The organism is Enterococcus sp. DIV1315a (assembly GCF_051712325.1).
GTDB classification, from domain to species: Bacteria; Bacillota; Bacilli; order Lactobacillales; family Enterococcaceae; genus Enterococcus; species Enterococcus faecalis.
Window position 1 is genome coordinate 1,451,886 of sequence record NZ_JBIOOS010000001.1, and the last position, 115,343, is coordinate 1,567,228.

The following is a 115,343-nucleotide window of genomic DNA, read 5'->3' on the forward strand; positions in this document are numbered from 1 at the left end:
TATTCAATGCTTGTTTTCATAAACCCAAATTTATCGCCAACGTCGTAACGTTCTCCTTTAAACTCACGAGCAAAAACGCGTTGTGTTTTATTTAAAGTGTCAATCGCATCTGTTAACTGAATTTCGTTACCAGCTCCTGGTTTTTGATTTTCAAGTACATCAAAAATTTCAGGGGTTAATAAATAACGGCCGATAATCGCTAAATCACTTGGTGCTTCCTCGGGTTTTGGTTTTTCAACAAAATTCTCGACATTGTATAGTCCTTTTTCGATTTCTTTTTCTGGGTTGATAATACCATATTTTGAAGTATCTTCATGGGGTACTTTCATTACCGCAATTGTCGAAGCATGTGTTTGTTCGTAATCATCCATTAATTGTTTCGTTAATGGCACTTTATCTTCCATTAAATCGTCGCCTAACATCACGACAAAAGGTTCATTGCCAACAAATGCTTTCGCTTGTAAAACAGCGTGTCCTAAGCCTTTCGGATGGGATTGACGAATAAAATGTAAATTAACATCCGTTGTTTCTTCGACTAATTTCAATAAATCGGTTTTATTTTTTTCTTTTAAGTTATTTTCTAGTTCAACATTTGAATCGAAATGATCTTCAATCGGACGTTTGGCTTTGCCTGTCACAATTAAAATATCTTCGATTCCTGAAGCTAGTGCTTCTTCTACAATAAATTGAATCGTTGGTTTATCAACAATCGGCAACATTTCTTTTGCCATCGCTTTAGTAGCCGGCAAGAAACGTGTTCCTAACCCAGCTGCTGGAATAACTGCCTTTTTAACTTTCATCTTTTTTCCTCCTAAAAATCAAGTGTAAATTCGTTTTCGGTTTTGCCATCGCGCAACATGATTTCTTTTGCTGCTTGTTGTACATCTTCGTCATTGTACAAGACATTGTAGATTGTTTCTGTGATTGGCATTTCGACTTCTAATTGTTGTGCCAATTCATAGGCTGCTTTAGTTGTTGAAACACCTTCCACAATCATGCCCATGTTTTCTAAGACTTCATCTAACTTATGGCCTTTTCCTAATAAATTACCCGCACGCCAATTTCGAGAATGGACACTTGTACAAGTAACAATTAAATCCCCAACACCACTTAAACCAATAAATGTTAATGGGTTTGCTCCCATCGCAACCCCTAAACGACTAATTTCTGCTAAACCACGAGTCATAATTGCCGCTTTGGCATTATCACCAAAGCCTAAGCCATGAATCGCTCCGGCGCCCAAAGCAATAATATTTTTTAAGGCCGCCCCTGTTTCTACACCAATCACATCATCATTCGTATAAATTCTAAAGTAATCATTCATAAACAACTCTTGCACATACACAGCGTCTGCTAAATTTTCGCTTGCTGCTGTAATGGTTGTAATGTCATGAACAGCGACTTCTTCTGCATGGCTTGGACCAGATAAAACCACAATCCCTTGCCGTTTTTCTGCTGGAATCTCTTCCGCTATCACTTCTGAAATCCGCTTATGTGTAACTTGTTCGAGCCCTTTACTTGCATGAATAATAATTGGTTTTGTTTTTAAATGTTGGGCCACTTCTTGTGCTACTGAACGAATGGCTTTAGTTGGTACCACAAACAGTACCGCATCCACATCTACTAAAGCAGTAGCTAAATCAGTGGTTGCCTGAATTGAAGTAGGTAAGATTAATTCTGGTAAATAATGTTTGTTGGTATGTTTTGTATTTATTTCATCGATTTGCTCTGGTTTATTTCCCCAAATACAGACCTCGTGTCCATTTTCGGCTAATACTTGAGCTAAAGCTGTCCCCCAGGAACCTGGACCTAAAACAGCGACTTTTTGTTTCATCGGTGAAACTCTCCTTTCGCTAAACAACGTTACTTCTTTAGTTTACCATATTCTTCGATCAAGTTGGATTAAGAAGTTGTTATTTTTTTCTTTTGTTTCTCCCGATTGTAAAATTTCAAATTGGGATTTCTTCTACGAACGATCACAATAACAATTGCTGCCACGAACATCACTAAAGACAACAATTGTGAGACACGAATGTTACTAAACGCATACAAACTGTCCATCCGTAACCCTTCGATGAAGAAGCGGCCGAAAGAATACCATATTATATAACCTAAAAAGACTTCGCCTTCTTTTAAAAAGTGTGGCTTTTTGCGTAATAACACTAAAACGATAAACCCTAAAACATTCCAGACAGATTCATATAAAAATGTTGGTTGATGATACGTTCCGTTGATATTCATGTTATCAATGATAAACGTTGGTAAATGGAGATTTTCTAAAAATTGTCTGGTGGTCGCTGGCCCATAGGCTTCATGATTCATAAAGTTGCCCCAGCGACCAATTGCTTGCGCTAAAATCACACTTGGTGCGGCAATATCTAAAAAAGTCCATGTAGAAATGAAACGATGACGCGTAAAGAAAAACAGCGCCAGTCCCCCACCAATAAGACCACCATAAATCGCTAAGCCACCATTTCGAGTAAAGAAAATTTCAATCGGATTGTCTACATAATCTTGCCATTGAAAAGCGACGTAATACAAGCGCGCGCCAACAATTGCTGCAGGTAATCCCCAGAGCATAAAGTCAAAGACATCATCTTCTTTTAAACCAACACGAACGGCTTCACGACTACTTAGCCAAACAGCTAAAGCAATCCCTGAAACAATAATAATTGCATACCAATAGACGGGAATACCGAAAAGGCGAAATGCAATTGAATTTACTTGAGCTAACATCATCACATCTTCTCCTTCTATTCTCCTGAATTTTCTTCAATCAAACGGGTTAAGCGCTCTTCGAACGTTTTTGTTGCATCATAGCCCATTGTTTTCGCGCGGAAGTTCATTGCTGCTACTTCAATGATAATGGCCACATTTCGGCCGGTCTTAACAGGAATACGAATCTGAGGGACATCAACGTTAGCTATTTCAACCATTGCATCATCACTACCAAGACGATCATATTTCTTGTCTTTTTCCCATGCCTCTAAATAAACGACCAATTGAACTTGCATAAAGCCACGGACCGCACTAGCTCCAAACAGGTTCATGACGTCAATAATCCCGATACCACGAATTTCAATTAAATGCTGCAAAATTTTTGGTGGCTCTCCCACCACGGTTAATTCATCTTGCTGATAAACATCGACACGATCGTCTGCGATTAGCCGATGTCCACGCTTAATAAGCTCTAAAGCTGTTTCACTTTTACCAATACCGCTATCTCCTTGAATCAAAACACCAAGTCCATAAACATCAACTAAAACCCCATGGACACTTGTCCGAACAGCTAAACGGCCATCTAAATAACTGGATAGTTCCCCTAGTAAACGGGAAGTTGAAATCGGTGAACGTAATACAGAAACGCCATTTTCTTTTGCTGCTGTAATTAATTCTTCGGGGATTTCTAGTCCTCTGGATACTATAAAGGCTGGAGTATCTTTCGCACATAAACGGCGCATCACTAATAAACGCTCTTCAGGCATCATTCGTTCCGCAAAGGTAATTTCTTTGCTCCCAAATAATTGTAAACGGTCATGGGAATAATAATTAAAATACCCAGTTAATTCTAAACCTGGCCGGGAAATTTCACCAGTTTTAATTGTTCTATTTAAGCTTTCTTCATCTCCGTATACTACTTCTAAAGAAAGATTTTCTACCAGTTGATAAATCTTTACCACTTCTGTCATATCGAATGTCAGTCCTTTCTGCTACTTGTTATATTTTATCATTTAAAAATACAAGTTTCTAGCTATTCACTAGATAATTCCTAGAATTATCATATTTCAAAAAAATGAAACTATTTTTCAGTGAAATTACCTATGCTATTTCTGTCACTTGACTATTTCAGAAAACTTTGTATACTTGAAGCCGATCCTTTTAAGAAAAGAGGAAACTTATGAAAGAATATTTAAAGGAAAAAGCCCATCAATTACCGTTAACACCGGGTGTTTATTTAATGAAAGACGCAACCGACACAATTATTTATGTGGGTAAAGCCAAAAAATTAAAAAATCGCGTGTCGAGCTATTTTATTAATAGTAATCAACATTCTCGAAAGACGATGCGTTTAGTCAAACAAATTATAGACTTCGATGTTCTCCATACTGACACAGAATTGGATGCGCTCCTTCTAGAATGTCAACTGATTCAACAGTATCGGCCGCGCTACAATCGCCAAATGAATGCTTATGAACAATATTCTTATGTATCGGTAGCCGTTAATGAGCGGCAATTAGAGATTAAACTCTTAAATATTCCCACTAAAGAGAACTGTTTTGGTCCTTATTCGATTCGCCGAAAATTAAACCGTTTAAAAATAATTTTGGATAGTATCTACGATCTCGTCCCAACCAACTATTGGCATCAAACCTTTCAAAAAGAGAGTGCCATTCCGACCGAACTATTTCAACAAGAATTGTTCGACTTTTTCCATAATCAAGGACGAGAACCAATCAAACGAATTGCTCAACAAATGCAAGAAGCTGCTGAAAAACAAGCCTTCGAAAAAGCGGCAAAACTCAAAGAAGATTGGCTCTTTTTGACGCGCTTTGCAAACCAAAATCAACGAATTAGTCAAGCTAACCAACGAGATTGGCAACTGATGTGGTTACCTTGTCAGAAAAAAATTAAATACTATTTAATTTACCAAGGCTTGGTGGTAGCAACACGTGTTGTAACTAAACAAACGTTTCAAAAATATTCACCGCTTGAACTAGCAAAAAAAATCATGCCCAAAAAACCACCGAAAACAATTGAGCATTACTCGAAGCAACAAGTTGATTTTTTAAACATTTTATATGGCTATATCAGCCGCCATCCAGAATGTCACCTAGAAAATTTAACCATCGAAAAAGCCTGAAGAACGCATTTTATGCTACGTTCTTCAGGCTTTTTTTATTCATATTTAGATAAATTGTGATCCGTAACGATCGTATTGACAATTGACATAATTACAGCCATTAGCACCGCTGCCCAAAAACTTGAGAAGCCAAAGTTCATTTCCCCCACAAAAAACGAGGTCATTTGTAAAATCGCTGCATTGACGACAAAGCTAAATAGACCAAACGTTAATAAAGTAAATGGGAGCGACAAGATTGTTAAGACTGGTTTCACCAACATATTTAGGATTGAGAGAACAAAGGCGGCAATAATTGCAGGCATTATGCCTCTCACATGAATCATGCCAGGAAAAACAACTGATAAAGAAATGAATGTCAGTGTATTAACAACCAATCGCTGAAAATATGTCATTAAAAGTCACTCCATTCGTCATCATCAATTTTTTCCGCTTCTTTACGTTGCTTTTTATTGGCAGCATAAGGATTTTCATTGCGAACATTTCTATTATAAGGATTTTGATGGCCGTAGCCGCGATCGCTTCCTGTTCTTCCAGAAGGGATCAAGACTGCTAAGGCAATGTATAAGAGAATGCCTGGAAATCCTGCTGAGAAAAAGCTGAGCAAGACATAAACGACACGAATAATTGTTGGGTCAATTCCTAGCCAATCAGCAATCCCAGCTAAGCTTCCTGTTAAAACCACGTTATTCGGAGATTTTGTTAGTTTTCTTTTCATATGTTTTCACCTCGTCTACTAAATTCTACACTAGAAAGGCTGATTCGTCAGCCCATCTAGCTTAAAATTATTAATTATTTATCCGTATCTTTTAGGAAAATACTTCCCGTTGTTGTAGAAGCATTAATTTGAGCCATTGATTCTTCCAGTACACGTCTAAAATGTAATTGTTGATTGCCGCGATCTTTCTTTTCACGAACAACTTCAATATCTGTTAAACGGCTGTTAATACTACCTAAATTCGTTTTCACTTGCCCTTCAACACCTAAGTCATTTGGTAAGGCCAATTTGATATTCCCATTTGCAGAGCTTGCTTCAACACGGCGAAGCGTTTTTTCTTTAGCTGTAATGCGGATATCTCCATTAATCAGAGAAACACTTAGACTTTCTGGTGCCGCGGAAATAGACACATCACCATTGACTGTTTCAATAATGTTATCTAAAATCGTTCCTTCTAGGACTTTAATTTCACCATTCACGCCTTCAATTTCTAACATAGTTGCATCAATTTTTTTAAACGTAATCGTCCCATTCGTTGATTTTGTGTAAACATCTTTCGCTGTTAACTCTTCTACTAAGACATTTCCGTTTAATAATTTAACAGATACATGATCGTAAGTGCGTTTTGGTAAATAGAACGTTAAATCTGCTTTCACTCGTTTGTTTGGCACTTGGAAAGAAATCGTTTCATCATCCACATCAATGTCACTTCGTTCTAAGAAAGCTTCCATTGGTGAATCTCCTGCCATTTTACCATATAATTTGATTTTTGCTTCGACTTTCACATCTTCTTGATCCCAAGTTTTGAAAACCACGGTACCATTTGCTACCTTGACATCAATTAAACTTGCTTGTGGATTTGGATAATTAAACTCATGTTCAAACTTAGTTGTTGCCACACCAGGAACTTTCATTTTAATGTCTTTCCATTCCACATTATCATTCATGGTGTCACTGAAAGAATTAAATGTTTTTTTCAAGAATTCTCCCACTTGACCACCAACTTCGGCAACTTTGCCGCCGACTTGGTTAAAGGTGTCTGTGGCTTGATCTTTCCACTCTTCAGAGAATTGAGAAGAAACTTTTTCTTTTGTATCATTCCATTGACCTTTCCATTGTTCTTTGCGAATGTTTTTTAGTTCTTCTTCCAGTGCTGTTTTTTCAGTACTTTGAGTCGCTAATTTTTCTTCTAATTGTGCAAGTAAAACGTGCAAGTCTTTTCGTTGAACTTGTTCATCTTCTGTTAATGCATCTAATTCTTCTTTTGTATCTAATGTTCCAATTTCTTCTGCGACTTCTTTAATTTCTTCTTTGATGCCGGCAATTTCTGCGTTGACTTCGTCCAATTCAGCCGAAGCACGATTGGCTTTTGTTGCTAACTCATCAAGAATTCTTTCTAAGTTTTCACGATCTTTTTCTGCACTGTCCTGTTTATTTTCTTCAAACGAATCAACAGTAGGTCCTTCTGATTCGCCTTTTTCTAATGCATCCATTAAATCTGCGACTTGATCTTCTTTATTTGTTGTTCCAATATTTTGTGTATCAACTTTTTCAGCAGCTTTTTCGATTTGTTTTTCATCTTTTTCAGTTGCCATATTTTCTAATAAAATTAACGCTTCTTCTGACGTTAGAATACCTTTTTTCACTAATTCTAATACGCGTTCTCTTTCTTTCATGGATATTGCCTCCTTAGCAAATTTTTCACTCAATAGTGTTTTCCTTACATGCATTATTATGCCTTGTTTTTGATCATTTGTCATAGGACTTAAGAACGATTTCTTCTCATTAGTAAGGACTAGTTTTATAAAATCAGTTCATTTTACGCTAAAAAAACTAGGAATTGGTCTAAAAAAGGCCGTCTCCTAGTTTTTTTATTTGTTTTTCTTAAAATTGTTCGTCACGATTACTATTCAATTCGGTAATTTTACCAGTTGCCAAGTAAACAATCCACTCACAAATATTTGTGACATAGTCGCCAATTCTTTCCAAGTATTGTGCCACATGCAGATAATCAGTTCCGCTAATGACCGTTTCTGGATTAGCTTTCATTGCTTCTACGGCATGTTTGTAAATACTATCGAAATATTCATTAGTACGATCATCCATTTGTGCAATCATTCGTGCATCTTTTTGATCCGTTTTAACATAGGCGATTAAAACATTATCCACCATTTTTTTCACATAATCAGACATATCTGAAATTTCTTTTTCAATTTCAGGAATACGTGTTTCTCCTTTTAAGCGAATCGTTGATTTAGCAATTGAAACGGCATGGTCCGCCATTCTTTCTAAATCCGAACTAGCTTTCATAACAGTAATAATCATACGTAAGTCTGTTGTCACTGGTTGTTGTAACGCAATCATTTCAAAACTCTTTTTCTCAAGTTTGACTTCCATATCATTAATTTCAATATCGCGATCAATCACTTCTTGAGCCAATTTTTTATCATGATTAATATATGCCTTCACGGATTTATGGACGGCACTACTAACCATCATACCCATTTCATAAAATTGATTGTGCAGATTTAATAGTTCTTCTTCAAATTGTGTCCGTAACATTCTTTTTCCCCCTTTTAACCAAATTTACCAGAAATGTAATCTTCTGTTTGTTTTTCTTTTGGATTTAAAAATACTTTTTTCGTGTCATTAAATTCAATTAAATCACCTTGTAAAAAGAAGGCCGTTTTATCAGAGATCCGTGATGCTTGCGACATATTATGTGTCACCATAATCATGGTATATTTCTCTTTTAATGTTAACAGCATGTTTTCAATTTTACCACTAGAAACTGGGTCCAAGGCGCTAGTTGGTTCATCTAATAAAATAATATCTGGTTCCACAGCTAAAACACGAGCGATACAAACCCGCTGTTGTTGTCCACCAGAAAGTGAAAGTGCACTTTTGTGAAGTTTATCTTTGACATCCTCCCAAACGGCAGCAGCTTTCAAACTGGTTTCAACTGCTTCATCTAAGACTTGCTTGTCTTTGACTCCTTTTAGGCGCAAGCCATAAATCACATTTTCATAAACTGAAAACGGAAATGGATTAGGTTGTTGGAAAACCATGCCAATTTCTTTACGTAATTCAACGTTATCTGTTTTCGGTCCATAAATATCTTTTCCTTTATAGACGACACTTCCAGTAATAGTTACGTCTGGGATTAAATCATTCATACGATTCAAGCAACGTAAATACGTTGACTTCCCGCAACCAGAAGGACCAATCATGGCAGTTAATTCTCCTTGATTAAAAGTTAAATCAATGCCTTTCAATGCTTCTTTTTTCCCGTAATATAAATGTAAATCTTTTGATGAAATAATTTCTTTGCCCATCTTGCTCCTCCTAACCAAAATGTCCTGAAACGTAGTCTTCCGTTGCTTGAATTTTTGGTCGTGTAAAGATTTTTCTTGTATGGTCGTATTCAATGACTTTACCCATATAGAAGAAAGCTGTATAGTCACTAATCCGCGCCGCTTGTTGCATGTTATGTGTCACAATGATGATCGTGTAATCATCTTTTAAATTCACTAACGTTTCTTCAACCGTTCCTGTTGAAATCGGATCTAACGCGCTTGCCGGTTCATCTAACAATAAAATATCTGGTTTCATCGCAATTGCCCGAGCGATACACAAACGTTGTTGTTGCCCACCAGACAGAGCTAAGGCGCTTTTGTTTAAGTTATCTTTCACTTGATCCCAAAGTGCGGCTTGCTTCAAACTTGTTTCAACGATTTCATCTAATTTTTTCTTATCCTTTTCACCATGCTGTTTCAATGCGAATGTGATATTTTCATAGATAGATTTACTAAATGGATTGGGCCGCTGAAAAACCATGCCAATGCGTTTTCTCATTTCGTAGACGTCAACTTCTTTCGTATTGACATCGACATCTTTATACATGATTTTTCCAGTAACACGTGAATTGGCAATGCCATCGTTCATACGATTTAGCGAACGTAAATACGTGGATTTACCGCAACCAGAAGGTCCAATTAAGGCGGTTATTTTGTTCTTTTCAAATTGCAAATCAACACCTTTGATAGCCTCATTGTCCCCGTAAAAGACATGTAAGTCTTCCGTGTGTAACGCAATCGGGTCTTTTTGGCTATCTAGTTGAAGTAAATGGGTATCATTTAAATTGTATTCTTTCATGCTAATTCCCCTAACATTAAGCTGATGTCATTCTCTTATAAAGACGGTTGCCGATAAAACGAGCGCCGAAATTGAAAAGTAAAACTACTAAAATTAACACAGCGGAGGCACCTGCTGAGACCGCAGCGCCATCTGGCATCGTTCCTTCGGTATTAATTTTCCAAATATGCACAGCCAACGTTTCCGCTTGACGGAAAATGCTAATTGGACTTGAAACGCTCAATGGATTCCAATTACTGAAATCTAAGGCAGGTGCGCTTTGTCCTGCTGTATAAATTAACGCAGCGGCTTCACCGAAAATCCGACCAGAACTCAAAATAACACCTGTCAAAATTCCTGGTAATGCTTCTGGCAAAATAACTTTTTTAACTGTTTCCCAACGTGAAAGACCTAAGGCTAACCCCGCTTCACGCTGTGTATAATGAATGGCTTTCAAAGATTCCTCAACATTTCTAGTCAATAATGGTAAGTTAAAAAATGTTAATGCTAACGCACCTGATAAGATTGAAAAGCCATATCCGATTTGTACAACGAAAATCAAGAAGCCGAACAGCCCGACAACAACGGAAGGCAATGAACTTAAAATTTCAATCGAGGTACGAATTAAATCAGTTAACCAATTCTTTTTCGCATATTCCGATAAGTAAATTCCAGCACCCAATGAAATTGGAATACTAATAATCATTGTAATCAATAGTAAATATAGTGAGTTGAAAAGCTGAATACCAATCCCACCACCAACTTGATAGGCTCTGGATGGTTGTGTTAAAAATTCCCACGAAATATGTGGAATTCCTCTAGCTAAAATGTAAATCAGTAAGGCCGCCAAAATTAAAACAATGACGCCAGATACGGCATATAAGATACCTGTTGCGATTTTATCTGCTTTTTTTGCATTCATTATTTTAAGGCTCCTCTCTTACCGATAATTCGGATAACAATGTTGAATAGTAAAGACATCAACAATAGAATCAAGGCTAAAGACCAAAGAACGTTGTTTTCTACTGTTCCCATAATTGTATTCCCAATCCCCATTGTCAAAATACTTGTTAGTGTCGAAGCTGGTGTCGTCAAACTAGTTGGCATCACAGCTGCATTTCCGATTACCATTTGGATTGCTAAGGCTTCACCAAACGCACGAGCCATACCAAAGACAACCGCAGTTAAAATACCAGGCACAGCTGCCCGCAAGACAACTTTATAAATCGTTTGCCAACGCGTAGCACCAAGCGCCAACGACGCTTCACGATAATGTCGAGGCACAGCTTTTAATGCATCTACGGTCATCGTAGTAACCGTTGGTAAAATCATGACAAATAGCACAAACGTACCAGCTAAAATACCGAAGCCAGTTCCGCCAAAGATTGAACGGACAAAAGGAACAATGACAGATAAACCAATAAATCCATAAACAACAGAGGGAATCCCTACAAGTAATTCAATAACTGGTTGTAAAAATTTCGCTCCTTTTTTAGGTGAAATTTCTGTCATAAAAACAGCCGCTCCAATCGCAAATGGTGTCGCAACAATCGCTGACAAAAACGTTACAATAAAGGAACCCGCAATCATCGGTAAAGCCCCAACCATGGGTTTACCGTCTGCGCCGATATCACTTGGGTTCCAGTTTGTTCCAAATAAGAAATCAAACACATTAATCTTATCTTTAAAGAATGTAGCAAGTCCTTTACTTGCAACAAAATAGAAAATTGAAACAACCACTGCTACAATTAAGGCAATACATAGGAAACTAATAAATTTCCCTCGTTGCTCCATCTTGGCTCTTTTCGATTTTGTTAATAATTTTTTCTGTACATCTTCCAAGAATATTTCCTCCTCAAACAATCCAACTTTTACAGATAAAAATAGTGTACCTTTTTTACATCAATTTGTTTTTAATAACATGTAAATTTTATGTTAAGTTTGTAAATTTTGTGTTAAGAGAATTATTTAATGACATTTCCTTGCCAATCCCGTTCAATTTCCATTTTCGAAACAGGAATATACCCTAATTGACCAATCACACGTTCTTGGATATCATCTGACAACATAAAGTCTAAAAACTCTTTGGTTAAATCACTTGGATTTTTACGAGTGTACATGTGTTCATAAGACCAAATAATCCATTTATTGTTCATTACATTTTCATCTGTTGGTTGAACACCATCAATACTTAACGTAGCTACTTCATCAGTAACATATGAAAATGCGGTATAACTAATCGCTCCTGGTGTATCAGAAACAATGGAACGAACCATGCCGCTGGAATCTTGTTCTTGCGCACGAATGGCTGTTTTATCTCCCAAGACCCATTTTTCAAAAGTCGCACGCGTACCACTACCGGCCGCTCTGTTCAAAATAACAATTTTTTGATCTTTTCCGCCAAGTTCTTTCCAGTTTGTTACTTCACCTAAAAAGATTTTCTTTAAATTTTCCATTGAGATATCTTTGACACCGACATTTTTGTTAACGATTGGTGTAATCCCAACGACAGCAACTTTATGATCAATTAGGTCTTCCGCTTTGATGCCCTTTTTCTCTTCTGCAAATAAATCAGAATTACCAATGTCTACCGCGCCAGATTGGACTTGACTCAGACCTGTTCCGCTTCCGCCACCTTGGACATTAATAAATCTTCCCGGATTTTGGCTTTGATATTCCTCACTCGCTGTCTCTACTAATGGTTGTAAAGCTGATGAGCCTACCGCTGTGATGGATTCACCACGATCAATCCATTTTGCACATCCTGTCAAAGTAAGTATACTTGCCAAACCAATAAATAATAGCAATCTTTTTTTCATCGATTCATTATTCCTCCAATTAATTTCAATCTATTCTATTTTACCATTATATGTAGGACTTGAAAATTATAAGTTATCAATTTGTTGGTACAACTGAGAAAACTCTTAAATTAAATAACAAGTATTTTAAAAATAAAACAAAAAAAGCTCTCCAAAATGGAGAGCTTTTTTTCGTTTAAATTTTCAAGAAACGACGCATTGAAATAACTGAACCTAGTGATCCAATAATCATTCCTGTTGCAATCATTAATAGATTAACTTTCCAGATAAAATCTTCTGGACGAATTAACGAATAATTCGAACGCAATAACTGCGGGTTAAACATGTTATAAACTTGATGGTAGCCTAACGTCATAATGATGACTGGCACGATTGCGCCAATCAACCCAATCCAAGCACCTTCTAAGAAGAACGGCCAACGAATGAAACTGTTTTTCGCTCCTACAAGACGCATAATTTGGATTTCTTTTTGACGAGATAAAATCGTAATCCGAATGGTGTTGGAAATTAAGAACACTGCAACGAATAAAAGTAATGCAGCAGCTGCTAGGCCCCAAGTTCGAACGGTTTGAGCGATTTTAAAGATTTTGTCTGAGTTTACACCACCGTAATCGGCTTTAAAAACACTTGGGAATTTAGCTGCTTGTTTCGCAATATCTTTCGTGTCTTCTGGTGTTTTCGCACGGACATAATACACATCGTATAATGGGTTACTGTCGCCTTCGAAAAGATTCCAAGCATCCCCCATTTGTTCTTGGATTTTTTTCAATTGTTGATCTTTGTTTGAATAAGAAATATCTTCAACATTGTCTAATCCTTTAAGTTGTTTTTCTAATGTTTTCATTTCATTTTGTTTTGTACCAATATCGACAAAAACTGACACTGTCACGTTTTTTTCGATATCATCAGCAAGTTTCGTTGCATTAAAAATAACGCCCATAAAAATACCAACTAAAACTAATGTAATTGTAACCGCACTTGCTGAGGCAACAGTCATCCAACCGTTCCGTTTTAAACTTTTGATACTTTCAAATAAATGAGAAAAGAATGTTCTAATCATCGTAGCCGTATTCTCCTTCCACTTGGTCACGGATAATGCGACCATTTTCAATGGCAATAACACGGTGACGAATCGTATTTACAATTGTACTATTATGCGTTGCCATCACGACTGTTGTTCCTTGTGCGTTAATCCGGTCCAACAATTTCATGATTTCCCATGAATTCTCTGGATCTAAGTTCCCAGTTGGTTCATCGGCAATTAAAACTTTCGGTGTATTTACGATTGCTCGTGCAATGGATACCCGTTGCTGTTCCCCACCAGAAAGTTCACTTGGAAAAACACGTACCTTATGTTTTAGACCGACTAAATCTAAAACTTCCATCACGCGTTTTTTGATTTCGCGAGGACGTCGTCCGATAACTTGCATCGCATAGGCCACATTCTCATACACAGTTTTCTTCGGTAATAGTTTATAGTCTTGGAAAACGATGCCGATTTCACGACGTAAATAAGGAACTTCTTTATTTTTTATTTTCATTAAATCATGACCTGCAACTGTCAAATTACCTTTCGTTGCTTTTTCTTCACGATACATTAATCTAATAAAGGTTGATTTCCCTGCACCTGAGGGACCAACCACATAGACGAACTCGCCTTGGTCAATCTCTACTGAAATATTCCGAATCGCTGTTGTACCATTCGAATATTTCTTCATTACATCTTTCATTTCAATCATGGCGTTCTCTCCATCTCTTTTTTCTTCAATCCTACTCATTATAACATGTCAATATTGCAAACTTCTTGCATTAAGTTACATTTTTATTTCAATTTAATGAAGAGCTTAACTTAAGCGCTGTTTTAAGTAGGCATCAATGAAACCATCAAGGTCTCCATCCATCACAGCTTGTACATTGCCAGTTTCGTAATTTGTCCGATGGTCTTTGACCATTGAATACGGATGGAACACGTAAGAACGGATTTGTGAGCCCCAGCCAATTTCCATTTGTTCACCACGTAAACTTGCTGCTTCTTGGGCTTTCTTTTCCATTTCCAATTGATATAATTTGGCTTTTAACATACTCATTGCTTGCTCACGGTTTTTTAATTGAGAACGTTGTGCTTGGCTTGCGACAACGGTACCTGTTGGAATATGTGTAATTCGAACAGCCGATTCTGTTTTATTAATATGCTGACCACCGGCACCACTTGCTCGATAGGTATCAATTTTTAAGTCATCTGGATTGATCGCAATCTCTATTGTATCGTCTAATTCAGGCATTACATCAACTGAACAAAACGAAGTATGACGGCGTTTAGCGGAATCAAATGGCGAAATCCGTACAAGACGATGGACACCTTTTTCAGATTTTAGGTAGCCATAAGCATTGTAACCTTTGATTAATAAGGTGACACTTTTAATCCCTGCTTCATCTCCAGCTTGGTAATCCAACGTTTCAACTTGGAAACCGTGACTTTCTGCCCAACGTGTATACATTCGTAAAAGCATACTTCCCCAATCTTGTGATTCAGTACCACCGGCACCAGGGTGTAATTCAATTAGGGCATTATTATGATCATATGGCTCATTTAGTAGTAAGGATAGCTCATACGTCGTTAAACGTTCTTGCAAGAGATGAATTCTTTCTTCCAATTCTTCTTGAATCTCTGCATCATATTCTTCTTGTTGTAATTCAAACATCACCGTTAATTCGTCAAGTTCCTCAGAAAGCTGATGAAATTGTTGATATTTTTCTTTCAAACTATTGGTTTCGTTAATTAGCTTTTGAGCCGTTTCTGTGTTGTCCCAAAAACCAGGTTCTCCCATCCGATTTTCCGCCTCGGCAATGTCTTCTTCTAACTGGTCTAAGTCAAAGAGACCTCCTGAAGCTAGTAATTTTTTGTGTCATTTCGTCTAATAATGTACGAATTTCTGGGTTTTCCAAAATGATTCCTTCTTTCTCTTTATGGTAAAAAGAGCAAAGGCGGGACAAATTGCCCCACCCTGCGTTTTTTCTTTAATTAAGCGTTTCTTCCATGACAATTTTTGAATTTTTTGCCACTTCCGCATGGGCATAAATCATTACGGCCCACTTTTTTATCTACACGCACAGGTTGACGCTTCGCACTTGTGTTGCTTTGTGCAGCTGCATCTTGTTCTGTTTCTGGATGTTCCGCTTGTCCTTGAGCTACTTGCTCACGTTGGACATTTTGGCGAATTTCCGATTTCATGAATAAACGTGTTACTTCATATTCGATTGAACCCACCATATTGTTATACATAGAATAACCTTCTGTTTGATATTCTACTAATGGGTTGTTTTGACCGTACGCACGTAAGCCGACAGATTGGCGTAATTGATCCATTGCATCAATGTGATCTGTCCATTTAGTATCGACAACACGCAAGATGACTACTTTTTCAAATTCTAGCAATTGTTCTTGGCCATTCAATTGTTGAGATTTTTCTTCAAATACTTCTTGCGCACGTGCCACTAAGTAGTCTTTGATTTCTTCAGCTGATTTATTTTCTAAATCTTTTTTAGAAATCGTATCTTCATGGACAAGTGTTGAGGCTGCAAAATCGACAATCCCATCTAAATTCCATTCTTCTTTTTCTAATTGTGTATGGCTATCCACCACTCGGCCAATCGTCCGTTTTACCATGCCCATCAATACATCAGACAAGTCATTTTCTTCCATAATTACTTCTTGTCGTTGCGCATAAATAACTTCACGTTGCTCGCGCATCACGTCATCGTATTGTAAGACATTTTTACGTGTATCATAGTTATTTCCTTCCACACGTTTTTGAGCAGATTCTACTTGGCGAGTAAACATTTTACTTTGAATAACTGCATCTTCTTCTTGCACATTCATTCGTTCTAAGAATGTTTTAATTCGTTCTGAACCAAAGCGTTTCATTAAGTCATCTTCTAAAGATAAATAAAATTGTGAAACCCCTGGATCCCCTTGACGTCCTGCACGTCCACGCAACTGATTATCAATACGACGTGACTCATGACGTTCTGTCCCGATAACTGCTAGACCACCTAGTTCAAGTACACCTAAACCAAGTTTAATATCCGTTCCACGACCAGCCATATTTGTTGCAATTGTAACTGCGCCTTTTTGACCGGCATTCATAATGATTTCAGCTTCTTTAAAGTGATTTTTCGCATTTAATACTTCATGAGGAATTTTAGCTGCGTTTAATTTATCAGAAAGTAATTCTGACGTTTCTACCGCAACAGTCCCCACCAACACTGGTTGTCCTTTGTGGTAACGTTCTTTAATATCTTCCACCACTGCATTAAATTTACTTTCTAAGGTTGGATAAAGTAAATCTGGACGATCGTCACGGATAATTGGACGATTGGTTGGAATTTGAATGACTTGAATATTGTAAATTTCACGGAATTCTTCTTCTTCTGTTTTAGCAGTACCAGTCATCCCGGCTAGTTTTTTGTACATCCGGAAGTAGTTTTGGAACGTAATCGTCGCCATTGTTTTTGTTTCATCTTCAATTTCGACGCCTTCTTTTGCTTCAATCGCTTGATGCAAGCCATCAGAATAACGACGACCATCCATGATACGACCAGTAAATTGGTCAACAATTAAGACTTTATTGTCTTGAACCACGTAATCAATGTCTAGTAACATGATATAGTTTGCCCGTAACGCTTGATCTAAATGGTGCGTTAATGCTGTATTTTCAATATCGTAAAGGTTATCCAATCCGAAAGTTTGTTCCGCTTTTTCAATCCCTGCTTCTGTTAAGCCAATTGTTTTAGACTGAATATCAATTTTGTAATCTTCGTCTTCTTTTAAGCGTTTGACAAAATTATCGGCACGCGTATAGAGTGCTGTCGATTTTTCAGCTTGTCCAGAAATAATTAATGGGGTTCTTGCTTCATCAATTAAGATTGAATCCACTTCATCGACAATTGCATAGTTTAATGGACGTTGAACCATTTGGCTGCGATAAACAACCATGTTATCACGCAAATAGTCAAATCCTAATTCGTTATTTGTACTATAAGTGATATCACAGTTATACGCTTCACGTTTTTCATCAGAAGATTTAGAGTTAATGTTTAAACCAACGCTTAAGCCTAAGAAATTATATAATTCTCCCATTTCGTTAGAGTCACGGGTTGCTAAGTATTCATTAACTGTAACAACGTGTACTCCTTCGCCAGATAGTGCATTCAAGTATACAGGCATTGTGGCAGTCAAGGTTTTCCCTTCACCTGTTCTCATTTCAGGAATGTTCCCGTCATGAAGCACAATCCCACCCATTAATTGGACACGGTATGGGAATAAACCTAGTACTCGTTTAGCAGCTTCACGGACAACCGCAAACGCTTCTGGTAATAGTTCGTCTAAGGTTTCCCCTTTTTGATAACGGGCTTTAAATTCATCTGTTTTTTCACGTAATTGTTCATCGCTTAGTTGTTCCATTGCACTTGCATGTGCATCAATTTTATCGGCGATTTTTTCTAATCGTCTTAATTCTTTTTTATCGTTTTCAATCATTTTTTTCAAAAAATTTGCCATTGGTATCTGTGTTCCTTTCAATTACCTCTTTTTATTTTTGTATCCTTTTTGTACAAGAAGCACAATCTATCCGTTTTATTTTATCATTACTTGACGAGAAAGAAAACCATTTCTCTCTATTTTACAGACATTTTCCTTTAAAAGAGGAACTTTTAAAGTTATTTTATGTATTTCTTTACTCTGTGCTTTAAAGATGTTTAAAGAGCTGAAATGCACGAAGGCATTTCAGCTCTTATTTTAAGCTTTAGTCTGTTTCAATCAAGCCATATTTGCCATCTTTACGACGGTAAACAATGCTTGTTCCATTTGTTTCAGCATCTTCAAAAATGAAGAAGTTATGTCCTAACATGTTCATTTGTAAAACAGCTTCTTCACTGTCCATCGGTTTTAATGATAGACGTTTTGTACGAACGATGTCTAATTCTGAAGGTGTTTCTTCTGTTTCTTCACCAACTAAGAAGACAGCGGCTTTTGTATTGTTACGTCCTGTTTCACGAGATTTTCTGTTGATTTTTGTTTTAAATTTACGAATTTGTCGTTCTAATTTATCGACAACCAAATCAATACTTGCGTATAAATCAGGTGACGTTTCTTCAGCTCGTAAAACTAGATAAGGAAGAGGAATAGTAACCTCGACTTTGGCTGTTTTTTCAGTGTACACTTTCAAATTCACGTGAACCGTTGCTTCAGGTGAATCGCTGAAATATCTTTCTAATTTACCGACTTTTTTCTCAACATAGTCTCGAATCGCTTCGGTTACCTCGATATTTTCTCCACGTACATTATATCTAAACATAACAATTACCCCTTTCATCTACCAGTAAAGAAAAGATTAAAGGACCACTCTTTAATTCCCTTCTTCTTAATTTCATTATATCGAATAATCTGGGTTTTGCCAACAAAATAGTCATCAAATTTATGAATTCTTTTCTTTTTACCGCGCGAGAGTAAACGTATTCAAACTTTTAGGATAACAGTCATTGATAACAGCAGCTGCGTGGAAAAGAGTTCGTCCAGTGGTATAGATGTCATCCACCAAAATAATAGAACAATTTTTTAATTTTTTTTGATTTTCTTTTTGGATGGCAAATGGTTGTTGCAACTGCATCCTTTCCTTTCTAGTTTTCTTAGATTGCGGAACATTTTCCTCTTTTCTAATTAAAAAAGGGCTGTACGGAACATCAGCCGCTTCTAGTAAGCCAATTACTTGGTTGAAGCCTCGTTCTTGCATTCGTTTTTCGGATAAGGGTACCGGAATAATATAGTCCGCAGATTGTTGCTGAAAGTAAAAGTTGATTTCCTCACTAAAACACATTCTTAAGCGATAGTCTCCTTGAAATTTATAGCGTTCCATCCACTCTTGCATTCCTTCATCATAATGAAACAACGCTGCATTATGAAAAGAATACTCTGGATAAAGCAACTGCCACCTTTGACAATCAAAACAATAGCGCTCTTGGCTGACGCGACTACAGCCAAAACAAGTGCCTATCATTGGCAGTTTCTGGAACTTTGCTTGGCAGTGCTGGCAAAGTGAAGGCCTCGCCCATTTTTTAAATCATAAGAGCATTTTTAATGTTATCTCCAAACGAATGGGGCTTGCGCAATTTTTACAATCCATCTAACATCCCTCGTTTGCTAGCCAAGCGATTCATTTGCTTTATTTGCCGAATCGCCTCTTTCATATCTCTTGTTTCCCCATCATGTAAAAATAAAACTTCGCCGTAATTGAATTCTTGTCTTCGATCGACTCGGCCCGCAATTTGGACAAGTGTTGAAGAAGTGAAGACTCGATGATTAGCACCATAAACAATAACTGAGACTGCATCAAAAGTCACACCACGTTCTAAAATGGTTGTAGTGATCAAAATATCCGTTTTCTGCTGACGCATTGCTTGAACTTTTTCCAGACGAAGTTCATCACTACCATAAACGGCGACAACTTCTTTGTCGGAAAATCGCTCAGCTATTAATGGATGCAATTGGTGAATTAATGGAATGCTTGGGCAAAATAATAAAACTGAATTACGCACCAATAAACGTTTCAAATGATGTGCAATGATTTTAATATTTTTGGTAGAAATACGTTGCCACGACTGAACCCAAAATCGGCGTGGCACAGGTAATGGCCTACGATGATATCTTGCTGGCAAAATACTGGCCGCTAACTTCTTTTGCTGTAAAAGCTTCCGTAATTCTTTCGTAGGGGTTGCTGTTAAGTACACCAAACTACTTCTTTTTTTTCGTGCGTTACGCACTCCATAATAAAGATGCTCGTTATTAACAAAAGGAAAAGAGTCTACTTCATCAACAATAAGTAAATCAAACGCTTGATGGAATTTCAATAATTGATGGGTGGTGCAAATCACTAGTTTCGTATAACGATACGCTTCTTGACTGTTTCCATGAAGTAAAGCAATTGCTTCGTGAGGAAAAACCGCTTGGATTCTGGGAAACAGTTCTAAGCAAACATCGACACGCGGCGAAGCCAGCGCAATTCGTCCCCCTTCTTGTAAGGTTTGGTGCAAAACAGCAAATAACATTTCTGTTTTGCCTGCACCTGTAACTGCCCACACTAAGCGATTCTCCCTTATTTTTACCGTCTCACAAAGTTCAACTGAGATCGCTTGCTGTCCCTTTGTTAATTGTCCAGACCACTCAAAAAAGACAGTTCTTGGGCTATTGGGCCTTTCTGGTAAATGACAAAATTTTTGACAAGAAGTCACACGGCCTAATTGAATGCACGCATGACAGTAGTATACATTTGTCGCCAGTCTGTTTTCTTTTTTGGATACTACTTCCCCGCACCGCTGACATTGAATTGTTAGGGGTGAACGCTCTAACATTGTTGGTAAATAAACCAGTTTTGTCTGTATTGAAGGTTCTGTTTCTTCAAGAATTATTTTACGTCCATGCAAATCTTCCATGTTAACCACCTCATTTATAAAATACGCATTTCTCTAGCTTTTTTGCGAAAAAGGAGATCTCCCACCGTTATCTTTCTATTCTTATCTAGTCGTTACCTACTAAACAAACTCTTGATACGCTTTATTGTTTACACGAATCTTCTACTTTCGACTTACCTATATGCAGATTTTTTATAAACAAATTTATCTACCTTTAAAGAAAAATTAATGTTAAAGTATATCTAGTAATTCAAGCTTTAATTTGAAAAGACTAGAAAGGAGCAAGCTTTATCATGGAAAATATTTTTTTAAAAAGACTAGAACTCAAAGCTTTTGAAGAAGATTCTGTTTTTTCAAAAATTGAAGGGCTGAATAAATTTAATTCACTAAATTTTAAAAAACCTATTACTTTTTTTTCAGGTGAAAATGGAACTGGAAAATCCACTTTATTAGAAGCAATCGCAGTCAATTGGGGATTTAATCCTGAAGGCGGTAGTATTAATTTTAATTTCTCTACAAACGATACTCACTTGGATTTACATAATTATTTAACTGTTGGAAAAAGTGTAAAGCGTGCTACGGATGGCTTCTTTTTAAGAGCTGAAAGTTTCTACAATGTCGCTACATATGCAGAAAATATAGACTTAGATTTTTCTGAATATGGCGATAAATCCCTACATCATCAATCACACGGCGAAAGTTTTTTGAATCTGGTGAACCATCGGTTTAGAGGAAATGGTCTGTACCTGTTAGATGAGCCTGAAGCGGCTCTCTCACCTCAACGCCAACTAGCCTTAATGATATCTATAAAAAAACTAATTGATGAGGGGTCTCAGTTTATTATTGTCTCTCATTCACCTATATTACTTGCAATGCCTGACTCACAAATTATTTCTTTTGATAAAGATAGTCCTTTAGAAATCACGTATGAAGAAAGTATGCCTTATGAAATAACCTCATTATTTTTAAACAACAAAAACAGAATTCTCTCTCATTTATTTGCTGAATAAGTCTGTTATTCGAATTGCTTATGCCATACTATAATGACTCGTATATAAAAATATTGTTAATCATTCTTTGAATTACTACTTTTTACTACTTTTAGACTACAGAAAAAGGTGTTCATTATTCAGAAAATAGATTGTTAAGTATGTTTTTTTAGTATCTAGATTAAAGTAAAAAATTAAAGACAGTTGTCTTTCTCTAGCTCACAGGACTAATTTCGGCTCTATAATTTATGGAACTGATAAACCAGAATGACTGCTTCAGCTCAATTCTAATTAACTAAAGTCATAAAAAAAGACAAGTTGCTTTTTCGAAGATTCTCGAAAAAACAACTTGTCTTTTTACTCTTTTTTATCTGCTTGTGCTAACAAATCCAAGGCTTGTTCCAACACTTTTTCCCCGTTCATTAAGCCGTAATCAGACATGCTAATGACATCTGTTGGGATACCTTTTGGTGATAGACGCTTTTCAAAATCACTCTTCATATAACGAACTTGTGGACCTAACAATAACACATCGACTGGATTATTTTCTAAATTTGTGTCTGCTTCCGATGCAGAAGCCGCAAATATATGGGCATCTAAGCCTTGATTAAATGCTGCTTTTTGCATTTTTGTAACAAGTAAACTAGTACTCATTCCTGCGGAGCAAACTAACATAATTGTTTTTTTTGACATTTTAACAGCCCCTTTTACCATTGCCTTTTTCAATTTTCAACATTATCTATTAAAAATATTATAGTGTAAAGTTAATTTTTGTCAATCATTCTTGTTTTTTAAAGCGGATACAATCCTAGTTTAAAAGTACCATGCTGACTTCAGCAATTTATTAAATACCACATATTCTTTTTCCAAATTCACTTGAACTACTTGGTAACTCGCATTCAACCAACCATAAGCGCCCTTTTCTGGATGCTTATAATCGTTCGCCCACCAATCGACATCTGTCTTAGCAGTTTTTGGTAAACCAGAATGAGGGAATAACAATTCATCAAACTGGGTAAAGGTCAAGGTAACTTGGGAACCGCCATTCGTTTTCAAATAATGAGTAATTGTATCATATTTTTTCTGTCGTGTATGTACCATTTTCCAGCGCCTCCCTTTTCTCTATCATACCTTATTATAACGTTTTTTTCCAAAAAATCTCACAAAAAAGATGAGAGAAAAAGTTGCTATTCAGTTGATTCTTTTTTATACTGACTTTATTACGAGAGAAAAGGATGCCCATATGTTAGAAAGCTATATTACAGTCAAACAAGATGGTTTCAGCGAGATTGAAATCAAGAAATCGCGGTTTATCTGTTCTGTAAAGCGCGTAACATCAGAAGAAGAAGCAAAAGCCTTTATAGCCGCAATAAAAAAAGAACATTGGAAAGCCAATCATAATTGTAGTGCTTTTGTGATCGGCGAAAAAAATGACATTCAGCGGAGCAGCGATGACGGCGAACCTAGTGGTACTGCTGGTGTTCCAATGCTGGAAGTCTTAAAGAAAAAAGAGTTAATCAATGTAGTGGCTGTTGTCACTCGTTATTTTGGCGGAATAAAATTAGGCACTGGTGGTTTAATCCGAGCATATAGTCATGCTCTTTCCCACACTTTAGATGAAATTGGTTTAGTCATTGGCAAATTGCAACAAGAACTATTGATTACGATCGCCTATCCTTTATTAGGAAAAGCCCAGGCCTTTTTGGAACATAGTCCCTACACGCTTAAAGAAACTATTTACACAGAGTCTATTCAGTTAATTTGTTTAGTAGATGAACAAGCAACAGAAACATTTATAGCTGAAATGACGGATCTACTTAACGGTCAGTTGACAATTGAAAAAGGCGCAACGAGCTATCATGAACTACCATTTAACGAAAAAGGAGCACAATCAAATGACATTTGAAGAAGTATTGCCACAGATTAAAGCAGGAAAAAAAGCCGTACGTAAAGGCTGGAGCGGTTTTGAACTTTTTATTGAATTACGTGATGAAATTGGCACCTCCGAAGGTGAATTTTTACAAGTTACCCCGTATTTTTTAATCAAAACTTCTGATGAAGGCTACAGCATGTTTTCACCAACACCTTGTGATGTCTTAGCAGAAGATTGGGTGATTGTTGAAGCATAATTATACACATAAGGTCTGGCAGATTACGGCGATTGCTCGTTCTTCCAGACCTTAATTTTTAAATGTTTAAAGGAGTTTTTCTTATGCCAAAAGAATTTGAAACAAAACGGGTGCTTGTAACCGGTGCAGCTTCAGGGATTGGCCAAGCACAAGCAATTGCCTTTGCTGAGCAAGGTGCTGAAGTTATTGGCATCGACCTAGACGAAACGGGGTTAAAACAGACAGCCGCACTGGTTAACCCAGATTCTACTAAGCCATTTACTTATTTTGTCGGTGATGTGTCTTCTCCCTCATTTGTGCAAGCCACGATGAAACAAATTGTGAAAAACAACGGCCAAATTGATATTTTATTAAATACGGCAGGTATTTTAGATGATTATCGTCCTTCTCTAGAAACTTCGGAAGCTTTATGGGATCAAATTTTAGCAACCAATTTAAAAAGTGTCTTTTTAGTGACCAATGCCATATTACCTTATTTCCTCCAACAAAAAAAAGGAGTAATCGTTAATATGGCATCTATCGCCGGCTTAGTAGCTGGGGGCGGCGGCGCAGCGTACACTGCCTCCAAACACGCAATCATCGGGTATACAAAACAACTTTCCTACGATTATGCCAAATTAGGCATTCGAGCAAATGCGATTGCGCCAGGTGCCATCCAAACACCCATGAACGCAGCTGATTTTGCAGGAGAAGGTGAAATGGCTACTTGGGTAGCACGTGAAACACCCGCGGGCCGTTGGGCACAGCCACAAGAGGTAGCAAAACTTTCATTATTTCTAGCTAGTGATGACGCTGATTATATCCATGGCACAGTTATGACCATCGATGGTGGTTGGACCATGAAATAAAAAGACTTTACAGAGTGTCTCTTCTTCAGTAACATGTAACACAGTGAGGCAACTCACACCATAACACTTCAGTTGGCTTTGCTGCCCTTCCTTTGGTTATGGTTATCACTAAAACACGTCGTTGTTTTATAAAGGAGAATCTTAAATGAATCATTCATCAAATCCACAAACCAGTACGTGGTCAGCTACGGCGTTGGCTAAAATGGCGCTGATTACCGCTTTGTATGTCGTTGTCACTGTACTTCTCGCTCCGCTTAGTTTTGGTCCGATACAGCTTCGTCTTGCCGAATTATTTAATTATTTAGGCGTTTTTAACAAGCAATATATCTGGTCCATTACGTTAGGGGTTGCGATTGCCAACACCGCTTCGCCTCTTGGTATCATCGATATAGTCATCGGTAGTGCTGGAACGTGCGCAGTCTTATGGATTGCCTATTTTGCGACAAAAAATCAGCAAAATTTATTGATTAAACTAATGCTGACGGCCATTCTTTTTGCTTTGTCCATGTTCACTGTTGCCGGACCCTTAACGTTCTTTTATCAGTTACCTTTTTGGTACACATGGTTGACCGTTGGACTTGGTGAACTTCTTTCAATGACAGTCGGCGGCATCCTGATTTACGTATTAAATAAAAAAATACAGCTTGTAAAACGCATCGAAGAATAAAAAAGCGCTTGGGATTTAAACCCCAAGCGCTTTTTAGCACTATCCTTTAGGTTGAATGAAGTCTGCTTGCCATTTTCCAAGAGATGGATTGTAATCAAAATACCAAAGTTGTGAAAAATATTGTTTTTGATGCTTGTATCCCGATAAAACACGACCGCTTTGAGTATCTTCCTCGTAGTCAATACAAGAAAAATGAAGCATCAGTGAAAAACTGGTTTCACTAATAGGATGATAATTCGAAGCTGGCGCTACTTTCACTTTTTTTACATGATTTCTGATGCCCGCTTGTTGATTTTCTTGTAATACTGCAAGATGTTTTTGATAAAGTTTTTCTGTATAGTTATCTTTGACTACAGACAAATTTTCTTGATCCCACGCTTGTTGTATTTCTAAAAACGTTTGTTGTATTTCTTTTAAGAGTGCCTTTTTTTCTTTTGATGTTCCAGGTAATGCTGCCCACATTTCTTGAAAAGCGCCTTCATCGACTGGTTGATTTCTACGGCGTCTTTGCCAAATCATCGCGCCCCCAAAAAGAACAAAAAACACTGTTGAAATTAAGCCTTCCAGTGGCGTTGTGTTGCTGGTCCCGGTCTCGTTATGATGAACATAACTTCTTGATCCATCACCGCTTGGCGAAAAACCATTCGAGGGATTACCTCCGCTAGGACTTTCTACACGTCCGCCGCCATAGCCACCAGCTACAGCCGCCGATTGATTAGGCCATAAACAAAAGGCCATGGCACAACCCACAAAAACTAAAATTAACTTTCTCATTTTCTCACCTTTCGACCCCTTCAAACCAACAAATGAATAAATAGACGCAGAATACTAAACAAAGCGCCAAGATTAACAATGATTAATAATACCTTCAGCCATCTGCCATATGGTTGTACTGATTGATAACTTCGTTGATAAATACTCAAGCCAAACAGGACCGCTGGCCACATAAATATACTAGATCTTGGGCCAAACGAATTCCCCTCGCCCCAAAAATTCACATGAATGGGCACATGAGCTGGTAAATCAGGATAAACCACCGCACTTAATAACAGTAAACTGACTGCTAAAATACTTGTAACAATAAATAACCCCTGACTAACTTTTTCAATCTGCTTGTTTCTCATTATCTTAGCTTTCTCCTCTAGTTTAATGATGGATATACTTTCAGTTTATGCCTCCCTATCTGAATTTGCAATAAAAAAAAGACAAGGAAACATTCGATTAAATGTCCTTGCCTCTGTTTTTGAAAATCCTAAATCAAGCCTTTCACGCCTATATCTTTTCGATAGTACATTCCAGGAAATGAGTAATTATCCAATGTTTGATAAACTTTTTTGCGGGCTTCTTCAAGAGTCGAAGCAGTTGCTTCTGCTAAAAAGATTCGTCCGCCAGCCGAAACCAGAGCCTGTTCTGAACGAGTTACCCCTGCATAATAGATGGTTTCACCAGACATTTCGGGTAACGGTAGATTTGTCTTGTATTGATTAGGATAGCCTTCTGCTGCTACAACAACACCAACACTCGCTAACTCATTCCATACAATCGTTGGTTGCTCTTTCGCCAGCAATGAAGAAATTATTTCTGAAAGGGGACTCTCTAAACGGGCCAACACAACTTGTGTTTCTGGATCCCCAAATCGAGCATTAAATTCAATAACCTTGGGGCCAGTTGCTGTTTGGATTAAACCAGCATATAAAATCCCTTGAAACGGACGTTTTTCAGCCACCATTCCTTTAGCAGTCGGTTTCAGGACTTGACTAATGGCTTGCTGAACCGCTTCTTCTGGGATCTGAGGCACTGGTGTATAAGCGCCCATCCCCCCTGTATTCGGACCAGCATCCCCATCGAAAATCCGCTTATGATCTTGAGCAATCACCATCGGATATACCTTCTCATTAGAAACAAAAGCCATTAAGGAAAATTCTTCTCCTTGCAAAAATTCTTCGATTACAACCGTTTGACCGCTTGCTCCAAATTGTTGGTCCTCCATCATCGCAACTAGCGCACGTTTTGCGGCTGCTTTTGTTTCGGCAACTACTACTCCTTTTCCAGCTGCCAAACCATCCGCCTTAATAACAATTGGTACTCCTTGCTGTTCAATATATTCTAAGGCAGGTGCCAAACGTCGAAAGACCCGATATTCCGCCGTTGGAATCTGGTATTTTTGCATAAAATCTTTCGCAAAACTTTTTGAACCTTCAATTATTGCAGCTGCTTTTGTCGGACCAAAAATCAGTAATCCCGCTGCTTGAAAGGCGTCTACAATCCCTTCAATTAATGGCGTTTCGGGTCCGACGAATGTCCAATCAATCTGATTATCCTTCGCAAATTGAATTAGTTCCGTTTGCTGCTCTTCACTGATAGGTACAGTCCGAATATTATCACCACTCATACCAGGATTACCTGGTGCACAATAAACAGTCTTGACTTTGTTTTCTTGCTGTAATTTTTTGGCGATTGCATGTTCACGACCACCACGCCCAATCACTAATATATTCATCGGTTTCTCCTTTAAAAATTAATGTTTGAAATGACGAGTCCCAGTAAAAATCATCGCAATACCATAATGATTCGCTAGATCGATTGATGCTTGGTCTTTAATGCTCCCGCCTGGCTGAATAATTGCTTGAATGCCATGTTGTGCAGCATATTCCACGCTATCTGCCATAGGGAAAAAGGCATCACTTGCTAAGACGGCCCCTTGTAATTTTCCAGCTGCTTGGGCTTGATCAACTGCAATTTTTACTGAACCAATTCGATTCATTTGACCAGCGCCAATCCCCACCGTTTGGCTTTTATTGGCTAAAACAATAGCGTTTGATTTTACATGCTTGACTGCTTTCCAAGCAAAGTTCAATGCGTCTCTTTCAGCTGGTGTGGGTTGGCGCTCTGTAACTACTTGCCATGCTTGTTCATTTTCAACAACTGTATCTTGTTCTTGAATTAATAACCCGCCCATAACAGAAACTAATTCCGCCGCTTTTTTTTCTTGAGCATGAAAATCTAACGTTAACAAACGAAGATTCTTTTTCTGAGACAACAGTGCCAGAGCTTCTTCCTCAAAACTAGGCGCAATAATTATCTCTAAAAAGATTTGATGCATTTCAGCCGCAGTCGCTTGGTCCACTGGACGATTCAAAACAACAATGCCACCAAAAATTGAAACTGGATCTGCTTCAAATGCCTGACGATAGGCTGCCAAAATCGTTTTTCCTGTTCCAATTCCACATGGGTTCATATGTTTAACAGCGACGACCGTTGGTTCTGTAAACTCGCTAGCAATCCGGAGTGCTGCATCAGCATCTCGAATATTGTTATATGAAAGTTCTTTGCCATGAAGTTGTCGAGCGGAAGCAATGGATAATGATACAGGTACAACGGATTGATAAAAGGTGGCCTGTTGATGGCTATTTTCGCCATAACGCAATGTTTGCTTACGTTCATAAGTAAGCGTCTGTTTCTCTGGTTCAGTTTCACCCACTTGCGTCGTTAAATAGTCAGCGATAAGCGCGTCATAAGCAGCAGTATGACGAAAGACTTTTGCTGCTAATCTTTTTCTAGTGGCTAACTGGCTAGTTCCAGTGCTGCTAATTTCACTTAATACCTGTTCATAATCACTAGGATCAACCACTGCTGTTACGTCTTGATAATTTTTTGCCGCTGAACGTAACATGCTAGGACCCCCAATATCAATCATTTCAATTGCTTCTGTTTCAGAGATCGCTGGTTTTAAAATTGTTTCTTTAAATGGATAAAGATTCACTACTACAAGGTCAATAAAATGAATGCCTTGTTCAGTCAGTGCTTTTTGATGCGCTTGGTTTCCCCTTTTTGCCAAAAGTCCGCCATGGATATTCGGATGTAACGTTTTGACACGGCCATCTAACATTTCTGGAAAGCCAGTGATGTCGTCAATAGCAAGTGTCGGTACCCCCGCTTCTTCTAAGACAGTCCTTGTTCCCCCAGTGGAGATAATTTCAAAGCCATTTGCAACTAAGCCTGCTGCAAATGTTGTCACTCCTGTTTTGTCTGAAACGCTAATCAATGCTCTTTTGGTCATTTCATTGTCTCCTTTACAATTTGTGAAATTATTTTTGGGTACCATTCGTGCTCAAGAGCATGAATTTTCTCTGCTAATGTGTCCAATGTATCTTCAGTATCAATCTTGGTGGTTGTTTGAAAAATAATCGGTCCTGTATCAACTCCAGAGTCAACATAATGGATAGTGATTCCTGTTATTTTCACTCCATAATGAAATGCCTCTTCAATTCCGTGAAGACCTGGAAAACTAGGTAATAGAGAAGGATGAATATTGACGATTCTCTTTGGATAAGCCTCCAGTAAAGTCTTGCCGATAATTCTCAAATAACCAGCTAACACGATTAAATCGATCTGATGCTCTTTTAAATGTTTCAATACTTGTTCCTCATATTGCTCACGAGATGAAAAATCAGATGGCGAAAAGCAAACAACGGGAATCTTGCGTTTTTGGGCACGGGTCAATACGTAGGCTTCAGGCTGATCACAAAAGACTAAGCTCAACTGCCCTGCGATTTTTTTCTGGGAAAAAGCTGCAGCAATCGCCTCAAAATTGCTACCATTGCCAGATGCAAAAACAGCTATCTTCATAAGGCTTCCTTAAAAATAACGGCTTTCGTTTTCCTAGGTACCAAACGACCAATTTCAAAAGCTTCTGGCAAAAGCTCCTGAACTTTTTCAACATGCTCTGGACTCACCGCTAAAATCATCCCTAAGCCCATATTGAAAATTTCATACATTTCTTCAGGTGGAATTTCACCGTATTTTTGAATCAATTTAAAAATTGGTAGCACTGGCCAACTATTTAATTGAATCTCTGCAGCTAATGAAGAAGAAAACATTCTTGGTAGATTTTCTAAAAACCCGCCGCCAGTAATATGCGCAGCCCCATGCACGAGTCCTGCTTTTAACAATGGCAATAATTCCTTCACATAAATTTTTGTTGGTGTTAATAATTCTTCCCCTAACGTTTTGGGTGCCAATTCTGGAAGCTTGTCCGTTGTTTTAAACGAATGTTTCTTAAAAAAAACATTTCTTACTAAAGAGTAACCATTAGAATGAAGACCACTTGAAGGAAGACCAATCAAGAAATCGCCTTCTTTTACGTTACTTGGAGTCAAGAGTTGACTTTTCTCAGCAATACCCACGGCAAAACCAGCCACGTCATAAGCATCTGCTTCATACATATCAGGCATTTCAGCTGTTTCGCCCCCAATTAAGGCTGCATTCGCCTCACAACAGCCAGCCGCAACACCCGCAACAATTGCTTCAACTTTAGCTGGATTAACGGTCCCTAACGCTAAATAATCTAAAAAATATAACGGTTCGGCGCCTTGTGCGACGACATCATTGACACACATTGCTACACAATCAATTCCGATTGTCTCGTGTTTCTGTTCTTCAATTGCCAAGAGTAACTTTGTGCCTACGCCATCCGTTCCTGATACCAAAACTGGTTCTTTAAGCTTGTAACTACTTAAATCAAAACAACCACCAAAACCACCAAGCATGCCCAACGTTCCCGTCCGTTGTGTCTTTTGGCTATGCTTTTGAATTCGTTCCACTACTTCGTATCCTGCCTCAACATTTACGCCAGCTTTTGAATAGGCATTTTCCATGTCAATTCCTCCTAGTTTCTTTTTTCAAGGATGCTTGATATTGTTCTTCATAATCATACAAAGGCGTTGGATAGTCTCCATTAAAGTAAGCCATACACAGCCCAGAATAAGGAGCATCATAATTTAATTGAATCCCATCAATCAGCCCTGCTTCACTCAAAAAAGCCAGCGAATCTGCGCCAATCTGCTCTTTGATCTCTTCAATTGAATAGTTTGCCGCAATTAGTTCGTCCCTTGTCTGTATATCAATGCCATAAAAACACGGATATTTTAATGGCGGTGAAGCAATTCTGACATGAACTTCTTGCGCTTCTGCTTCTTTTAATAAATGGATAATGCGCCGAATAGTGGTTCCGCGAACAATCGAATCATCTACTAAAACGACTTTTTTTCCTTTGACCACGCCACGAACTGCCGATAGTTTCATACGGACACCTTGTTCTCTTAATTCTTGTGTCGGCTGGATGAACGTTCGAGCGACATATTGATTTTTTACTAAACCTAGTTCGTAAGGTATCTGTGCTTCTTCTGCATAGCCGCTAGCTGCAGACAATGACGAGTTCGGTACCCCAATTACCATATCAGCTGCGACTGGACTTTCGATTGCCAAGTTCTTCCCCATTCTTTTACGAGCTGTATGCACATTAACTCCAGCAATATTTGAATCTGGTCGTGCAAAATAAATATATTCCATTGCGCAAATCGCCGGTTGGACTTCCGTAGTGAAAACCTCTATTTTCAAGCCTTCATCAGAAATGATGACTACTTCACCAGGCGCCACATCTTGAATAAAGCGAGCCCCAACTGTTTCTAATGCACACGTTTCGGATGCCACAACGTACGCCCCATTGTTCATTTGTCCGATGGAGAGAGGGCGAAAGCCATTGGGATCGAGTGCAGCAATCATCATCGTTTCTGTTAATAAAAGATAAGCAAAGCCCCCCTTAACCAAATTCAAGCTCTCTTTTAGTTTATCGAGAAACGAGGCAGCAGTGCTTTTTCGAATCAAGTGCATTAAAATTTCAGTGTCTGAATTAGAATGAAAAATAGCGCCTTCTCTTTCTAGTTGTTTTCGTAAACGCTTGGCATTTGTCAAATTGCCATTGTGTGCTAACCCAATTTGACTATCATAAAATTTAAATAAAAATGGCTGAATATTATCCACGCTACCCGTACCAGCGGTTGCATAGCGTACATGACCAATAGCCGCCGTTCCCTCTAACGCATTCAGTTGTTCTTGCTTTTGGAATACTTCTGCTAATAAACCTAAATCACGGTGGCCATCTAATTTCCCAGAATTGTTCGCCACAATTCCTGCACCTTCTTGGCCTCGATGCTGTAAGCTGTGTAAACCAAAATAGGTCACTTGTGCCGCATCAGGATGACCCCAAATACCAAAAATACCACACTCTTCATTTAAGCTTTTTGCTTCATAAGACATGGAATCGCATCCTCCCATAAGGCTTTGGCTTCTTTTGTTGAACAATTGATCACATCATCTAACGCATGAAGGACCAAACCAGTTTCAGTCACTTTCCCAATATGTTGAGCTTTTCTTCCGATAAGTGTTTCAAATGCTTCTTGATGCTGGGGACTAACTGAAAGAATAAAACGGGATTGCGTCTCCGCAAATAGATATTCTTTTTTTAATGGCAGTGTCACCTGTAACCCCAGTTCGTTAGCAAAAGCCGACTCGGCTAAAGCAACGGCAACGCCGCCTTCAGCGCAATCATGCGCGCTAGCAACTAGGCCTGCTTGAATTGCTTTTAAAACTAATTCTTGGTTTGCTTTTTCCTCTTTTAAATCAAATGAGCGTAATTGCCCTTCAATTCGACCCAGTTGCATTTTTTGAATTTCTGAGCCGTTAAAATCTGCGTGGGTTTCACCGATGAGATAAATTAAGTCATCCACTTGTTTAAACGCTTGTGTGGTAATTTGTGAAACATCTTCAATCACTCCCACCATGCCGATCATTGGCGTTGGATAAATGGCTTGACCATCTGTTTCATTGTAAAGAGAGACGTTCCCAGAAATCACGGGTGTTCCTAGCTGACGGCAAGCTGCGGCGATTCCATCCGCCGACGTCCATAATTCCCAAAAACTTTCTGGTTTATCAGGGGAACCATAATTCAAACAATCAGTGATAGCCAAAGGTTGTGCTCCACTTGCTACAATATTACGGGCTGCTTCTGCAACCGCAATTTGCCCACCAATTTCAGGATTTAAATACAAATAACGGCTATTACAATCTGTCGTCATCGCTAAGGCTTTATTGGTGCCCCGCACTCTTAAAACAGCTGCATCACTTCCTGGTTGCACCACTGTATTCGTTTGTACTTGACTATCATAGGTTTCGTAAACTGATTTTTTTGATGCAATCGTTGGCTGTTGCAATAGGCGTTTTAATAATTCCGTGCTATTCGTAATTTCTGGAATGAAGGGCGCTAATTTTTTAAAAGCACGCATCCGTTCTGGTTCTTGATAGGCTTTCTGGTAAACAGGTGCTTCTTCTGCTAAAGCATCTACTGGTACATCTGCGACTATTTTGCCACTGTGAAAGACACGATACTGTCCATCATCTGTTACGGATCCAATCGCTACCGCTTCTAAGTCATACGTTTGAAACAATTCACAAACTTGCTGTTCTGCTCCTTTTTCCACACAGATTAACATCCGCTCTTGGGACTCAGACAAGAGCATTTCATAGGGGCTCATCTGCGTCTCTCTCTGTGGAACTTTATCTAGCTCTAGAATCAAGCCTGAACCTGCTTTTGATGCCATTTCAGCACTTGAAGAAACCAAGCCAGCCGCCCCCATATCTTGGATGCCGATTAAAATATCTTGATGATTTTTGATTAAATCAAGACAAGCTTCCAATAATAATTTTTCCATAAACGGATCACCTACTTGTACCGCAGATCGTTGCTGTTCTTCACCTTCACTAAATTCTTCTGAAGCAAAGGTCGCACCATGAATTCCATCTCGTCCTGTTTTCGCACCTACGTAAAGAATACTATTTCCGACGCCTTTTGCTTGGCCTTTTTGAATCTCATCATGACGAATCAATCCCACACACATAGCATTGACAAGTGGGTTTCCTTGATAACATGGCTCAAAAGCAATTTCGCCGCCAACGGTTGGAATACCAATACAATTTCCATAACCGCTAATCCCCGCCACAACTTCTTGAAACAAATAACGTGTTCGTGCATCCGTCAGTTCGCCAAATCTTAGCGAATCCAGTAAAGCAATCGGCCGCGCCCCCATACTGAAAATATCGCGAATAATTCCACCAACGCCTGTAGCTGCTCCTTCGTAAGGTTCTACTGCAGAAGGATGATTATGGCTCTCTGCTTTAAAAACAACAGCTAATCCGTCACCAATATCGACAATCCCAGCTCCTTCACCAGGGCCTTGAAGCACTTGTGGCCCTTCCGTCGGAAACTTTTTTAAAACGGGCTTGGAATTTTTGTAAGAGCAATGTTCACTCCACATCACGGAGAATAAGCCAGTTTCTGTATAATTAGGTTCTCTTTGCAAAATGGTCTCAATCTGATGATATTCTTCATCTGTTAGTCCCCATTCTGCATACAACCGTGTCTCCTTGATTTCTTTTGGTGTTGGTTCATTCATCATTGGCTTAATTCCTTTCCAAAGTTTTTAATGATTGAAGCAAAAAAGCTGCGTCCATCTGTTGAACCTAACAATTCTTCCATCGCTCGTTCCGGATGAGGCATCATTCCTAGAACATTGCCCTGTTCATTACAAATACCAGCAATATTCGCAAGACTACCGTTCACCTTTTCTTGATACGTAAAAACAATTTGGTTCTTTTCTTTCAGCTCTTGCAACGTTTTTTCATCACAATAGTAATTCCCTTCGCCATGTGCTACTGGTAAATGTATCGAAACATTTTCAGGATACTCGCTTGTAAACTTTGTGTGCGTATTCACTTTCAATGGGACACTTTTACAAATAAAACGAAGCGAATCATTTCTTAACAACGTACCAGGAAGCAAGCCAATTTCTGTTAAAATTTGAAAGCCATTACAAGTACCAAAAACCATTTTGCCTTCTGTAGCAAAGCGAATCACCTCATTGATAATTGGCGAAAACCGAGCAATTGCACCACAACGTAAGTAATCGCCATAAGAAAAACCACCAGGCAACAATACGCCATCAAATTTTGCTAAAGAAGTGGCATCGTGTCGGACAAATTCTGCATCGATGCCCATCACCTCTTTGACAGCCCACAATAAGTCTGCATCACAATTGGATCCTGGAAAAACAATCACTGCCAATTTCATTTAAATTTCCTCCAAAGATAAAATTTCAAAACGATAGGATTCCATATTTACATTGGCTAATAGTTGATCACAAATTTGTTCAATTTTCTCTTCAATTGCTTCTGTCTGCTGGACGTGCATTTCAAAATACTTACCGACACGGATTTCGGCTACTTCTGTAAAACCAAGCCGATGGACTGCTTCCTTAACCGCTTCACCTTGGGGATCCAAAATTGATTCTTTATACGTAACATAGACTTTGACAAAATACATACGCGCTTCCTCCTCAATTAGCTGTTAGTAAACGTTGTAAAACTTCTTCATATACAGGAACTATTTCTCCTAATTCACGGCGATAAACATCTTTATCCAGATGTTCGTTTGTGTTTAAATCCCATAGACGACAGGTGTCTGGAGAAATTTCATCTGCCAGTAACAATTGATTGGCCTTCGTCCGACCAATCTCGATTTTAAAATCGATCAAACAAATATTGAGGCGTTGAAAGAGTTGACTAAGCGCCTGATTAATTTGTAAAGCCAATGCTTTAATCTCCACAATTTCAGCAGGAGTGGCTACTTTTAGAAATTGAATATGGTCTTCGTTAATAAAAGGATCATCCAGACGATCTTCTTTGTAATAAAATTCAATAATGGGCGTCACTAATTTAGTGCCCTCTTCAATCGCTAAACGTTTTGAAAAACTTCCTGCCGCATAATTACGTACGACAACTTCCAAAGGAATCATTTCTACGGCCTGAATTAATTGTTCGTGTTCAGATACTTTTTTGATAAAATGATTGGGAATCTTCTGTTGCTGTAAATGTTCAAAAATTAGACTAGTGATTTGATTATTCAAAGCGCCTTTCCCAAGAACTTTGTCTTTTTTTTGACCATTTAAAGCTGTTGCTTGATCAAGATATTCCACAAAAAGAACCGCTGCATTTTCTGTTTGATACAAATTCTTCGCTTTTCCTGTATACACAAGTGCTTTCTTTTCCATTCTTTCCCTCTTCTCGTTAGCTTCATGAACCCTATTCTTTCTAAGTCAGCTGATTTACATCAGACAAAAACTTACATTAGTTACAAAAAAACAATAATCGTTCGTGTTTGTCGAATGTAAAAATAAAAAACTTGCTTGGAGCAAGCATTTATTAAGTTACGTTCCAAATACCAACAGTCTCAATTTCCTTTAACGTTTCTGATAAGCAAGGTGTTGTAATGGTGACGTGGCCCATTTTTCTGCCCACTTTTGATTCGGCTTTTCCATAGTAATGGACTTGCCAAGTGGGTTTTGACGTGCATAACTGGTAGCTTTTTTCTAAGTGTTCGCCTAGGAGATTCACCATAACCACTGGTTGAAGTAACTGGGGTAACCCAATGCCCCAATTGCTAATCCCTCGAATATGCGCATCAAATTGACTAAATGAGCAAGCTTCAATAGAGTAATGACCTGAGTTATGAGGCCGTGGCGCTAATTCATTGACGTACAACTCTTCTGAATCCGTTAAAAACAGTTCGATAGCTAAAACCCCAGATAAATTTAATTCCTCAGCAATGTGTTGCGCCAATTCCGCTGCTTTTTGTTGCACATTCTCAGAAATTCGAGCTGGCACAATTGATTCATGCAAGATATTCTTTCGATGAACGTTTTCAGATACAGGAAAGCTTTGGTAACCATGCTTATTCCCTGCAACGATGATTGAAAGTTCTTTAGTGAAAGGCACCCACTTTTCTAATTCACAAGTGGCGTTAGCTAATAATTCAGTCGCTTGGAAGAAATCCTCTGCGCATTTTAAGACGATCTGTCCTTTTCCATCGTATCCACCTTGAATAGTTTTTAAGACACATGGAAAACCAATCTTTTCTATTGCTTGTGGCAGCTCTTTCTGGCTTTTTACTTCCGCAAAAGGGGCAATCTTACAGCCAATCGATTGAAGAAACGTTTTTTCAAGCAATCGATTTTGAGTAATTTTTAACAATTCTGTTCCTTGTGGCAACTTTTCTAGTGGAATGGCCTTTTCTAGGGAGGCCACTTCAATATTTTCAAATTCATAGGTGATCACATCGCTTAACTCTGCTAGTTCAGTTAAAGCAGATATCTGATCAAAGGCTGCCACAATTTGACGGTCAGCTACTTGACCAGCTGGACTATTGAGCGTTGGGTCCAACACAATCATTTGGAAACCCATTTTTTTACCACTCATGACTAGCATTCGCCCTAACTGTCCCCCACCTATAATGCCAATAGTTGCTCCTACTTTTAAAGGTTTATTCAAGTTGTTCCCCACTTTCCATAACCGCTTTTTCCAATGATTGTCGTCTTGCTTGGATTCTTTCTGCTAACTGTAAATCATCAATACTTAGTATTTCTGCAGCTAATAACCCAGCATTGGTAGCACCTGCTGAGCCAATCGCAGTTGTTGCTACAGGAACTCCCCCTGGCATCTGCACAATAGACAACAGTGAATCAATACCGTTTAACGTTCGTGTTTTAACTGGAACACCAATGACAGGTAAGGTTGTCTTTGCAGCTACCATCCCTGGTAAATGGGCCGCTCCACCAGCGCCAGCGATAATAACCTTCAATCCTTTTGTTCGTGATTCCTCTGCAAAACGAAACATCAAGTCAGGGGTCCTATGTGCTGATATCACTCGTTTTTCATAAGGAATTTTCAACTCTTCCAACACAAGACAAGCAGCTTTCATCGTTGCCCAGTCTGAGGTACTTCCCATAATCACAGCGACTAATGGTTTCATGAATGTAATAACTCCTTCCGCCTTTTTTCACTGTTATTCTAACAATGAGAAAAAGAGATGTCAAAGAAAAACCGAAATATTATAGATTAAAATTATATAATGTTCGTGTTTATCAAAAAAAGAGTCATCGGAAAGATGACTCTTTTTTGCTATTTTTAGCGTTGCTTCCTCTTTAAGAAGAAACGTCGCCTGTATTAATAACTGGTTGTGTGCCCTTATCAGTAATGATTGAGACTAGTAAATTATTAATAAGTTGTACTTTTCGTTCATCGGTAAAATTAATTTCTTGCCCTTCTTCAATCTGTTCTAAGGCCATTTGTGTCATGCTTACCGCACCTTCAACAATTGTTTGTCGAGCCGCTAAGATTGCTTTTGCTTGCTGTCTTTGCAACATGGAGCTAGCTATTTCAGTTGCATAAGCTAAATGATTCAACCGTGTTTCGATAACCTCTACACCAGCCACTGCTAAGCGTTCTTGCAATTCTTTGGTTAACTCCTCGGAAATTTGTTCGGTATTTCCTCGCAGAGTTACATCATTATCTGAAAAAGTGTCATAAGGATATTGTGTTGCTACATGCCGGATTGCCGTTTCACTTTGAATTTCCACAAAGTCTTGATAATAATCGACATTAAATAACGCCTTAGCTGTATCGACTACCCGAAAAACGATGACCGCAGAGATTTCGATTGGATTCCCGTCAGAGTCATTGACTTTTAATAGAGAACTATTGAAATTTCGCACTTTCAAAGAAATGTTCATTTTTTGCGTAAATGGAATGGTAATAAACAACCCATTTTCTTTAATCGTACCTAAGTAGCGACCAAAAAATAAAATAGCTTTCGCCTGGTTGGGACTAACAATGGTTAAGGAACTTAAAAATAAAATAGCCCCAACTAACAAAATAATACCTAAAACAACAAGAACACCATTGGTATGACTCGCTCCATAAATAAATAAACCAATTCCCGCAATTAAAATAACTAATAAGCTCGCAATTCCTACGTAGCCACTCATATAAAATGTTTTTTTCTCTTCCATCTGTTTCACTCTCCTAACTCATTTATCTGGTCCTTATTATACACCTCATTGCCTTCAATAGAGTAACTTTTAACATTAAATAAACTGATTTTTTCGGGGCTCTTGTAGTATACTGAGAACAAAGAAATCCCAAGAAAAGGAGTGATAGAATGCGCTATTTAAGCAAGGACATTTTAGAGGAAGTCATCACTCAACGCCCCTCTGACTCTTATAAAAGTAATTTTGGGCGTGTTGTATTAATCGGAGGAAACCGACAATATGGCGGAGCCATCATCATGAGTACCGAAGCGTGTATCAATAGTGGCGCTGGTCTCACCACTGTGATTACTGATGTTAAAAATCACGGGCCTTTACATGCAAGATGCCCAGAAGCGATGGTCGTGGGCTTTGAAGAAACAGTCCTTCTGACGAACGTCGTAGAGCAAGCGGATGTTATTTTAATTGGTCCAGGTTTAGGCTTAGATGCTACTGCACAACAAATATTAAAGATGGTACTCGCCCAACATCAAAAACAACAATGGTTAATTATCGATGGCTCAGCAATTACCCTGTTTAGCCAAGGCAATTTTTCCCTTACCTATCCTGAAAAAGTTGTTTTCACACCTCATCAAATGGAATGGCAACGTTTGAGTCACTTACCTATCGAGCAACAAACACTGGCAAATAACCAGCGCCAACAAGCAAAATTAGGCAGTACGATTGTTTTAAAAAGTCATCGCACCACAATTTTCCACGCAGGAGAACCTTTTCAAAATACAGGTGGCAACCCTGGGATGGCTACTGGCGGAACTGGGGATACCTTGGCTGGCATCATTGCTGGTTTTTTAGCTCAGTTTAAGCCGACAATTGAAACCATTGCTGGCGCCGTCTACTTACACAGTCTCATTGGAGATGATTTGGCCAAAACTGACTATGTTGTTTTACCAACGAAAATTAGTCAAGCCTTGCCGACATATATGAAAAAATATGCCCAGCCCCACACTGCACCTGATTCTGAACTATTAGAACAGAAGCGTTCGAGATAAAACCCGAAAAGGCTAAATGGTGACAAATTTTGGGTTAAAAAGCAGGATTTAAGCCTGGGCCGAAAATCAAAAGCGATTTTCAGCCCAGGCTCTCTTTTTATTTTTCCTTATAAACATTTTTTAACGTTAATGGAGCGCCAAAGGTATGAAAATTCAAGCCTTTGACTTTATCATTTTGCAGGACTGTTTGTTCATTTTGGCTAAGTGGAATCATGCCAGCAGTCGTTTCAATCACTTCTTTTTCAGCTGCAATCAGTGTCGCCCATCTTTTTTCTGGCTCTAAGGCATAGGTTGTGGCTGCTTCATCTAATAATTTGTCATAGACAGGGTTCTGATAATTGCGATCATTGCCCTTGTATAAAGTCATCAGGGTAGAAATAGGGTCTTGATAGTCTGGTGTCCAGTAAATTAAGAATAAATCATAGTCACTTTCTCGCCCAAAGTTCAATGCAGCTTCAGTCGGCAATGCGGTTAGCTCTATTGTCAAACCAGGAAACAATTCTTGTAGCGAGCCTTGCAAACTTTCACCAATTTTTTTGTAAGAACCATCATCTGTTACCATCAATTCAACGTTAACCTTTTCTCCTAATTCTGCTTGTGCTTTTTTCCAATAACTTTGCGCTTTTTCTTTGTTATAAACCATTAAATTACCTGCTTCTTGACGAAAATCGAGACCCGTTGTGGGATTCGCCACAAAGCCTTCCGTAATCGCACCATGTAGCGCTTTAGAACCATCTGCAATAATATTATTGACTAGATTTTCTTTATCTATTCCTAAAGCCAATGCTTTACGCAGGTTTTCGTTTGCAAGCGGCGTTGCTTGCCCTTTCCGTTTTTGATTTAAGCGCAAATAGTTCATTGTCGCTGTTGGATACGAATGATACAACGTATTATTTTTATTCTGTTGCGCCAGTTCACCACTTAGTGTAGCCACATCTAATTGTCCATCTTCAAAAAGATTCAATGCGGTAGATGTTTCTTTGATAACTGTATAATTGATAATGTCTGAGCGCACGTTCTGGTGATCCCAATAGCGATTATTTTTTGCTAGTTGCCAGTCCATCTTTGTTTGCTGCCAATCTTTTACCACGAACGGACCATTATAGACGACTTTATCACTAGCAGTTCCATAGTCCGCACCAAATTGTTCGACTACTTTTTGATTTTGCGGGAAAAATGTCGGAAAAGCTAACAAGGACGTAAAGTACGGTTTTGGCTCTTTGAGCGTCACCTTTAATGTATAATCATCCACAGCTGTGACACCTAGTTCATTGGGTGCTAATTTCCCCGCTGAGATTTCTGCACCATTTTGAATTGTTTCAACGATGAGGAAGCTATAAACAAAGCCGTTTTTAGGATCAATCATTTTTTTCCAAGCATATTCAAAATCATGTGCTGTGACAGGATCATCGTTACTCCAAACCGCTTCTTTTCTCAAAGAAATCGTGTAGGTTTTTCCATCTTCTGAAATCATCGGCAATGCTTTTGCTACGGCTGGTACCAATTGGTCTTGTTCATCTAAACTATATAACCCTTCAAACGCTGCAGTTTGGACAATAGCATCTGGAAAATCCAATAATACAGAGGTGTTGAGCGTTGTTAATTCCGAGGGTGACATCAGTTGAACGGCTTCTTTGGTATTTTTCTGTTTCTTTTTATTTTCATTTTTATTGGTACACCCAGCTAAAAATCCTACCAATAAAATACAAACCATTGTGATTTTTAAATACTTTTTCATCTTCTTTCTCCTATAACTCTTCATTTTTTTATGCTCTTACTTACAGAAAGACAGCTCCCCTTTTATTTTGTCCTTTCCACAAGCATCCAGACAACGACCGCTGGCTCCAACCCATTATTATAATTAATGTGCCCCTCACCAGCTTCAATTAATTGGGCTTGTCCAGCTTTTCCAACTAAGTCTTGACCATCTTCTAAAATCGTATGTGCTTCGCCAGAAATCACATAAGAATATTCATCCTGTTCATGGCGAGCATATCCAGCTAAAGGCCGTTTTTCACCAGGTTGTAATGTAATAATGCCCATTTGAACTTGTGCATTTGGTTGGTTTTCTTTATCAAAAAAAATCGTCATTTCTTCTGATTCTGCTGATTTAATAAGCAATAGCTTCCCCTCCTTTTTTAAATCTTGTATCTTCCATTATTCCTTTAAATAGAATCAAAGTCAATCTTTTTATAGAAAATTCTGAATATTCTACACAAAAAAAGAGAGCATGAATTCTCTCTCTTTTGTCTCTTTAAACTTTTACAATCCAGCCTTCTGGCGCTTCTTTGTCACCAAACTGTATGCCAACCAGTTCATCATATAGTTGCTTAGTCACTGGTCCAACTTCCGTTTCACTATAAAATACATGGAAATCTGTGCCGTTTTGAATCCCACCAATAGGAGAAATAATCGCCGCTGTGCCACAAGCACCCGCTTCGGAGAAGTCCGCTAATCGATCAATGTAAACGTCTCCTTCAAGCGCCGTCATCCCTAAACGTTCTTTTGCTAGCGTCAATAATGAATATTTAGTAATACTTGGCAAAATAGACGCTGATTTCGGCGTAATAAAAGTACCATCTTTGGTTATGCCAAAGAAATTGGCTGCACCAACTTCTTCAATTTTCGTATGCGTATACGGATCTAAATAAATGCAATCACTAAATTCTTTCTCATGTGCTTCTGCACCTGGTAAAAGACTAGCTGCATAATTGCCCCCCACTTTAGCTGCCCCAGTTCCTCGACCCGCTGCTCGATCATATTCAGAAACGATAAAGTTGGTTGGTGCTAAACCATTTTTAAAATACGAACCAACCGGCACGCAAAAAATAGAAAAAATGTATTCTTTGGCAGGTGCTACGCCAATATTATCGCCGACACCAATCATATAAGGGCGAAGATACAACGTACCGCCCGTTCCATATGGCGGTAAATAAGCAAGGTTGGCTTTCACCACTTCTTGGCATGCAGAAACAAAGGTTTCTACTGGCACTTGTGGCATCAGTAGACGCGCACAACTTTTTTGTAGCCGTTTGGCATTTTCATCTGGACGAAACAAATTGACAGAACCATCTGCACATTGATACGCTTTTAATCCTTCAAAACATTGTTGGCCATAATGTAGAGCAGGCGAACCTTCACTAATCGTTAACTGATTGTTATCTGTTAGCGTGCCTTCTTCCCACTTGCCATCTCGCCAATAACTAATATAACGAAAGGGCGTTTTAATGTAAGAAAATCCTAAATTATTCCAATCAAGATTGGCTTTTTCCATTGTCGTAGCACCTCAATTATTTTGATTTTTTATCTTAATTAGTGTAATTGTACCCACCAAAAACTAGAAAAGCAAGTCTTATTCTCATTCTTAACTTTTGTTATTTTTTCTTACTTGTCCATTTCTCCCTCGCAAAAAAACCTTGATAACCGTTTCTTGAATTGCAACGGAATATCAAGGTTTCGAAAAATTATTCAGTATACTCTTTGGTTTCTTGTAACGTACCATCTTGCTTATAGATTTTCAGCTTTGTTTGCTTATTCCGAGCAATTTCTTGGGCTCGTTCAATCGCCTCTTGTTTGTGGGTAAATGTATTACTTGCTTTTTCAGCGCTGTCTGAAATCACCAACCATTGGCCGTCTTTATATTTAACGTTGACAGCCGCCGTTAATAATTTTCCCGCATGTTTATCCTGTTTATGCGAATCTTGTTTCGTAGGATTTGCTTCTTGTTCAAATGCCTTTTTGTCTGCTGCACTTGCCTCTTGATACCATTTCTCCGCTTGACTAATCGCAATTGGAATGGCGCGATCATCAGGGTAGCCATCCGCAAGCAACGCATTGCCAATATCTATCGCTTTTTTCCGAATCAAAGGTGCTAAATTTTTCATTGATGTAGGATAATCATTCATATTCCAAGGCATCAAAATCTCCTCCTTAAATTCTGTCTATTACTAGCTTACTACAGAAAAGGAACATTTGAAAAAGAAATGATTACTTTGAATATTTCCTGAACCTTCTTGAGAGAATAAGCCTAATTTCCCATTAGCCAAACTTCTCAATCTTTGAGTGTATGATTACTCATTTCCCTTTGAATCAGTTATGATAAAGGAAGAAATAAATAAATTTTTTGGAGGGATTTTCATGAAAATGTCTAAAGTACTCACCACTGTTTTGACGGCAACTGCTGCTCTTGTGTTGCTTAGTGCTTGTTCATCTGATAAAAAAACAGATAGTAGTTCTAGTAGCAAAGAAACAGCTAATTCAAGTACAGAAGTAGTCTCTGGTGCTTCAATTAGTGCCAAGCCTGAAGAGCTCGAAATGGCGTTAAGTGATAAAGGAAATTGGATTGTCGCAGCTACTGACAATGTCACTTTTGATAAAGAGGTAACAGTTGCTGGTACTTTCCATGATAAGGGGAAAGATTCCAACGATGTCTATCGTAAATTAGCACTTTATTCCCAAGATGATAATAAAAAAGTAACTGCTGAATATGAAATCACGGTTCCTAAGCTAATCGTTTCTTCTGAAAATTTCAACATCGTTCACGGGACTGTCAAAGGTGATATTGAGGTGAAAGCAAATGGCTTTACTTTAAATGGTACCAAAGTTAATGGCAATATTACTTTTGATAAACAAGAATACAAAGATTCTGCTGACTTAGAAAAAGATGGTGCCACTGTTACTGGTGAAGTCACCGTAGCCAATAATTAAGTTATTACCAGACAATTTTAACTAGTAAAAAACCAATGACAAATGTTCAATCAAATTTGTCATTGGTTTTAGTTTGTAAACACAGTGCCAGCATTGGTAGATAATTACAAAATGAACTCACTCTTTGCCATAAGCCTAAATAATTAAATGGTTTTACCTGTTGCAACTGTGGAATCCTTGCTAAGCCATATAAGCCGGCTGCAAGCATACATAAAATAAACAAAAAGCCAAAAAGGTTTTTATTTTTTTGCGAACCGTATTTACTGTAGATAATGGTTAAGACGCCTGATAACAACAAAAAGCCTGTATAACCGACTGCTGATCCTCCGTTATGAAGCGCGGCAGCAACTGTGCCAGCGCTTGAAGTGTCTACGCTGAAGAGCCCACTGAAAATACAATCAAATAAACCATAAGCGCCAATCATTGCCACTACTAACCAAGCACCTTTTTTCGTTTTTCTGGAAAAAATAGCATATATCCTAGGTAAACTTGCTAACATCAACATTCCCGCAATGATAGTTAACCGATTAAAGTTTTCCCTAACTGGACTATTCACATCACCTAATAAGCTAATTACTTCTGTCAATTGATTGTAACCTTGATCTTTGAATCCGACATAATAAGGTGTAAAAAAATCAAGTAAGACCCCTAAAACTAAAAAATAGCCGCCATATTTTTTTAAAAACTGCATCTATTCACCTCAATTTTGATTTTTTATTTACTTTAAGTATAGCATATCAAAAATTCCAAATAATTAAACTTTCTTTTCCACTAAAAAACTTTTCGTCAACGCGCGACGAAAAGTTTTACTTTAGGATTCAATAGAATCTACAATCTTATCATTTTCTTTTGATTCATTTAGCCACTCCGAGACAATAATTTTAATGATTGCAGCAACAGGAACTGCTAAAAACATCCCTAAGACGCCGAAGTACGCTCCCCCAATCGTGATTGAAACAATAATTAAAATCGGATTGACATTTAGGGCATCTCCCATAATTCGAGGACCAATAATATTGCCGTCAATTTGTTGTAAAATTAATAAAACTAGTAACACCGTAATTGCTTGAGTAACACCACCTGTGAAAAGCGTAATCACACCAGCAACAATTGACGCAAAAATCGAACCAAAATAAGGAATCATATTACAAATACCTAATAAAATCCCCAAAGTCACAGCAAATTTCACATTCAAAATACTTAACAAAATCGTTGATGAAACGCCAATTATACAAGCATCAAGAAATTGGCAGCTGATAAATTTATAGAAAATTTTATTCGTTGTATTTAACCAAGTTTGTGTTTGCTTGTACACTTTTTCAGACAGCAATTTGTGGGCAGCCTTTTCAACAAATGTCAAAATAGATTGCTTAAATACCAGCGCATATATTGAGATAATCAACGTCAAAAATGCATTTAAAAAGAATGATGAAACATTTTTAGTCAACGTTCCTAATGAAAACAACGCTTGTGTCCATTGATTTAAAAAACGTTCTGGCGACAAATCTTTAAGGACACTATTTAAATATTTTTCAATCGCGGCTGTTTTTAAAATCCCTTTATCTTCTAAACTCATTACAAACTGAACCATGTGATCATAAAAAGTGGGTAAAGAGTTTGCTAAATCTACTAAATTACTAATGAGTAGCGGAACGATATAGTTTAATGTCAAAACAAAAATAAACAAAATAATCAGGTACAAAAGGAGTACGCTCAAGCCGTGTTTCGCTTTTTTAACGACTGGTAAAGGAACTCTTTCTAGTAATCCCTCGATTTTTTTCTGACTTCCACTCAATAAATAAGCAATCACAAACCCAGTAATGAATGGGGATAAGATGCCTAATAAACCCGAAACACTATGGACAAAGTGCTGATAATTCGTGATTAATAAATAGCCAACAATCAGCGCCATTACAAATAAAAAGCGGACAACCCAGTAATTCCAATCAACATTGTATTTCTTCAATCACTTCACCTCTAAATAAATTATGCCTATCATTGTAATTGTAAACGATTTGTGGCAAAAGGCAAGTTTGTCCATTCGTTCTTGATGAAATACACAAAGAAGCCTGACACTTTAAAAAATGTGTCGGTTTATTCTGCAGTATAAAAATGAGGCACTAGACCTTGCTTCTTTTCATAAAAGAAGCAACTTGGGCTACAAGTACGTTTAACTTGTAGACCAAGTTGCTTAGATAGACTAAATTTATTTTTTTGATTCCACTGTGACCGTAAAGTTATCCATAATGAAATCTTTATCGGCACCTGTTGTAAAAATACCAAACGTAGTGTTTCCTGAAGCATCCCCAATTATTTCTGCTTCATAATGCTTGGTTTGACCATCTGCTGCTGTCGAAGTTAACTCACCGACTGGCTTAAAGTCATTGTTATTTTTCAACTCCCCATTAATGGTCCCAGCAGTAAAGACATTTTCACCATCAGTTTGATAATCAAATTGGACCGTATATTTCTTGTTCGGTTCAAATTTAATATTTTGCGGAATTGTTTGAAGCATCAATCCTGCTCCTTGTTTATGGGCTTTCAAGGACCAGTTGCCTTCTAATACATCTGAAACAAGGTTTCCATTCCAACCATATTGTGTGTAAGGTTCATTTCTTTCTGATAAATGAATCCGTGGATCTTCTACACCACCAGCTGAGCCTTTAACAAACGGATATAACCCAACTGCTTGTGTGTCTTCAAAATCTTGCTTAATAACTGTTTGTTTGTCTGGGTTCATGATATCCGTTTGACGCTCAACAATTCGTAAATCATCAAATTTTGTAACGGAATTGCCTTTATCAACCGCTAATGTCACCGAGCCTTTTTTGGCATTATCTGGGATTTCAAAATCAATTCGCATATTTTGCATATACTGCGGATTTTTCCTGCTTGTATGGTTAATATCTGCCTGAATGTAGTTTTGGGCAACCGAATTATTCACTGTCCGCGTATATTTCTTACCACCAATTTTAACAGTTACTGTGGCTTTACGATCATGTGTTTCTGTGTTTAGATACAAACTATATTTTCCTGGTTTAGGAAGATTGATATCTTGTTTGATTTCGGTTCTTTCTTTTTCTGAACTAAAGACATAATCACCATTGGCATCTTTTTTAACCTCTCCATCACCTCGGAAAACTTTCCAGTTATTTTTTAAGGTATTGGCTTCATTAAATCCAGGATCTTTAAATGGTGTTCCTGTTCCAAATGTCATCGGTTCAATACTGTCAGGTTCAGCAATGACATACGGTGTATTAGCCTCGGCTTGGATGGTCACTTGGTTATTTGTAGTGGCAATTGCGCCTTTGTCAATACGCCCTTGATCTGTTAATTCATATAAATGTAAATTCGTTTTTCCTTGCATTTTCTTATCCAATGACCAAGTGCTGGTACCGCCTTTTGGATTCCAGTGATATAGTTTGTCTTGACCATTGACATTCCAAGGCAGTAGATACGCATCACCTTTTAGAACTTCTGTCTCATTTAACGTAATGCTTCTTGGCGAATTAGCATCTGCTTGAGTAACGGTCACTTTTTCAGCACCGTTCGCTAATTTAATTGTGCCATAGATTTGACCATCTGCTGCTGTTGTAGTTTCCCAGTTTGTAATTTGGTAATGTTGTAAGAACTTAGTTGGGACATTAATGGCAAAAGTTTTTTGGCGATAGGTATTAAAATTGGTTTTACCCACCCAACCTTCATAGGCTTCAAATTCAGCTCCACCTAACAAAGGGTTGTCGGAAATAATCCAAGTGTCTTTTTGATGATTCCGAATAAAACGAACGATTGTACTGTTAAAGCCTTTCGTTGTTGTACCGCCGTAATCTTTTTCTGCAGACCAATGGTTCCAAACCGAGTCATACTCTAAAGCATTCGGAAATTCATTGGTTGTAAACCAACCGAGTGAATTAATTTCTTTACTTAGTTGACGACTTGCCCAACCTGATTCGCCTTGGTTGCCCCAAACATCAACATAAATATAATCTAGATTCGGTGCTTTTTGTTTTAATTCTTTAAAGCGCTCATAGCGACGACCACTCAATGTATCGGGTCTTTGTTTAATAAAATAAGACGGATCTAACCAATCCCAGCCACGCTTCGTTGGATCAACTAATTCCTCATTAAATCCTTTTGCTTCTGGGTAAGACTCGGTGTCATTAATATGCACACCGAAAACGGCATTTAATTTATGTCCTTCATCAATTAATTGATTCAACGCTTGTTCCCCACCAGGTCGCTGACCAATAGCACCGTAATCTGGATGCGCAGAATCATGTCCTTCATTTTGATACCCTTTTAGTAAATTCATTTGTCCTAATCCATCTGTTAAATTGTAAATACGTTTTGATTCGTCTAACGTCACTAAGAATGGGTTTGTCGCCTGACTAGCAAAGTTAAAAGGAATCCGTTGGTTGACTAATTCAGGGACTTTTTCCGCACCCATTGGGTTATTCATAATTGAACGGAACCCAATTGCCGCATCTTGCCAATCCACCCGATTGTCGTCGTTGCTATCTTTTGAGAATTTAACTTTCACTTCTGGCGTTTCTCCAGTTGTGTAATCTTCCGGTGCATCAAATGGTCGATAGGTCCATGCCCCACTTGACAAGGTTGTTACAAAACCAGTCGCCGCTTCTTTTGTTTGTTTATGGATTCGATTGTTGTCACTACCATCGACAGAGCCGTCTCCATAGGCGTTCGTCCAAAAACTTGCAGCATAATTCGCCGTATTTAAGAAACCATACATATATTTTTTCGTTTCTTCTTGGCTTGTTGTAGTTAAATCTTGGATAGTATCACCATTTTTATTTCCGTTATTTGCATTTGTCCCAGTATTCATCACAACGCCAGCAAAAGTCGCCCCTTCATCTGTACTATTGACAGAAATCAAGCCTTGATTTGGAATTGAAATTGTGTGTATTTTGGTTCCTTCTTCACGAATATCTGAGAGTTTCATAGCTAATTCTTGGCCTTCGGAAACAGTCAATGTCGTTGTGAAACGCAAACCAATTTCTGGGACAGCTACGTTATAAACGGCTTGATTTGCTTCACTCTTCTGTTTTTCAGCAGTTGCTTTATATGCTTTGCCATCAATCATTACTTGGTCAATTTTCTCGTGTTGGCCATTAAAAATCACTTGATTACTCTGAGGGTCTTCGTAGCGAATAATTCGTGGAAATTGTGGATCAACCACGGCTGTTAAATCTGCGGAAGAGATTTTGTCGCCTTTTTCAGCTTCATTGTCTTTAGCAACAACAATGCTGGCTTTTGCTTTGATGTTTGTATTTTCCAAAGTACCGTCGACTTCAAAAGTTCCTGGTTCTTTATATGCATCAGGATCGATTTCATTCCAACGGACTGCTTCATTGGCTTCTTTACCAGTATTATAGGTCACTTTTACTTGTTTCGGTAATTTTGGTGCGACACCAATTTTTGTAAAAACTTTGACTGGCGCAATTTGTGTCACTTCTGGCACAATTTCTGGAATGCTATCTACGGGGCCATTTTTAAAATAGTCATAATTGACAATTTTTTTGTCGTACCACAAACGGACACCCACATGTCCGGCTTCTGTTGGAATTTTGTCTCCATTGGCCAAAACAGGTTCTCCTTCGTAAATCAACGTGGTGTTAAGCCAGATAGTAATTTTTTCACCAACATAACGTACTTTCAACAAATAATTCGTATCTTCATTTAACGTTGGCCCAGAAATTGAATCATTCCACGAATTAGGGCTTTCAACTAACCATTTGCCATTCGCGTTATAGCCTACAAAAACCCAGCTATCTTTGGTATTACCACGTATAATCACACCCGTTCGACCGCTTCCAGCAGTGTATTTAAACTTTGTTTCTACTTCACCATCAGCTAATTTAGGGGAATCTAAATTTAAAGATACGGCATTATTACCTGCTGCTGCATCTCGTGAAATCGCCAATGACTCTCCCGCTAATTCTCGATTTGTTTTACCAATCACATCTTGCCACTCACCAGTTTTCCCTCCTGGAAAATCAGATTGCCACAATTTTTCTTCTGTTGCGGTAGGTTCCACCATTGATGAGCTTGTTTCAGTGCTGCTGTTTGTTGTTTCTTCTGCAGACGTACTTAATGGTACTAAAATCGTTGCGCTTGCCAATAGTGTCAATGTACTAAATCGTTTTATTTTTCCATGTTTCATCTGATAAATCAGCCCCCTAACATTTTTGAACACGCTTTCATTATTAACAATTAAAGGGGCGTTCCAAAAATAAATTCTTTTATTTTTGGAACGTCCATCTCTAAATCATTCTCTTAAAAACTGTAATAGCTTACGACGACAAGTCAGAATTATTCATCCTCATCATCTACTGCAACATTTAGCAGCAATTCGTTGACTTTCACAATACTTTCTGCTGATTCCTTAACATAGTCACCTTCGATCGCTAATAAACTTGCATTTACATAGCTGATAACCATCGGTAAATTCATCCCAGTATATAAGTCAAACGAAGCACCTTGCATAATTTTTTTGGATAAAATATTACAAGGTGTCCCCCCTAGTAGATCAGCAAAGACAACAAAATCTTCTAGCGATTCCGTAATCGCTTCAAATTTTTCTAAAAAGTCAGCTTCACCTTCTTCTGGTAATAAAGCAACAGTGGAAATTGTTTCTTGCGGTCCCATAATCATCTCCGCACTTTTTTTCAATTCCTCGCAAAAACGGCCATGACTTACTAAAACTAAATGTTCACTCATCGATTTTCTCCTGTCTTACTTATTTTGAAATAACACCTAACGCAGACAATGCGACACAGACAATTAATACGATAAAAATGGCTTTAGTAGACGTCATATTCTTTTTACCTAGCATCCAATAAACGCCACCGACAATTCCTGCAGGAAGTAGACGTGGTAAAATCATATCCAAGTTATTTTGCATGTTAAGTGTTACATCCCCAATACTTGGTGCCCATGATAGTTTGACATTAACCATCGTTGCCACTAAAGCGCCAACCATGAAGACCCCTAGTAAAGTTGCAGCGTCTGTTAAGGCAGTTAAGCGGTGTTGCATAGTTGTTACCAAAGAAATTCCTTCGCGATACGCAAATTCCAATTGTTTCCAACGGAAGACCATCACGGCAATTTGAGCAACAATCCAGATAAAGATACCAGTTGGGTTACCATTAATCGCCATGTTGGCAGCTAGCGCCCCAAAAATAGTTGGAATTAAAGCTGCGAAAATTGAATCCCCAATTGCTGCAAACGGTCCCATTAAACCAGTTTTCAAACCTGAAACTGTTTGTTTTCCAGCAATGCCTTCTTTTTCTTCAATGGCCAAATCGATCCCTGTAATAATTGTATTAAAGAAGTTTGAAGTATTGAAAAATTGCGTGTGTGTTTTCATTACTTCTTTTAATTCAGGCGTATCATCCCCATAAATTTTACGCAATTGCGGCAAAATCGTATACAAGTAACCTGATCCTTGCATTCTTTCGTAGTTCCAACCTAATTGGAAAGTAAACAAGCTTCTGCGATTAATTTGTTTAAAATCTTCTTTCGTCAATTTATAATTAGATTTCGTCATCTTCAATCTCTCCTTCGTCTGAATCATTCGCTGCATGTTCTTTTTTGGCTGCTGGCCCACTCGGAATCATTTGACCATTTTTGTAGCTAATTGCGGCTAAAGCGAAACCAATTAAAGCGACTGCTAACATTGGTAGTGCGTTAAATACACCACTGAAGTCTTTCACAACGCTCGCAACAGATGTTCCTAAAAGTTGCATGTTTGTAAAGATTGTTCCTAGTAAAGCAGTTACAGTAAAACCAAGAATTAAATAAGGGAAATGTTTTTTCACTGGTAAGTAACGTAGTAAAATTGCAAAACCGACCGCTGGTAAGACCGCCCCAGCAACAGACAAGCCATCACCTAACCATTTCAAATCGCCATTTAGGACAGATACAACTTTTTGTACTAAACCACCACCAAAAGCAAGTGCTAAGAAGACTGGAATCATTCGAGAAAGAGACCAAGGTAAGGCACCCATTAAGAAGTTACGTTCAATTCCTTTGTAGTTCATATCTTCGACCATTTTATCAATCCGATGTGCAAAGTAGGTATTCGCAAAACGAGCCAAAATGTCTAATTGAATCATTAAACTAGCAACTGGTACTGCAATAGCAGCGATTGCTTGTTCAGGGTTCATTCCTAAAGACACAGAAAATGCTGTGGCAAGAATCGTGCCTGAGTTAGCATCAATTTTGGAGGCACCCCCGAAAGTCCCAACTCCTAATACAGTTAATTGCATACTTCCACCAATAATAAGTCCTGCTTTAATATCCCCCATCACTAATCCTGCAAAAAGACCTGCAAACACTGGCGCACTTAATGAAGAATAAATTTGTAATTCATCTAAAATTTGGTATCCTGCGTATAATGTTAATAATAAGATCTGCCACCATAAGATATTCATTTTTTGTTCCCTCCTATTTTGTTATCAAACTCATAAAGTCTTCCGCTTTGTCACTTGGCACCATTTGAGCAATCAGATGGACACCTTTAGCATTTAACTCTTTAAAAACCTCAATATCTTGATCGACCACATTGATTGACTTAGTAATAGACCGTGTTTCGTTTGTTTGTGACATGTTCCCAACATTGATTTCTTTAATCGGCACCCCAAGTTCTACTAGTTTTAATAAACGATCTGGTTTCCGTACCACAATTAGTAAACGTTGTGAGTCGTATTTTCCTGCTAAAATATTTTGAGCAGCTTTTTCAACTGGTAACACGCTTAGTTTCACGCCAGCTGGTGTTGCTAATTTTAAGCCACTTTTTTCAATGGCATTCCCTGCAACCTCATCATCAACGACCATAATTCTGGAAATATTCAATTTTGTCGCCCATAAATTTGCCACTTGTCCATGAATCAAACGTCCATCAATTCTTACGCCAATAATACTCATTGTAATCCCTCTTTCATTTCTTTATATAGTGGTTCTTTTACTAACTGAATTTCTGGTTGGTACGTTCCTTCCGTTTCAAAAATGACGATCTCATTTTGCCCTTCTTTTAATAATCCTTTGGGAATATATAAGGAAAGCGTCGGACCAACATTCCAGAAACGACCAAGATTGGTTTGGTTAACAAAAACAATTCCTTTGCCGAATTTAGAAACATCAATAAATGTATCTTTCACTTCTGCTAACTCCATATGATACTGGTAAAAGCTTGGTTGATCAGGTTGCCATTCTCTTGAATAGTCTACCTGTTCACAGCTTGTCATAGGTAAACAATATTGTTGCCATTGCGTCATAAAATGTAAATCTGCCATGACACCCGTTCGAATCCCTTTTTTCTGAGTATCTGCAAATAGTTTATGCCCGTAATTGACACGACCCATATTTTCTATTAAAACATCGATTTGATTATTCTCTTGCGGCAGTGTAACGTAAATATCTTCGCCAATTTCCGTTTGATATTGCGTTGCTTGATGTACCTGATTGACAAATAATTGCAGACGATCACGACCGTCAATCACTCTTAGCTTTTCTTCTGCAGCATCTTTTTCAATGCTTGTTCGGTAAAGAAGATAGCCGGTATTTTGTCCTAATTGTTCCATGGTTTGCGGATAAACGCTGACCACTGGCTGACTAATCGTTTCTAAAGTCGCAAACAAACTCACTTTGTTTGTTAAAGGAATTGCTGTTTGCGCAAAAGAATCTTTTACTAATGGTTCAGCTTGTGGTAACGCAGGGTACTCTTCGTGAAGCATTTTTTGTAACGCAAAATACTTTTCGGTTGGGTTCCCTTGTTCATCAAGTGGCGCATCATAATCATAGGAAGTGATTTGTGGTAAATCAATGGTTCCTCGTGCGGAGCAGCCATTCATAAACCCAAAATTGGTGCCGCCATGAAACATATATAAGTTGATACTGCCTAATGCTAATGCTTCTCTAACTGATTCAGCCAATTCTTGTGGATCTCGTTTAATAATTGGCTCTTTCCAACGATTAAACCAGCCATCCCAAAATTCCATACACATTAACGGCCATTTTTTACCATGTTCTTCAAAAAAGGCTTGCATCATACCGAAATTTTCTTTGGCTTTTGAGCCAAAATTCCCAGTTACTAAAATATCATCTTCAATCATGCTGCCTGCCCGCAATGTTGCGCGCCATGGCCCGTCAGAAGTAAAAAATGGTGCTGTCACGCCACGTGCAATCATCAAATCACGAATCGCCCGTAAATACGCTTTTTCTTCGCCAAATGAACCATATTCGTTTTCGATTTGAATCATTAAAATATTGCCACCGTTAGCAAGTTGATGCGGAACAATTTTTTCCATTAAAACATCATAATATTCCGCAACATGCTTCAGATAGGTTGGATTATTCGAACGCATCCGTCCTGGTTCATTTAATAGCCAAGCTGGAAAACCACCAAACTCCCATTCTGCACAAATATAAGGAGACGGCCGCACAATCGCATATAGTCCAAGTTCTTGTGCTAATTTTAAAAAGCGCTCCAAATCTAATATTCCCTCAAAATGAAATGTTCCTTTTTGCGGTTCATGTAAATTCCATGGCACATAGGTCTCAACTGTATTGAAGCCTAAAGCTTTCAAGTTATAAAGTGAATGATACCAATCTGAGGGATCTACACGAAAATAATGAATGGCGCCCGATAAAATTTTAAATGGTTGACCATTTAAAAGAAACTCCTCTTTAATTTCAAATCTGTCCACATTGCCACCCTTTCTAGTAAACGCTTTCAATTGCTGGATAATTGCTAAATAAAGAAAGCTCTTTATTTAGCAATTTCAACTACTTGGATGTTCATAAGATGTTTCTTCACGTTCTCTACGTCTACATGCCCAGTCGTTCTTTCTTGGGCATTAGCCATTCCAGCCGCCATGCCCCATTTTAGCAGTTCGGCAGCTGGTGCATCCTTGACTAGTCCATAGGCAAGACCAGCAATGGTTGCATCTCCTGAACCAACAGGATTTTTAGCGTGAATCGTTGGAATTTTTACACGATAGAATTGATCGTGATGTTTGGCAATTGCACCATCTTTTCCTAAAGATACGACAATCCATTCAATTCCAGCAAACATTGGTTTTGTTAAAGCTGTTTGCACAGCTGCTAATGGATTTTCTGAAAAATCTTGTCCTAGTAATCCTTCTAGTTCCTCTAAGTTAGGTTTAATTAAATACGGTTTCCATGGTCCTTGAAGAACTTGCCTTAAACTATCTCCAGAAGTATCTAGTAGTACTTTAACCTCTTGTGCGTGAGCTTTTTGAACTAATTCTTGATAAAAATTTGATGGTAATCCTTTCGCTAAACTGCCAGAAATTGTGACAATTTCTGCTTGCTTAATTAATTGATCGAAATTTTCAAGGAAGTTACTGATTTCTTCTGGGGAAACAGTCGGTCCAGCTTCTAAAATTTCAGTTTGATTCCCTTCGTGCAAAATCGCAATCGAATCACGCGTTTCTTCTTTGATTGACGTAAATGCTTGGGGGATGTTTGCTTTCTTTAACTCGTTTGCAATAAACGCCCCATGAAAACCACCAAGAATGCCGGTAGCGATAACATCTCCACCTAAATCATGAATAACGCGAGTGACATTTAGTCCTTTGCCACCAGGGGTTTTGGTCACCTGACTGGTCCGATTAACGGTATCAAGCTTTAGATGATCTAATAGGTAGGAGATGTCAATTGACGGATTCATTGTTACTGTTACTATCACAGCTATGCCTCCCAATTACCCTTCGTTTACTTGAACTTTCGCATGCCAAGAGCTGGCGGTTGCTGCGATGACTTCATTTAAACTTTCAATGTTTTCTCGGCCTTCTGTTTTTAACCAATCACAAGCCGCAGTTTCTCCTGCTTCAACGAAAGGTTTCACGCCATTTTTCCACGTAGCACGGCCACATAAAACACCATTAAATGTTGAACCAGCTTCTTTAGCGAAACGTAGTGTTTCTTGGAATAGCTCTGTTGAGACACCGGCACTTAAAAAGATAAATGGTAAATCAGTGGCTTGACTTTGTTCTAAGAAATAATTCGCCGCTTCCTCTTTTGTATACGCTGTTTCAGCCGGCGCAAAACCTTCTATAAAATTCATATTAACTGGAACTTCCACTTTCAATACATCTACTTTATATTGGGGTTTAGAAAATTCTTTCATCATTTCATTCACTTTATGCGGTTTAACTTTTGCATATTCTAAAGAAGTCGCATCTGCTATTTGTGCATCGTAAGAAACTAATTCTAAGTAAAATGGTAGGTCTTCTTCTGCACATTCACTTCCTAAGCGTTCAATGAATACATGTTTTTGATGATTGATTTCTGGATCCTCATCCACATCATAGTATAGTAAAAATTTAATCGCATCTGCGCCTTCTTCTTTCAAGCGTAAAACAGACCAATCTGCTAGTAAATCAGGCAATCGTCCCGGAGTTGTTGCATCATAGCCCGTTTTTTCATAAGCGAGTAACAATCCAGCCTCGGTATCGCGTGCTTTTGCAGCAGGCAATCCATATTCTGGATCCAATAAAATGGCAGACGCATAAGGTGTCAATTCTTTCGAGACTAATTCTTTAAACGTTTCAATTTGTGCATCAGTTGGCTCTACATCTAGCGCTTTGATCATTTTTTTCAAGGCACCTCGTTGATCAATGGCTAATGCGCTAATGATTCCTTCTTGGGTTGACAAACGATCCATTGCCGCTTTTTTTCCAGCTGTTAACGTAAGCATAGTTCCTCCTCCAAATGTTGTATTATTTATAGTCATAAATCGTTACGCCTTTAACCACACGATTCACTGTACCTGTCGGTGAAGGGGTATCCGGTTTATTTCCAACTTTAATAGATGTTAAAAGTGCGACTGTTTGGGCTACCATGATATCTGCTAATGCTAAATAGCCATCAGGTAATAGAGCAGTTTCTGCGGAATATTCAATAGTTGAACCTGAGAAATTACGTTTGCCAGGTTGAGCAATCGCAAAAACACCCGCCGCAATTTCGTCACCGTGAACTTCTTCTAAGATATCCAAGTCGTAATCTCTTGTGTATGGTGTATTATTAACAAAACCAAACATTATTGTTTTTTCATTAATAAATGATTTTGGTCCATGACGGAAGCCCATAGAAGAGTCAAAAATTGTGGCAACTTTGCCGGCTGTTAGTTCTAAGATTTTTAATTGCGCTTCTCTTGTCAAACCAGCTAAACTTCCAGAACCAACATAAACAATGCGTTCAAAATCAAGGTTAACAATTTCATTTAATTCTTCTTCACGGGATAGCACTTCTTCACCTAATTTAATTAGAGCGGTTACATAATCTTGTTTTTGCTCAAAGGCTGTTTGATCAAAGAGTAGTAATGTACCCAAAGTCATGCAAGAAAAGCTACCAGTCATCGCAAAACCACCATCATTGGAACGTGTTGGCATTAAGAATAAAAAGCTGTTTTCTTCTTTTTGGCTTATTTGTGCCAGTTGTCCTTCTTCGGCACAAGTAATCGCTAAATGATGAATTGTTTCAACCACTTGATTAGCTACTTCAACTGCCGCTAAACTTTCAGGACTATTTCCACTTCTTGCAAACGAAACTAACAATGTTGGTTCGTCTTTAATCAGATAATCTTCTGGTTTGGCCACAATATCCGTTGTCCCAATACTTTCGAATGAAAAGGGTTGTGTGTCGCCGTGTGCTCGGAGATAAGGTACAACCGTATCACCGACATATTGCGAAGTCCCTGCTCCTGTAAAAATTACTCTTGTGCGTTTTCCTTGCGCTTTGGCTTGGACTTCTTTTAAAAAGTTTTCCAAAGCTGTTTGATTTTCATGATAAAGTGTCACGGTTTCTTGCCAAAGCTCAGGTTGCTGACGAATTTCACGTGTCGTGATTTCCGCTCCTAGTTGTTCTAGTTCTTCTTTTTCTGCTGTAAACATACTTAACTCTCCTAACTATTCCGAATATGGCGTATCTGATAATGAAATTGATCTGCTCGCGCCACACTCAACGTAAATTCAATAATTTCATTTTTCATGTTATATGTCTGGCGTGCTAAATGAAGGACTGGCGCTCCTTCTGGAATCATCAATAATTTGGCATCTTCTTTTGAAGCAATGCTAGCGTATAATTCTTCATCAGCTAAACGAACGGTTTGCTTAAAATCTTCCGAAAATAGATCATATAATGGTTTGCTACGTAGTAATTGATCCGTGAGTGATAAGAAAAATTTCACAGGCAAGTATGTGTCTTCAACCATTAATGGCTCGTTATCAGCAATCCGCAACCGACTTAATTTAAAAACAGCCTCTCCTAACGAAAGATTCAAATGCTGACAAATAAATTTATCCGCTTCCAATTTTTCGAAGGATAATATACGGGTATGTGGTTTTCGACCCAGCCCTTTCATTTGTTCTGTAAAACTATATGCGCCAGCTAAATCAGCGGCCTCTTTTTTTATATCTGAAACAAACGTTCCTTTGCCATGACGACGATAGATGGAACCTCTATTTTCTAGTTCTTGTAGCGCTAACCGGACCGTCGTCCGACTCACTCCATATTGTGCAGTCAATTCACGTTCAGAGGGCAACTTGTCATGAGGAATCATGCATGTTTCGATTCGTTCCTGCAGCAAATCAACAAGTTGATGATACAAAGCTTTGTTTTTAAAGGCATTTTCCATAACTTTCTCCTTTACCCTAACTGGTTATAACCACAAACCAATAGTACGGTGGTTTTTTTTATTTTGTCAATAAAAAGTATTAATAAATATCTTCATACCGCTATAACCTTGAAATGATAACGTTTACATGTTTTTATTTTTCTTTATTGTAATATTTTTTTCCTAAAGAAATCATTTTTTTATAAAAAACCATCCTTAAATATGATACCAGTTGCTGGCTTTATTTTAAATAGACAAAAAAGAGTATGAGACAAAAATCACTTTAGATTTTTGTCTCATACTCAAAATCTGAAAAACAGTTCGATCCCGACTTCTTCGTTTCTATTGTTTGGTTCTGACAACAACTAACAAGTAACTGATTTTACGAAATCCATGACAATATTCATTATTGAGCATATTCAATCCTTCTGCTAATTTTCGTATAAGATAAATATTGATTGAATGTGTTGACACAACGAAAGGCCGTCCTATTCGCATATTGATCATAATAACGCTTGGTATACCACTGAAATTCTTTCGTCCAAGGTTTGACATGGCCAGTAAAGTGGATAATGGATGGTGCTCTTCTCGTTTCTTCATATTGTTTTTCTCCATAAATAGTTGGATGTTTTTTCGCTTTTGACAGAATATAACCTTGGGCGTTCCACTTAGGATGCAACAGGGTCCAACGGTCGTGTAAAACCGCATTCAATGCATCTTGATCATGGAAACGTAATTTATCTGGATTTTCTTCAATAAATCTTAAGACTTTAGTGGTTACATCTAAATTCAACCATTTTTTAACATCGATTAGCAACAAGCCTGAGTTAAAATAACACATAGATTCTGCAGGAATCGCCATTTTTTCCAAACGTTGATGGAACCCTGCATCTTCAACAGCGGCGATGATATTTTCACCTAAATCAACTGTCCATAATTTTGCGACATCATCTAAGGCAATCATGTCACAATCCATATACAACAGCCGTTCGATCTGGCTTCCTCTAAACAGCTCTGGAATAGCAATCCTGTAGTAAGCTGTTTTGGGAATTCGTTCACTGGTTACAACATTTTTGAAAAAATGGGGGTTGATTTTTAAAAATGTTAACTCTGCATTGATTTGGGTATGTTTAATCGTAAAATACAGTAGTTGCTTGCTTTCAAAATTGATATTGTCATCAATCACATAAAAATGAACAGCTGCCGCTGAAGGACTATTTTCTAAAATTGAAACAAACATAGCAGCAAGATGCGGTACAAAGTTGGTATTGCAACAGGAGACAATCGCTAATTCTTTTCTATTTTCCATTTCTTGCACCTACTTTCTTTAACTTGTTTAGATAAAGAGCTGTATAAGGATGATTTTCTAACGTATTCCAGGGTTTATCGTGACCAGTAAAATGAATAATCGCTGGCTCTTGATTTCCCGCTGCATATAATTTTTGGTAAGCCTCATTAGGCGCTTCATGACGATTAAAAACTAAAGACGTCTGCATATTCCATCTTGGTTCTAAAGCTAGCCAATCTTCATAAAGAACAGCGTTTAAAGCATCTTGATCATGATAAACTATGCGGTCCCCATTTTCTTCTAGATACTGAATTGTTTTTTGAGTGATTGCTTTCTCGTTCCATCGGTCAATATCAATAATCATAACTCCTGAATTAAAATAATAATCGGAGGAATCGATGCCCAAACGTTTCAAGGCATATGCTTGACCAGGATCAATAACCGCACCAATCGTTTGGTTCACTAATGGCGTATCATACAACTGGACAATATCATCTAAAACAAGCGTATCTGCATCTAAATAAAGAACCTTTTTATAGCTATATTTTTGTAAAAGTGACGGTAAAGAAATGCGTAAGTATGCGGTCGTTGTAATATGATCACTCACTAAAAAATTTTGATAGACTTCTTTGTCTGCTGTTAGAAATTCAACAGTTGCATTTTGTGAGTTACTACTAACCGTTTCTCGGAGTGCTTTTTTGCTAGATAGCGACAGCCCATCATCAATCACATAAAAATGAACAGGTCTCTCCGCATGACAATTTTCTAAAACAGTTGTCATCATTACATTCAAATAAGGAGCATAATTTTCGTCTGAAGCTGTCACAATTGGCACAATCTTCTGATTTTTTCTCATCAAAACCACTCTCCTCTTTTATTTTTATAGCTAAGTTCCTATTCAGAATAGGCCCTGAAAAACTTATCTGCAAATCATATGCTCATTATTTTATAATATAATTATAATAAAAATATATTTTATGGCTATAAAATAATTTTGTTTTCCGTTAACAACTATTAAAAAAACAACATTTCTCTTACTTTATCCTCAAAAATACTATTTATTTAATACTTGTTTTACTAATTTTTTTATCTAAAAATTCGCCTGTTGTATTTTCTGTTGATGGTAATTTTAAAATGTACAGCGAAACTTAATATAAATTCTAAACTGACTTCTTACTCAATAAAAGAGCGAAAAAGCCTGGGACAAAAATCACTTTGGATTTTTGTTCCAGGCTCAAAACCTGATAAATGGCGGAAACAGAACCAATTGCTTCGAAAATAAACGACTCTGTTCTGACCTCTTTCACTTCATATATGATTCTCTTTCCCTTCCAAAAGTTATCCTTCTTAAATGATCTATGGCGTAGTCGGATAATTTTGGACTGTCGTTTGATTGCCATTTTGACTAAACAAGCTAGTTGATTGTGCATTTTTTTGTTTTTCTACTTCTAAGACTTTGTTTTTTTCAAAAGCCACATCATAGTTGTAGTCCTTTGGTTGCACTTCTTGGAATCCTTGTGGTTTATAAAAACGTAAAAGGTTTTCCTGATTTAATTTGTCAGATAAACTTAACGATTTTTTCACCCAATCGTTATCTTTCGTGACTTCTGCTTTTAAATCTGCTGGAACTTGGTCTAATTTTTTCCCTTGATTATTGTAGATTTCCCCACCTAGATAAGAAAATTGAGGCGTTACAAAATCGCCATTTCTAAAAGGAACCACTTGTTTATATTGAGGAGATAAAAGGTCCGTGCCAAAATGGATATAATTTTTATCATCGACACCTAAAAGATGGTACAGTGTCGGTAAAACGTCAATTTCCCCACCATATTCGTGCTTGATTTTCCCTTGCGTATAGCCTGGCGTGTAAAACATCAAAGGTACTCTTTGCAATTGCGCATTGTCATAGTTTGTCCACGTTTTTGGATCGCGGTTGAAGGCTTTACATAAGTCCTTGTTGTTCGCATCTGAAATACCGAAGTGATCACCATAAATAACAAAAATAGAATGATTGTATAAACTTGTTGTTTGCAAGTAATGGAAAAATTGTTCTAGCGATTGATCCAAATAGTGCGCTGTTCGAACATAATCATCCACAATCGAATTGCCTGTGTTCAATTTAGGAAACGGGAAGTTTTGGTCATCCGTATAATAAGGGGTATGGTTGGTCACAGTTAAAAACTTCGCATAGAATGGTTGCTGTAAATGCTCAAGCTCACTAGCTGATTCACGCAACAATTGTTTATCTAAAATACCGTAACCTAGCATTTTGTCATCTTTTGAAAAATATGACCGATCAAAAAAGTATTGATATCCTAAGTTTTTATACACATGGTCTCGATTCCAAAAACTCCCCACATTTCCATGGAAAACAGCGGTTGTATAGCCTTTTTGTCCTAAAACAGCGGGAGCCGCTTCGAAAGTATTGTCTGATCCTAATTGTGTAAAAAGAGAGCCTTGCGGGAGCCCGAATGTTCCTGTTTCTAACATGTTCTCCGCATCACTCGTTTTTCCTTGCCCTACTTCATGAAAGAAATTATCAAAACTGATTGTCGCTTTGTTTTGATAGAGCTGATTTAAAAACGGTGTAACCTCTTGGCCTTGGACTTTCATATTAATCAAAAATTGTTGAAAACTTTCTAAATGAATCACAAATACATTTTTTCCTTTGGCAATTCCGGCATACTGTGGATTAAGCGGTAAATTGTTTTGCTTGGTAAATTTCATGATTTCAGGTAATTCGTTTGAACTAGCTTCTGCTCTTACCTCATTTGACATGGCTGTTTTGACACCATCGATGGCTGTGAATGCATCCAAGCCAAGATATTTTACAATATAATTACGGTCAAAAATTCTTTGAAGCAATTGAGGACGATCGGTTTCGCTTAAAAATAAGTTAACCGAAAAGAGCAAGACACTTAAACAACTAATTGAGATCGCCAATCTTCTGTTGATAGGTTTGGTCACAAAGACTTGATGATTCCGTCGCTGTTTAAAAGAGTAAAATACCAAAACGAGCAGCACTAAAGTATCTAGCCAATAAAAGACATCGTGGACCCTCATTAAGGCAAGTAAATCACCAGAAATTCCTTCTGAAACTTTTGAAAAGCCAAAAACAGATTGGATGGTAATAAAGTCAGTGAATTCACGATAAAAAATAATATTCAAATATAAAATTAATGTATTTAAAACATTTAAAAGAGTTAAGCTAAGCATAAATGTTTTATGCTTTTTAAAATACAAACTAAAACCAAATAATAACAGCGTAGTAGCAACTGGATTGAACCATAAAATTTCTCGCTGGAGACTGCCCTTAACACCCAATGAGAAATCTAGGTAATACGCCAGAATCGTTTTTGCCCAAAAGAGTAAAACAAAAAATAAAAAGAGTCCTAATCGGTTATTTATTTTTTTCATCTAAGTTTGTCTTCCTTTCCCTTCAAAAAAATCTTGATTTGTTAAAAATAAAACCTAACTCTGCGCAATGACTTTTTCGCTAGCGGAGAATTGGATAAATAACTTAAAAAGATAATCGCAATGGCGCAACATCCAAATAAAAGCCATACGTTTGTAAAAGGTGTTCGAGTAAGCGAACTAGTAATAGGCTTTGTAATTAAAAGACTTGGTAGCGCCACCCCTAAAGAATTGCCAATTTGCTTACATGTCACCGCAATGGCTGCTGCAGTTCCTGACTGAGAAAGTGGCATTCCTTCAATCGCTGTAATGGTAATCGGTGAATTTAACATCCCAAACCCAATGCCTAAAAAGATATAAATAATAAATAAAATAATCATAGGCGTTGTTTTAGTTACAAATAATTGTAAAAAGCTAACAGCCAACATTGAAATACCACAAAGCATAATAGGACGTTTCGTCCCTATTCTCCCTACCATTTCGCCGGCTCTCGGTGCAACAAGAAAACTAACAAAAGCCAAAGGAATGGTTGATAAGCCAGCTTGCAACGGGCTGAAGCCTCTCATCTCTTGCAAATATAGCGTGTTTAAAAATAAATAGCCGTTATATATGATAAAGCCAAAAATAGCTAAAAAAGAAGCCGATGTAAATGGAATAGATAAAAAGAAACGCGGGTTGATTAACGGATTGTCAATGTTATATTCATAAATAAAGAAAATAACAATGGCTAAGCAGCCGATTATCCCAGTACTTAAAATATCTGGCGCGAAAAGCCCTTTTCTAGGTAGTCCGATAATGGAATAGATAGAACTAAATAGAAAAAGAATCATCAATGCTTGACCAACAAAATCATTTTTCACCGTCTTCTCTACTTTTGACTCAGGTACAAACTTTTGTGTAAGGATGATTGCCGCAGCAATGATCGGTACATTTACAAAAAAGACATACCGCCAGCTAAAATAAGAAACAATCAGTCCACCAATAATCGGGCCCATGCCTAAGGAAATCCCTGTAACAGAGCCCCACAAGCCAATTGCTTTCGCTCTTTCTAACTTTTCGGTAAATACCTGTGTAATAATAGACATTGCTACCGGATTTAACATAGAACCACCAATCCCTTGCAACATGCGAAACGCGATCAATTGCCCTGGGGTTTGCGAAATCCCACATAGGAAAGACGCTAAACCAAAACAGGCTAAGCCCAATTGAAGGACTCGTTTACGGCCAATTCGATCTGCTGTAGACCCAGACAACAATAATAAGGATGCTACCATTAAAGTGTAGCCATCTGTTACCCACTGTAATGTAGACAGATTCGTGTGAAAATCACTTTGAATGGATGGTAACGCCACATTGACAACCGTAACATCCATGGTCACTACAAACAAACTCATGCAACAAGTATACAAAATAACTTTTTTTCTATCGATCATAAAAACAGTCCTTTCTAGCAACTACATAAAACAGGAAAAGCAACAATGACACTTAAACTTCTAACGACACAGTTATCGCAAGTACTCACGTATCAACAGTTCTTTATATTCCTTGCCATTTAGTTATTTTATACTTAAAAAAATAAATCTTTAGATAGCCAAACTATACACCAGAACCCCTTTAAATTGAACCGTAATAGATACGATTTATCGATTCTTAAGTTATTAAATAATTGAACATTCTGTTCAGAAATATCGAACAGCCCCATAATTGAGCATCTCTTTTAAACAATGAACAACAAAAATAGCCTTATCCGCAGCAGAAGTAAATCTAAGCGAATAAAGCTATTTTTGGTAACTATTCCAAAGTAATTTTAATGGCTAAGTCTCTAGCAACTTTTGTAAAGTTGCCTTGATTTGACCAGGTTGGACAAAAACCGAACTGGAAACATTTCGGTATAAATAAAATTTTTGTTTTCGTTCAATCGGTAAAAAGAAGAGTTTAGAATCAATTTCCTGCAGTTGTTCTTTCCGAAGAGAGATTACCGCATAAACTCCTTTACTTTTTTCAATGAGACGAGTAAGCATCAATGTATCGTAGCAACAAACAAGCGGACTTGTTAATTGCAACATTTCTAGCACACTCTTGGTAGCTTCTAAATGATCTAAGTGATGAGGCAAAAATAGAAATGGATAGTTGGTCAAACAGCTGAAGCCTTCTTCCTCAATTTCTTGTTTAATTTCTCTTGAAACACAAAGATACATTTTTAGTTCAATTAATTGTTCTTTCTTTAAAACTGGACTATTCACATCTGCAGAAGTAATCACAAAATCCAACTCATGATTCTCCAATTTATTCAATAACTCAAACGATGAACCATGGTAACATTCCCAAAAACGATTCAGTTGATCCTCATTTTCTGTCACTTTATACATCAAGGACGTATTTCCAAAACCTAAACGCATCACTGGATTCTCAATCATTTCATGCAAATTAAGTTTCATTTTCTTAGCCTCGTTTAAAATGATATATACAGATTGGACGATTTTATCACCATAAGAATTTAACGTCAAAGAATTACCGTTACGATCAAAAAGTAAATGGCCCAATTCACTTTCCAAATCTTTTAATGACGCACTTAAGGTTGATTTACTAACATGAAGTTCAGAGGCTGCTTTGGAAATACTATTATATTTTGCAATGGTATAAAAATATTCTAATTTTTCAATAGTCATCTTTTGTCATCCCTTTTATTCAAATTCATTTGCCCACGCAACCTGTTCAAAACACGCCTCACTCTTTATCAATAGCGTAGTTATTTTTGCTCTAATAAGCTATGTCCATCTTGTTATTTTTCTATAACTAATAGCAGATGGATATGAAAGTGCCTTTGGTAAAACTTTTTCTCGGAAATAGCATGAACATTCACAACAAATTCAGCTTATTAAAAAAGGCGTCTAGCTTTTTCTATTTTACGCATATTTACTTAAGAAATTCCATTTCAATTCTTCTCTAAAAAAGGTAAGATGGACACAACAAATGTTTCAGTTTCCATGCCCATTTACTTTAAGGTTCAGCGTTATCTACTAAGTATGAAGAATGTCAAAGAAAGGTTAGGTACTCCCAATGAAAATCAACTATTTAGGTACGGGTGCAGCAGAACGGATTCCAGGAATTTTTTGTAATTGTAAATTATGTAAGTACGCTCGAGAGAAAAAAGGACGAGAAATTCGTACACAAACTCAATTAATTATTGATGATGTCCTGCTGATTGATTTTCCAGGGGATTCTTATTTACACCTGTTGCAGTACGACTTGTGTTTTGCAGACTTTGACTCTTTACTAATCTCTCATTGGCATTCCGATCATTTTTACGGCGAGGATTTGGCTTATCGAATGTCTGGTTATGCATTAGATATTCCCAATCGTTTAACTGTTTACGGAAATGAAGCAGTTAAGACGTTTTATCAGCGCGCCTTTGATTTAGAAGGTCGTCAAGACGATACCCGATTACATTATCAGGTTATTCAGCCCTACAAATGTTTTACTATTGCGAACTATACGATTTATCCCCTTCCTGCACAACATGGAAATTTCAGTGAAGATTGTTTTATTTTCGTTATAGACGATGGTAAAGATGCTTTTTTATCCACCCATGATACAGGTTACTTTACGTCAGAAATGTTTGAATATCTTGAAAAGAGCCATTTACTTCTTAGTATTGTTTCTTTAGATTGTACTAGTCAAACAAACGAAACTGGCAATAGTCATATGAATTGGGAAAAAAATTTAAAATTAATTGCAGAATTAAAAGAAAGAAAACTCGTCACAGATAAAACGATTTACGTTGCCAACCATTTTTCTCACAATGGCGGCTTGTCTTATGCGGAGATGGCGGCTTTATCTCAAAAGCATGAAATCATTACGAGTTATGATGGTTTAGAAATACTAACTTAATCGGATTATTTGCCTTCTTTTCAGCACTATTATATGCTTTTAACCGATAATTACAAGGTACTTTTATCGTAACTTACACTATCTTAAAAAACAAAAATACTCGAGATTTCCCGTGATTCTGGAAATTCCGAGTATTTTTATGGTTCTTTACGCTGCTGGCACAGCGGATAAACGTTTATTTTCTTCTTCATTCACTCGATTGACAATAAAGTTATAATTCACTTCATTTAGTCTTTGACCATGGTTTCCTGTTTGCTTAATCCCACCATTGGAATGAACACCAACTACTTCAAACTGAGCATTATAGATTGGTGAACCAGATTGACCACCTGTTGTATCGATATCATAAAATAGTAATGGATTTTCTAAGTCTGTAAAGTTAGATGTAAACAAATCATTTTCATGAGACCATTGTGTGTGGTTTTTCTCACCTGGATAGCCTGATATTGTGACATGGGTATCTGAAGATTCAAACTTTTTCAAAACAAATGGCGTTAAAATTTCTCCCAACTCTGGGCCATCTGGACGATCGTTTTGTTTGCCAACAGTCACGACCGCAATATCCGCATTCGGGGAAAAAGCTACATCAATCACTTTGAATTTGCCAAATGGTGTCGCACTGCCATCTCGACCTGGATAAAACCAAGCATCATCTTTGGCATTCGGATTTAATACTTTGGCATTCTTAAAACTTTCAGCCACATGATTATTGGTGACAATTGTATTAGTTCCAACAACAAAGCCTGTTCCTAAAGAAATATAGCCTGGTTTACTGGCAGGGGAAATGATTCTTCCGATTGACGCAAAAGGCGCTTCGGTTGTATCTGCCACTTCTTGTCTTCTGTCTTCAGGGTCCAGTAACGATCTTTTTTGTCGTGAATGACTTTCGGCAGGAACGATATACTCTTCTGCATTTGCAGACAAGCTAAAACCGGCGATCAAAGTTACTAAAATCAGAAACAAAAAACCAGCACTAATTTTTCGTATGGAGAACTTTTTCATAAGATTATGCCACTCCTTATCCATTTTTATTTAATTGGGGAATTTTTTTTATTCATTGACTAGAACAGATTCACTTGGTTGGTTTACCTGAATGTCTTCTTTAGCTCCGATTCCAGCAGAGTTAAAGGCTGCTGACACCACTGAAGCTGCTTCATCGCCATATTGAACTTTTGCAGCAGCAAGCATCGCATCACGAGCATCACTGAATTGTGCTTTAGGTGTTAAGTAATTTACTAACGAGCTGTAGAAAATAGTCTGTGCTTTTTCAATGCCTAAGTTCTGGATAATGGTGTAACCAATCCGATTTATAATTCCACTATTATAATGAACACCGCCTTGATCATAATAAGGCGTTCCTTTATACCGTGCTCGATCGTCGTATTGAGCCATGGTTTCTGGTTGTCCGTGTTTACTTGGCGTTTGTAAATTTCGAATACCTGTTTTTCGGTCAACACTCTGAGTATCCGCACCAATTTCTGGATTAGATGCACCCGAAATAATATAACCCATCAAATCAGAATAAGATTCATTCAAGGCACCTGATTGTCCTAAATATTCTAAACCGGCAGTATGTTCCGTCACACCATGTGTCATTTCATGACCAACTACATCTAAAGAGGAAGCATACGTTTTTCCTGTTGGTGTACTTGTTTCACCATAACGCATTGCTTTTCCATCCCAAAAAGCATTGTCATAAGCATCTGGATGTTGTTCATCAACAACTGACAAGATGGGCATCCCTCGATCATCAATACTGTGTCGTTGGAAATGATCTTCATAATATGTTTTCACAAATTTTCCATGCGTATAGGCGTCAACAGCATTCTGATTTAATGCTACTAGTGATGGTGCTTGAATAATAGAATAATTATTTTTGCCATCAACTACTGCATGGTAAACCCCTGTGTTATCCGTTCCGTGTAAAGTAATTCCCGTATTGCTTTTTTCAACTGGTACATTAAACGTTACTTGAAAAGAGTTTTTTAACGTTACTTCACTACCGACATGTTCCGTTAAATCTTGTTTTTCCATAATTGTTCCATCTGTAGCGTTCACTTTATAAACCAATGATACGGGGTCACCAGTTGGTGAAGAAGTTACTCTGACTTTATAAAATAATTGCCCTTCATTATTTACACGTTTGTCAATAGCTAAAAAGACAAGATCTTTATTTTCCGGATTATCAGAAGCAATAATTTTTTTAACTCCTTCTTCACCGATTGCATCAACCGATTGAATTTTCACTACTTGATCAACTGGATTTCCTGTAACACTTGTTACTGCACCGTTTTTATCTAAATGAATAATCACATTATCTGAATCAACAGTAACGCCTTCCGTTTGCTTTTCTAACTTAAGATGCTTCATCCCCCACGCATCTTCTTTTCGATCTACAACCGTATATTGTTCAGCAGCTGCCTCAGAAATTGCCTCCTTTTCCAACTTCGATAAAACTGTTGAAACTTCACTTTCTGAATAAACTTGTTCTTCTGCTGCTACAAAAAGTGAAGAAAATAGACATGAACTTCCAACAAAGATGCCTGTACCTAAAATGTATAAAATTTTATTTCCCTTCATCAAACGATTAACTCCTTCCCCAGTTTCCTTTTATTTCTTTTCCCAACAAAAGTATTGCTTTATCTTCCCTAATCTTTCCCGTTAAACGACCGCTCCTTTCCCTGCGTAAATATTTGTTGCTATTTTCATTATAGACAACTGCCTAACCGGCACTATCTAAATTCCTTAATCAGCCGACATTTTTCCCTGTATTGCCCCTCATATCTCAATACCATAGCAAAAAAGTTGTTAACAAATTCATTCGTTAACAACTTTTTTACTATTATGATTTTTTTCAATAATTAAATGTTGAGTGACCGCTCCTTCATTGAAGGACGTTTGCAAATCAAATTGATCTGAAAAATCAACAATTTCTTTTACGTATAACAACCCCCAACCATGTTCTTCTGGGTTACTTTTAGAACTAAATTTGGTTTTCTTCATAACCCTAAAATCAAATTCGGCTTGGACACTATTTGTTATCACAAACTCTTGTGTTTCATTTTTATTGAAAATTGAGATAGCGAACATTTTCAATTCTGATTTTGCACTGTTTTCAATCGCGTTATCTAATAGAATAGCCAACAAACGAATCACAACCACTAAGTCGATTGATGTATCAAGAATAAATACTTCTGGCACATCAACAATCACTTTTAGTTTTGCTTGCTTTGCGGTATTAATTTTCATACTTATGAGTGCCTTAAGTTCCATATTTTTCAAACGATTTAACTTCATAAGTTCAAATTCTTCATTATCAATAATTTTTTTGGTTGGTGCAATCGTTTCTTCATAAATTCTTTTGATTTCCAGAATATCTTCGTATGAAATAGCAATTTGTAAACTATACAATAAATTTTTATAGTCATGACGAAACATCGCTAGCTCTTCGTTAATGGATTCTATTTTTTCAGTATAAATCGTTAAATTATTCAATAATTGAATGTTGATACGTTGTTCTTCCAAATAAGCTTCAATGACTAAGCCAATCAGAATTAAAAATAAACCTACACTTATTAATAACTCCAATTTAGAACTATTTACCGTGACAAATCCTCGCATAAAGTCAGGTGAAATCTCTGGCGAAATCAAAAACACAAAAAGTAACAACAGAATCAACAATAAAAGTAAACAACCAAAAAAAATTCGGCTATTTTCTAACACACGATTTAATCTTAAAAAAACACTATTGGGAATTTTTAAAGCAATCCAGATATTTATAAGCAACAGAAGAACATTTGAGGCAATCCATAATAATTTATTTTGATAAATCTGCTGAAAAAAAACACTTAAAATCGTTTGCTCCGTGTAATTGATAAACGAAACCATAAGCAATGTAAAAACGGATAAAAATATCGCTTTAAAAATTGAGAACCTCTTTTTGTGAATGAGTAAAAATCCTGTAAAAATAACGACTGTCAGCGCATAAATCAACCAAGAGTAGCCCAACATTAATGCCGCAAACGAACAAAGATTAATGACAATAAGCAATGAAAGTAACGGTATTTTACATTCAATCTTGATCAATGTTACTCGTAAAAAGACAAAAACGATAAAGCTAGATGCCAGCAAAACGTTAGTAGCTAATAACGACAAAATCATTTTTCAATATTCTTTTTAGGTTTTTCAGTTTGTCCCATCCATTGTCCAAATATATTGGGCGAATTTTGATTTAATCTAGGCTTAGTTCCCACAACATCACTAACTTTTGCAACTCTTTTTTCAATAATATTTTTAATTATTTTTTTACCAAATTTCATAAAAACACTTCCTTCAATTAAATTTTTTGTTACCGGGAGTATCATCAGACCTTGGATGACGAGACCGTAGAGTATTACTGAAGCAATCTTTTCTTTGACAAACAGACTACATAAAATAAGTAAACACACCCTTATAAGGCTTTGCTTTTTGAGCACGTTTAAATTAGATGGCTGAACAGGTTCGATTGCTGTTCCTTGTGGCGCATACCAATAAAATAATACAACTAAGAGGCACATCAATAGAATTTTATAAATAAACGGTAAGCTCACAGAAGAATTTTTCAATACAAATGGTATGGCGACATAGATAACAATGCTTTCTAGACGACAGAGCCATTTAGTTTTTGCATGCCAGCCACCTGCGACAGGCCGTAAAAAAATCAGTACGACGTATACAATAAAGGTTTCGCTTAACGTCCCAAATAAAACTGATAAAATCAGAATCATCAGAAAATTAAATAAGCCAGAAAAATAAACGGTTAGATAATACTTTGTCCATTGTGTTTTTCCTGATTGATCTTCCTGATCCATATCCATAATATTTTTTAGAATCCAATCGATTAGCATATCGCCCTCCTCTTCAAGTATTGCACTAAATTATAACGAATATAGCGACTAATAGATAGATAATTCCTTAATTAGTCATTATCCCTCCCTAAGTAAGAAACAGCGCCTTAACCTGAGTATAATATCTTCTTGAGACTGGTACTTCCGTTCCGTCTCTCATAGTTAAAAGATGCGTTTTATAATTTAATTTTGACGCATATTTTTTATTAATGATGATTGATTGATGGACTCTAATCAAATCTGGATGCAGTTGTTCAATTTTTGATAACGTTCCATAAAATTCTCTTTTAAAATTTTTACCAACCATTGACACACGATGATCGTATTCCGTTTGAAAGAAATAAATATCATTAATATCCATTTTTATAGAAGACGCTTTTAAGTTAATGATAATATATTCACTTTTTGTCTTTATATTTTCTTTTTGTTGAATATATGCGTCGACACATGTTTCAACTTCTTTTTGGAAATCTAGAAAATCCACGTTCTTTTGAATAAATTGAAGAGCTGAAACCATATATTTGTAGGAAGTTAAAACTAATTCTGTGTGAGTAGAAATAAATACAATCAGACTTTCACTGTCTGTTTTTCTAATTTCTTTAGCAACCTCAAATCCTGCCTGGATATGATTGTTCATTTGAATATCTAGGAAAAAGATATTTAGTTGGGCGTCCTGGTGTGCCACTTGTAATAATTCATCTGAACGTGAAAATAAATGGATTGTTTCATTATAAATATTTCTTGAATGTAGGATATTTGTTACCAATGCTTCTAACGCTTTTGCTTGAATAATTTGGTCTTCTAATATATAAATAGCCATTTGTTCACTCATCCCTTTCTCAAGAAGATATAAAATTACACAACAAAAGACAAATGATTATAATGTTCAATCAATTTATGCAACAATAAAAGAGATAAAAAATTGATTGTCTGTTAGTATATTCACATAAATTTAGTATAGCGATTTCAGTAGTTTCCTGCAAACAAAAACATAAAATAACAAAGCATCAAGAAAGAGTACTTTGGACTATTCATCTTTTTCTAACGAATCATGAGGACTATTGTCTCTTCGTTGATGAAAAACAAAGAATCAACCGCCAAACTGTTCTTGTCATTTTATACATGACAAAATCAATTCATTGGTCGATTCTGGTTATTTTAATTTGTTAGTTCACACATGGATCATTGCGCTAATTTTTTACTTAAACATCCACACTTCTTCCTGTTGAATGAGTCGATTAAGCGCCAATGTAGGTCACGCCACTACTATAAGCAATTACATTAGGTAAGACACGATACGAAATCGTTTGATCATTGATGACATTGCTTTCAGAAATAATGATTCCATCAGAAGTGACCGCTTCAACAAAAGCAACATGTCCATATTGATTATCTGCGCCAGCAACTCCTGGTTGGAAACTAATCGCACGACCAGCTTTAGGCAATGAACTAACTTGATAGCCTAATGCACGTCCTTTTCTTCCCCAGTCACTGCCATTTCCCATAAATTCATCCACAGAAGTGCCCAACTGTTTGAAACGATTATAGACATACCACGTACACTGGCCCACGGGATAGCTACCACTCCGATTATAATTGATCCCATCATAGACTGGAAAATGCATTTGTTGCTGTTCCGCTTCCGACAGCTCATTTTTAGATTGGATAATCAAACCGTCCACTGTTTTTGGTAAATCAAATTGCGTTAAGTTATAAACCGCAATTAACGAATTTAATTTATTATCGTATTGCTTGTCTGTTGCATATTTACCTGTTAAAAAACGCGTTGCTTGAAGGTAGTTTTTGGCTTCCGAACGCCACGCTGGTTTATAAAAATCTTGATTTCCGTCAATCCCTTGTCGGAGTAATTGAACATAATCTTGCAGTGAGTCATTATAGCCACCGTAATCGCGAAACCCAGCGGAAATTGTATAAAGTTGGCCCCTCTGATCAGCCTCTTTTGTTGAAAAGCTAACACTATTTCCTTGGAACGAACCTTTCACGCCAAAGAGATTATAATAAGGTTCTTTGGCTAGTTGACTTTCGCCAGAGCCACTTTCTAAAATAGCCTGAGCTATCATCACTGATGCAAAAACATCGTATTTTTCGCCAAGTTCTCTGGCTGTCTCACCAATTTTTTTAATAAACGCTGTGGTTTGTTCTGACTTCTGCATTTCAAATGACGCACCATATGTTGCTAAAACTTCTTTGCCATACTCCGTTAATGTGAACTCCTTAAAAGGATTAGTCACTACCAAGCGTTTCTCCTCTTTTGAGTCTGGTTGTTGTTTGGCAGTATAGATATTCTCTAACTGACCAATTACTTCTGGCTCCTCTTTAGAATCCGCTTCCGCTGCGGCAATTAAATATTTTCCTTGGCCAAGATAAACACCATTTTGAAGCGTTTTTCCTTCAGCTGTTTGCCAAAAAATCAGATCACCAGGTTCTGCCTCCTCTATAGAACGAGCTTTACCAAATGTCATTTGTTCTTGCGGCGTACTGCCAATGTCTATTTTAAATAATTGTTGGTAAATTTTTTGGGCAAGGAAACTACTGGTTAATGCTTGCTCCGTCAAATTAAATTCTTTTTTTGTTTTCCCAATGTGTCTTAATGCTTCAGCCACCACAACTGCCCGTTTCTGTTCGTCAAAAGACGACAACAGTGGAAGTTCGTAGCCTTTTAAATTTGAAGAAGCTATTTCATCTACTTTGAGGGACGGATTTAACGATACAGCCTGATTTTCTTCAACAACGTTATTGGTGGCTTCAGGAACTTGAATAGGTTCTTCAGGTTCTTGCTTGGTCACAGGAACTTGTGGTGGTTGCGATTGTTCAACAGGCTGCGTGATTTCTGATGATACCGTAGGCTCTGTAGGTTCTTTTTTTGTTTCAGAACTAGTATTTGTGGTTGTCGTTTCTGTCGTTGAATGACTCGTTGATTCGGTAGTCGTATCGGTAAAACTACTTGATTCAGATGACGAACTACTAGTGGACGTTGTAGATGTAGCAACAGTTGTTTCGGTTGTTTCGGTTGTTTTGGTTGTTTCAATTACTTTTTCTTCCGAAGTAATTGTCGTTTCCGAGGACAGAGCTGTTTGTAGCGAGCTACTTGGTAATTCTGCAGCCAACGTAACAACTGGAGCGACTTCCAAACTCAGAAGAACGAGAATACTTGTTAAAACAAGTAGTTGATTCTTGATTTTCTTTCTTTTCATTCGTAAAAATCCTCTCCTATTACTTACTTGCGCATTTGCACACTGTTTTTGTACAAATGCGCCTTGTAAGTTAATGATACGCTAATTTTGGTCTTTTTTATTTTTGAAGAATAATTTTCCTAAACCAATACTTACTATCAATAGAAAACCACTGATTGACCAGATTGGCGAAACAACTTCATTTGCTTTTGGCAAAGTGCCAGAAGTGCTGGTTTTCGTTGTCGTTCCACCTGTTGCTGTGCCCTTTCCTGTGCTGGTTACGCTACCAGTCCCGCTAACCGTGCCATGATTTCCATTGTTGCCTGTAGAGTTGCTACTGATTGGCTCTTCTGCCATTGCTTCAATGGCTTGTGCTAAAACACTTAAACATTTGTCCACAGCTTCTTGCGTCGCATTTGGGTCCTCAACAAGTGCTTTTGCTTGTTTAATTGCTTCAGCTAAAGCTTCTTGCGATGCTTTTGTAAATTGTTTTCCTGCTTTAGGTTTCAAGGTTTCTGCTTTTTGAAGCAGTTCTTTCAACTTTGTTTTATCCGTTTGAAGGACTTGTTCCTCTAAACTATCCAAAGCAGTTTTTACATTTTTTTCAGCAGTATCAATTTGTTCTTGCCGAGCATTTTTATCAGCTAAAATCCCTTCCGCTTGGTCAATTGCTTCAGTTAAGCGCGCTTTAGACTCGCTGGTAAATTCTTTTCCGGCAGATGGTTTGATTGCTTTTGCTTTGGCTATCATTGCCTCTAAGGCTTTTTTATCTGTAACTAACACTTCTTCTTGTAACCCATCGATGGCACTAGTTAATTCAGCAACCGCTTCCTCAATCATTTTTTGATTAGCTGCTGGGTTTTTCAATGTGTTTTTAGCTGCTGAAAGCGCTTTTTGTAACTCTTGTAACGAGGAGGCAGTAAATTGGTGCCCTTCACTTGGAGTGACTTGCTACGCTCGTTTGACTACTTCTTGTAATTGATCTTTATTTACAAGGGGTACTTCTTTTAATTGAGCCATTGCAGTTTCCAATGCGTTTAGAGCCGCTGAGACTTCTTCTTTTGTCGCCGTTTCTTTCGCTACGATTGCTTCAGCCGCTTGAATTGCTTCTTGCAATTGTTTTTCTGTTTCTTTTGTAAATTGGTATCCTTCTTCCGGCTTTCTTCCTCGGGCTTGAGCGATTTGCTCTTTTAAGGTTTCCTTATCAACGGCGACGGGGTGTTCTTTTAATTGTGCAATTGCTTCACGCAATGTTTTAGTCGCTTGGTCTATTTCTTCTTGGGTAACTTTTTCTTGAGCAAATACTTTTTGAGCTGCTGCTAATGACTCTTCGAGAACTTTTTTAGTTTCTTCGGTGAATTCTTGCCCATCACTTGGTTTTTTCGCCAGCCCCTCTTGAATTGCTTTTTCTAAATCAGCTTTATTCGCTACATCAGGCATTTTTTCCAACTGACTTGCAGCCTTTTCTAGGTTTTCCGCGGCAGCAGAAACGTCTGTCTGTGTGGCTTGTTCATTGGCTAGAACAGCTACTGCCTCATCTAAGATTGGTTTAAAGATTGCCCAAGTTTCAGGCGTATATTCTTTTTCGACACGTGCTTGATTTAGCGTAATTAGCGCTTGTAATAACTCTTTATCTACTAGCTCTGTGGGCTTCACTGTTACAGAAAAATCTGAAAGTGTGGCTTGTTGGAATCCTTGGCCTACTAATAAGCCTTGACTCATATCAAATTGTAATGGCTGCTCAACAGTTGTCGCACGTTTTACGCGAGTTGTTTCTTTTAATTTAACTTTAAAGGTAACTAAGTCCATTGAACCGTTTAACAATTGTTTATTTCCTTGATTACTAAGAACTAAATATAGATTCTCCACATCATTTGAATGTTTCCGATATTTAGAATAATTTTCCATTTGTTTTGTATTATTCGTGGTTGCAGGCTGACCGACAAGTTCAAATTTGCTAGAATCAAAGGACATTTTTGTGCTTAACGCATTAATGTTTTTTAAGTCTTGACCTTTAAGTGTAAAGGTTAATGTATCGCCAGGAAGATAGGTATCCTTGCCATTTTCATTAACCACAGCAAGGGATAAACCGCCCGCAATTTCTTCGACATCAGGTATCTCAATCCCGCCATCTAATTGTCGTAAAACATAACTGATATCATAAGCATCAATTACCCCATTTTTATTTAAATCACCTTTTTCAACATAGCCATTAAAGTCACTGTCCACCGATTCTAAGCCTGTATAGTTTCGATAACTCATTGCATCATTTTCATCAATCGTTCCATCGTTAGTAATGTCTCCATGTAAGATTCCTTCTGTTCCTGGTTGTTTGTAAAAGAGCATCTCACGACCAGAGCCAAAATTACCCACCGATTTTAATACCTTCATTTCAACAAAACGATACGCTTGGTCCTTCGTTTCAATGGTTTTTGTCAAAGCATCTTGCTTCCAGTTAATAGGTTCTGAAAACTCTGTCCAATTAGCTCCATCTTTCGACGTCCGATACTGGAGCTGCAAAATATTTCCGTTGCCGGCATTGTCTCTTGGCAAGTATTCAATTTTATCCATTTGATACTCCGCACCAAGATCAAATTTTAAAGACAAGAAATTTCCATCACTTGGATTAGCGATGCCGGTTGACCAGTTCGTATGCCAACCTGTACTTAAGTCTTTATCTGTTAATTTCTTCAATTCTGCGCCTGGTTGTTCTGGTAAATTACTTGTTGCTTTGACTTGATTAATTGTTTCTTTATAGGGATCATCTTGTGTTTTTCCTTTAATCGGTTCACTCCATTCAGAGACCCCGTTTTTTCCAACAGCTCGAACTCGAAAAGTATGTTCGCTTAGGAAGGAAAATCCATCAAATGTTGCTGTATTCGTTTGAATATTTCCGAAAACAGTCCCGTCACGCTCTACTTCATAGCTTGTTGCCTCAGTTACTTGATCCCATTGAAGAGTCAAAGAAGATGGTGTTGTTTTTTCTTCATTGATTGCGACATTTGCCGGAATAGTTAACTGGTCATCGACCGTTGTATTTCCTCCGTCAACCGTTCCTTTATTAATGAAACCTTTTACAGTTATTTGAACATCTTTGGCGGTCACAGATTGTTTCGCTAGTTTTACTGATAACGCTGATTGGTTCAGTTTTTCTCCTGAAGCTTCAGAAAGATACTGATTCACTTGGAATTCTTTATCAAAATAATATAGATTTGCGCCAGCTAAAAATTCTTCTTTATTAGCTGCTTGTTTCAAGGTTACTTCTGTTCCCCCCACCATTGCTGTTACGCTTTCGGGCGCTTCTGAAGCTAGCAAATCAAGCGTGGTGCTTCGTTCATCAACAAAGCCTTTGTAACTTCCTTTTGTCGGTTCGATAGTAACGGTCAGATCCCCTTTTTCGTTTGATTTAGGGCCTTGACTATTTATTTTAGTCGTAGCTGATTGCCCAGCTTCATAACTAGTTGAAATTCCGTCATCTTCATACATATTAAAAGAAGTGGCACCATTTGGATAAATCAAGAAAGATCGTTGATCCCGTTGGATTTCCTTTGGATTGTTGTTTGGATTTGTCATTGGGATAATACTGCCATCTTTGACGAAAACGGGCACCTTCCACAGCGGTGTTTTTACTCCATTTAAGACACGGCCACCTTGATATTTTTCGCCTGTAAATAAGTCAACCCAGACTTGTTTTTCATCTGGTAAGTAGATTCCATCACGGATTGAATTTCCTGCCTCATCTTGATTGCCATTATAAATTGGGGCAACGAGTAAATTGGGTCCCCACATATATTGGTATTGAGAATCTTTTGTATATGCTGTTCCTTCATTAGGAAATTCTAAAGCCATGGCCCGTACCATTGGTAGTCCATCAACTGATTCCTTGGCAATACTGTAGTTATAAGGCATCATCATTGATTTTAATTTTAGATACGCTCGGTTCAAATCTGTGGCTTCTTGATCAAAAGCAAATGGCGTTTTTGGATTGGAGCCCCAGCCGTCCATATTTAGCTGCACTGGTGTAAAAGTTTTCCATTGGAAATCACGTATGTTGACCTCTTTATTTTTTCCACCAAAAATTCCATCCATATCTGAACCGACATTTGGTTGGCCAGACAACGAAGTCCCGATATATGTTGGAATATGGAAGCGAATATATTCCCATTGACCACCCGTTTGATCGCCTGTCCAGATACCAGCGTGCCGTTGGGTTCCGGCCCACCCATCTAATGAGACAATCATCGGACGAACTGCGCCGTCTGTTTCTTTTACAAAAACATTTGCAGCATCTTCTACACCATTTAAGCCAAAGGAATACCCATACCCGACCCACGCCACGTCAGTTTTGAGAGCTTTAACACCAGCGACACTAACTTCTTTCGCAATATCCCGTTCTCCTTTTTTAGGATTTTTAGGATCCGCTGGATGGAGATTAGATTGAGTCCACAGCCCCACTTCAACACCATTGGCTTGAGCATACTCTGTAAATTCTTTTAAGTTTTGTACATCGCCGTCCAATGAATCTGTTTGGCCATAGCCAGCACCGTAGCCGTCATTTGGCAAGAACCACCCTAACGGCATATCGTTTTTCTTATATCGATCAATAACTGCGCGTGCAGAAAATTGATAATTCTCTTTTTCTCCATTTAAAGATTCTAGCGTGCCATTTAAGTTTCCTAGATCGCCTGGTTGGTATTCTTTGTAAAAATTACCATCTTCAAACTTAACTGCTCCCGCGGTTCCTTCTGCTACTTTCACCCAATAGTCCCGATTATACGCGTTTAAATGCGCTTCATAGAACCCGTATTCTGGCATCAAAGCTGGTTTCCCGGTTAATTCATAGTAATCTTTTAAAATACCTGCTGAGGAATCATTAAAGAAATAAAAAGCATCAAAATCTGTTCCTTCGTGCGTTGTTGTGGTTGTTTGTGGATCATGACTTCCAAAATCATAGTTGCCAGGTTTCCATGTATTTCGAACAACGCCATACCCTGCAGTTGACCAATAAAATGGGTTAGGCGATGCTACTCCGCCATCTACCCAATTGTTCGTATTGACAATCTGGATAGCTGTTCCTTTATGCGTAAATCGACCATTTTGAGTTCCTCCGCCAAAATAATTTTCTTGACTACTTTGTTTTAACGTTTGTGTAGCTTTATCATTTTTAAAGGATAGCGGAGCGGTTTCTTCTAAAATAACTTGATTCTTTTTCTTGTCTAGAACCTTCATTAAAGCGCTTTCTTTTTCGAACATAATTTTTAAACCATTATTTTCTAGAATAAATTGGTTTCCTGAATCTGTGACGTTCGTTTGCTCAAAGGCTTGTGTGCCATAGTCGGCCATTGTTTTAGCCGTAATTTTCGCAACATGCTTTGGATCATTTGGCGTTGGATATTCTTCAAATTTACCAGTTGGATCTAGATGATAGCGAAAAAGATGGTCGTTTAAAATACTAATTTGTGCTTTTTTGCCAGAAGCATACGTAATGACAAAGTTTTTCTCCGCTTTTTCAATCGACACAATTGCTCCGACTGACGTTGCTGAATCAGCTACGTCTTCTTTTGCTGTTTGCTCTTGCGCATCAACCACTTGAGAATCCATCGTAACAAACGAATGGAACGCCAATACAGACGAACTCACTAATAAAAATGTCAACCAGTGCTTTTTACCGTAAATTTTTTTACCCTGATACTCTTTGTTCATTTTTTCCTCCTTAAAATTGCTCCCCATAGAATAGTTCCGACACAATTACTCACAAAATCCAAAACCCAACAAAGTTTTATCCAGATGAAAAGTCATAACGATTTTCTTAGTTTACTGAGACTGTTAGAAAGTCAGTTTCAGTAACCCCTTCATAAACACATCCTTTCAATAAATTATTAAATGAAAACAATCCATTTTCATCTTATATAAAAATTTTAGTACAGAATCACAATTTTCTGATGAATGCGTTTTCATTTATTAACTACCAATTTTTCACTTTTTTAATAACATAATTATCGTATGATGGTTTTTTTGTGTTTGTCAACGGTTAATTATAGCAGCCACCATTAACAAGTATTAACCCTTGATAAACCTGTTAATTCACTTATAATGATGATTTTATTGCGAAAATATCCACATCAGAAAAAGAAAGACTTTTTCAAAAATCTAATACCTGTTACTCAAATTTAGTCTATTTAAAAATAATCAACACCCTCCTGCTCAGCAAGAGGGTGTTTAATAATTGTTTTTAGTGATTGATTTGACTTGCTGGTGTGAAAAGCAAACTAATGATGATGCCAACTATCAGTACCGCTAGCAATATAAAAATTAACTTTCCAAACCGGTGATAGGGATTGATCGAAAGCCCAATCCCATAAACTTTCGGAACCCACAAAGGAGGCGTTGGATTATCTTTTTGATCTTTATAGGCTATCTTTAAAATCTGCCACGCAAAATACAACAATGGTAAAACCAAAATTACCCCAACTATACCTAGCCATTTTGCTAATAAATCACTGGTATGCAAAAGAATGATTGTCAGAATTGGTACAAACAAAAGAATAAAGCTAATTGTGGCTCCCACTTGTGCTTGTTTAAGCAGTCGTCTCTCACGGAGAGTAAGATTCGCAAACATTCCATCCATCCTTTCATGGTTTTCAGATTAAATCAACGAATCACTAAAAAACTAAATTAACTGCGAAAATCAATGACCATGCGCCCGCGAATTTTTCCTTGTTCCATTTCTTCAAAAATAGCATTAATTTCTTCTGGTTGGCGTGTTTGACAAACAGGAACAACTTTTCCTTCTGCACCGAATTGGAAAGCTTCGCTTAAATCTTGACGGGTTCCAACTAACGATCCGACTACGTGAATGCCATCAAGAACAAGACGTGGAATAGATAAATCCATTGTCTCAACAGGCAATCCAACAGCGACAACCGTTCCTCCCGCACGGACTGCATCGACTGCGCCATTAAATGCTGATTTAGCTACCGCAGTGACTACTGCTGCATGGACACCACCAATTTCTTTTTGAAGTTGTGCAGCAAAATCAGGATCTTTAACTGGATTAATTAAAAGATCAGCACCCATTTCTTTCGCAAAAGCTAACTGATCATCATTCACATCAACAGCTACTACTTTTGCATTAAAGACATGCTTGGCATATTGTAAAGCTAGATTACCTAGCCCACCTAATCCTGAAATCATTAGCCATTGACCTGGACGAATCCCAGATTCTTTTATCGCTTTGTAGGTTGTTACCCCTGCACAAGTAATAGAGGAAGCTGGCTCTGATGCTAAATTTTCTGGCACTTTCACTGCATAACCGTCTGTGACGATGCATTCTTCGGCCATGGCACCATCAACTGTATATCCAGCATTTTTTACTGAACGACAAAGCGTTTCTCGACCAGAAGTACAATATTCGCAATGCCCGCAGCCTTCATAAAACCATGCAACAGATGCACGATCACCAATTTTTAAACTAGTAACGTCTTTTCCAACCTCCGTCACAATCCCAATTCCTTCGTGACCTAAGGTACAACCGCTAACATCGCCAAAATCTGCATTCTTAACGTGTAAATCCGTATGACAGACACCACAGACTTCCATTTTCAACCGCGCTTCATTATCTTTCAATGGACGCGATTCTTTTTCAACAATTTTTGTTGTTTTTCCTTTTGCTGCGACAATTGCTTTATACATGGTTCTTTCCTCCTTGTCTCTATTGTGAATCATTGAACAATAATAGTATAATACTACTTTCCAAAATAAGGAACACCAATGACTTGCGTAAATTAACGTTAATTTGACAATTTATCCTTGCTAGACAGCTATTCTTCCCTTATGTCATAGATAATTCATACTGGCATGATTTTTTCTGCATAATTGTCAACTATTTTAAAGGCAGGTTTTACAACCTCATTTTTCCCTTCTTTTTTCCCAAGATATAGCAGACGGTACCTAAAATAACTAGAATTAAAAAGGCCATGAGGTACTTAAGCCAGTGAAGGTTTTTGACTTTATGATCAACAGAACGCTTATTATACTGATCAGCTTGCTTTTTGTTTATCGTGAAATCTTTTGAGAACGTCCAGCTCCCCTCATGGTTTTTCAACTTAATGGTATAGGTATAGTCTCCAGGTTTAAACGAATCTTTCAGTAAAATAGGTAGGTCAAACCTTGTGTTTGGTGCAAAACTAAGATTATTTTTCTTTTCGTGAATGATCGTTTTGTTTGTTCCTTTTTCTTTAACAAAAAAATCTCCTTCGACTTTTGACAATAACTTCCGCTGTGGATTTTTAATTTCCATCGAAACAGTATTGTGGCGGTTAATTTGCCCAATTTTAACAGAACCACTTTCCAATTTTGCAGGTATGGTCTCTGCTGTTTCATTCACCCGAATAGCAATCGTATGCATATAAACATTTTGAATCCCACCCTTGCTTTGGTCCCCAGCTATCTCTACAGGTCGAATCGTCACTCCACCTAATAAAATTCCTGAGAATAACTTTTCTGGCATCGTTATTTGAAAATCAATCGTTTGTGATTGTTTACCAGGAACACTAATGTCCTTCCTATTGGGACTAATCAAATCACTAAGTACCAAACTCATCGATGGATCTTTTTCAAAGCTACTTTTTGTATAGTCAACTATCCCATTACTATTTGTTGTTGCTGTATTTACCTGAACTTTAAATTTTTGAGGGTTCGGCGTAGTATTGGTTATCGTTAATTTGAATGTATCTTTTTGTTTCGGAGTTAATGTCATATCAAAAAAATTACTGGTTTTGTTATTTTGAGTTGCTCCGAAAACGGGTGTGACTGTATACGCATTCGCATTGTCAATTGTTGCTGAACTATTGGTATTAGACGGCTCTGCCCAGGCACGCATCGCTCCACCTAAACAGAGAATAGTCAATATAAAAAGTATCTTTAAAATTCTTTTCAATTTATCTGCCTCGTTTTCTTACATCGTTTTATGTTAAATTCTTAGGCGGGTGCTCCATCGATGGCATTCCAGACGATGGTCCCAGAGTAGGTATTTGCAGCAATACTTTTAGGTATATTTAACGTTGCATTTAAATCGGCTGTCGTGACAGTGTCTGATAAACGGATATCACTTTTATCTAGCGAAATAATGGTTGAAGCATCTGTGGTTAAATCAACGCCCGTAAAGGTACCTTTTTCAGAAGATCCGTCAGGTTTTTTAGTGTCTAAATGAAGTGTCATTCCGTCTAAGCCAGTGACACCTTTTCCTTTATCTTCTAAATTCGCTGTCAGATACCAACCTGTATTCGTTGTCCCACGATTATCATTAATTATAAGTTGCGACTTGCTTTGATCTGGTTGCGTATGATCTTGGCCGTCTTTTGTCACCGTCCCAAAGTTAATTTGTGCTAATGGTGTAATGGTTAATCCGCCACCTAAAACCGACACATTCGCTGTGGTATTGGTATTATCAGCCGCATTCACAGTTTGTTGTCCAATTAAAAAGATCCCTGTTCCTAAAGTGATAGTTAAACCAATTATTTTTTTATTCATTATTTTTCCTCTTTTCTTTATAAAGTCCGACGATTAATGTACTTCCGAGTACCACGATTCCTAAAAGCGTCTCTTGAGACGTAATCTCGTTTGTTTTTGGTAAAAAATTAGGTTGTCCTCGTGAAGTTGGCATATCGTTAGTCTGCGGTATAAGCTCATTGGGATGCGGAACAATATCCTCACTCTCTTTCACTATTACCATGACTTTTGTGCCAGCTTGTGCGTCAGTTGTCTTGTCTTCAGCTTGTGCTTGAATTGGCAAACCGAGAATAAAGGCAACAAACAATAAATCATAGATAAACCATTTCACAGCTATTCCCTCTTCCCTTACGGTGTTGCTTCTAAGTTCCAAATTAACTGAGCTTCATATTTATCAGCAGGTGTGACTTTTGAAATAGTTAATGTGGGCAATAATTGTAATTTCGTCAAAACTTTTTTATTTTTGATAGATTGGTTACTTACATCAGCTACTAATTGTTGCTCATCGTTAACCATAATATTTTGCTCAGTTGTTACATAATCGACTGACTTTGGATTTAGCGTGAGATCAAGCCCTGCGTCTTTCCACGCTTGTGTTTTCTGATCATTTAAATTATAGGCTACTTCAAGCTGCCAGCCAGTTGTCCGATTAGGATCCCCCGTATCTTCAATGTTCATCTCACAACTTTTTAATGTCTGTGTTTGATCTTGGCCATTAAATTTTACGTTCTCAAAAGGCATTAGTTGTTCAGATAAGTGATAAAAGTCTAGACGATTAGAGTAATAGTAGGTCCAATCAACAGTAATACTTTTACTAAAACCTACTATTTTAGAGATATCATAAGTAATTTTATAGACGCCCGCTACTTCATCGTTTACCTGATCAGGCGTATAGCGAATCGTTATCTTGCTATAAGGAATGGACCGCCCATCATTATCTGTTGCACTATCAAAAAGACGTTTTGGATCGAAGGGCGTCCCCACAGAAAAGCTGTCGTTATGTGCACCAATATGAGCTGAAGAGGGAATGACTTCTAGTGCAGTCTGCGCCTCTAATCCTAGGTAGTTATAATCAATTTCATATTTACCAACCACTTTTGTATCCACCGCATCTACTGGGACCTTTTGCTCTCCGTCCAGTTTATATATGGTGACACTTACGCCTCGAAAATCACCTTTTTTACCATCTGGTGTTTGTAAGCTAGTCACTTCACTTTCTGGTTGCCATTGAGTATATTGATAAATCGTATCTTGAGATTTAACTTTAATTTGCGCTTGATCAATGTGCACAGCTAAACTTTTCTCATTTGAGTAGCTTTTAGATGTATCATCAACATCAAGAATTCTAAATGTTAATGTGTAATCTCCTGAAGTTGGTAAAGCATCTGCTAAACAGTTAAAACTAACGCAATCATCTGTGACTGGTAAATTTTTTAAATCTTGCTCCCCAATTTTATGAAAATCAGTTTGGGCAGCACCTGAAATTTTTTCTTCAATCTGAACTTTTCTAGTTGTCGGAGCCTTAACGGTTAGTTCTACTGGTATCTTTTGTTGCGGGTGAAATGTTGTTTGACCTTTAACAAAAGCTGCCCTTTCTAAACTTGGCACTTGGTATGGATCTATTGTGACGCGCATATATGTTTTATCTGTGGGCTCTGAAGAATCCGTTCCTGGCGGATTGACTAACGGCAGCCCACAACCGTCTTTGCCACTAAACAAATAAGTTGTTAACCCGTTTTGCTGTTGTGAAGAGACATTCACATTGGCCTTAGGATCAACTGTGTGAGTATGAAAATTAACTACGCGCGCAAACCGTTGAGCAACATACCCATCTGTCCAATTAAGCGGATTGTCTTGTCTTTGGTTCATCGTAAACTTTGGTGATAAAAACTCCCCTGGTAACATCGTTGTGCTTTCAGGTATTTCAGGATATTTAGAGGCATCTTGGGTATTGTAATTGGATAATGGATTGTCTTTATCACCGCTGTCCCATGGCGAGATATAAGAAGACCAAGTAGCCACTTTCCCGGTGATTCCAGTAATAATTTGATGATTCAAATTATTTGGATCTTGCTTTGCTGCTGCCGCTAAACTTGTCGCACGTAACCACATGTCTGCACTAGCCGTTACCATATTATGATTAACTGTATTCGTTGTATCTGAAAATCTACCCAATTCATACGTCCGGCCAAAAAAATCTGCCGATAACAAAAATTGATCACTCTCATTACCATCCGACAAAACATTTGATACAGGTAAGCGATGTTTCGTTAAACTTTTATTGAGGGAATAATCCTTCGAATCGCCATCTTTCATCAAAGTTGCCACATCTAAATCAAAATGAAGCTCAAATGTTATTTTAGTTTTATCAGGTTCATTACTCCAAATGTCATAAATTTTCCCAAGAGACAAATCAATAGAATCTCCACGTTCACAAAACATCACCTGATGCTCAGTATCAACCCCACTATAGTCTTGTTCGGGATCACCCCACCCTGGTGAACCATCTTCTGAAAAACCGTTAAACGTCCGCATTCCTTTTGTGTTGATGATTGATATTCGTGTATTTTTTTGTCCACTAATTGAATAAAAATTTTCTGGATTATCCGCATAAGCCTTGTCATAAGCCGCTTTAAAATTATCTGCACTTATATTTTCTGGTAAATGAAACATCAGACCATATTGCATCCCATCGGTATCGAAAGCAAGAGCAGTAATTTTTTGTGTATGAGAAGTGTCCACTGTTCCGGATAATTTTACGTGTAATTTTCCTCCAAATGATCCATCAGGACCACCACCATCGTCATGGCTTATCTCCATTCCATAAGGTAAATCAGTTCTCAAATCAATGGCTATCCCTCCCGCTTGATAGAGTGAAGCTGCCTCACATTCTTGAAAATGCACGCTCAAAAAACAAGAAATCGTTACCAATAGTAGACAAGAGTAAAAGAAATAAGCAATGCTTTTTTTTCTTTTGCAGGTTGGCATTTTAATTTTTAATTGTTCGTTGATTTTTTTCATTGCTTACTCACCTTGACCTTTTTTGGAATTAGAAACTAAATAATAATTATTCTAACTACTGCTAGCTTATCAACATTGAAATTGCTTTGCCACACACAATTAATGTATAAGGCTGTACATTAATTGTGATGGCCGCTTCTTATTGCGCTTGTGTTAACATATCAATACAAAAATTTAAAGAAAGTAGACTACAATGAACCTAAATTTTACTTTTGGAGGTCCATAACATGTTTCCATCCTACCTAACGAATGAGCTAGAAATTTTATTTTATATAGTGAAGCGAGCTCATACGTCATTAAATGAAATTTCTTCCAATTTAAAAATTTCAAAAAGAACGGTCAAGGAAAATCTGATAAAAATAAATCAAGAATTCGAGGATACTTATCAAATCCAACATTTTATTGTCTCTAACAATAATGGCATTGTTTGTGTAAATCCAGCGTACCGAAAAAGCGCGGTCGAATACGCCTACACGTTAAAACTCAATCTTTTAAAAAACAATGTACAATTTAATTATTGCGTACAATTAGTCACACATTCTTCCATTGATAAAAACGAATTAATTAAAGTTTTATATATTTCTGAACATTATCTGGTAAAAATCACGAAACAACTGAATAACTTTTTTAAAATTTTTGATATAGTAATCGTTAGTATTAAGGGTATTTATCAATTAACTGGCAATGAATTATCGATTCGAGTGTTTTCTTTCATTTTCCTACAAGATTCCTTTCAAGAATTGGTTTGGCCTTTCTCTAAAATAAGTCTTGAAGAAATAAAAAAAAGTCTACCCGATGAACTTCTTGAACGATCCTATAAAAATGTCCGAATGAAGAAAAGAGCGTTTTATATTTTATATGCGATATTTAAAACTAGAACAAGTGCACAAAACTTCTTAAAGATGCCGCACTCTAAAAACCTGCATTCTTTTTTTATTCTGATCAATCAATACAGTCATGTGACTTTATTTTTTCTTGAACACTCCTTCGCTGACATTCAATGCGAAACAAGAAAAACTGAAATTTTATACTTTAATTTTTTATCTCGCATTTTTATTCCTTATATCTTTTCGGAAAAGCAAACGAAACAAATAGAAAAATTATTTATAGAATCTAACCATCCTTATTGTGTCTTATCAAAAAAATTGTTTAAGCAAGTAGCCTACTTACTGACAAATCAGCATGATTATCAATACGTTTACTATCTTTCTATTTTTAATGCTTGGTACTTTTTAACGGAGGGCAATTATTATACTTTTTTAACACTTTATTTACCGCAGCCAGAAATTTGTACTCCGTCAGATGTGGCATACTTTAATCGAATAAAAGGAACGGTGGCAAAATTAGTTCACCAAGAAACGCATTTAGAGTTACTCAGTCAACTGCTTTACACATTGTCTGTGTCCGAAAAAAAAGTACAAGTGAGAATCTATTTACAAATTATCAAAGATTTTTATGCAAGTTATTTTATTAAAACACGGTTATCCTCCTTATATAATACAAACGCAATCTCTATTACCGAAGACTTCACAAATGCGGATATCATCATCACAGATTCCTTCGAAAAAGCTACTTCTAATCAAGATATTTTCTACTTAGATTCCATTGAAAATGAAGAAAGTTGGCATGAGCTTACAGAATTTATTCAACAAAAATATATGGCTAAACTTAATGTTGGCTTATAATTGTGAGTTTTCTTAAAAAGAGCAAATTTGAAAAAAAAATTTAGAGGTGTATACTAGCAGAGGAATAATTTTTTAGCTTTTAATAAATTTTTAAAGAAGGAATGTTTTGTGAAATTATCTATCAAAAAATTTTTTGAGGTCTTCTTAGAATCGTCTTGGGCGTATAGTCGCCCTATACTAACTTTTGATACAAGACAGAACTGGTTTGCCCTTGTTCTTAGTATCATTATTGCAAATGCTGTTGGTGCTGTTCTAACAATAGTCTTTCCTTTCGCTTTTGTTTTAGTAAATGTTGGTAGCTTTTTGGGCACTGTAATTTGTGTCTTACCACGACATGGCTCTCCACAAAGAAGTGCCATAAATGGTATTTTAATGATTTTTATTGGTGCCAGTCTGGGGATACTTTTACAGTCGTCAAGTATATTCATTATTTTATTATTCGTCCTTGGTTTGTATTTTTCAGGGATTGTGAGAAACTTTAGTATTGGTCTGTATATCCGATGTCTCTTTGGGACCATTGCTTTACTAGCTGGTGCGCAATTAAAAGGCAATCTGTCTATTGGTCAAACTTTTGAAGGTCTGGGTGCAATAATTTTAGGTATGTCCATCCTTTGTTTGTTCTATTGTCTTTATTCTAAGCCGCAAAATAATGAAGCACGAAAATTAGTAGCCGATTTATATAAACAATTATATTTATTAGCACAAGGAAAACCTGCAAGCTATGTCCATTTCAGAATAAAAGTACGCGAATCTGTTGAAACGATGCCATGGGTCAATCATCAAAAAACACCATGGATTTATCCCTTGGTTTCACAAGCAGATGCAATTGCAGGCTCGTTAGATTCAACCAATGCAGCTGAAAATCTTCCTGCTTTAAAAGCAATTCAACTCTTTTTAAAAGGAGAACAATTAACCCTACCTCTTCAAGAATTTGCTTCAGCAAACACCGAAATAAAATCAGCAATCCTTCTGATACAAAACGAACAATCCTTTAAAAAAATCTCATTTAAATCTTTCTTACCCACAAAAGAAGGACTTGCAGAAGCCAAAGAGATCCTTCATTCTTACAAAGGCAGCTCTGCTAGATTCGCAATTCGTTTAGCTTTAACAGGTTTAGTGTGTCATTTTTGTTCGCTTATTCTTAATTACATGTACCCTTTGCCTTTAGCTAATCACGAATTCTGGGTAGTTATTTCTGGTTGTTTAATGGTTATGCCAGGTTATCATGGTACACTCGGTAAAATCACTTCAAGAACTATTGGTTCTATTTTAGGTGGTTGTTTAGGCATTTTTTTGTCTCAATTAATTGCTAACTTAACAAACCTAAATCCTTTATGGCCAATGCTATTGTCTTGTTTGCTAGTTATATTGTATGAAACCGTCCGTAAATTAAGTCAAGCATTTCTAATGCTAAGTGTGACCACTTGGTTAACTTTCACATTAGGTGGTAGTTCTGCAGGCTATACAAGAGTTTTTGATGTAATTATTGGTGCGCTGATTGCTTTTGTTATGTTTTTTATTTTCCCAACATGGCATAGTCAAGTATTACGTAAAAATATCAATAGTTGGTCAAAAACGATCAGCTCTATTTTGCTAGCGTTAATCAATGAAGAGACCACGTTACCAAGTGATGCTTGGGTACTAGCTTATCGAGTACAACGTAGAGTAAACTATTCTATTCAAGAAATTGTTCTTGAATCTCCTATTTATAGTAACGATGCCTCTGCTGAAAGCTTAATGCAACAAAAACAACTAAATGATCAACTGTTGGAAATGCAAACTGCTATGGAAGAGCTTCTTTTAGAACTTATGAAAACACAACACTACTTAAAAAAATTAGCACCAGTTAGGCCGGACACACTAAACACTGAGTTACTTAACTATTCACAGCAAATACTTTCACTCACGAATCCCAAAAATAATCGACTAATCAACCAGTCCAAACAATCCATTTATTTTCCTCAAATTGAACAATCACTGGTAATCTTAAAAAATTCTACAGCTAATTTCTTTTTAGCAAATATCAAATGATTAAATAGACAAAAAGCCTAGGAAAAATCCAAAGGGAATTTTTCCTAGGCTTAAAAGTTGATAAACTACTGGCAGAGTAATCAATGAAAACAACCGACCTAATCGAGCAGAAAACTTGGTTTTTGTAACGGAATACCCCTGTCCTGACTCCGTTACACCGACTCAATTTTATAAACTTATCTGTCTAACATTCACAAAAAACTTTTTTTTCAGTTTCAGTAAGAATATCATTCATTCGGCCAGATTTAAATCCTTCTAAGTCAAAAGTTACATAATTAAATCCTTGTTTTTTAAGATAATCTGCAATTTTTTCTCTGTTTTCTAATAACAGAGAAAGTTTGTCTTCTGGAATTTCAATCCGTGCTAAATCATGATGTGCTCTGACACGGACAATTGGAAAACCTATTTCCCGTAAATATTTTTCACTAGCAAATACTTGATCAATAGCTGAGCGTGTTAACTTAATGCCATAAGGAATTCTTGAAGCAATGCTACATGAGGCAACTTTACTCCAATTGGAAATACCTGCGTCTTTAGCAAGTTGACGTATTTCAATTTTATATAATTTAGCTTGTTGTAGCGGACTGATGACCCCTTCTTGATCTCTTGCTCTTAATCCAGGACGAAAGTCAGTATTATCATCCATAATCATCCCATCGGCCAGAACATCAAATCCCTCTTTCTGAATAGCCGAACGAATAGTTTTATATAATAATTTTTTACTGTAGAACCAGCTATTAGGGTTATTTGCAACAATTCTATCATCCGCTAATTCGCTCATTTCAAGGCCTAACACATTTGCTCCCAACCCATTAGCTAAATCAACCGCTTTATCAAACTCATCATCAGAAAATAATTCTGAATTTACAACAACCGCAAGTACATTTTCAGCACCTAAAGTGTCCAAAGCTTTTTTTAGCAAGTAAGAGCTATCAATTCCACCTGAATATGCAACAGCCAACTTATCCATTTTTTGTAATTCGCGAACTAAATTTTGTTCTTTCGTTTTCATGACAGACATTTAAACCATCTCCTATTGATTTTCTTTTACATAATTAATTATAGACATCTCCACATTAGAAAAAATCACGATTCATAGTATCAATTATTGTCAATATTTGTACACTTAATACCGTTTTAAATGTTGTAACAAGTTAGCATTGGCTTCTATCTCTTCCTTTGAGTACCTTGTAACAGCCGAATCAAACAATAAAATGGAATCAGCTTCCTCGCAAATACTCAAATAGTCATGGGTGGAAAGGATAATTGTTTTACCAAGTTGATGCAGATTTTTTATTATCTTTTTAAATAATTTTTCCGATTCTTTTGTCAACCCAGTAAACGGCTCATCTAATAAATACACGTCTGGATTCATTACTAACAGACTAGCAAAAGCCACTTTTTTCTTTTCTCCTCCCGATAATTGATAAGGCACTTGATTGCTTAAATGGGTAATTTTTAATAAATTCAAACAATCATTAATTCTTTTTGCTGTTTCATGCTCGGATAGTTGGAGCTGTCTAGGGCCAAATGCCAATTCGTCATAAACTGTTGCATTAAATAATTGTGTGTCCGTCTCTTGAAATAATATACCCAAATGAGCATAATACTTCTTTTTATGAATAGGGTCTTTTTTCCAGGCCGTTAATGATTGTTCCATAAAATAAATCGTTCCCTCGGAAGGTTTTAAAAAACCTGCGAGCAAATTTAAAAAAGTGGATTTTCCACTGCCGTTATCTCCCATCAAAACCAGATATTCTCCTCTGGCTATTTCCAAATTACAAGGCGAAAAAACAGGCTTCGTTTGATAGCGATAAACCAAATGATTTACTCGATACATATTAGTTCCTCCCTAAATAAAGCAACCCCCCGAAAAATAAAAGATAGGCAATACTAACCAAAAAATCTTTCGTTTTTAATGGTTGCTTTACTCGATAATATTGACCAGTATATCCTCTTGCTTCCATCACCATGTCCAACTTTTTCCCATACGTAAAAGATTTTAAAGAAATAAGACTGATTAAATTACTACCCGTACTCAACTGGATATTCCCACCAACTGCTCTAGCTTCTACAGCGGCAAGCAGTTGGATTAAGAGATTTCCAAAGAAAAAGATATATTTAATCGTAATATCTAATTGTAAAAGTATTATATTCGGAAAATGAAAGATTTTTAATGCTGCTATAAATTGATTCATGTTGGTTGTTTCCATATATTGACTAATCGCTATGGCTAAAAAAAACAAATGAACAATAAATAATAAACTAAATTGACCTAAAAAAAAGATCGGTAAATAGATAATCAGCGGCATCAAAATGAGGATACTAGCTTTTTTGACAATGTTTCGTAGAATAGTTGGTTTTTCAACTAAAAGTAACATGCCTAGGTAGATGCCTACGAGCCACAAAACAAGAACTTTTTGTGCTGTGCTGATTAAAACAATTAGTAAAAAAGTACTGATCAGTTGAATTGCTGGGTGTATATCACTGAGAATAGTCTTATTGCGTTTCCCACTCACCTGAAATTTATTTAATAAAAAAAGGATTCCTTTTCGATTTTTAAGCATAAAGGTTTCTTTTTTATTAGGTTCAAGGGACGTGGAAGATTCTTTCATCCATTCAGGCATCAACTTTGCCTTCTTCCATTAAATAAACGAAAAATGAGTAAAAAAACGATTATGGCTGTTACGCCACTTAAAATATATCCAAGTGCTAATGGCAGTCCTGGAATAAAGTAATCACTGAAAAGTGCATGAAATGAAAAACCATTCACCATACCTTTTGGTTGTACTGCAGGTAAATGATTCTGTTTTAAATTCTTGACTAATTCAGATAAATCCCATTCACCCCAAGCAGTGGCATGATCAATCAAACCTAATGGACATAAAATTACCATAACCAATAACAGTCTCTTTAATCGCAACAACGGAGTCCTTTTCTTCTTTTCTTCGATAAAAATTGCATCTTTTGACACACTTTTTACAAAATTATAGACACACACGGTGAAGATACCTTCAACAATTCCTATTACTAACAGATGGACACTCATCATTGCTGGTATAGTTATAGAAAGACCATATGGGTTATAAAGTGGCGTACCATTCGCTTCATGGAATAGTAAGGGTTGGATACCTAATAATACAGAAGTAGAAAATGCCGCCACATTTACACCAAGATACCCAGCTAAGAAAAGACCCATTGTTTCAAATTTTTTTACACGCGTAACTAGCTTATAAACTCCATATCCCACGAATGGCATCACAAACGCCATAGAAAAGGCGTTTGCACCAAAAGCTAATATACCACCATCACCAAATAAACAAGCCTGTAATAGTAAAGCCACCGAAACAGACAGCGCCGCGGCCCAAGGTCCCATCAATAATGCGATGAGAACAGCCCCAACAGCGTGCGCAGTTGTTCCACCAGGTACTGGCAAATTAAACATCATTATTAAAAATGACAAGGAGGAGGAAATCCCTAACATGGTCCCTGTATCTTTTTTTAATTTAATTTGAACGTCAACTTTTTTTACAGCGCGGTACCAGACAGGTACCATAATCGCGCCCATCACTGCGCAAGTTTGTGGGCTTAAATAATTTTCTGGAATATGCATGTTCGTCAGACTCCTATCTTATCGATCAATATAATCAGCTAAATAACTTTGATCGTAAATCACAATTTTTTGTTTTTTGATATCGATGACTTTTTCCTCTTTTAAATCATGGATAATTCGGTTTACGCTATTTCTCGTTGAAATCCCGCAAAACCCCGCAATATCCTCATTAGTTACTTGAAAATCAATTAATATTCCTTCCTCTGTCTGTACACCAAACAAATCAATTAATTGGTAAATAAAAGTACAAACAGCCCCTTTCTTACCATTCATTGTCATATTCTGTAAGGAACTAATACTCTCCGATAATTTTGCTCGGTAGTAATCCCGTACATAATCTTGAAGAACAGCATCTTCTCTAACATATTCCCAAAATACAGTCCTTGGTATCCGATAAAAGCTAGCCTCTTCCGACTCAATGCGGATATTAAAAGGAGCAGATGTATAATTTGATACTTCATCACGTAACAATGAAATAATGTCAGGAGACACAATATACGACAGATTAAATTCTCGTCCATCCTTTAAAATAATACTCGTCTTAACGACCCCTTTCTTTAATACATAGGTGTACGCTTCCTCCAATCCATGATAAGCGAGATAAGTATGGCGTTTTTTTTTGATAATCGGCGTCTTCTTTCTATCTAAGAAAGCTGTAAGATAATCTGACTCCATAATTGTCACTCCTTTGACTAAGTTTCTGTTTGATTCGTTAACTATTATAAACACTCTCACCAACCTTTTGTTAGCAAATGTTACCCACAATAAGGACTGTGTGATTTCTAAATTTCATTATACTTAGTCTCGTAAAATATTACTTAGGAGATGATTGCTATGGTAGAAATTAACCTACCTTATGACAAGAAAATGATTACTGCAAGAATTCCCGATAAAAATTTTATTGGGCTTCTCGAATCAAAAGCTGAACATTTTTCAAATCCATATACTGAGAAAGAAACAGTCGAAAAATCGCTGGACAATCCTATTGGAAGCCTTCCATTAGAAGAATTAGCTAAGGGTAAAAAAGACATTGTCCTTATTAGTTCCGATCACACACGTCCCGTTCCTTCCCATATTATCACCCCAATTATTTTGCGTAGAATTCGTTCAGTGAACAAAACAGCTAGAATCCGGATTTTAGTTGCTACAGGCTTTCATCGCCCCTCTACACGAGAAGAACTGATTAATAAATATGGTAAAGAGATCGTAGAGAATGAAGAAATCGTTATGCATATCTCTACTGATGATTCCTCAATGGTCAAAATCGGTCAACTACCTTCAGGGGGCGATTGTATCATTAATCGCATTGCAGCAGAAGCAGATTTACTGCTGGCCGAAGGATTTATTGAATCACACTTTTTTGCAGGATTTTCTGGTGGACGTAAATCTGTTTTACCTGGAATTGCTTCTTATAAAACCATCATGGCTAACCATTCTGGAGAATTTATTGATTCCTCCAACTCACGGACAGGAAATTTAACGGATAATCCGATTCATAATGACATGGTCTACGCTGCCGCTAAAGCGAATCTAGCTTTTATTGTTAATGTTGTTTTAGATGGTGACAAAAAAATTATTGGTTCCTTTGCAGGCGATATGGTTGAAGCGCATAAAGTTGGTTGTAACTTTGTAAAAGAAATTGCCCGTGTCAAAAAAATACCTTGCGACATTGCGGTTTCAACGAATGGCGGATTTCCACTTGATCAAAACATTTATCAAGCAGTTAAAGGGATGACCGCTGCAGAAGCAACCAATAAAGACGGCGGTGTCATTATTATGGTCGCTGGATGTCGTGATGGTCACGGTGGTGAAGGTTTTTATGAAAATATTGCCAATGTTAAAAATCCAAACGAATTTTTAGAAGCAGCCATCCATACACCACGATTAGAAACCGTGCCAGATCAATGGACTTCGCAAATTTTAGCGCGAATTTTAGTTCATCATCATATAATTTTTGTTTCAGATCTTGTTGATCCTGAGCTTATCACTTCGATGCATATGGAAATAGCAAAAACGTTTGATGAAGCATTAGAGCGAGCATTTGAAAGAGAAGGTCTAAATGCAAAAGTGACTGTGATTCGAGATGGCTTGTCTGTCATTGTAGAATAATGATCCTTGAGAAATCAGGAATAAGGAGCGTTGTATTATGCAACCGAAAGAAATTTTAGGAGCTTTTAAAGAGGGAAAATTATCTTTAGAAGAAGCAACAAACAAATTAAATGGCTTTTGCGAATTAGACTTTGCAAAAATTGATACGCAGCGCAAAGAAAGAACTGGGTATCCAGAAGTCGTTTATGGGGAAGGGAAAACAATTGAGCAACTCATCAAAATTATCAATAGCTTAAGAAAAGAAAACAATACAATCTTAGTTACTCGCGTTTCACAACAAAAAGCCCAGCCTTTAGAGTCGAACTTTCCTCATGGAACCTACTATGAACTTGCACGTTGTTTCGTTATCAACCAAATGGAGACTACAACAAAAAACTATATTGCGATAGTTACTGCTGGAACGTCAGACATGTCCGTTGCTGAAGAAGCAGCAATCACTGCAGAAACTTTCGGGAATCAAATAAAACGTATCTATGATGTAGGCGTTTCTGGCATTCATCGTTTGTTCGCTCACCTAGATGAGATTCAACAGGCTTCGGTGGTTATTGTGATTGCAGGCATGGAAGGCGCACTGGTGTCCGTGTTAGGCGGACTAGTTAGCGTGCCAGTGATTGCCGTCCCTACTAGCATAGGCTACGGCAGCAATTTCCAAGGACTGACTGCTCTTTTAGGAATGCTAAATAGTTGTTCCTCTGGCGTTAGTGTAGTCAACATAGATAACGGGTTTGGTGCCGCTTATAATGCAAGTATGATTAATCAAATAAAGGAGTCTTCACTATGAAAAGCTTATTTTTAGAACCATTTTCTGGTCTTAGTGGTGATATGTTAAATGGATTGTTGCTTGACTTAGGCGGGGATTTAAACAAACTGTTAATCGAATTAAAAAAACTTCCCATCGATGGGTTCACCATTCAAGCCCAACGAATTGCTAAAAGTTGTATTTACGGAACAGATTTCGATGTTCTCCTACAACATGGAAAAAAGGATTACGGTATAAAACACAGTCTCTCTCCTCACCACGAAAATGAACATCATGAAACGAAAGAACATGCACATCATCATAGCCATTCTAGAAATTTAAAAGATATTTATACATTAATTGAAAAAAGCGACTTGTCCAATTTTGTAAAAAAACATAGTAAAAATGTTTTCTATGACATTGCAAAAGCTGAAGCTGCTGTGCATCAACAAACAATTGACACTATTCATTTTCATGAAGTAGGAGCAATTGATTCAATTGTTGACATCGTTGGCTTTTTTATCCTATGGGAACAGTTAGAGATTGAACAAGTCTATTCAACGCCAATTACAGATGGAAGTGGTACTATCACAATTGCCCATGGAGTCATGCCAATACCAGTTCCTGCGGTGATGGAATTACGTAAAGAAACGAATTTAATCATTCAACAAGACTTTGAGATAAAAACTGAACTTGTCACACCGACTGGCTTAGCTATTTTTAAAGAACTTAGTCCTCTATTTGTCGCACCAGAACAACGATTAATTGAAAAAATAGGTTACGGATTTGGCAAACGGGAAACAGGCAAGTTCAATGCCCTCAGAGGATCAATCTTTACTGAAACACATAGTAAAAAAAAGAGGACAGAACACCATGACCAAGTCTTAAAAATTGAAACAAATATAGACAATCAAACACCTGAACAGTTAGGTTACGTAATGGATCTATTATTGGAACATGGTGCTCTAGATGTTTTTTTCACGCCCATTCATATGAAAAAAAACCGAAGTGCCATTCTATTAACGGTTTTAACAACAACAGAAGAAAAAGAATATTTTACAGAACTACTCTTTAAACATACTTCTACAATTGGTGTACGTTTTCAAACAATGGAACGTAGTGTGATGGACCGTTCTTTCAAAATCTTGGAAACACCTTTTGGTAAGGTCCATATTAAAAAAAATCATTATCATGGCCTATTGAAAGAGTCTATTGAATACCAAGATTGTGAACGAATTGCTAAACAATATAATTTTACAATTGAGGAAGTCTATCGCCTCGTCCAAACATTAAATAATAAAACTATTGATTAAAGGAGCTTTATCTTATGTTTCATCATATCTTATCAGAATTTATGGGAACTGCATTAATGATCGTATTTGGGGTAGGTGTTCACTGCGACGATGTCCTAAAACGAACAAAATACGCTGGTTCTGGTCACATGTTTGCAATCACTACTTGGGCTTTTGGAATCTCTGTTGTTCTGTTCGTCTTTGGCGGAGTCTGTATTAATCCAGCAATGGCCCTCGCTCAAGCTATTTTAGGAATGATTCCATGGTCTTACTTCATTCCCTATGTCATCGCTGAAATGTTAGGCGGCATTTGTGGCGCCGTCATTGTTTATATTATGTATGCTGATCATTTCAAGCTATCCGCCGATAGTGTCGATCCAATCGCTATTCGTAATATTTTTTCTACAAATCCGAACCAACGAAATTTACCAAGAAACTATTTTGTTGAAACTTTTGCAACATTCATTTTTTTAACATCTATTTTAGCAATTGCACATTCCTACGAAACACAACTACCCATTGCTGTTGGTTTGCTTGTTTGGGCAATCGGCATGGGGCTAGGTGGTACTACAGGATTCGCAATGAATCAAGCACGTGATTTAGGTCCTCGTATCGCCTATCAACTTTTACCAATCAAAAATAAAACCAATAATGATTGGCAATATGGTTTGATTGTTCCCGGAACTGCACCGTTTTTAGGAGCCATTTTCGCGACACTTTTCGTAAAATTTTTCCTAAAATTCTAATAAACCAACTAAATTTCTAAAACAAAAAAATATATAAAATAGAAGCTAGTCTCTAAATTTCTTCTATTTTATATATTTTTATTTTAATCACAAGATTTTTTCTGTGTCTTAGAGAGTAAGAATTTAATTTATTAGCTTTTTCGTCATCGATTTTCTGCAAAAGTCAGTTTGCTCTAACAGCTAGAGTCCTTTTTGGTGATTGTTCAGTAAGTTAATCCTGGATTGAAAACACCTAATAAAACGCCAACGAGAGAAATAACAACTAAAATAAGCATCGTCCAAATAGCGGAAACATGTTTTTTTGACATTAACCACCAACAAAACAAGGTAACAAGTATCGTTAATAGTCCTGGATAAATACTGTCAATTTTATCTTGCAGTTTAAGGAAAACTTTTCCGTCAGCACCTATTAATTTAAAAGAAGTAGTCACATTTACCCAAGATGCAAGGACCCCACCGACAACCATACTACCAATAACTCCGATAGCAACTCTAACGGCGGCTCCTTCTTTCCCAACTAAGAAACTTACTGCTTTATCACCAAAATGATAGCCTCTAAAATACAAAAAGCGTTGGCCAAAATAGGAAATTAACGTCCAAACAATAATATAAAATATGGCACCAATTGGCGAACCGCCCGTGGACATTCCTAAGGAAATTCCTAACAAGATAGGAATCAAGGTACCATCAACTAATGAATCACCAATCCCTGCAATTGGCCCCATTAATCCTGCCCTCATATCATTAATGGTTTCTCCATCAATTTCATTCTTACTTGCTCTAGCCTCTTCCATACTAGCAGTCACACCAACAATGACCGTTCCAAGCATTGGATTTGTGTTAAAAAAAGCTGTATATGCTTGAATGGCTTTCACTTGGTCTTCATGTTTTGGATAAAGTTTTTTGATAATAGGAAGCATTGAAGAAAGATAGCCGAACGTTTGCATATGCTGTTGTGAAAAACAAGTTAACGCTCCCCAAAACCATAAATGAAAAGAATGCTTTAACGTTTTTTGATCTAATTTATTTGCTTTCAACTCTTCCATCTCATATGTCCTCCTCTTCATCATCATTCGTCAGACTTCCTGTTGAATCAACCAGTTTAGTATTGTTTTTAATCAAAGCAATTTTATAAAAAATTACAGCAAAAAGAAGCGCAATAATCGTTATTGAGACTAAATTGAGTTTTAATGAAGCAGCTAATGTGAACCCTACAAAAAAAGGTACAAAATCAATGTTCTTATTAACAATTTGACGTAACAAAATTGCAATTCCCACACACGGAAGCATGCCACCTACAGTAAAAAGCGTTTTCATTGCAAGACCATCCATAGGTAATGCATCTCTCATTGCTGTAACAGCCGTAGCCCCAAAATAGGTTAAAATCACGGTTGGCAAAAAGGAAAAAAGTAGATGAGAAATCCACGGCCAACCAAAATTAATGGCATATAAATGATCAAGCTTGCCTTTTTTTATATCTTTCCAACCAAACGATTGCCAAACTAAATTTAACGCAGCAACAGAATAAAATAATACCGTTCCGATCGTTCCAACTAATGTGCCGACCGATTTAGCCAGGTCGGCTGCAGAGCCGCCAAGTGGATCTAACCCTTTGGTCGAAATCGCCACCATCGCCAAAGGAATCCCGATATATGAAATTGCCCGCACGTCAGCAGACACTGTGCCTCCAGGTGTGACTAAAGCAATGTAAACTAATTGCATCGCTACGCCACAAGCGATTCCTAATTTTAAATCTCCTAAAATAATGCCACAAACTAATCCGCCGACTAAAGGACGCCCAATCGTATAATTTCCCACCGCTTGTCCAGCCATACAAGAATTTGAACACAGACAAGCAAATAGGCCTAAAATAGCCGCTTGTATCCAGTTGATTGTCATAATACTACTCTCCTCTTTTCAAAACTTCTAGAATCAGTAACCAAATTTAGCTTTAAAATGCGCCCAAGAACCAATTCGTTGATCAGGTAACAAGGCAAAATCCACTTTGTAACCAGCCTTTTCAATTTCTTCAAAAGCCGCTGCTTCTTCTGCTGTAAAGGATTGGTTATCCCCTAATTTAATTGTCCCTTCGCGGTCATTTCCCGGTCCAACATTAATCATTTTTACTTCACTTGGAACAAAATGCCAATCCACCAAAATTTTTTTCATATCCAAAGGGCTCTTTGTAATCAAAAAGTATTTTGACTTAGACGCTAATACTTTATCCTTTACATCAAAAAAATGCGCCATTGTCCAAATAAAGGTTTTTTTATCTTGTGCAGCTGCTTTATAAGCTTCCTTTAAAATAGGGTTACTTGCTGCTTTGTCATTCACAGCTATAATGCCATCACAAGGCATTTCTTTAGTCCAACGTAAAGTAATTAAGCCATGAATCATTCGATCATCGATTCGAACAAAAGAAATTGACATGTTCATCTTCTCCTTTAGATATCCTCTTCAGTTATATCGTTTTCAGTTACATCGTCTTCAGTTACAGTTAACTCTCTAATGCCATGACAAGCATCTGCTACTATCATTTTTTTCAAATCAGATAATTCACTAGTTTCTTTCATTAGAAGCGCATTTAAAGCCATTGGAAAATTTACTCCTCCAACAATCAGAGAATTTTCTAGCATTTTTTGCTTATCTAATACTTTACAAATAGTAGCAAGTGGACTCCCGCCTACAATATCAGCCAAAACGATTAGCCTCGTTTCCTGCGGTAATTTTTCAACTTCATAAAGAAACCGCTTACCAAAATTATCGGTAGATTCACCAGGTTGTAAGCCAAACACTCTGACTGTCTCTATCTCATCGCTAGCAAACATCCCTAATGAATTTTTTAACCCTCTAGCAAAATCGCCATGACTGACCAGAACTAAATAAGTCATTTCCTCTCTCCTTTCTTAACATTTCCACTTCAAAATTTTTTAAATCACCTCTTTTTAAGAGTCCATAATACAACTTTTATAAAATGAAAATATTTGCTTCGTTCGCCTCACACTCCTTTGATAGCATGAATGTTTAACAACAGTACCTTTCTAAAATTAAAGTCATTCACTAAAAAGTTCTAATGAATTTGGCTGTTGTAGCTTGGTGACAAGGAACAATGACTTTCTTTATCCATAAAAACATTTAGTTGATTACGCTTAAAAAAATAAATAATATAGCAATTCCCAAAAAAGTTGCTTTTGAATAGTCCCTTTTCTAAATTTATTGATTCATTTTTTCAACTATTAGGTTAGCAAAGTCCCAACACACATTCCACCCACAATAGGTGTACATAGTTGTACATTATTCGGAGTTAATCAACTCATTTAAGCTATGGTAAAATAACTATATATCACTCCAATTTTCTAATTATATAGGTCATTCCAGGTCATGCTCTTTTGGATACAACAAAATGAACTTATATCGAATCTATGGTTTTATGCTCTTAATAAATTAAAAAGTAAAGTAGGGATATTTGTATGTCAGCAAAAGAAAAAACGATGAAATATGGATTGGTAGGCTTCTTTTTGGGGATATTGTTATTAGCTCATCTAAATTTATTAGCTGAAAATCTTAGTTATCTTCTCTTAGGATTATTACTTTTACTTGTTGCATATCTAATCTTGGTAAAAAAATTTTATTTTTTCTCAAACTTGATTCCTAAAAATACTACTGATATAAATTTAGGTAAAAAATATGGTACGGCTTCTGGCATCGGCAGTTTAGTTATCGGGATTATTTTAATAATTCTGGGACTATTTTTATAGAAAAATAATTACTAAAATAAAACAAGCAGCGAAACCATAAAAAGTACACGAGTTCTTTTCTCGTGTACTTTTTATGGTTACCTGTATAGCCTTCAATTTGTTCCTTTGTTACTTCTTTTTCTTAATAATGCTCTTTACAGTGCCACATTAAAACAGCAATAAAAATTAATGAAGGGGAATTTAACTCAAATACCAATGATTATTATTTAAGACCGCTTTCTCAAATAACCCTCATTGATTACGTACTAATCGTGATAGACTCCTCGTTGCCATTTATCTAAAAATTCATCGAAAAAGTGCGCATCTTGTTGTTCTGGATGTTGTTTTTCAACTTGATTAATTTTTTCAATTAGTTGTTCGTTGTCTTCTGTTGGATGATAGTGTGCTTCAATAAAGGCCGCAGCGATATCACAGATCAAGAATTCTCCTGTTATTTTCCCACCGAAACCAATAACATTTGCGTTCAATTCCTCTTTCGCATACAACGCTGTAGTCATATCGCGAACTAAAGCAGAACGGATACCCGGCACTTTGTTAACCGCATTGTTAATTCCAACGCCTGTTCCGCAAATACATATACCCAAATCAGCCTGATTGCTCATTACGGCTTCTCCCACTTTTTTTCCGAAAATAGGATAGTGAGTTCGAGTAAAATCATACGTGCCTACATCTAAAATTTCATATCCCTTTGCTTTCAAAAAATCAGAAACTGCTATTTTGGTATCCGTCACAATATGATCACAACCAATGGCAATTTTCATAAAAACGCTTCCTTTCTATTATTTGTTAAGCCATTTTATTTAACATATCTACACGTATTTGATGACGCCCGCCTGCATAATGACCTGTTAAGAATTCTTTTATTATGTTTTTGGCTAGTTCCGTTCCAACAATTTTTGCGCCCATCGTGATCATCCGAGCATTGTTGTGTTCTCGCGCCATATATGCAGAACGCTCATCTGACAACTCAGCGACAATCATTCCTTTAATTTTAGCAGCAGTCATAAAACTACCTGCCCCATAACCATCAAAAACGATTCCTAAACTTTCAGTATCCTTTAAAACTTCATGAGCAACAGCAAGCGTTGCTTCTATAAAGTCTTCCGAAGCACTTTCACTTTTATCGATTACCTCAACTTTTTCTTGCAATAAGTATTGTTTCATTTCTGCTTTTAATTTTATTCCATCTAAATCTGAACCAAGTATGACACGCATTTTGTTTTCCTCCTTACCTCGTGTATCTACTATTAAAATTCTGTCCCTTTCTTTAAACTCAAATCCCCTTCTCGAAAACATAATAAAACAATATCGAACTTTATTCAACATTTATTTTCTTTTTTGTTTATTGTTGTTTAATATTGTGTTGACATCTTTTTGAAAGCGTTTTATATTATACTTGTAAATAAATAATAATATATTAAAGAAACGAGGGGTTCTATGGTTATTAAAACATCGATTTTTTCATTAGATACTACCTATATTTCAAACAAAAAAACACAAGAAGAAGTTTTTGAAGAAGTTTATTTAGACTTGTTAAAAAAGAAATTAGTTACACCTGATTTTCTAACTAATTTATTGGAACGAGAACACAACTATCCGACTGGTTTAAGTTTAACACCGATTGATCCTGCACTACCGAATATCGCCATTCCGCATACCGAAAGTACCTTTGTACGCACGACAAGAATTATCCCGATTAAATTGAAACAATCCTTATCATTTCATAACATGATTATCCCAGATGAAACGCTCTCTGTTTCCTTTCTTTTCATGATTTTAAATGAAAACGGTATTGAACAAACGGGTCTTTTAGCGACTATCATGGATTTTATTAACACGACAGACCGTTCATCACTATTGGCTTTTTTTCAATGTGAAGATAAAGAAGAAGTTTATCGTTTTTTACAAAAAAATTTTAAAGGAGAGATTTAACATGATTAAAATTTTAGCTGCATGTGGGGCTGGGGTAAACTCTAGCCATCAAATCAAATCTGCATTAGAAACAGAATTATCTAAAAGAGGCTACCAAGTTTCTTGCGATGCCGTAATGATTAAAGATATCAATCAAGAGATGCTATCCCACTATGATATTTTCGCCCAAATCGCCAAAACAGATTTGGGTTTCCCAATCACGATTCCTGTAGTTGATGCAGGCGCAATTCTTTATCGAATTCCAGCAATGGCTGAACCTGTTTATCAACAAATGGAAAGTATCATTCACTCTTTAAACAAATGATTTCCTTTTCAGACTAATTACTTACGCTTCACTGTCAACAATAACAAAACTAAGATAAAAATTTTGTTATCTTAGCTTATGAAGGAGAAAATAAATGAATACGATTATTGACCTAGCAAATACAATTTTTAAACCTTTAATTGATTTAGGTGCTGCTCCTTTAATGACTATTGTTTTAACACTGATTGCCCTTTGTTTTAAGGTAAAACCCACTCGCGCATTAGAAGGTGGTCTTAAACTAGGAATTGCTTTAACTGGTATCAGTGCTATTATAGGAATTTTAACTACTGCTTTCTCAGATGCAATGGCCTCTTTCGTAGAACGTACAGGAATTTCTTTAAATATTACAGATGTTGGTTGGGCACCTTTAGCCACCATCACTTGGGGATCTCCTTACACGCTTTACTTTCTTTTAATTATGGTGATTGTCAATGTCATTATGTTAATTCTAAATAAAACAAACACATTAGATGTGGATATTTTCGACATTTGGCATCTATCGATTGTTGGTTTATTTGCTATTTTTTGTGGCGCAAACTTAATAATTGCAACAATCTTAGTTATTTTCATAGGTGTTTTAAAAATTATCAATTCTGACTTAATGAAACCAACGTTTAACGATTTACTTAACGCCCCAGATACCAATCCTATGACTACCACACATATGAACTATATGATGAACCCAATCATTATGGTTTTTGATAAAATTTTTGATAAGCTTTTTCCTTGGTTAGACAAATACGATTTTGACGCTGCCAAATTGAATAGTAAAATTGGCTTTTGGGGATCAAAATTTGCCATTGGGATTTACTTAGGGATTTTTGTGGGTCTTTTAGCTGGCCAAACACCCACGCAAATTTTTTCTCTATCCTTTACGGCTGCAGTCTGTTTGGAACTATTCTCTTTAATTGGAACTTGGTTTATCGCTGCAGTTGAGCCTTTATCACAAGGGATCACTGATTTTGCTTCGAATAAATTAAAAGGGCGTACACTTAATATTGGTTTAGATTGGCCTTTCTTAGCTGGTCGTGCTGAAATCTGGGCAGCAGCTAACGTATTGGCTCCAATTATGCTATTAGAAGCCATTGTCCTACCTGGCAATAAACTTTTACCACTTGGCGGAATTATTGCAATGGGTGTAACCCCTGCTCTACTAGTAGTAACAAGAGGTAAACTCATCCGAATGATTATCATTGGAGCAATCGAATTACCTTTGTTCTTATGGTCTGGTACCCTAATTGCACCGTTCGTTACCGAAACCGCAAAAAAAGTTGGCGCTTTCCCAGCGGGTCTAAATAATAATACTTTAATTTCACATACTACCATGGAAGGGCCAATGGAAAAATTCTTAGGATACTTAGTCGGCAATGCATCACAAGGTCAACTCGAATTTATTTTATACGCATGTCTGGCGCTAGTCGCCTATCTACTGATTTTCATTTGGTATGCAAAACAAATGAAGAAGCGAAATATTATTTATGCTCAAAAAGCTCAATAAGGGAAACTAAAAAGAAGAGGTGCATCTGCACCTCTTCTTTTTAGTAGATCACCCTGACAACTTTTTCCAATACTTTAGATGTGTCAAATTTATCTTTATTTGTAACTACCGCTGTCACTTCTTCTAATTGATAAAAAGAATAAAAATCCTGTTTCTCTACTTTAGAAGTATCCATTAACAAATATTTTTCTATTGAGTTATCTAATGCAATTGCTTGTGTTTGTCCTTCTTCAATAGTCGCTGTCATAATTTTATTATCTTTTAACGCATTGCAACTAAAAAATGCTTTATGAAAATGCATTTCTTCTAATGCTTTATTAGCGATTTCACCAAAAAAAGATTTAGTTAAAAGTCGCATTTCTCCACCAACCAAATAAATGGTCAACGCATTCTTTTTTTTACTTAACGTTTCAAACACAGGCAAACAGTTTGTTACTACTCTTAAATGTTTAAATTCCATTGCCTCGGCCAAAAGTTCAATAGTTGTTCCTGGTCCTAGGAAGATAGTTTCTTCTTCGTGAATTAAACTTAATGCTTTTTGGACAATTTCTTTTTTTTCAACACTATTAATAATTTGTTTATCAGCATGAGACAATTCATGTGGACGATATGTATTTAAACTGCTAGCTCCTCCATGTACTCGTTTTAAACGCCCCGCTGCTTCTAATTCTGTCAAATCTCTACGAACAGTCATATCCGAAACATTTAATCGTTCCATAATTTCAGTAACTTTGATTGCCCCTTTTTGATCTACTAGAGAGACTATCGCATTTAATCTTTCTTCTTTTAGCATTTTCATCGCTCCATTGTTAGTATATCTTTTATTCTACGATAAAATACTTACTATGAATACTAAAACATTTCTCCATTTATTTTAACATGAACGACGATTCGTAAAAAAATGACAATTTAGCCTATCTTTATATAAACAGATATCACTCCAACGATTGATTTAGATCTATTTGAGCCTAGTCAAATAGAGATCTAGCATAAAAATTTCCCATAATTATTTTTACAGGAATATTCTCTTTTTTCGCCTGTATAGCCATTTCTTTGATGTGAATCGGATAAGAAACTCGATTTCCCATTGAAAAAGCACCTCCTAGTTAAATTCATTTTACCGTAAATTCAACAAGAGGTGCTTTTTTATTTTGTCTTAGTTTATTGGGTCAGTTCCATACCATGCTGGTACTTTTTTGTAAATTTATTTTCTAAAATAAATATCATTTAAAATTTAATCCTTTTTTATCTACCCAGCCCCTTAAGTCTGGACTATACACATACGAACCTGCATCCTGCGTGATGTGAATATATTGACTAGCATGATTATTGACATTACTTAAGTTATTGAATCCTTTTTTCCCCCAAGGCAAAGTGTCTATTGATTTTCCATTGTTCAAAACAGTTAAATGATTTTCTGTATTTTTAATAGTCCATTTTGTATTAGTAACAGTATTGCTGTTCTTTATATCATCTACTTGACTTTGTGTGCTTACACTAAACGCTTTCTTATCTATCCAACCTAAATCTGGCACGAAGTAATATGAACCATTACGAGCAATTATGGTTACAGACTGATTTATATGGTCTTTTGTGTATCCTATGTGCTGAATACCTGATTGCCATGGAATATAATCAATAGAAAAGCCTGAATTAACGATTTTTGTAGGAATACTCATTGAAATTACTTCTGTCAATGCACTTTTTTCAACCCATCCTTTTAATTCATTACAATACAAATTTGTTCCAGTTTCTTGAGTAGCCGTTACGACCCATCCAGCAAATTTTCCAGAAGAATTAATGTATTCTGATCCAATACGTCCTGTTGGTAAAGTTTTAATTGTTCCAGACTGGTTATTAACCATCATTGTTTTACTTACCTCAGTAACCGTCACTGGATTTTCAGAAACTTTTAAGGGTTCTTTACGTAAATTAATTCCCGAGAATGCCCAATTATATACGTACGAATTTAAATTCCAATGACTAATATCTTGTTGATTCGTTAACATTACTTTATTCCACCAAGGATTCCAAAAATAATAATATGATTCAGCTGAAGGGTTACTTGGAACGATGTACCCCATCAACACAATTGCATGCCCTTTATAATCCGAGCCTTCGTATGTGGGTTTTAAAGAAACATAAATTGGTGCATTTTTATCGATTTGTTCCTTCACACCATTTCTATCTAAAGGTTTTATAGCCATGTCTAATGTATAACCATATTCTCTTTGCATCACCTTAATGACTTCTGACATAGTTCCTCCAGTGACATAATCAGTATTCAGTAGTTGCTCTTCTGTAGCATTAGGATATTCTTTTTTTAATAAATCTTTTGCATTAGAAATTTCATTTCCTTCCACAGTGTTCATCATTGCTGTCAGAGCATACCGTGTACACCAGGGAGCATATGTTTGAGTTTCAGTAATCATCCAGTTTGGTATAACTTTTCTAGTGTACTCTGGTACAATATCATCTGGTACAGAGCGCTTCTGTCTAGTAGATTCTTTTGCTGTTTGCATAATATTTACTGAATGATCATTGTAAGCTTGTTTTTCAATAACTAGTTGTTGTGTGTCATTATCTACTTTCAATGAAAAACATGAACCTTCTGATGTAGTTGTCAAATTATTTAATTGCTCTACAAATTGACTTGATATTGTTATTGACGGTTTGCTATTTATCATTGAAATCTCTAAAAGATTTGCAATAGTTCCTGTTTGTTTGTTAATAATAGGAAAGAACGCATCTTCATAGATTACTTCATTTGTAAGCAAAAATGGCTGTCCTAAATAGAATTCATCTACATTCAAAGAATCTGTGTTTTCCATTATTGACAAATTTTCGAAATAAAATTTCCAATTTTTTTGTGCTTGCGCTGTCAGTTCTTGATTCACTGCCTCTGTTTGAATGTACAAAGAAGAAGTATTAGATTCTGCTGCAAATGCTGGAATTCCTACTAACATACTCAATACAAATAAAATCATACCACCAAAAATTTTTTTTGCTCTCAATTAAATTCACTCCTTGAAATGTTTAATTTAGTGTAATAGATCCAATGTATGAATAATCTTTTTGGGGATTCCCATTTGTTGAAAAATCAGTTACACGTAAATTATTCACATTACTATTCACATTAATTGTGGTTGGCGTTATATATTTGGAATTCCAAATACTAGCCATCATAAAGTTTTTGTTCACTTGACCATCTCCTTCAACGTATACATATCCATATGCAACTGTAAGTAAATAAGGCTCCATCCAATCGAATTTATCTGGTTTAAAGCACAAAAGAACGGGATTTAAACTGTCAATTTGTTGTTTAATATTGTCATATTTAATTGTAGTCTCATCATTCCATTGCATAGTAACTCCCAAAGATTCTGCATATCTCATGCAATCTTTTATAGACGCTGAAGAATTTTCTAGTTCTTTATCCCTTCTTGTAGGATAGACATATTTTAAAATAGATTTAGCAGTAATATCTGTTCGCTTCGTTTTGTAATTAAGAACCTTCGCAAAAGCATGCTCAGTTCCTTGCAAATCGTCATATTTTTCAAGAGAATTGAATCCTTCTAAGCTCTTCATTTGAGGTGCTGAAGCAGCAAAAACTTGGCTTCCACAGCCCAAAAATAAAGTTAGTGAAACAATTAACATATATAATTTAAAGAAAGAAACTTTTTTCTTTTTCAAAGATTAACACTCCTCATCTTCATTGATTTGTTACTTACCAATATTTTTGCAAAAATACCTGCAATATTAAGAATACTCTCTTAAAATATTGCAGGAAAAAATCTTTTAAAATTCTGGTTAACCTTTATATTCACTTTGAGACCATACATCATATACAGCCGTAAATTTATTCACTTCAAGAACAATCCCTGAATAATTATTTTTATATTCAGTGTTTCTAGCCATATTTTGGAAATACAATGCTGTTAAACCAGAAACACCAGCCATAATACCAACAAAAGGCGCTAATGGTCCTGAAGAAAATATTCCTACTATTCCCCCTATACCAGCTCCTGCTGTTAATACATCAGCAGCATCATACATATTTTTTATAGAGGTTTTTGCAGTGTTATGATCTTGCCAACTACGATAGTAATTCCATCCTTCTTGAAAATCATTTTTATTATAAGGGTTTGTATTGTAAGTAGTGAACTTATTCTCTTTAAACTTAGTCTGATCGATTGACTCTATAGCAATATTGTAAAATGTTTCTTTAGTGTAATTTAAATCTAATTGCTGATTAAGTTTATCAAAATCAAAACTATAAACAATGTTTCTTACATCATCTTTGTTGTAAACATAATGACCATCTTCAATCTGTAAAACCGAAGTAATCTGATCTTGCATTGCTAAAAATTCTCTTGTAGCTACTTCTTCCTCTTTGCTTTGCTCAACCATATTCATTTCTTCATTACTTGCTGCCATAGCCACACTTGGCACACCAATCCCACCCATTAAACTAATTGCAACAATAGAACACAAAAAAAACTTTTTCATATTAACTCTCCTCTATAAAATATTTTTTGTAAGCCTTTACATTATTGTACACCTGTATTAGAATTGTGTAAACAACAAATATTAGGAGGATAATCATGAATCTGATATCATACAAAAACTATTTAATTTATACGGTTATTCTAATTTTCACATTATTATTTTTCTTCATCAAATTTGGTTATTCCAGAGCCTGGGAACAACCTATCCTAATTTTAGTACTTATAGGTTGGCTTTTGTTTTCAATTTTGTACGAAATTAAAAAGAAAAAGTATTCTAAATCAAAATCGTTGAGTAATTTGATAGTATCTTTTGTGTTCTTGTTACAAATATATCAAGTTAATAGTGTAGTTTCTAAGTTAGTTTTAACATTATTCTTCAGTGTCTGTTTATTTTTAACATTCTATGAATACATAAAATACAAACAAAACAAATAGTTATTTTAAAAGTATTCTGGTCTCTAAAATTTTGACCGTCAACGAAGTATCCTGTGTTTTCTATTTTTTTAATCTCTTTTAATAAAATAATTATTTGTTAAATCATTAAATGGTATAGAATGGTTATATGAAGCAAAAATCACTTCTTTACAAATTTATCTCTTTGGCCAGTCGTCTGAAAACGGCTGGCTATTTATCTGGTAAATAAAATAAAAACAATCAGTGGTCGATTGCTTTTTTTGTGCATAATTTTAGTGTAATTCCTTGTAAGATAGATACAGCAAATAATTTGTTTTTTCTATGAATTGATAAAGAGCTAGTTTTACTGAAGTTCCCAAATCCATCACCTTGTTTATTCTACTTTCTATCTCTTCCTTGTTATAAGTAAAAAAAAATATCTTCCCATACCAACGCTATTACTAATTCTTCTTCATGAAAACTTATAAAATAGGTACATCTATAAGAATTTCCTCTTTCATGAGCATAAATTTGCATACAAACCTTTTCCTTCCCTTTTTATTGATGGACATCAACCACTATTTTTTTCATCCTACTGGTACATCATAAGTTGCAATTACATAGGAAAATATTTATTCTGAACACAAATTTTTCAAAACTATTGAATTCAACAAGTACATCAATACAAACCAAAGAGGTCAAAACGTTTAAGTTTTTGACCCCTTTATTTTTAGTTGAATAATACACAACTAGCTTTTGTCTTATTCAAGTTGCTGTCGGCTTGCTTGATTTGCTTGCAGTGCTATCACCACTTTTGTTGGAAGAACATCCTGATAAAATACTCAATAAAAGACCTATCAAGATTATTTTTTTCATTGGGAATCCCTTCTTTCTGACAAGAATACTGTACTACTTTTCCACTTTTCTCACCAGCAAAACTCGACTAAAAACGACTATGTTTATTTGTTATTTAATTATCAAATTAAGTTGATTGTAAGCATCCCATAACCAAGGATGCACGACTTTAATATCGTGTTTCAAAATATAATCGATATAGAAATATGCGGCATTTTCTAAAGAACAATTTAAAGCTTGTAATAAACCATCTAAGTATGGTGGCTTCCCTTCTTGATCCCACTTTATTTTATCAGCGACAAACAAAACTAAATCTATGTCCGAATAGTTTTTCTTCAATGTTGTATGGCATTCAATAGCTGATAAAATTTCATTGTCTTCAATACCAAAATCCATTTTCGCAATAGACTTAGAAATTTTTTGATGAATTATCATTGGAAAGGCCATTTCTGCTTCGTTTAATTCAATCCCATATTTTTGTGCGACACTAATTCTCTGATTATTTGGATAAATCGCAGAGATATCGTGTAAATATCCTGCAATACTTACTTTTTCTGGACTAGTTAAATATTTTTCACCAAGTTGATAGGCATACTCTCCAACTTCCATACAATGATAATACGTCTTCTCACAGTTTTTACTCACTAAATATTGTTTAATTTCATTTTTCAACACCTGTTGATGATCCATTTCCACAGCCCTTTCTCATTTCTCATTACGATTACTCTTCTAGATAAATAAAGTATACTCCTTTCATCCTCTAGCAACCTTTTATTTTTTATTAAATAAACAACTAACTAAATTGAAAAAATTGAAACTTTTTGGTCCTCAAATTCGTCTATAACTAATAGGACGTTCAATTTTGTATAACGTGGAGGTGTATTTTTTAACTTTTTCATTAACCAAAGAGGAGTGAAA

103 protein-coding genes and 4 pseudogenes (1 of these 107 only partly in view) are annotated in these 115,343 nt (G+C 36.8%); 19 read left to right on the forward strand and 88 right to left on the reverse strand.

What is annotated here, in order from left to right:
* The 4 genes from galU to hprK form a co-directional block, all read right to left on the reverse strand.
* Positions 1-800: the 5' portion of a UTP--glucose-1-phosphate uridylyltransferase GalU gene (gene galU, locus IGJ03_RS07015; RefSeq protein ID WP_002357314.1), read on the reverse strand. 97 nt of this gene lie to the left of the window's left edge; only the first 800 of its 897 coding nucleotides appear in the window; the start codon lies at positions 798-800; its stop codon lies off the left edge, out of view.
* A gap of 11 nt (positions 801-811) precedes the next feature.
* Positions 812-1,834 (reverse strand): NAD(P)H-dependent glycerol-3-phosphate dehydrogenase, encoded by a 1,023-nt coding sequence (locus tag IGJ03_RS07020; RefSeq protein WP_010777678.1) that lies wholly within the window; start codon positions 1,832-1,834, stop codon positions 812-814.
* Positions 1,835-1,902: 68 nt separating this feature from the next.
* On the reverse strand, positions 1,903-2,736 hold the full coding sequence (gene lgt, locus IGJ03_RS07025; RefSeq protein WP_002381830.1) for a prolipoprotein diacylglyceryl transferase: 834 nt from the start codon (positions 2,734-2,736) through the stop codon (positions 1,903-1,905).
* A 17-nt stretch (positions 2,737-2,753) separates the two neighbouring features.
* A complete protein-coding gene (hprK, locus tag IGJ03_RS07030) occupies positions 2,754-3,689 on the reverse strand; it encodes an HPr(Ser) kinase/phosphatase (RefSeq protein WP_002357309.1) in 936 nt (311 codons plus the stop codon).
* Between the two features lie 209 nt (positions 3,690-3,898).
* On the opposite strand from hprK, the gene IGJ03_RS07035 reads away from it, so the two are divergent.
* On the forward strand, positions 3,899-4,861 hold the full coding sequence (locus IGJ03_RS07035) for a GIY-YIG nuclease family protein (RefSeq protein WP_002365747.1): 963 nt from the start codon (positions 3,899-3,901) through the stop codon (positions 4,859-4,861).
* A gap of 35 nt (positions 4,862-4,896) precedes the next feature.
* On the opposite strand, the gene IGJ03_RS07040 is transcribed toward IGJ03_RS07035, so the two are convergent.
* The 16 genes and pseudogenes from IGJ03_RS07040 to IGJ03_RS07115 all read right to left on the reverse strand — a co-directional run bounded on the left by IGJ03_RS07040 (position 4,897) and on the right by IGJ03_RS07115 (position 21,016).
* A complete protein-coding gene (locus tag IGJ03_RS07040) occupies positions 4,897-5,253 on the reverse strand; it encodes a phage holin family protein (RefSeq protein ID WP_002357307.1) in 357 nt (118 codons plus the stop codon).
* Positions 5,253-5,576 carry a PspC domain-containing protein gene (locus IGJ03_RS07045; protein WP_002357306.1) on the reverse strand — a complete coding sequence of 108 codons (324 nt, stop codon included), beginning with the start codon at positions 5,574-5,576 and terminating at the stop codon, positions 5,253-5,255. Before IGJ03_RS07045 ends, IGJ03_RS07040 begins: the two co-directional genes overlap by 1 nt.
* 74 nt (positions 5,577-5,650) lie before the next feature.
* Positions 5,651-7,252: a daptomycin-sensing surface protein LiaX gene (liaX, locus tag IGJ03_RS07050; protein ID WP_002357305.1), complete on the reverse strand. Its 1,602-nt coding sequence runs from the start codon at positions 7,250-7,252 to the stop codon at positions 5,651-5,653.
* Between the two features lie 208 nt (positions 7,253-7,460).
* Positions 7,461-8,138 carry a phosphate signaling complex protein PhoU gene (phoU, locus tag IGJ03_RS07055; RefSeq protein WP_002357304.1) on the reverse strand — a complete coding sequence of 226 codons (678 nt, stop codon included), beginning with the start codon at positions 8,136-8,138 and terminating at the stop codon, positions 7,461-7,463.
* 14 nt (positions 8,139-8,152) lie between these two features.
* Positions 8,153-8,911 carry a phosphate ABC transporter ATP-binding protein PstB gene (gene pstB / locus IGJ03_RS07060; RefSeq protein ID WP_002357303.1) on the reverse strand — a complete coding sequence of 253 codons (759 nt, stop codon included), beginning with the start codon at positions 8,909-8,911 and terminating at the stop codon, positions 8,153-8,155.
* Positions 8,912-8,921: 10 nt separating this feature from the next.
* On the reverse strand, positions 8,922-9,731 hold the full coding sequence (gene pstB / locus IGJ03_RS07065) for a phosphate ABC transporter ATP-binding protein PstB (RefSeq protein WP_002357302.1): 810 nt from the start codon (positions 9,729-9,731) through the stop codon (positions 8,922-8,924).
* Between the two features lie 16 nt (positions 9,732-9,747).
* Entirely contained in the window at positions 9,748-10,632 is an 885-nt protein-coding gene (pstA, locus tag IGJ03_RS07070) for a phosphate ABC transporter permease PstA (RefSeq protein ID WP_002357300.1), read from the reverse strand.
* Complete coding sequence (gene pstC / locus IGJ03_RS07075; protein WP_002357299.1) at positions 10,632-11,552, reverse strand: phosphate ABC transporter permease subunit PstC; 921 nt, start codon at positions 11,550-11,552, stop codon at positions 10,632-10,634. The genes pstA and pstC overlap by 1 nt, the downstream gene beginning before the upstream one ends.
* A 122-nt stretch (positions 11,553-11,674) precedes the next feature.
* Positions 11,675-12,529, reverse strand: a complete 855-nt coding sequence (locus IGJ03_RS07080) for a phosphate ABC transporter substrate-binding protein PstS (RefSeq protein ID WP_002357298.1) — start codon at positions 12,527-12,529, stop codon at positions 11,675-11,677.
* Positions 12,530-12,704: 175 nt separating this feature from the next.
* Entirely contained in the window at positions 12,705-13,589 is an 885-nt protein-coding gene (ftsX, locus tag IGJ03_RS07085) for a permease-like cell division protein FtsX (RefSeq protein WP_002364071.1), read from the reverse strand.
* Positions 13,582-14,268: a cell division ATP-binding protein FtsE gene (gene ftsE / locus IGJ03_RS07090; protein WP_002361935.1), complete on the reverse strand. Its 687-nt coding sequence runs from the start codon at positions 14,266-14,268 to the stop codon at positions 13,582-13,584. Before ftsE ends, ftsX begins: the two co-directional genes overlap by 8 nt.
* 105 nt (positions 14,269-14,373) lie before the next feature.
* Positions 14,374-15,475 (reverse strand): peptide chain release factor 2 gene (prfB, locus tag IGJ03_RS07095; protein WP_111997025.1). Its coding sequence is split into 2 segments (ribosomal slippage): positions 14,374-15,402 and positions 15,404-15,475, totalling 1,101 coding nucleotides; the frame shifts between segments, so codons are not numbered across the junction.
* A gap of 76 nt (positions 15,476-15,551) precedes the next feature.
* Positions 15,552-18,089, reverse strand: coding sequence for a preprotein translocase subunit SecA (secA, locus tag IGJ03_RS07100; RefSeq protein ID WP_002381826.1), 2,538 nt, complete (start codon positions 18,087-18,089; stop codon positions 15,552-15,554).
* A gap of 244 nt (positions 18,090-18,333) precedes the next feature.
* Complete coding sequence (hpf, locus tag IGJ03_RS07105) at positions 18,334-18,885, reverse strand: ribosome hibernation-promoting factor, HPF/YfiA family (RefSeq protein WP_002357293.1); 552 nt, start codon at positions 18,883-18,885, stop codon at positions 18,334-18,336.
* Between the two features lie 138 nt (positions 18,886-19,023).
* Positions 19,024-19,710, reverse strand: a pseudogene (locus IGJ03_RS07110) (ComF family protein).
* Entirely contained in the window at positions 19,700-21,016 is a 1,317-nt protein-coding gene (locus tag IGJ03_RS07115; RefSeq protein ID WP_024041558.1) for a DEAD/DEAH box helicase, read from the reverse strand. The pseudogene IGJ03_RS07110 and the gene IGJ03_RS07115 overlap by 11 nt, the downstream one beginning before the upstream one ends.
* Positions 21,017-21,288: 272 nt before the next feature.
* Between IGJ03_RS07115 and IGJ03_RS07120 the strand changes: the two genes are divergently transcribed.
* Positions 21,289-22,005 carry an AAA family ATPase gene (locus IGJ03_RS07120; protein WP_010710290.1) on the forward strand — a complete coding sequence of 239 codons (717 nt, stop codon included), beginning with the start codon at positions 21,289-21,291 and terminating at the stop codon, positions 22,003-22,005.
* A gap of 336 nt (positions 22,006-22,341) precedes the next feature.
* Here IGJ03_RS07120 and IGJ03_RS07125 read toward each other — a convergent pair whose 3' ends face one another.
* Positions 22,342-22,677 carry a PTS sugar transporter subunit IIB gene (locus IGJ03_RS07125; protein WP_002364074.1) on the reverse strand — a complete coding sequence of 112 codons (336 nt, stop codon included), beginning with the start codon at positions 22,675-22,677 and terminating at the stop codon, positions 22,342-22,344.
* A gap of 120 nt (positions 22,678-22,797) precedes the next feature.
* Positions 22,798-23,085, reverse strand: coding sequence for a DUF7662 domain-containing protein (locus IGJ03_RS07130; RefSeq protein WP_375804635.1), 288 nt, complete (start codon positions 23,083-23,085; stop codon positions 22,798-22,800).
* A gap of 142 nt (positions 23,086-23,227) precedes the next feature.
* On the opposite strand from IGJ03_RS07130, the gene IGJ03_RS07135 reads away from it, so the two are divergent.
* From IGJ03_RS07135 to IGJ03_RS07150, 4 genes are all read left to right on the forward strand, one after another.
* Positions 23,228-23,890, forward strand: a complete 663-nt coding sequence (locus tag IGJ03_RS07135) for a YigZ family protein (protein ID WP_010708717.1) — start codon at positions 23,228-23,230, stop codon at positions 23,888-23,890.
* Positions 23,880-24,113 carry a DUF2829 domain-containing protein gene (locus IGJ03_RS07140; RefSeq protein WP_002357284.1) on the forward strand — a complete coding sequence of 78 codons (234 nt, stop codon included), beginning with the start codon at positions 23,880-23,882 and terminating at the stop codon, positions 24,111-24,113. Before IGJ03_RS07135 ends, IGJ03_RS07140 begins: the two co-directional genes overlap by 11 nt.
* A gap of 62 nt (positions 24,114-24,175) precedes the next feature.
* Entirely contained in the window at positions 24,176-24,961 is a 786-nt protein-coding gene (locus tag IGJ03_RS07145) for a 3-oxoacyl-ACP reductase (protein WP_016616315.1), read from the forward strand.
* 145 nt (positions 24,962-25,106) lie between these two features.
* Complete coding sequence (locus tag IGJ03_RS07150; RefSeq protein WP_095725367.1) at positions 25,107-25,628, forward strand: QueT transporter family protein; 522 nt, start codon at positions 25,107-25,109, stop codon at positions 25,626-25,628.
* Positions 25,629-25,667: 39 nt separating this feature from the next.
* Here the strand turns inward: IGJ03_RS07150 and IGJ03_RS07155 are convergent, their stop codons facing one another.
* From IGJ03_RS07155 to IGJ03_RS07220, 14 genes are all read right to left on the reverse strand, one after another.
* Positions 25,668-26,402: a TIM44-like domain-containing protein gene (locus IGJ03_RS07155; RefSeq protein WP_095725368.1), complete on the reverse strand. Its 735-nt coding sequence runs from the start codon at positions 26,400-26,402 to the stop codon at positions 25,668-25,670.
* Between the two features lie 20 nt (positions 26,403-26,422).
* Positions 26,423-26,752: a DUF1648 domain-containing protein gene (locus IGJ03_RS07160; RefSeq protein WP_095725369.1), complete on the reverse strand. Its 330-nt coding sequence runs from the start codon at positions 26,750-26,752 to the stop codon at positions 26,423-26,425.
* A 128-nt stretch (positions 26,753-26,880) separates the two neighbouring features.
* Positions 26,881-28,128, reverse strand: coding sequence for a phosphoribosylamine--glycine ligase (purD, locus tag IGJ03_RS07165; RefSeq protein WP_202562515.1), 1,248 nt, complete (start codon positions 28,126-28,128; stop codon positions 26,881-26,883).
* Positions 28,129-28,146: 18 nt separating this feature from the next.
* Complete coding sequence (gene purH, locus IGJ03_RS07170; protein WP_002397374.1) at positions 28,147-29,733, reverse strand: bifunctional phosphoribosylaminoimidazolecarboxamide formyltransferase/IMP cyclohydrolase; 1,587 nt, start codon at positions 29,731-29,733, stop codon at positions 28,147-28,149.
* Positions 29,685-30,257, reverse strand: a complete 573-nt coding sequence (gene purN / locus IGJ03_RS07175) for a phosphoribosylglycinamide formyltransferase (protein ID WP_113848484.1) — start codon at positions 30,255-30,257, stop codon at positions 29,685-29,687. Before purN ends, purH begins: the two co-directional genes overlap by 49 nt.
* Positions 30,254-31,285, reverse strand: a complete 1,032-nt coding sequence (gene purM, locus IGJ03_RS07180) for a phosphoribosylformylglycinamidine cyclo-ligase (RefSeq protein ID WP_010825296.1) — start codon at positions 31,283-31,285, stop codon at positions 30,254-30,256. Before purM ends, purN begins: the two co-directional genes overlap by 4 nt.
* Position 31,286: 1 nt before the next feature.
* A complete protein-coding gene (gene purF, locus IGJ03_RS07185) occupies positions 31,287-32,726 on the reverse strand; it encodes an amidophosphoribosyltransferase (RefSeq protein WP_002394511.1) in 1,440 nt (479 codons plus the stop codon).
* Positions 32,702-34,921, reverse strand: a complete 2,220-nt coding sequence (gene purL, locus IGJ03_RS07190) for a phosphoribosylformylglycinamidine synthase subunit PurL (protein ID WP_095725372.1) — start codon at positions 34,919-34,921, stop codon at positions 32,702-32,704. Before purL ends, purF begins: the two co-directional genes overlap by 25 nt.
* On the reverse strand, positions 34,918-35,592 hold the full coding sequence (gene purQ, locus IGJ03_RS07195) for a phosphoribosylformylglycinamidine synthase subunit PurQ (RefSeq protein WP_010824717.1): 675 nt from the start codon (positions 35,590-35,592) through the stop codon (positions 34,918-34,920). Before purQ ends, purL begins: the two co-directional genes overlap by 4 nt.
* A complete protein-coding gene (gene purS, locus IGJ03_RS07200) occupies positions 35,593-35,844 on the reverse strand; it encodes a phosphoribosylformylglycinamidine synthase subunit PurS (RefSeq protein WP_002357271.1) in 252 nt (83 codons plus the stop codon).
* Positions 35,845-35,857: 13 nt separating this feature from the next.
* Positions 35,858-36,571, reverse strand: a complete 714-nt coding sequence (purC, locus tag IGJ03_RS07205; protein WP_010824718.1) for a phosphoribosylaminoimidazolesuccinocarboxamide synthase — start codon at positions 36,569-36,571, stop codon at positions 35,858-35,860.
* Between the two features lie 151 nt (positions 36,572-36,722).
* Positions 36,723-37,847 (reverse strand): 5-(carboxyamino)imidazole ribonucleotide synthase, encoded by a 1,125-nt coding sequence (gene purK, locus IGJ03_RS07210; protein ID WP_375804634.1) that lies wholly within the window; start codon positions 37,845-37,847, stop codon positions 36,723-36,725.
* Positions 37,840-38,328 (reverse strand): 5-(carboxyamino)imidazole ribonucleotide mutase, encoded by a 489-nt coding sequence (gene purE / locus IGJ03_RS07215; protein ID WP_002365766.1) that lies wholly within the window; start codon positions 38,326-38,328, stop codon positions 37,840-37,842. The genes purK and purE overlap by 8 nt, the downstream gene beginning before the upstream one ends.
* A 172-nt stretch (positions 38,329-38,500) precedes the next feature.
* A complete protein-coding gene (locus tag IGJ03_RS07220) occupies positions 38,501-39,367 on the reverse strand; it encodes an SPFH domain-containing protein (protein WP_002357267.1) in 867 nt (288 codons plus the stop codon).
* A 149-nt stretch (positions 39,368-39,516) separates the two neighbouring features.
* Here IGJ03_RS07220 and IGJ03_RS07225 point away from each other — a divergent pair, with 149 nt between their 5' ends.
* Positions 39,517-40,392: an NAD(P)H-hydrate dehydratase gene (locus tag IGJ03_RS07225; protein ID WP_002365767.1), complete on the forward strand. Its 876-nt coding sequence runs from the start codon at positions 39,517-39,519 to the stop codon at positions 40,390-40,392.
* Positions 40,393-40,489: 97 nt separating this feature from the next.
* On the opposite strand, the gene IGJ03_RS07230 is transcribed toward IGJ03_RS07225, so the two are convergent.
* The 4 genes from IGJ03_RS07230 to IGJ03_RS07245 form a co-directional block, all read right to left on the reverse strand.
* Positions 40,490-42,130 (reverse strand): peptide ABC transporter substrate-binding protein, encoded by a 1,641-nt coding sequence (locus IGJ03_RS07230; RefSeq protein ID WP_002369267.1) that lies wholly within the window; start codon positions 42,128-42,130, stop codon positions 40,490-40,492.
* A 62-nt stretch (positions 42,131-42,192) separates the two neighbouring features.
* Positions 42,193-42,513 (reverse strand): cupin domain-containing protein, encoded by a 321-nt coding sequence (locus IGJ03_RS07235; RefSeq protein ID WP_002369266.1) that lies wholly within the window; start codon positions 42,511-42,513, stop codon positions 42,193-42,195.
* A 133-nt stretch (positions 42,514-42,646) separates the two neighbouring features.
* Entirely contained in the window at positions 42,647-43,666 is a 1,020-nt protein-coding gene (locus tag IGJ03_RS07240; protein WP_002369265.1) for a branched-chain amino acid aminotransferase, read from the reverse strand.
* A 190-nt stretch (positions 43,667-43,856) separates the two neighbouring features.
* Positions 43,857-44,309 carry a DUF2188 domain-containing protein gene (locus IGJ03_RS07245; RefSeq protein WP_002369264.1) on the reverse strand — a complete coding sequence of 151 codons (453 nt, stop codon included), beginning with the start codon at positions 44,307-44,309 and terminating at the stop codon, positions 43,857-43,859.
* Between the two features lie 178 nt (positions 44,310-44,487).
* On the opposite strand from IGJ03_RS07245, the gene IGJ03_RS07250 reads away from it, so the two are divergent.
* Positions 44,488-45,099 carry a lipoprotein gene (locus IGJ03_RS07250; RefSeq protein WP_002382413.1) on the forward strand — a complete coding sequence of 204 codons (612 nt, stop codon included), beginning with the start codon at positions 44,488-44,490 and terminating at the stop codon, positions 45,097-45,099.
* 46 nt (positions 45,100-45,145) lie between these two features.
* On the opposite strand, the gene IGJ03_RS07255 is transcribed toward IGJ03_RS07250, so the two are convergent.
* The 17 genes from IGJ03_RS07255 to IGJ03_RS07335 form a co-directional block, all read right to left on the reverse strand.
* On the reverse strand, positions 45,146-45,790 hold the full coding sequence (locus tag IGJ03_RS07255; RefSeq protein ID WP_002369262.1) for a DUF998 domain-containing protein: 645 nt from the start codon (positions 45,788-45,790) through the stop codon (positions 45,146-45,148).
* 120 nt (positions 45,791-45,910) lie between these two features.
* Complete coding sequence (locus IGJ03_RS07260; protein WP_002386882.1) at positions 45,911-47,065, reverse strand: AI-2E family transporter; 1,155 nt, start codon at positions 47,063-47,065, stop codon at positions 45,911-45,913.
* Between the two features lie 240 nt (positions 47,066-47,305).
* On the reverse strand, positions 47,306-51,280 hold the full coding sequence (locus IGJ03_RS07265) for an endo-alpha-N-acetylgalactosaminidase family protein (protein ID WP_002386883.1): 3,975 nt from the start codon (positions 51,278-51,280) through the stop codon (positions 47,306-47,308).
* A 149-nt stretch (positions 51,281-51,429) separates the two neighbouring features.
* Positions 51,430-51,837: a PTS sugar transporter subunit IIA gene (locus IGJ03_RS07270; RefSeq protein ID WP_002361967.1), complete on the reverse strand. Its 408-nt coding sequence runs from the start codon at positions 51,835-51,837 to the stop codon at positions 51,430-51,432.
* A 19-nt stretch (positions 51,838-51,856) separates the two neighbouring features.
* Positions 51,857-52,666: a PTS system mannose/fructose/sorbose family transporter subunit IID gene (locus IGJ03_RS07275; RefSeq protein ID WP_002357254.1), complete on the reverse strand. Its 810-nt coding sequence runs from the start codon at positions 52,664-52,666 to the stop codon at positions 51,857-51,859.
* Positions 52,653-53,552, reverse strand: a complete 900-nt coding sequence (locus IGJ03_RS07280; protein WP_002357253.1) for a PTS mannose/fructose/sorbose/N-acetylgalactosamine transporter subunit IIC — start codon at positions 53,550-53,552, stop codon at positions 52,653-52,655. Before IGJ03_RS07280 ends, IGJ03_RS07275 begins: the two co-directional genes overlap by 14 nt.
* Before the next feature lie 13 nt (positions 53,553-53,565).
* Positions 53,566-54,045: a PTS system mannose/fructose/N-acetylgalactosamine-transporter subunit IIB gene (locus IGJ03_RS07285; RefSeq protein ID WP_002361968.1), complete on the reverse strand. Its 480-nt coding sequence runs from the start codon at positions 54,043-54,045 to the stop codon at positions 53,566-53,568.
* A complete protein-coding gene (locus IGJ03_RS07290; protein WP_173951232.1) occupies positions 54,042-55,856 on the reverse strand; it encodes a glycoside hydrolase family 35 protein in 1,815 nt (604 codons plus the stop codon). Before IGJ03_RS07290 ends, IGJ03_RS07285 begins: the two co-directional genes overlap by 4 nt.
* Before the next feature lie 32 nt (positions 55,857-55,888).
* On the reverse strand, positions 55,889-56,830 hold the full coding sequence (locus tag IGJ03_RS07295) for a hexose kinase (RefSeq protein ID WP_429861441.1): 942 nt from the start codon (positions 56,828-56,830) through the stop codon (positions 55,889-55,891).
* Positions 56,831-56,845: 15 nt separating this feature from the next.
* A complete protein-coding gene (lacD, locus tag IGJ03_RS07300; RefSeq protein WP_163326348.1) occupies positions 56,846-57,841 on the reverse strand; it encodes a tagatose-bisphosphate aldolase in 996 nt (331 codons plus the stop codon).
* 22 nt (positions 57,842-57,863) lie between these two features.
* Positions 57,864-59,036, reverse strand: coding sequence for an SIS domain-containing protein (gene agaS, locus IGJ03_RS07305; protein WP_174090976.1), 1,173 nt, complete (start codon positions 59,034-59,036; stop codon positions 57,864-57,866).
* A gap of 11 nt (positions 59,037-59,047) precedes the next feature.
* Entirely contained in the window at positions 59,048-59,779 is a 732-nt protein-coding gene (locus IGJ03_RS07310; protein WP_002360115.1) for a GntR family transcriptional regulator, read from the reverse strand.
* 385 nt (positions 59,780-60,164) lie between these two features.
* Entirely contained in the window at positions 60,165-61,067 is a 903-nt protein-coding gene (locus tag IGJ03_RS07315; protein WP_002382420.1) for a glycosyltransferase family 8 protein, read from the reverse strand.
* Positions 61,057-61,902 carry a glycosyltransferase family 8 protein gene (locus IGJ03_RS07320; RefSeq protein WP_025186637.1) on the reverse strand — a complete coding sequence of 282 codons (846 nt, stop codon included), beginning with the start codon at positions 61,900-61,902 and terminating at the stop codon, positions 61,057-61,059. The genes IGJ03_RS07315 and IGJ03_RS07320 overlap by 11 nt, the downstream gene beginning before the upstream one ends.
* A gap of 500 nt (positions 61,903-62,402) precedes the next feature.
* Positions 62,403-64,463, reverse strand: coding sequence for an LTA synthase family protein (locus tag IGJ03_RS07325; RefSeq protein WP_375804632.1), 2,061 nt, complete (start codon positions 64,461-64,463; stop codon positions 62,403-62,405).
* 41 nt (positions 64,464-64,504) lie between these two features.
* Positions 64,505-65,893 carry an MFS transporter gene (locus IGJ03_RS07330; RefSeq protein WP_429861440.1) on the reverse strand — a complete coding sequence of 463 codons (1,389 nt, stop codon included), beginning with the start codon at positions 65,891-65,893 and terminating at the stop codon, positions 64,505-64,507.
* A 381-nt stretch (positions 65,894-66,274) separates the two neighbouring features.
* Complete coding sequence (locus tag IGJ03_RS07335; RefSeq protein ID WP_002361978.1) at positions 66,275-67,129, reverse strand: LysR family transcriptional regulator; 855 nt, start codon at positions 67,127-67,129, stop codon at positions 66,275-66,277.
* 391 nt (positions 67,130-67,520) lie between these two features.
* On the opposite strand from IGJ03_RS07335, the gene IGJ03_RS07340 reads away from it, so the two are divergent.
* Positions 67,521-68,351, forward strand: coding sequence for an MBL fold metallo-hydrolase (locus tag IGJ03_RS07340; protein ID WP_192385991.1), 831 nt, complete (start codon positions 67,521-67,523; stop codon positions 68,349-68,351).
* Between the two features lie 147 nt (positions 68,352-68,498).
* Here the strand turns inward: IGJ03_RS07340 and sprE are convergent, their stop codons facing one another.
* The 13 genes and pseudogenes from sprE to IGJ03_RS07405 form a co-directional block, all read right to left on the reverse strand.
* Positions 68,499-69,353 (reverse strand): serine proteinase SprE, encoded by an 855-nt coding sequence (sprE, locus tag IGJ03_RS07345; protein ID WP_002364098.1) that lies wholly within the window; start codon positions 69,351-69,353, stop codon positions 68,499-68,501.
* Between the two features lie 48 nt (positions 69,354-69,401).
* Positions 69,402-70,934, reverse strand: a complete 1,533-nt coding sequence (gene gelE, locus IGJ03_RS07350) for a gelatinase GelE (RefSeq protein WP_353973655.1) — start codon at positions 70,932-70,934, stop codon at positions 69,402-69,404.
* Positions 70,935-71,168: 234 nt separating this feature from the next.
* Complete coding sequence (gene fsrC / locus IGJ03_RS07355; protein WP_109537943.1) at positions 71,169-72,512, reverse strand: sensor histidine kinase FsrC; 1,344 nt, start codon at positions 72,510-72,512, stop codon at positions 71,169-71,171.
* Positions 72,509-73,237: a quorum-sensing system protein FsrB gene (gene fsrB, locus IGJ03_RS07360; protein WP_425135861.1), complete on the reverse strand. Its 729-nt coding sequence runs from the start codon at positions 73,235-73,237 to the stop codon at positions 72,509-72,511. Before fsrB ends, fsrC begins: the two co-directional genes overlap by 4 nt.
* An 88-nt stretch (positions 73,238-73,325) precedes the next feature.
* On the reverse strand, positions 73,326-74,057 hold the full coding sequence (fsrA, locus tag IGJ03_RS07365; protein ID WP_073340375.1) for a response regulator transcription factor FsrA: 732 nt from the start codon (positions 74,055-74,057) through the stop codon (positions 73,326-73,328).
* 418 nt (positions 74,058-74,475) lie between these two features.
* Positions 74,476-76,452, reverse strand: coding sequence for an amidase domain-containing protein (locus tag IGJ03_RS07370; protein WP_202229520.1), 1,977 nt, complete (start codon positions 76,450-76,452; stop codon positions 74,476-74,478).
* An 81-nt stretch (positions 76,453-76,533) separates the two neighbouring features.
* A pseudogene (locus tag IGJ03_RS07375) lies at positions 76,534-82,161 on the reverse strand (TIM-barrel domain-containing protein).
* A gap of 502 nt (positions 82,162-82,663) precedes the next feature.
* A complete protein-coding gene (locus IGJ03_RS07380; RefSeq protein ID WP_202229516.1) occupies positions 82,664-83,059 on the reverse strand; it encodes a hypothetical protein in 396 nt (131 codons plus the stop codon).
* A 47-nt stretch (positions 83,060-83,106) separates the two neighbouring features.
* Positions 83,107-84,123: an alcohol dehydrogenase AdhP gene (adhP, locus tag IGJ03_RS07385; RefSeq protein ID WP_010707468.1), complete on the reverse strand. Its 1,017-nt coding sequence runs from the start codon at positions 84,121-84,123 to the stop codon at positions 83,107-83,109.
* Between the two features lie 208 nt (positions 84,124-84,331).
* Positions 84,332-85,312 (reverse strand): DUF916 and DUF3324 domain-containing protein, encoded by a 981-nt coding sequence (locus IGJ03_RS07390; protein ID WP_016616293.1) that lies wholly within the window; start codon positions 85,310-85,312, stop codon positions 84,332-84,334.
* Positions 85,313-85,410: 98 nt separating this feature from the next.
* A complete protein-coding gene (locus IGJ03_RS07395) occupies positions 85,411-85,962 on the reverse strand; it encodes a hypothetical protein (RefSeq protein WP_010822930.1) in 552 nt (183 codons plus the stop codon).
* Complete coding sequence (locus IGJ03_RS07400) at positions 85,955-86,314, reverse strand: hypothetical protein (RefSeq protein ID WP_002401395.1); 360 nt, start codon at positions 86,312-86,314, stop codon at positions 85,955-85,957. The genes IGJ03_RS07395 and IGJ03_RS07400 overlap by 8 nt, the downstream gene beginning before the upstream one ends.
* Complete coding sequence (locus tag IGJ03_RS07405; RefSeq protein ID WP_202229514.1) at positions 86,290-88,962, reverse strand: bacterial Ig-like domain-containing protein; 2,673 nt, start codon at positions 88,960-88,962, stop codon at positions 86,290-86,292. Before IGJ03_RS07405 ends, IGJ03_RS07400 begins: the two co-directional genes overlap by 25 nt.
* Positions 88,963-89,189: 227 nt before the next feature.
* On the opposite strand from IGJ03_RS07405, the gene IGJ03_RS07410 reads away from it, so the two are divergent.
* Positions 89,190-90,647, forward strand: a complete 1,458-nt coding sequence (locus IGJ03_RS07410; protein ID WP_202229512.1) for a helix-turn-helix domain-containing protein — start codon at positions 89,190-89,192, stop codon at positions 90,645-90,647.
* A gap of 108 nt (positions 90,648-90,755) precedes the next feature.
* The gene (locus tag IGJ03_RS07415; protein ID WP_375804629.1) at positions 90,756-92,678 is read left to right on the forward strand and encodes an FUSC family protein; all 1,923 of its coding nucleotides are present in this window, start codon (positions 90,756-90,758) and stop codon (positions 92,676-92,678) included.
* A 184-nt stretch (positions 92,679-92,862) separates the two neighbouring features.
* On the opposite strand, the gene larE is transcribed toward IGJ03_RS07415, so the two are convergent.
* From larE to IGJ03_RS07440, 5 genes are all read right to left on the reverse strand, one after another.
* Positions 92,863-93,699, reverse strand: a complete 837-nt coding sequence (gene larE / locus IGJ03_RS07420; RefSeq protein WP_002374609.1) for an ATP-dependent sacrificial sulfur transferase LarE — start codon at positions 93,697-93,699, stop codon at positions 92,863-92,865.
* Between the two features lie 105 nt (positions 93,700-93,804).
* Positions 93,805-94,518, reverse strand: coding sequence for an ABC transporter ATP-binding protein (locus tag IGJ03_RS07425; RefSeq protein WP_033593205.1), 714 nt, complete (start codon positions 94,516-94,518; stop codon positions 93,805-93,807).
* A gap of 1 nt (position 94,519) precedes the next feature.
* Positions 94,520-95,305 (reverse strand): energy-coupling factor transporter transmembrane component T family protein, encoded by a 786-nt coding sequence (locus IGJ03_RS07430; RefSeq protein WP_375804628.1) that lies wholly within the window; start codon positions 95,303-95,305, stop codon positions 94,520-94,522.
* Complete coding sequence (gene cbiM / locus IGJ03_RS07435) at positions 95,305-96,291, reverse strand: cobalt transporter CbiM (protein ID WP_156210016.1); 987 nt, start codon at positions 96,289-96,291, stop codon at positions 95,305-95,307. The genes IGJ03_RS07430 and cbiM overlap by 1 nt, the downstream gene beginning before the upstream one ends.
* Positions 96,292-96,309: 18 nt before the next feature.
* Complete coding sequence (locus tag IGJ03_RS07440; RefSeq protein ID WP_002361998.1) at positions 96,310-96,966, reverse strand: Crp/Fnr family transcriptional regulator; 657 nt, start codon at positions 96,964-96,966, stop codon at positions 96,310-96,312.
* A gap of 159 nt (positions 96,967-97,125) precedes the next feature.
* Here IGJ03_RS07440 and larA point away from each other — a divergent pair, with 159 nt between their 5' ends.
* Genes larA through larD form a run of 4 tightly spaced genes read left to right on the forward strand, consistent with a single transcriptional unit; the run spans position 97,126 to position 101,177 of the window.
* Entirely contained in the window at positions 97,126-98,400 is a 1,275-nt protein-coding gene (gene larA, locus IGJ03_RS07445) for a nickel-dependent lactate racemase (RefSeq protein WP_024041535.1), read from the forward strand.
* 37 nt (positions 98,401-98,437) lie between these two features.
* Complete coding sequence (gene larB, locus IGJ03_RS07450; protein WP_002379543.1) at positions 98,438-99,181, forward strand: nickel pincer cofactor biosynthesis protein LarB; 744 nt, start codon at positions 98,438-98,440, stop codon at positions 99,179-99,181.
* Positions 99,178-100,452 carry a nickel pincer cofactor biosynthesis protein LarC gene (larC, locus tag IGJ03_RS07455; protein WP_086317953.1) on the forward strand — a complete coding sequence of 425 codons (1,275 nt, stop codon included), beginning with the start codon at positions 99,178-99,180 and terminating at the stop codon, positions 100,450-100,452. Before larB ends, larC begins: the two co-directional genes overlap by 4 nt.
* A gap of 14 nt (positions 100,453-100,466) precedes the next feature.
* Complete coding sequence (gene larD / locus IGJ03_RS07460; protein WP_002357197.1) at positions 100,467-101,177, forward strand: D/L-lactic acid transporter LarD; 711 nt, start codon at positions 100,467-100,469, stop codon at positions 101,175-101,177.
* A 203-nt stretch (positions 101,178-101,380) separates the two neighbouring features.
* Here larD and IGJ03_RS07465 read toward each other — a convergent pair whose 3' ends face one another.
* From IGJ03_RS07465 to IGJ03_RS07480, 4 genes are read right to left on the reverse strand one after another with little or no spacing between them, the layout of a single operon-like run.
* Entirely contained in the window at positions 101,381-102,250 is an 870-nt protein-coding gene (locus tag IGJ03_RS07465; protein WP_025190088.1) for a PTS system mannose/fructose/sorbose family transporter subunit IID, read from the reverse strand.
* A complete protein-coding gene (locus IGJ03_RS07470; RefSeq protein ID WP_002357194.1) occupies positions 102,225-103,076 on the reverse strand; it encodes a PTS mannose/fructose/sorbose/N-acetylgalactosamine transporter subunit IIC in 852 nt (283 codons plus the stop codon). The genes IGJ03_RS07465 and IGJ03_RS07470 overlap by 26 nt, the downstream gene beginning before the upstream one ends.
* Positions 103,077-103,109: 33 nt before the next feature.
* Positions 103,110-103,607 carry a PTS system mannose/fructose/N-acetylgalactosamine-transporter subunit IIB gene (locus tag IGJ03_RS07475; protein ID WP_002357192.1) on the reverse strand — a complete coding sequence of 166 codons (498 nt, stop codon included), beginning with the start codon at positions 103,605-103,607 and terminating at the stop codon, positions 103,110-103,112.
* A 14-nt stretch (positions 103,608-103,621) separates the two neighbouring features.
* Positions 103,622-104,068 carry a PTS sugar transporter subunit IIA gene (locus IGJ03_RS07480; protein WP_002379545.1) on the reverse strand — a complete coding sequence of 149 codons (447 nt, stop codon included), beginning with the start codon at positions 104,066-104,068 and terminating at the stop codon, positions 103,622-103,624.
* A gap of 579 nt (positions 104,069-104,647) precedes the next feature.
* Here IGJ03_RS07480 and IGJ03_RS07485 point away from each other — a divergent pair.
* The gene (locus IGJ03_RS07485; protein WP_002362004.1) at positions 104,648-104,935 is read left to right on the forward strand and encodes a hypothetical protein; all 288 of its coding nucleotides are present in this window, start codon (positions 104,648-104,650) and stop codon (positions 104,933-104,935) included.
* A 245-nt stretch (positions 104,936-105,180) separates the two neighbouring features.
* Here the strand turns inward: IGJ03_RS07485 and lacB are convergent, their stop codons facing one another.
* Both lacB and lacA read right to left on the reverse strand, forming a co-directional pair.
* Entirely contained in the window at positions 105,181-105,696 is a 516-nt protein-coding gene (gene lacB, locus IGJ03_RS07490) for a galactose-6-phosphate isomerase subunit LacB (protein ID WP_002374591.1), read from the reverse strand.
* Positions 105,697-105,721: 25 nt separating this feature from the next.
* Complete coding sequence (gene lacA / locus IGJ03_RS07495) at positions 105,722-106,150, reverse strand: galactose-6-phosphate isomerase subunit LacA (RefSeq protein WP_375804627.1); 429 nt, start codon at positions 106,148-106,150, stop codon at positions 105,722-105,724.
* A gap of 222 nt (positions 106,151-106,372) precedes the next feature.
* Here lacA and IGJ03_RS07500 point away from each other — a divergent pair, with 222 nt between their 5' ends.
* The 3 genes from IGJ03_RS07500 (at position 106,373) to IGJ03_RS07510 (ending at position 108,669) form a co-directional block, all read left to right on the forward strand.
* Entirely contained in the window at positions 106,373-106,867 is a 495-nt protein-coding gene (locus tag IGJ03_RS07500) for a PTS sugar transporter subunit IIA (protein ID WP_002357187.1), read from the forward strand.
* Between the two features lies 1 nt (position 106,868).
* On the forward strand, positions 106,869-107,171 hold the full coding sequence (locus IGJ03_RS07505) for a PTS fructose transporter subunit IIB (RefSeq protein ID WP_002357185.1): 303 nt from the start codon (positions 106,869-106,871) through the stop codon (positions 107,169-107,171).
* 94 nt (positions 107,172-107,265) lie between these two features.
* The gene (locus IGJ03_RS07510; protein ID WP_002357183.1) at positions 107,266-108,669 is read left to right on the forward strand and encodes a PTS galactitol transporter subunit IIC; all 1,404 of its coding nucleotides are present in this window, start codon (positions 107,266-107,268) and stop codon (positions 108,667-108,669) included.
* A 40-nt stretch (positions 108,670-108,709) separates the two neighbouring features.
* Here the strand turns inward: IGJ03_RS07510 and IGJ03_RS07515 are convergent, their stop codons facing one another.
* The 7 genes and pseudogenes from IGJ03_RS07515 to yqeK form a co-directional block, all read right to left on the reverse strand.
* Positions 108,710-109,462 (reverse strand): DeoR/GlpR family DNA-binding transcription regulator, encoded by a 753-nt coding sequence (locus IGJ03_RS07515; RefSeq protein ID WP_002369238.1) that lies wholly within the window; start codon positions 109,460-109,462, stop codon positions 108,710-108,712.
* Positions 109,463-109,892: 430 nt separating this feature from the next.
* Positions 109,893-111,683, reverse strand: a complete 1,791-nt coding sequence (locus tag IGJ03_RS07520) for a C47 family peptidase (protein ID WP_375804626.1) — start codon at positions 111,681-111,683, stop codon at positions 109,893-109,895.
* A 22-nt stretch (positions 111,684-111,705) separates the two neighbouring features.
* On the reverse strand, positions 111,706-112,362 hold the full coding sequence (locus tag IGJ03_RS07525) for a hypothetical protein (protein WP_002374584.1): 657 nt from the start codon (positions 112,360-112,362) through the stop codon (positions 111,706-111,708).
* Between the two features lie 117 nt (positions 112,363-112,479).
* Positions 112,480-113,178 (reverse strand): hypothetical protein, encoded by a 699-nt coding sequence (locus IGJ03_RS07530; protein ID WP_002374582.1) that lies wholly within the window; start codon positions 113,176-113,178, stop codon positions 112,480-112,482.
* A gap of 685 nt (positions 113,179-113,863) precedes the next feature.
* A pseudogene (locus IGJ03_RS07535) lies at positions 113,864-114,107 on the reverse strand (hypothetical protein).
* 231 nt (positions 114,108-114,338) lie between these two features.
* Positions 114,339-114,446 (reverse strand): annotated as a pseudogene (locus IGJ03_RS07540) (DUF4767 domain-containing protein); the annotation flags it as partial.
* Positions 114,447-114,536: 90 nt separating this feature from the next.
* Positions 114,537-115,115 (reverse strand): bis(5'-nucleosyl)-tetraphosphatase (symmetrical) YqeK, encoded by a 579-nt coding sequence (yqeK, locus tag IGJ03_RS07545; protein WP_002385850.1) that lies wholly within the window; start codon positions 115,113-115,115, stop codon positions 114,537-114,539.
* Positions 115,116-115,343 lie beyond the last annotated feature (228 nt).

Excerpts from the sequence above, each read along its gene's own strand:
- ftsX (WP_002364071.1), bottom strand. The coding sequence starts at position 13,589 with ATGATTAGAACATTCTTTTCTCATTTATTTGAAAGTATCAAAAGTTTA.
- IGJ03_RS07045 (WP_002357306.1), bottom strand. The coding sequence starts at position 5,576 with ATGAAAAGAAAACTAACAAAATCTCCGAATAACGTGGTTTTAACAGGA.
- purQ (WP_010824717.1), bottom strand. The coding sequence starts at position 35,592 with ATGAAATTGGCAGTGATTGTTTTTCCAGGATCCAATTGTGATGCAGAC.
- lgt (WP_002381830.1), bottom strand. The coding sequence starts at position 2,736 with ATGTTAGCTCAAGTAAATTCAATTGCATTTCGCCTTTTCGGTATTCCC.
- fsrB (WP_425135861.1), bottom strand. The coding sequence starts at position 73,237 with ATGCTAATCGATTGGATTCTAAAAAATATTATGGATATGGATCAGGAA.
- IGJ03_RS07145 (WP_016616315.1), top strand. The coding sequence starts at position 24,176 with ATGTTTAAAGGAGTTTTTCTTATGCCAAAAGAATTTGAAACAAAACGG.
- IGJ03_RS07265 (WP_002386883.1), bottom strand. The coding sequence starts at position 51,280 with ATGAAACATGGAAAAATAAAACGATTTAGTACATTGACACTATTGGCA.
- pstB (WP_002357303.1), bottom strand. The coding sequence starts at position 8,911 with ATGGGCAAAGAAATTATTTCATCAAAAGATTTACATTTATATTACGGG.
- IGJ03_RS07155 (WP_095725368.1), bottom strand. The coding sequence starts at position 26,402 with ATGAGAAAGTTAATTTTAGTTTTTGTGGGTTGTGCCATGGCCTTTTGT.
- IGJ03_RS07125 (WP_002364074.1), bottom strand. The coding sequence starts at position 22,677 with ATGTCAAAAAAAACAATTATGTTAGTTTGCTCCGCAGGAATGAGTACT.
- IGJ03_RS07130 (WP_375804635.1), bottom strand. The coding sequence starts at position 23,085 with ATGGTACATACACGACAGAAAAAATATGATACAATTACTCATTATTTG.
- IGJ03_RS07135 (WP_010708717.1), top strand. The coding sequence starts at position 23,228 with ATGTTAGAAAGCTATATTACAGTCAAACAAGATGGTTTCAGCGAGATT.
- IGJ03_RS07310 (WP_002360115.1), bottom strand. The coding sequence starts at position 59,779 with ATGGAAAATGCCTTTAAAAACAAAGCTTTGTATCATCAACTTGTTGAT.
- IGJ03_RS07505 (WP_002357185.1), top strand. The coding sequence starts at position 106,869 with ATGATTAAAATTTTAGCTGCATGTGGGGCTGGGGTAAACTCTAGCCAT.
- purC (WP_010824718.1), bottom strand. The coding sequence starts at position 36,571 with ATGGAAAAGAAAGCACTTGTGTATACAGGAAAAGCGAAGAATTTGTAT.
- IGJ03_RS07275 (WP_002357254.1), bottom strand. The coding sequence starts at position 52,666 with ATGACGAAATCTAATTATAAATTGACGAAAGAAGATTTTAAACAAATT.
- fsrA (WP_073340375.1), bottom strand. The coding sequence starts at position 74,057 with ATGGCTATTTATATATTAGAAGACCAAATTATTCAAGCAAAAGCGTTA.
- larC (WP_086317953.1), top strand. The coding sequence starts at position 99,178 with ATGAAAAGCTTATTTTTAGAACCATTTTCTGGTCTTAGTGGTGATATG.
- purS (WP_002357271.1), bottom strand. The coding sequence starts at position 35,844 with ATGTATTTTGTCAAAGTCTATGTTACGTATAAAGAATCAATTTTGGAT.
- lacD (WP_163326348.1), bottom strand. The coding sequence starts at position 57,841 with ATGCTTACGTTAACAGCTGGAAAAAAAGCGGCAATGGATCGTTTGTCA.
- IGJ03_RS07440 (WP_002361998.1), bottom strand. The coding sequence starts at position 96,966 with ATGGAGTCAGATTATCTTACAGCTTTCTTAGATAGAAAGAAGACGCCG.
- IGJ03_RS07285 (WP_002361968.1), bottom strand. The coding sequence starts at position 54,045 with ATGAGTATTATTGGCGTAAGAATTGATGGACGTTTGATTCATGGACAA.
- purF (WP_002394511.1), bottom strand. The coding sequence starts at position 32,726 with ATGTCTTATGAAGCAAAAAGCTTAAATGAAGAGTGTGGTATTTTTGGT.
- IGJ03_RS07370 (WP_202229520.1), bottom strand. The coding sequence starts at position 76,452 with ATGAAAAGAAAGAAAATCAAGAATCAACTACTTGTTTTAACAAGTATT.
- IGJ03_RS07225 (WP_002365767.1), top strand. The coding sequence starts at position 39,517 with ATGCGCTATTTAAGCAAGGACATTTTAGAGGAAGTCATCACTCAACGC.
- pstB (WP_002357302.1), bottom strand. The coding sequence starts at position 9,731 with ATGAAAGAATACAATTTAAATGATACCCATTTACTTCAACTAGATAGC.
- IGJ03_RS07405 (WP_202229514.1), bottom strand. The coding sequence starts at position 88,962 with ATGAAAAAAATCAACGAACAATTAAAAATTAAAATGCCAACCTGCAAA.
- phoU (WP_002357304.1), bottom strand. The coding sequence starts at position 8,138 with ATGTTACGGACACAATTTGAAGAAGAACTATTAAATCTGCACAATCAA.
- adhP (WP_010707468.1), bottom strand. The coding sequence starts at position 84,123 with ATGTATAAAGCAATTGTCGCAGCAAAAGGAAAAACAACAAAAATTGTT.
- IGJ03_RS07515 (WP_002369238.1), bottom strand. The coding sequence starts at position 109,462 with ATGCTAAAAGAAGAAAGATTAAATGCGATAGTCTCTCTAGTAGATCAA.
- hprK (WP_002357309.1), bottom strand. The coding sequence starts at position 3,689 with ATGACAGAAGTGGTAAAGATTTATCAACTGGTAGAAAATCTTTCTTTA.
- IGJ03_RS07470 (WP_002357194.1), bottom strand. The coding sequence starts at position 103,076 with ATGACAATCAACTGGATACAAGCGGCTATTTTAGGCCTATTTGCTTGT.
- IGJ03_RS07020 (WP_010777678.1), bottom strand. The coding sequence starts at position 1,834 with ATGAAACAAAAAGTCGCTGTTTTAGGTCCAGGTTCCTGGGGGACAGCT.
- IGJ03_RS07475 (WP_002357192.1), bottom strand. The coding sequence starts at position 103,607 with ATGTCAATTTCTTTTGTTCGAATCGATGATCGAATGATTCATGGCTTA.
- IGJ03_RS07240 (WP_002369265.1), bottom strand. The coding sequence starts at position 43,666 with ATGGAAAAAGCCAATCTTGATTGGAATAATTTAGGATTTTCTTACATT.
- secA (WP_002381826.1), bottom strand. The coding sequence starts at position 18,089 with ATGGCAAATTTTTTGAAAAAAATGATTGAAAACGATAAAAAAGAATTA.
- IGJ03_RS07425 (WP_033593205.1), bottom strand. The coding sequence starts at position 94,518 with ATGTATCGAGTAAATCATTTGGTTTATCGCTATCAAACGAAGCCTGTT.
- IGJ03_RS07380 (WP_202229516.1), bottom strand. The coding sequence starts at position 83,059 with ATGGATGGAATGTTTGCGAATCTTACTCTCCGTGAGAGACGACTGCTT.
- IGJ03_RS07530 (WP_002374582.1), bottom strand. The coding sequence starts at position 113,178 with ATGAAAAAGTTTTTTTTGTGTTCTATTGTTGCAATTAGTTTAATGGGT.
- IGJ03_RS07320 (WP_025186637.1), bottom strand. The coding sequence starts at position 61,902 with ATGAGAAAAAATCAGAAGATTGTGCCAATTGTGACAGCTTCAGACGAA.
- pstA (WP_002357300.1), bottom strand. The coding sequence starts at position 10,632 with ATGAATGCAAAAAAAGCAGATAAAATCGCAACAGGTATCTTATATGCC.
- IGJ03_RS07115 (WP_024041558.1), bottom strand. The coding sequence starts at position 21,016 with ATGGAAGATTTGCATGGACGTAAAATAATTCTTGAAGAAACAGAACCT.
- larE (WP_002374609.1), bottom strand. The coding sequence starts at position 93,699 with ATGTCTGTCATGAAAACGAAAGAACAAAATTTAGTTCGCGAATTACAA.
- purE (WP_002365766.1), bottom strand. The coding sequence starts at position 38,328 with ATGAAACCATTAGTCGCTGTGATTATGGGAAGTACCTCAGACTGGGCA.
- fsrC (WP_109537943.1), bottom strand. The coding sequence starts at position 72,512 with ATGATTTTGTCGTTATTAGCTACTAACGTTTTGCTGGCATCTAGCTTT.
- IGJ03_RS07480 (WP_002379545.1), bottom strand. The coding sequence starts at position 104,068 with ATGACTTATTTAGTTCTGGTCAGTCATGGCGATTTTGCTAGAGGGTTA.
- lacA (WP_375804627.1), bottom strand. The coding sequence starts at position 106,150 with ATGCGTGTCATACTTGGTTCAGATTTAGATGGAATAAAATTAAAAGCA.
- IGJ03_RS07255 (WP_002369262.1), bottom strand. The coding sequence starts at position 45,790 with ATGCAGTTTTTAAAAAAATATGGCGGCTATTTTTTAGTTTTAGGGGTC.
- purH (WP_002397374.1), bottom strand. The coding sequence starts at position 29,733 with ATGGTACCCAAAAATAATTTCACAAATTGTAAAGGAGACAATGAAATG.
- IGJ03_RS07035 (WP_002365747.1), top strand. The coding sequence starts at position 3,899 with ATGAAAGAATATTTAAAGGAAAAAGCCCATCAATTACCGTTAACACCG.
- IGJ03_RS07330 (WP_429861440.1), bottom strand. The coding sequence starts at position 65,893 with ATGATCGATAGAAAAAAAGTTATTTTGTATACTTGTTGCATGAGTTTG.
- IGJ03_RS07040 (WP_002357307.1), bottom strand. The coding sequence starts at position 5,253 with ATGACATATTTTCAGCGATTGGTTGTTAATACACTGACATTCATTTCT.
- larD (WP_002357197.1), top strand. The coding sequence starts at position 100,467 with ATGTTTCATCATATCTTATCAGAATTTATGGGAACTGCATTAATGATC.
- agaS (WP_174090976.1), bottom strand. The coding sequence starts at position 59,036 with ATGTTTACAGCAGAAAAAGAAGAACTAGAACAACTAGGAGCGGAAATC.
- lacB (WP_002374591.1), bottom strand. The coding sequence starts at position 105,696 with ATGAAAATTGCCATTGGTTGTGATCATATTGTGACGGATACCAAAATA.
- purN (WP_113848484.1), bottom strand. The coding sequence starts at position 30,257 with ATGAAGATAGCTGTTTTTGCATCTGGCAATGGTAGCAATTTTGAGGCG.
- IGJ03_RS07250 (WP_002382413.1), top strand. The coding sequence starts at position 44,488 with ATGATAAAGGAAGAAATAAATAAATTTTTTGGAGGGATTTTCATGAAA.
- IGJ03_RS07395 (WP_010822930.1), bottom strand. The coding sequence starts at position 85,962 with ATGAATAAAAAAATAATTGGTTTAACTATCACTTTAGGAACAGGGATC.
- IGJ03_RS07220 (WP_002357267.1), bottom strand. The coding sequence starts at position 39,367 with ATGGAAGAGAAAAAAACATTTTATATGAGTGGCTACGTAGGAATTGCG.
- sprE (WP_002364098.1), bottom strand. The coding sequence starts at position 69,353 with ATGAAAAAGTTCTCCATACGAAAAATTAGTGCTGGTTTTTTGTTTCTG.
- IGJ03_RS07510 (WP_002357183.1), top strand. The coding sequence starts at position 107,266 with ATGAATACGATTATTGACCTAGCAAATACAATTTTTAAACCTTTAATT.
- IGJ03_RS07120 (WP_010710290.1), top strand. The coding sequence starts at position 21,289 with ATGGAAAATATTTTTTTAAAAAGACTAGAACTCAAAGCTTTTGAAGAA.
- IGJ03_RS07335 (WP_002361978.1), bottom strand. The coding sequence starts at position 67,129 with ATGACTATTGAAAAATTAGAATATTTTTATACCATTGCAAAATATAAT.
- liaX (WP_002357305.1), bottom strand. The coding sequence starts at position 7,252 with ATGAAAGAAAGAGAACGCGTATTAGAATTAGTGAAAAAAGGTATTCTA.
- IGJ03_RS07500 (WP_002357187.1), top strand. The coding sequence starts at position 106,373 with ATGGTTATTAAAACATCGATTTTTTCATTAGATACTACCTATATTTCA.
- IGJ03_RS07270 (WP_002361967.1), bottom strand. The coding sequence starts at position 51,837 with ATGAGTGAACATTTAGTTTTAGTAAGTCATGGCCGTTTTTGCGAGGAA.
- IGJ03_RS07150 (WP_095725367.1), top strand. The coding sequence starts at position 25,107 with ATGAATCATTCATCAAATCCACAAACCAGTACGTGGTCAGCTACGGCG.
- IGJ03_RS07280 (WP_002357253.1), bottom strand. The coding sequence starts at position 53,552 with ATGAATATCTTATGGTGGCAGATCTTATTATTAACATTATACGCAGGA.
- IGJ03_RS07485 (WP_002362004.1), top strand. The coding sequence starts at position 104,648 with ATGTCAGCAAAAGAAAAAACGATGAAATATGGATTGGTAGGCTTCTTT.
- IGJ03_RS07230 (WP_002369267.1), bottom strand. The coding sequence starts at position 42,130 with ATGAAAAAGTATTTAAAAATCACAATGGTTTGTATTTTATTGGTAGGA.
- IGJ03_RS07390 (WP_016616293.1), bottom strand. The coding sequence starts at position 85,312 with ATGCGTGCCTGGGCAGAGCCGTCTAATACCAATAGTTCAGCAACAATT.
- larA (WP_024041535.1), top strand. The coding sequence starts at position 97,126 with ATGGTAGAAATTAACCTACCTTATGACAAGAAAATGATTACTGCAAGA.
- IGJ03_RS07140 (WP_002357284.1), top strand. The coding sequence starts at position 23,880 with ATGACATTTGAAGAAGTATTGCCACAGATTAAAGCAGGAAAAAAAGCC.
- IGJ03_RS07430 (WP_375804628.1), bottom strand. The coding sequence starts at position 95,305 with ATGCCTGAATGGATGAAAGAATCTTCCACGTCCCTTGAACCTAATAAA.
- purL (WP_095725372.1), bottom strand. The coding sequence starts at position 34,921 with ATGATGAATGAACCAACACCAAAAGAAATCAAGGAGACACGGTTGTAT.
- yqeK (WP_002385850.1), bottom strand. The coding sequence starts at position 115,115 with ATGGATCATCAACAGGTGTTGAAAAATGAAATTAAACAATATTTAGTG.
- IGJ03_RS07325 (WP_375804632.1), bottom strand. The coding sequence starts at position 64,463 with ATGAAAAAAATAAATAACCGATTAGGACTCTTTTTATTTTTTGTTTTA.
- IGJ03_RS07245 (WP_002369264.1), bottom strand. The coding sequence starts at position 44,309 with ATGCCTTGGAATATGAATGATTATCCTACATCAATGAAAAATTTAGCA.
- purD (WP_202562515.1), bottom strand. The coding sequence starts at position 28,128 with ATGAATATATTAGTGATTGGGCGTGGTGGTCGTGAACATGCAATCGCC.
- IGJ03_RS07410 (WP_202229512.1), top strand. The coding sequence starts at position 89,190 with ATGTTTCCATCCTACCTAACGAATGAGCTAGAAATTTTATTTTATATA.
- cbiM (WP_156210016.1), bottom strand. The coding sequence starts at position 96,291 with ATGCATATTCCAGAAAATTATTTAAGCCCACAAACTTGCGCAGTGATG.
- IGJ03_RS07340 (WP_192385991.1), top strand. The coding sequence starts at position 67,521 with ATGAAAATCAACTATTTAGGTACGGGTGCAGCAGAACGGATTCCAGGA.
- IGJ03_RS07315 (WP_002382420.1), bottom strand. The coding sequence starts at position 61,067 with ATGGAAAATAGAAAAGAATTAGCGATTGTCTCCTGTTGCAATACCAAC.
- IGJ03_RS07080 (WP_002357298.1), bottom strand. The coding sequence starts at position 12,529 with ATGAAAAAAAGATTGCTATTATTTATTGGTTTGGCAAGTATACTTACT.
- IGJ03_RS07160 (WP_095725369.1), bottom strand. The coding sequence starts at position 26,752 with ATGAGAAACAAGCAGATTGAAAAAGTTAGTCAGGGGTTATTTATTGTT.
- hpf (WP_002357293.1), bottom strand. The coding sequence starts at position 18,885 with ATGTTTAGATATAATGTACGTGGAGAAAATATCGAGGTAACCGAAGCG.
- larB (WP_002379543.1), top strand. The coding sequence starts at position 98,438 with ATGCAACCGAAAGAAATTTTAGGAGCTTTTAAAGAGGGAAAATTATCT.
- ftsE (WP_002361935.1), bottom strand. The coding sequence starts at position 14,268 with ATGATTGAAATGAAAGATGTAATGAAGAAATATTCGAATGGTACAACA.
- IGJ03_RS07465 (WP_025190088.1), bottom strand. The coding sequence starts at position 102,250 with ATGATGATGAAGAGGAGGACATATGAGATGGAAGAGTTGAAAGCAAAT.
- purM (WP_010825296.1), bottom strand. The coding sequence starts at position 31,285 with ATGGAAAATGCCTATTCAAAAGCTGGCGTAAATGTTGAGGCAGGATAC.